Source organism: Chryseobacterium angstadtii, assembly GCF_001045465.1.
Taxonomy (GTDB): domain Bacteria; phylum Bacteroidota; class Bacteroidia; order Flavobacteriales; family Weeksellaceae; genus Chryseobacterium; species Chryseobacterium angstadtii.
Genome location: NZ_LFND01000004.1, coordinates 1 through 115,343 on the forward strand (window position 1 = coordinate 1; position 115,343 = coordinate 115,343).

Here is a 115,343-nt window from a genome sequence, read left to right on the forward strand (position 1 = left end):
TCTTCACCAGGCTCATCACGGGGAGGCCTTTGGTGCTTCTGCCGTCTGAAGAGGGAGTTTCGGTAAGGACAGGCTCTCCCTGAATAGTGGTTGGAAACGGGGGATTGAAATCATACCCTTGAGGATAGGAGTCGTAGTAGTTAACAGACAAAAGGGTATCAACATTTAAATATACACTGGTATAATAAACGGTGATTCCATTCCTAAAGAAACCGCTGGAATGACGGGCATCATAAATAACCAAATCTGCAATCTGATTCTGTAAAACACTTCTGCTGCTGTTATTGTTGGCGATTCCGGTGTAGGCAATTCTGCCGAGCATATCGTATTTAGTCATCAGCCATTTGTTTTGGGAGGCCATCACAGCGTCCTGAGTAAGAAGCAGCCTGTCAGCTTTATCATACACCATGAATTCCCAGCCTTTACCGGGAAGTTTCTTTTCTACCAACCGGCCTTTTCCGTCATAGCGGTACTGGTAGCAGAGTTCGTCATGTTTGGTGGTGTTGGCGGCAATATCTCCGCGGATGCTGGCTAAAGGGGGAATGACAAAGGCAAGCTGGTTGTATTCGTTGTAGACATAGTTGGTATCTGCATATTCATCGACATTGATGACTTTTCTTACCAATACGATCTGCCCCTGCCCGTTTTTGAATTCGATGGTTTCATTGCCGTCTTCATCTTTAACGGAGTTTTTGTAGAGCTGCCCGTCGGTATAGAGCCATTCTTCTTTCAATTCAGATTTAGTGGCTCCGTTTTCCCAGGTGGTCACAGTGGTGAATTTTTTTACTCTGTCGGCTACGGTAACGGCATCATAGGCAAATTTTACGGGTTTGGTATTCCATGCGGTCCCGACGTTTTTCTGCTCAAGAATTCTGTCAAGGGGTGAGTTTTCCAACACTTTTTCTGCATAGATTTTTTCTGATCCGTAAATATCGGGCTGTGTGGCATTGGCGAGTGAAGAAGGGACGATAGCTCCATTCAAAGTTCCGGACTGGGGAACGGGAAGGAAGTCTAAAACCTGTCTTCCGAATGCATCGTATTCAATATGGGTTACAACATCTCTTCCCAATGGGGAGGATTTGACATTGATGATCTGCTTGGGCCTGCCCAATCCATCAAAATACTGAACGGTTTCCAATGTTTTTGAAGGCTGGGCACCGTTATAATCAAGATAGGTTTTGGTCTGGATATAGTTTTCTCCCTGGGTAAGCTGGGCCTGCACGGAATGGGCCGTGAGAAGCATCCCTACGGGAATGAGTATTTTTTTCATGTCTGTGTTTAGTTTTTGTAGTTGTATTTGTATTCTTTAATGATTTTACCGTTAACATCAACTACTTTTTCAAGTCTGTTGGCGGTATCATATATATAAACTTCTCTGATGCCTGAAGGTGGAGTGATGCTTTTTACACCAATTAACGGATCGTAAGTATACGTACTAATCTGATAGGAAGATAATGCTGTATTGTTTCTGAAGGTGTTTAAAGCGTCAATCAGACTTTGCTCTGAAGCATTAGTACCTTGCTGGGCATCATTAACAGACACGGTAACTATTGCGTCAATCAATGACTGCGAAATGTCTGACAGTTTGGCTCCTTCTATCTTGGCAATGGGCTGGGTTTGGTTATAGCCCCAGATAATGGTGGTGGAAACTCTGTTTTTTCCGGTGTACTGCTGGAGGTTTCCTTTACTGTCATAAACATCGTAAGTGACTTCGGTTGTAGCAACAGTCGGGTTTTGAAGATCATAGGAAAGGGCTGATTTTGGAAGAACCAAAGAAAAATTATTATTGGTTATTTCTGCAGCCGTTTTAGGATAAATCGTTTCGGTTTTTGACAACATTTTGGTAACACTTCCATTGGTTTGTGTTGTGGATGTTTCCAACGGAATACCTATCATATTCTTATCTATCATGAGCTGGTTACCTTTTTCGTGGGCATATTTATAGGTGCTTTCCTTAATAGATTGGTCAGGAAATGTCGCAATATTTGAAGTAAGGTTATTATGATTAGATGAGTTGTAATCCATTTCTTCCCGGGTTGAGATAGAAATGTTATTATAATATTTCGTAGATACTTTTGAAAGAAGCTTAAAAGGTGAGGCTTCCAAAGTATAAATCCCCCAATCAAAATTTGTATTTATGGTAGCACCTGTGTTGGTTATATTCACCACATCACTGTAGGATAAACCTTTTAATATTGTTTTACAATTAACAGGAGAATTATCTGCTATACATTTTTCTGGGTAAGTGTAGAAGTAATTATTTTCTTCAATTTTATTAAATATTCCATTTTTGAATTCAAAGAATTCTTCTTTATTAAGATGTCCATAAGTATGGCTTATATCATCAGGTGGAGGAAATGGTAATCTATTAAAGTTATTATTAGTAAAAGCTTTACTAAAATAATGAACTGTTTTCCCATTGGGAAAACCATTGACATCTTTCTGTGTCTTTTCAACCCTTCGATATACCAAATTTTGTCCTTTTAGTTTAAATAAAGGATTTGAGCCTTGCGAATAGATTGGCCCGTAAGTACCTACAGATCCTATATAAGGAAGAGTAAGTATACTTCCTGAAGTTATCCCATTTTCATAGGCATAAACAAATTCCTCAATGTATTTATTGCCTGCATCATTATGAATCACTTTCTTAACTCTCTGCCCACCCACTAATATAGGAGCAGGCATTCCTCCAATATCAGGCTTCTTTTCTTTCCATTGTATTCCTGCTGAAAAGAAATAAGGTACATCATAATTATCAGGGTCTTCAGTATGGTTATTGGCCTGAGCAGTAAGATTATGGCTACCTACAGTTAAAATATTACCAGTAGCTGTTCCTGTTCCAGGATTAATCCAGGAGCCATCAATCATAATTTTATAATCACAGGTTGTAGAGTATGCTGTACCAGGGCAATTGGAAATGTTTATTTGATAGTTGAATAAATTATTGAGTATAGGAGCATCTACTGTAAAGGGAATTTCATATTTTCCATTTCCTTTATAAAATATGGGTAATCTATTGAGGCGGATGGATTTACTAACTGCCTCCATAGCTTCAGGAATCATTAGATCATAGTTATCCGGTCTAGCAGATTCATTATTCTCATAAATATATTCTGTAAAACCACCTGTAGGATAAGTTATTTTATTTAATAATCCGTTACTACTATAACTTGGGGCTATACTGATATTTTTTACCTCTGTATTAGAAAACATATAATCACCATTATTCTCACCATTATAATACCCCCAAAGATCCTGTGATGCAGAAAAGCGGTTAGGCAAAGTGTCTGAATTATAACTAAAGGCATAATAATTTTCATAACTCCCATCTAAGATCTTAAGTCTTTTAACTTCCTTTAGTCGCAATCTTTTATTTTTATAGCCGTTATTAGCTACCGCTGATGCATAATTGGGTAATGCTTCTGTTTCGTTATAGTAATCATAATACAACTGAAACTGTTTAATGAGCTTTCCATAATTATCATAGATTTTTATAAACTTCAACAGATCAGCTTTTCCATTATTGCTTATCAAATCCTCTCTTTCGGGGCTATATTCAAAAACTACCTTTTCAAAAGGCGTAACAATTTCTTTTATTAACTTAAAGCTCTCTGTATTTCTTATAACGGATACAGCATCATAATTTTCAGTTCCTTTTGAAATATAGATATTAGAAGAATTGTCATAGGTAAAAGAACCTATCTGTCCCCTATTCGTTATTCCGGTAAGGTACCATGTATCATTTACATTGGGAGAACTTACTGCCTGATTTGTCTGCTGCGGAGACTTTTTAATTGTAGTTGCAGATACCGACTTTTGTGAAAACTGTTGGTTAAAATTAAATTCTGTTCCGTCATTTAAGGTAACAGTCCATTTATTAATCCCTCTGGTAATCTTTGTATCATCTTTCTGCTGAGAAATATAAGTATTATCAACATAATTGTAGAAAAAAGGAATGGTATTGCCAAAATAGTTAATATTATAGTTGTCTGTTTCTAAATCATCACCTGTGTAGGGTTGAGTAACATATTGGTGATTATATAAAATATCATTCCTACCGGCAACTGTATTTGTATTTATATATTGCTGAATAATATTATTAGACTGCCCATCAATTTTATCCCTAACTTCTTGGGTTAATACTCCCATATTATTGATACACCAACCTAAGCCTACAGAAGTAGCAATCTGTCCAACTTTTATTCCAGAAGCATCATATTTTAATTTAATAGGCAATTCTAAATCTCCTATACGAATTGTATGAAACAGAATTTCTATATTTGGAGTTCCGGTGGACAGATTCACAGCTTGTTTATCAAAAGTACCTAATGCCGATGCGTCAAGATTGGGCGCAATAACATTGGGAATAATTTTTAAACTTTGTTGTGCATTTAAAGTTTCTACCATCAACAATATTCCTACAGGAATAATTATTTTTTTCATTGTGTTTTATTTTTATTAGTTTAGCCTTAGTCATCTTGTTATCATTCATTTAATAATTACAGATGTTCTTCTTGGATTAATTTTTTGGTACCAATTCTGTTTTTTTGAAGTGCTTGCGAGTATCTGATCCCGATACTCCACAACCGTCTATTATATGTTCTAATTTCTTCTCTAACAAATTAAATATTGAAAGTAATCTATTTAGAAAGTTTTGGTTAAAAATTTAAATCTCTAACAAATAGCTCAGGAATAACGGAATGTGTATGTATTATAAAGTAGAATTTCTGCATCTTTTTGTGTTTTATTTTAATATTAGCTTTTTAATCTTGAGACAAATTTAACATTTTTTAACGGTTATTAAAGTCTCCTTAATGAGATTTAATGTGAATTTTATCACACCACTGTGGTACTATCATCACAGGACAAAGCTAATGCCCTATAACGACAAAACTTGACGTATATACCGGGAAAAATAATTAAGATGGAATTACTTCATAATTCCTCTTCAAACCAATAGAAAGAAAGAAATTATAAAAAGGACAGTTAATTTTATCCATGTTAAAAAGGATATTGAGCAGCAAAATCATTTAATTTTCTATGGTCTGTACGTTCCAAACAATCTATCCCAGATAGACGTATAAAAGCCAAAATTCCTGTTTTCATCCAAATGGTGCTGGTTATGAAACTTGGTGGTTCCTACCAAAAAATGGTCAAATGATGCAGGAAAAAATTCTCTGTTCAGATGCCCTATGGTTCCCCAGATAAGATTGATTAACAAATAAAAGCTTATAGAAAGTATAGAAAAATCATAGCTCATCAATAAAGCTAAAATCATCAATCCAAATCCGATAGTTTCGAAAGGATGCAATACAAAAAGGCTTAGAAAATTGGTACTTACATGCTCATGATGCTTACCGTGAAGTATTTTATAAACCAACGGCAGATGCGCAGCGTAATGGAAAAAGTACATTAAAAAATCCATGAGAAGAATTAAAGCAATGGTTTCCAGAAAAACGGAAACAGCAGATGGTTCGGCATCGAGAATAATCAGATGATTTTTCCACAGAAATGCTCCCAACAGCATTACTAAGCTGTTACAGAAAACAGTAAGAAGACAGAGGTAAAAATCAGATCGGGTAACAGGATGATTGTGTTCCTGCAACTGTTCTTTACGGCATGTTTTTTCAATAAACTGATATAAGCCTATTGAAAACAAACACAAAAAAATATTCGATAAAAAGCTGAATATGATCCACTGCGGCCAGGAGAACTGCCAGAATATCTTTACATCATCAGAAAAATTAAACCATTCAGGATCCATACACTCGTTATCTGTCAACTGCATAAATGTATGAATTTCATAGTAAAGAATCTAACAAAGTCTGACTATGTCCGTTGTAAAGTCTTTTAAACCATTCATACTCTGTTTGAAAAGTTAAAAATAACCTTTTGTAACTGAGCAACAAATCATTTATTGACCACAGATTTCACGGATTCAGCAGATTTTAGCATTGTAATAAAAAATATTAGATTTTTTAAAGCCTTATGTGAACTTTCTATTCTCAAATCATTCAACTTAAAATAACTAAAATGTTAAAAAACTTTTGTCACTTTTGTGGTAAAATAAACCATTAAGATTTTTAAGTTTTGAAGAATCATTAAGGTAAGCTTCGCTTTAAGTAGTACGGCATAACTTAAAAAATCCATCGGATTTTCTCTTAACTTTCCTTATCTTCTTCATTGATCTTAATGGTTAAAAAAAGCCTCACGCAGATTTCCCAGATCGAACAGATTGAACAGATTTCTAATATTGTGAATATAAAAATCTTAGATTTTTAAATACTTATGTGAACTTCCTATACATCAAGCATTCAATTTAAAATAACTAAAATGTTAAAAACTTTTGTCACTTTTGTGGTTAAATAATAAACCATTAAGATTTTTTAAGTTTTGAAGGATAATTAAGGTAAGCTTCGCTTTAAGTAGTACGGCATAACTTAAAAAATCCATCGGATTTTCTCTTAACTTTCCTTATCTTCTTCATTGATCTTCATGGTTTAAAAAAGCCTCACGCAGATTGAACAGATTGAACAGATTTCTAATATTGTGAATATAAAAATCTTAGATTTTTAAAATACTTTTGTGAACTTTCTATACATCAAACATTCAATTCAAAAATAACTAAAATGTTAAAAACTTTTGTCCCTTTTGTGGTAAAATAAAAATCACTTCTGTCTGGTTTTTCGCCTTAGCTCCCGGACGTGTAAAGTAAGCTGTTTACGTAAATCATTATGATACTGTCTGTAATTTTTGATACTCCTTTCCAGTTGCTTTTTATGGGTCAGATAATCTTCATACAGTTCTCTTAATTCTGAAATTTTTGAAATCATCTCGGAAGGCTGAGCCTCAGGATCAGATGCTGTTTTTTTCAGCAGAGTACGGTAATATTCCATACGGTCTGTGAGGCTGCTGTGAAATTTTGGTTCTATTCCCTGCATGGTATTGGTTTATGTATTAAAAGTTAAAAAATGTTCACTTTCCAATGGCTGCAGAAGGGGTATCGCTTTGAAATAAAACTTTAACACTTCTTTCCGAAGCATTCTTTTCTGCTGATTTTGAATAAATATTGTTCAGGGCTGAAGAAATTAAAGTCTCTTCCTGATCTCCCAACGGTAAAAGAGGTAAAGTGGTATATTCACCTGCTGTAATTTGTGGAGGGATTCCGTTGCTGTAAGATCCCTGACCATTGGCATTAAAAACTTTATAGATCACCGGATGAAGCTGCCAGGAAATTTTCTTCGGCTTTCTTTTATCTTCCACAACAAATCCGGCCATATCTTTCCCCAGCGTTAAGTCACCTACCTGAACCACCTGTATATAAGGTTTAAGATTGTTAATTACAATTTCCGAAGCGGATGCCGTACTTTGTGACGTGAGAACATATACTTTACTCAATCCCAAAGCATTGGCACGAAGCGTATTAAAATCAACAGCATTCGGATCATAAGCGATCTGCTGAGAAAATGTCCGTTTCACTTCTCCTCCGTTTTTATTTCCTTTATAAATGATGAATGGTGAAGATGATGTAATCCCCGAAGGAATCATGGAACAGAGAGCTGCCGCAGAAGAAACCGAGCCTCCGTAATTGTACCGGAGATCTATGATGAGCTCCTGCACTCCTGCTGCTTTAAAAGCTGCAAATTTCTGGCTCAGGCTTGGAGTCATCCCATCAGGAAAATCATAAATGTAAAGATAGCCTGTTTTTTTGCCATTCTTTTCAAATATCCTGGATTCTACGGGCTGTTCGGAAGAATATCCGTAATAGATGGTGAGATTTTTTTCATCGGCAACGGCTCCGTTTTTCCAGTTTCCAACCGTAAGTTCTATGACTGTCTGATCTTTGATCGCGGAGGTTAATTCTTCCGCATTCGCAGCGGTAATCACCTTCCCGTTAATCTTTGTGATCATCATCCCTCTTTGCAGCCCAGAGTTGAATGCCGGAGAGTTTTTCATCACCAGTTTCACTGTGGTTACTACATTTCCACCCGCAAGCTGTATCACGGCATAATCAAAGCCATACATATTCCTGACAGAACGCGGATAAGATGACGGATCCTGGGTATTGACCGCAAATGAAAAACGGTCCAGAGAATAAAGAAGACTTTTAAAAAAATCCTTTACAGGCAAATGATAATCCGGCTTGGCAGGCATCTGATCTGCCCAGTAATAATACCGTTTCATACTGTCCTGTACCCATAAATTCACAGATTCCGTGCTTCCTTCCGGAAAACTGGGAACGCCATCATCGTCATTCCGGTTGCAGGATATCAAGAAGATAGATACCAACAGGAGCAACGTAAACTTAAAATAGTTCTTCATAAAAAGAATTTATAGATAATCTGCAACATCAATATCTCCTTTGACTGTAAAAACTCCGTTTTCCATCTTTTCCTGGAGAACAATCAGATTAGCACCCATGTCCTGTTTTATTTTGACTTTAATGATTTCAGATCCGGAATAAGGAGTGGAAGTTCCGGGTTTATACAGTTCAAGATAAACGGGAGCTGTATTGCTGAAATAGTTATATATTTTTACCTCCGTAAAGCTTTTCTTTCCGATATTGTCGAATTCTGCCAGAACCACTCCGTTTTCTCTTTTCAGAATTCCTTTCACATGAGTAAATGTGCTCCCGGAGTATTCACCAAGATTGGGAAAAATGAATTCAAATCCTACTTTTCCGAGATTCACCTGTGGTTTTACCGCGGAAGCCTGGAGAAAAATGCCGGGAAGATTGAAGAAATTCAGGGTTTTGTAGTCCCCAATATTATCATAGGTAATATTGTAATGGGCGACCTCAGCGCCTGTTTCATTATTATACACTCCCAGTCTGTCTGTTTCGCCTTCATCCAGCACGAATTCCAGTTTAGTTTCTATTTTATTGGTGTAAGAAGTGCTTCCGTTAATAGATACCGGCACTCCGTTCAGTCTCAGCTGAAGAATGTCCGGTTTTGAGTATCCTTTAATATTAACTTCGGCAGGTTTCTGCGATTGATCAAACGGCTGCATTACGCTGCTGTCTGTACAGGAAACCAGTAGAATGAAAAATAAAAATGCAATGAACTTATTCATTTATAGTATTTTAAATTTAAAAAATCAAACTTAGAAATATTGCCCCGCCCGTTGTAAGCGGGACAATAGGATAATTATAAAAAAACTAAGTTGGATATGTTGATGATCAAAGGTTTTTGCGGAGAAGCATCAGCCTTATGTCCTATTCAATTGTTCATATTTATTTGCCCCGGACTCTTCCGAAGGCTGTTGGATCAACTTTCAGATTATTTTTTGATAAACTTCAGTTTCTCCGTTAAATTTCCGTCAGAAACTTCTGCTATATACATTCCTGCCTGTAATGATGCTACATTCAAAGATTTGTTATATGAATCTGAGAGAATTTTCTGCCCGGCTGCATTATACACGGTAATAACAGTCTTGTTTTCTTTAAAAACCGGATTCAGTTTAAGCTGAAGGAATTCCTTTACCGGATTTTCCATTATTTTCGTTAAAATTTCTGTCTTTTTTATGTCCTTTGTTCTTAAAAATGTGGTCGCATAAATAGCCATTTCATCAATATTGATATTCTGAAGATTGTTTCCGTTCGTTTTTCTGTTAGACCACAGAGCGATGTAGATCTTTTTACCCGCAAAAGCAGAAATATCGATCACGTTTTCTTTAAATTGAGTAAGATCAGCCGGAAAAGGGTTACTAAGTGTTCCTGCTATAATTCTGTATGGACTTGGAATATCATTTCCACTTCCATCTACAGTCATTGCCTGAAAATCTGCCAATGTAGGAACGGGTTTCTGAGGAGTGCTTACATAAATATACAGATCACGTCCGAAATTAAGGTGTGTTGTTCTCTGTCTTCCGATATACGCTGCCAGATTGATGGTTCCGGATGCTCCTTCCAGATTGATCTGTGGAGAAATGATCCAATCGTTTTCAGTAGCAAGGCTTGGAACTGTACCTGAAGGAACCAAACTCGTCGAATAGCGAAGCGTTCCTGAAGTACCATATGTAAGAGCGGTACCGCTTAAATAAATATTCTGTCCCTGTACCCATCCGTTTCCGTTGTTGTTAAGATCATGAGTAGTCCATCCCTGAAGGTCTGCAGGGGTGTTAAAAGAATTGCTCCATACCTCAAACTGCGCTGCCACAGCCTGTGATACCAATACAATAGATAATAAAAATAGTTTTTTCATAATACAGATTATTAGAGGTTTAAAAAAAAAATAAAAGCAGGGAAAGACATGGGAAGCTTCCCCTGCATTTAATGTTTTATTCTACAATAGAGAAGTCATATTTCGTCCAAGCTCCCTGGAAGTTTCCGCTATTTCTAGGAGATACGTTCCATGGTCCTTCGTTGAAGAACGGCTGGCTCATCCCCCAAGATGAAGCGGTAGTTCCTGTCAATAGGTTAGCAGCAGGAATTCCTGATGTACCTGCACCTGTAACAGAAGTAGTAAATCCGTGTACCTGGATGGAGCTTAGGTTAGAAGCTGAAGTCAATTCAGAACCTGTCCCTTCTACTTTGATTCCAACAGGATATCCTGTCACAACAGCGTTATTCAATGTTAATTTTCCGTTTCTTCTGATGTGGATACCATTTTCATAGTATGGTCCTGAAGGTGATGTTGAAGAAAACAATACATTCGTACGTGATCCTACGATCGTAAGGTTGTTGATCACAGGGTTTGTGATAAGCGGTGTAGCAGTACCTGTTGCGTTATTATCAAGCTCAATACCGTTAGTATCAGAAACACCACCACTTAAACTGTGTGTAGAGTTTGTATCTGCTAAAGCAAGTGCATTGGTGATAGTTCCTGTGTATCCGTTATCGAAGTCGAAGTTATCATCATCCGCAGCAAAAGAAACAAGGTTTGAAGCGTTTACTGTCCCTCCGAAGAATTCGAAAGAGTCATCTTTACCGTAAGAAACCTGGATATGATCTAAAGTAGTTCCGTTTCCAACTCCTCCTAAAGTAAGACCGTTGATCTCGTTTCCTGAGTTAGGAGCTAAAAGATCAAATCCTGCAAATTCAATACGAACATATTTCAGGATTCCTCCGTTGTGAGAAGCATTGGTACCACCGTAATAGAAATCAGAACCTGTTAATCCTTCAATTGTTTTAGTATCAGGAGTATTGGCAGGTGCATCCCCTAAAATAATCACTCCACCGAAGTCACCAGGAGCAGCCGTTGTATTTTCGTCTCCGTCTAACAGTTTATAACTTGTAAAAATAATCGGCTGAGATTCTGTACCTGTAGCATCGATAGTTCCTGTTTTAGAGATCACAAGAACTCCGGTAGCGGTATTTGATGAATTTGGTTTTGCTTTAATGAACGTTCCCGGCTGGATAGTTAATTTAGCCCCGTTCTTTACCGTTACAATACCGTCAAGTTCTACAACACCGCTCCATGTTGTGTTTGCAGTAATATCACCGCTTACCGTAGTTACCGGAAGAGAAGAAGCTGTAAGATATTCAGCAGAAGCAGGCTTCATTTCAAAAGGAGTAGAAGAATCTGCAAGGCTATCATTTTGACAAGCAGTAAGAGATAATGCTGCAAAAGCAATTAAAGTTAGTTTTTTCATTGTTATAATTTTTAATAGATCCGGTTATATTATTTTTTATGACCGAAGTTTTAATATTTAGGAATATCCGCCTCTATATTCCTGCGATTTGGTTTTATTCACCCTGCATTTCATGAGGAGCTGTCCTGCGGGGGTTCCCTGCTTATCCGCTGCTGCCCGGGAAAAGACAGTAGCGTCCGGTTTTTCTCTGATCCGGTACTGCTGTGCGCTTCATCAGTATCCATCCGGCGTCGTACTCAGGTTCCCGAAACCTGTCTATTGCATCACTGAGCTCTTTTATTCTGTTTTTATAATTCTTTAAAATGTATAGTTCACACTTAAACCGAATATCCTTCCGCTGTAAGCACGAAATGTGATCTTATCGATATCTTTGTCATACTTGTCTGTTGCTCCGGGCAAAAGCTGCCAAGCTTCACGGTCTGTAGATATGGTGCTTCCTCCGGATCCGTTCGGCACAGAATAGGAGTTGAAATTGTTGTAAAACTCTTTCACCCTGTTGAAAAGGTTTCTTACATTCAGTTTCAGTTCCAGATTTCTGTTTCTTAAAAATTTATAGGAAAGCTGGGCATCGGCAACGGCATAAGGACGCTGTATTTCTTCTCCGTTGTAATCATACCCAACTGTGATATACTGATCACCTTTCGCATTGTATAAAAAGCTGGCTCCGAAACGGTTTCCATCAAAGGTTAATCCTAAATTATACGCATAAGGAGTCTGTCCGTAGAGCGGTCTTTCCACTTCATAGGTTTCGGCATTTTCTCCTGTTTTATACTGATCTTTGAAAGCGATTACTTTTGTGGTGTTATAGGTAAAATTTCCGCTTACAAAAAGCTTTTCCAGCAGGGATCCATCGGCAATAAACCCGAGATTTTTCCGTACTTCCACTTCTAAGCCTTTCAGCTTTGCATTTTTAGAATTTCCGTTGTATAAAAAGAGGTTTCCTTCGTTGGAAAGACGGCCTTCACGCTCAATAGGCCTGTCTATATCCTTGTAATACAGTCCGGCGGAGAATATTTCGCCCAGTCCGGGAAACCATTCAAATTTAAAATCGTAGTTATTCACGACCGATGATGTCATTTCCGTATTATAAATCAAGCCGTTCGCAACCGGATCAAAATAAGGCAATCCTGTTCTCTCATTGAATTGAGGACGAATAACCGTTTTATTGTAGGCTAATCTTACATTGATTTTATTGGTCGGACTGTACGTAAAATTGACAGATGGCATCCACTGCCACGGTTGATCATCTATAGGAGCTTTGTTTACATTCTGGCTATCCGTAAGATCTATCTGCTGAGAGATCAGATCGTATTTAAAATATTCTGCACGTACTCCCCAAACCAATCTGAATTTATTTCTCCATCTGTTGTCAAACATCACATAAAATGCATTCTGGGTAACTTTCCCTTCATACTTATCATTTTTGTATAAAGGTCTCGTCTGCCAGCCTATTCCTCCGGGAACGTATTTAGAACCATCAAACCACTGAGCCAGCGAACCGTACATGGTGATAAAGTTTTTTTCATTATTCGGGACATCTCTGTTTTCATCCACCCTTAGAAAAAACTTCTCCTGCTGATTGGTATTGTTTTTTATAACACCTGCGTATCCTGCTTTAATATCGTTTTTAAAATCTCCGGCATCCATGTTCCATTTAAGGGAAGCACCGTAATTGTAATCCGTTTCCTTGTTGGCAATATATCCTCTATAGAAATTCGCTCCGGAATTATAAATCCTGTGATAAGTAAGAATCTCACTGCCTATAAAATCGTACAGGCTCAGGTATTGCGTGTAATCTTTTGTATCCGATTTCACTCCGGTTCTTGCGGCAAACCAGTTGATTTCTGCATTTCCTATTTTATGATTTCCTTCCAGTTTATTCTGCAAAAGCGTCTGGTAAATAGGATAATTGGTATTATCCGTATAGGGTTTATCCAGATCCTTAATCTGTGCAGGATTATTATTAGGAATAATTCCGTAATAGAAATAATTGTAAGATGCTTCTGCATTGGCTGCCATTCCGCTTCCTCCTGTATATTCGTTCCAGCCCGTTACCCGCGTCAGGGTATTATCATAAATATGGGTGTATGAATTACGGAAAGAAATCCTGTTTTTCCCCAGCTGTAATCCGAAGTTCAACATTCCCGCTACCGTGGAATTGTAATTATAGGAAGCTCCTTTATTTTTGAAATTATAAAATACGATAGGAGGCGTTCCGTTGGCCTGCCAGTTGGGATCATAAGGTGCAGTGGTATCCAGCCAGTTTCCTCTTCCCGTGTGGTCTATATCCAGTTTATTCTGCTCATTTCTTACGGTAAATGCTCCTGCAAATCCCCACTTGTTATTATTTTTAAAAGCGAATGTTCTTCCCAATGCGAGCTGCAGGTTGGAACCCATATCTGCTTTCGTTCTGAAAGTCGTGAAGTTGTCGTTGGTAAATCTTTTAGACTGTTCAAAAAACAGAGGATTGTTCCAGTCTGTTGCTTCCATACCTTTAGGGAAGTCTCTTGTTCCGTCATCATATCCGAAATAATCATACTTGCCCTGCTTGCGGGTCAGAAATTCTTTAAACGCCGACTGATCGTTGTAGGAAGTTCCTACGCTTACCGTAGTAAAATTTTCATTAGGAATATCTTTCGTTCTCACTTCTACATAGCCGCCGGCAAAACTGGCATTCATATCCGGTGTGGCGGTTTTACTCACGATGATGCTTTCTACCATGGCGGTAGGAATAATATCGAATGAAAAATTCTGATTATAAGCTTCTGTGCTCGGAAGGTTGATTCCGTCCATAGCTGCCGTATTCCAGCGTTCTCCCATAGAACGTACCACAACGTATTTATTGTCGATAGTCGTGATTCCCGTTACTCTTTTTAATGTTCCTCCTACATCATTATCGGGTGTTTTTGCAATCTGCTCGGCAGAGATTCCGTCACTCATCTGAGCTGCTTTTTTCTGCTGGGCCAAAAGTCCGGCCTGAGTATCTGCTTTCCGGGTTCCGGTAATGACAACTTCTCTGATATCCGTTATTTTATCAGAAGCTTCTTTCATCGCAAATGAAACGGTGTTGGTTTCATTGTTGCTTACGGCAAGCTTTTCTACCCTCAATGGGCTGTATTTTGGAGCTTTTACAGTCAGTGTATACATTCCCGAAGGAAGATCCACTACGAAATCTCCGTTATTATCTGTGATTACGGTTTTTCTGGCCACGGTTATCTCAGCTCCGGCAACAGGATTTCCTACTTCATCCACTATTTTACCGGAAATTCTTCCGTCTCCCGTTACAGAAAGTCCTGTTCCTTCATATTTTATTGAAATCAGGTCACCACGGAGGCGGAATGCCACGGGAAGACCGCTTGTAATATCTTTAAGACAATTATTGACAGATGTATTTTCACATTTTACTCCTTTTACCTTCAGCTCTCTGATATCCGTTTTTGAATAAGCCAAACGCATTCCCGTTTTTCCTGCAAAATCTTCCAGTACCTCAATGAGAGGTCTGCTTGCCGGGACGGAGAATGATACTTTCTGTACCAGTTCCTGTGCTTCGGCTGCTACTGTAAAAAATACTGCTGCAACGGTAAGACCGCATTTCAATCTTCTCATAGGTTCAAGTTCTCTTTTGATGATTAGTTTTATTTTTTTAATGTTAATTCTGTGGGATTGTTTTTATTTTTTCAAAGTGTAAATGTGATTTTCCTTATGTACTTCCAGCCCCAGGATAAAGGCCAGAGCTTCCATATTTTCATCGGCCGTACCTCCTGTAAAGTCTGCCGTGATTTTCTTTTCTGCAGTTTCTTTGGGGTAGAGGATCTTTATTTTATAGTTGGTCTGCATCACCTCCGCCACTTCTTTGAATGAAACATCATTAAAGCTTAGCGAAATGAGCTCTGTACTTTGTTTTCCTGCATTTTTTTCCGGATTTACCGATATCACGGCTGCGGTGTGGGCTATTCCGAAATTGGTCCATTTCTGATTGGGTTTCAAGTAGGAAACACCTGCTCCGGTGTAGGAAACAGCTACTTTTCCTTCGTAAAGGTGTACAGATTTATCTTTTCCGGACTGTGAAATTTTGAATATGGTTCCCAATACCCGGGTACTGAAACCATCGGCCCGGACGATGAACGGATGTATTTTGGATTTGGCAACTGAGAAAACGGCATCACCTTTCAGATCCACAACTCTTGTGGAAGCGGGAAATGATTTCTCAACGGTAAGCTCTGCGCCTTTCAACAGGGTTACCACGGAGCCGTCTGCCAGATTAATTTTCCTGTTTCCGGACACGGCGGTATAGATGTCCGGTTTAAAAAGGGCCTGATAGGTAAGAATTCCTCCTACTGAAAGGAGAAGTATTACTGCCGCCGCAGCTGTGTAGATGTATCTTTTAAATTGATTGATGGGAGTTATTTTTACAGGGCTGATAAAATAAAGTTCCAGGGCAGATAAAACCCTTTCTTTGGATTCCTGCATATGGACTTTATCGAGATCTTTTTCTGCCTGATTTTTCCACTGGTTTAAAACCCGGTTTTCTTTTTCTGAGATTTCTTCTTCGGAAACTTCCCTCTGCCAAAGCTTAAAAACAAAAGCCGCAGGATTCTTATATTTAGAATTTTTAATAAAATATTTCATGCTGTTCACAGATACTTCTATGTATAAGACTGTGAAATTGAAAAACTTCCCCAGGCGGTAATTAATATTGTATTCACATTAAAACCAGCTTGTTAATAATTTTAAGCTATTTTGATGTTTTATCAACATTTGATTCACATTACCGGGATGTTTTTCAGAAATAATTAATTTTAGAATCCCCAAAGTTCATAAAAAGTTAATTTTTCTTTAGGTAATTTTGTATCAACCTAATGAAACCAACAGATTATACCATATTAAAGAAGATAAAATCGGGAGACCGCCCTGCATTCATGCTGCTTTACGAGCGGTATTGGGACAGTCTTTACCGTTTTGTTTTCATGAGAACCCGGGACAAAGAAATGTCTGAAGAACTTCTGCAGAACCTTTGGATCAAAATACTTGAGGATACTTCCGCTATACAGACCGATGAATCTGAAAGTGCAAAGGGGTATCTGCTCCGTTATCTCCATTACAGAATTATTGATCATTATAACAGCTCTAAAAAGACGCCGCCTACCATTAGCATTGATGAATTTGATCCTGCCGGCGAAATAGAGATATCGGATACGGAATATTTTGAAATTCTTGAAGAAAATGAGATTTCCGCATTATTATCCATGATTGACGAGGTAGTTTCACAACTTCCCTCGACGGAACAAAGTGTATACGATATGCGGATCAGAAGAAATATGTCTGTGCATGAAACGGCAGAAGCTCTGGGAATAAGCCATAAAACGGTAAGTAATAAATTAAGCAAAGCTTTGGGAGAAATACGCGATCAGCTCAACCCGGAATACCAGTCTTCGAAAAAACTGGTATCTATTCTGGTGCTGATGGAAATCATGACGCAGTGCTAAGATCTGCTATTCGTACACAACATAATTGACCTTATCTACGCCTGTATTGCCTGTTTTTTCATCATAAGCGTACCAGATAAGTTCATAGTTTCCGGGAGAATTGATCCAGTCGCTTCCCTCAAAAAGGTTGGTGGAAACAAGTGACATCGTAATATCTTTACTATATTTCCCGTCTTTTTTAAGTATTCCTTTTACTTCAATCTCATCAGAATTCCAAACTCCTCCTTTGTCGATGACACACCCGCACATCATCACAATATTGGCCTGAAACAGGAATGGCTTTCCTTTAATGGTATTCAGGGGAATATATTGATGGGTTCTTGGTTTCAGTATATCAATGATGAATCCCGGGATTTCCAGAATAATTCCGTCTCCTAAAATATCCTTTCCAGGAATCAGCCATAATTCGGTACTTACGGTGGCCTGTGCCTGTCTGTTGTTAAATGGTGAAATCACTTCAATATTGATCAAGGTAGGTTCAGTGATATCTATTGTAGCCAGAAAACCAGCGGTCTGGGAATCGGTGATAGCCACTCCCCTTGTTTTGGCTGTTTTCATGATCAGGTCCGTATTACCTGTACTTCCCGTAGTATTACCTTCCGCCAGAATCTCTCTGTTGATCTTGTTTCTCACAATAATATGAGCCCCTCCCAGAGAACTTCCTATAAATTTGGCATCCTTTCCTTTCGCTCTGATCATGATTTTGGTCTCCGTCGCAGATACCGTTGTGGCGGAAAAAAGAAGGGCGATGATAAAAAAGAGCGTTTTCATGACTTGCCTTTTTTTAAATATTCACTTTTAAAACGGTTATGGAAAGATTCACTCTTCAATCTGGAATCTATCTCGTCCAAATAATCAAAAATTCCCAGATCATCTGAAAGTACCTGCAGAATAGCATTCTCACAACTGTCCCAGATCTGTTCCAGCTGCGGAAGCATTTTTACCGCTTTTTCTGTAAGGGAAATCATCTGCTTTCTTTTATCTGTACTGTCTTTTTTGATATTCAGATATCCTTTATCGGCCATCTTTTTAATAATGGCGACTACGGAAGGATGAGAATATCCCAAAGGTTCTGCAATATCTATAATGGCCATTTCTTTGTTCTTCTGAAGCAGCATAAAAACCAGATACCAGTTCGGTTCTACATCTATCTTCATTTCTTTATAAAATTTTCTGACATCATGAGACATACGGTCACTTATTCGTTTCAGTCTGCTATCCAGCGCCTTATATCCCAGTTCTTTAATAAAATCCTGATTCATTACTATTGATTTGAATACAAATATACAAATACAAAGTCAACTATATAGTCAACTAAGTATTTATTTTTGGAAAAATTCAAAATAAGTAGTTGCCTGAAGAATTAAGTATAATATTTAGTAGCCTTTTTTGTTGGTTAATCGCAAAGGCGCAATTTTTTAATAAAAAGAGGTTTTTAAGGCGCAAGGAATTTGACTTTGTCAAATTTTAAAGCTGTTTGTTATGGGAGAATATATAATATAAGTAATCTTAATAATTCAACTATCTACATGATCATTTTATCGAAGATAAAATCCTGGCGCCTTAAAACATAGCTCCAAGAAATACATTTCGCGCCCTTTGCGTTTTTCTAACGGTAAAGAATTTAATAAAGTTAATATCTGGCGCGATAGTTTCAACATTTTCTTCGGAAGGTTTAAAACATTGAATACCGATCGGATAAATTTACTTGATTCACATTTTGTATTGTTCAAAAATTTAAACGGTTTTATAATTAAAAACCCTGGTTTTATCATACTTTAAACAGAAAAACATTCTATATTTAAACTCATGAATCATACAGAAAAAATCATCAGAGAAATCAAAGAATTCCATACCGATATCGAAGCTTGGTTTCATGGAGAACAAGATCAGGAAAATCTTTACAAAAAACTCCTTTCCGGGTTTGACACAGACTTTAAAATGACATCCGGTGATGGCAATACCCTTAGTCTAGACGTATTGTCTGAATGGCTTACAGGAGTTTACGGCCAGTTTCCCGACCGAAGTATTATCATTGAAAATATAGCGGTTCAGACGACAGATGTTCATGGTCTGGCTTCTTATATTGAGATTCAGACTACGGGAAGTACAGTGACGCGACGAAAATCTTCTGCAGTATTTTTGTTGAATGATGAAAGGGCTTTATGGCTTCATCTTATTGAGAAGTGGATCTGAGAAATCTGAATTGAGCCCCTATTTTGAATACCTTGATTTAGGTTTTGGCTAAAGCCAGGAGAATTGTTTTATATTTTAGGCAAGCGGGCTAAAGCCCGCTCCTATTGAATTTTAATAAGGGCTTTCAATCTTTCAATCTTTTAATTTTTAAATCTTTTAATCAAATTCAAAAAATTCACCCACTAATCCTGTAGACACAACGCTGACCTCCTGACAGAATATGATTGACTCTTTCTACCTGATAATTCTTACCGATAAGATTTTGAAAATTAGAAAGTTCTGCACGGCAGAATCCCTGGCATTCGGTGGCGGCGGCACATATCGGGCAATGATTTTCTATGAGGAAATAGTCTGCGCCTTCTTTTGTCCATTCTGCCATATATCCTTCTTCGCTGCGGGCTTTTACCAGTACCTCCAAGCGCTCTTCCAATGATTCCGCATTTACTAAAGCTTTTTCATAGCGCTCATAGGTTTTCTTTTCTCTGTCGTTGATCAACAGATCTAATGCATTCTCACCCAGAAGATTTTTTACGGACTTTAGAATCTGAACTGTCACATCAGCATGCGAATCCGGAAACTGAGACAGTCCTTTTTCTGTAAGCGTATAGTAAGTAGACGGCCGGCCTACTCCTTCACTTTTTGCCAAAGACTTGATAAGCCCCTCATTGGCGAGATTCAGCAAATGCTTTCGGGCTCCCTCTTTAGTAATAGCGAGTTCTTTTGAAATTAAAAGTGATGTGGCCTCGCCTCTCATTTTTAAAAACATCAGGATGCGGTCCGCGGCAGGCTTCTTCATTTGACAATAATTAAGTTGTTTTATTTTCCTACAACAAATATAGTCATTTTCTATAATATACAATTTATAGCTACAAATCAATAATAATCAAATCATTACAGACCAATTCATTCAAATCAATAAAACAACAGAAAAGTTGTTTTATTTGAATTTATGTTTACCTTTGAAGAAATTAATTAAAAATAAAAGCAATGAAATCATTTACACTACCTCAGCTTCCTTATGCTTATGATGCACTGGAACCGTTTATAGATAAAGAAACCATGTCTATTCATCATCAACGCCATCATCAGGCTTATGTAGACAATCTGAATGCAGCTTTAGCACTGGCAGACGAAACCTCAACCGATCTGGAATCCATACTTCAAAGGATAAGTGAATACAGTCCTGCGGTAAGAAATAATGGCGGAGGACATTACAATCACTCTTTATTTTGGGAAATTCTTTCACCTCAACCTCAATTAAATCCTGAAGGGAAACTGGCAGAAGCCATCAACACGACTTTTGGAAGCCTCGAAGATGTCAAAGCGGAAATGAAAAAATCAGGGCTTGGGCAGTTCGGATCCGGGTGGGTATGGTTATTTGTAAAATTCAATGGCAGCCTGGCTATAGCTTCCACCCCTAATCAGGACAATCCAATGATGGATATTCAAACGGTCAACAGAGGGTTCCCGATTCTGGGGATAGATGTATGGGAACACGCCTATTATCTGGCTTATCAGAATAAAAGAGCAGATTATCTGGAGTCATTCTGGTCAGTTCTCGACTGGTCTGTAGTGGAAAGAAAATATGAAGAAGTTCTTTCAAAATTAAAATAATCATTCAAAATACTGATTAAAACAACTATGAATATGAATCAGAACGTTTTTATCAATAAAGCTCAAGCCTCCGGAATTATTGCTTTTGATCTTCTGGATTATAAGCCTACCATAGAGGTAATGGAACTGGATATTAAGGATCATCTTTTTATGGGAGAAATCGTAAAGGAAAAGGAATTTAAAGAATCCATTGCAGCAGTAGATTTTTCGGTGTATCATGAAAAAGCTGTGGCTGTTATCTGTTCTACGGACGCTATTATTCCACCCTGGGTTTTTATGATGCTGATGGAAAAACTGTCTCCTTACGCTGTTCATGCAGATCTGAACACTGCAGAAACCGTTCATCTGAATCTCTGGAAACGTCGCCTACAATATGCAGATCTGAAACATTATAAAAATCAAAAAGTGGTAGTGAGAGCAAGGGCAGATCATGATCCTTCTCTTTATTTACTGGCAGCCGGGCTTCTGCAGCCTGTTGTTAAAAGTCTGATGTATGGGGAAATAGGGATGCCAAAAGTAATTTTTAAAAGTTAGAATATCATGAAAGCAATTATATTGAACGGTTCTTTGGAAAGAAGAACAGAATCTACTTCGGGCCGGATTTCTCAATACTTTTCAGAAGGTCTTGAAAAATTGGGTTTTCAGGCAGAAATCTTCACCCTGGCAGATTCCGGAATTCCTCTTTTCGATCTAAGTCTTACGAAAACTCCGCTGGCCGTGGAACGCATGACTCAACTGTTTCTTGATGCTGATGTTCACTTCTGGCTGGCTCCGCTTTATCACGGAAGCATTCCCGGGGTGATGAAAAACTGCCTTGATTGGCTTGAAGTGACTGCCAGACATCATCCGCCTTATCTTACAGACAAAACTGTTGGGCTCATATGTTGGGCAGATGGTCTACAGGCCATACAGGGAATCAACACAATGGACATCATCGCTAAATCGCTCAGAGCGTGGCCGTTGCCATTCAGCGTTCCAGTCATCAGAACTGCATTGTTTGACCATGAAAATCCTACAAAAATATCTTCCCAATATGCTTATAAATTTGATCAATTGATCAATATTGCAGCAACAAAAAGAATAGAAAACAGCTTGTATCCAGTAAAACCCGGGTAGAATGAAAGATGAAATTTTGATTACCGTAAAAGATCAGAACGGAACTATTCACCATCTGGTCTGTCCTTTGGAAATGGGACTCAGCCTGAAAGATATCTGCAAAGCCTATGAACTGCCTATGGAAGCGATGTGCGGAGGAATGGCCATGTGTGCAACCTGCCACTGCTATATTCTCTCAGAAACACAGCTTTTGCCGGATAAAAGTGATATTGAAGAAGCTCTGCTTTCTGAAATTTTCACATCAGTCCCATCCAGCAGACTGGCTTGCCAAATTCAGCTGACATCAGCAATGGACGGGCTTTCAATAGAAATTGCCCCCTCATAAGCTGTAAAAATAAAAGACTACTAAAGCGTTACGTAATTTCACGCTAAAGCAGACTATTTTTTTTCATTAATTTATGTTTAGCAGGGATTTCTAAGACATATGATGTTGAAAGAAATCCCTTTTTTAAATCATGATGTACTATTAAAATATAAGATATGGCTATTAAAATAACCGATGACTGCATCAATTGCGGGGCCTGTGAGCCTGAATGTCCCAACGCTGCCATTTACGAAGGCGCTATCGACTGGCGATGGAAAGACAAAACAACCCTTTCCGGAAAAATAACTTTTCCGGACGGGACGGAAAATGATGCCGATGCTTATCAACAGGCTTATTCAGACGACGTCTATTATATTGTTCCCGGAAAGTGTACTGAATGTAAGGGATTTCACGAAGAGCCTCAATGTAAAACAGTATGCCCTGTAGATTGTTGTATAGATGACCCTGATCATCGGGAGGCAGATGAAACGTTATTTGACCGCCAAAAGTTCCTTCATCAATAAACATTTTGAAATTTTATTTAAAGAATTTTACCTGCAAAGTCACAAATTGAAGAGTTAATGAATTATTATCAATTATAAAATATATACTATTGTTTTTCAAAATATTATAAAAAAAATACTTAACAATTTTTAGTTTAAATTCTTATAGTGAGCTAACAAATAGTTAACAAACGTAAAAGCAACTTCTAAGATATACGAGATAATTTTATAAAAACAAAATCTTAGAAGAATGGAAAAAAATTTATTGTCTTTATCATTTTTATTTTTCCTACCCCTTTGCTCATTAACTTTAGCCCAATCTCCTAAGGTAGGTGTTAATACAGATACTCCACAAAAAACACTACACGTAGACGGCTCATTACAGATTACCAATGAACTCAATCTAGGAGGAACTAAAAATACGGCTGGATCTGCCGGAATATCAGGACAGGTGCTTATATCAAAAGGGAATAATACCTCACCTACATGGGAAACTCTCGATGAATTAAAAGGTGCTGTATCCGGTACCTTCTATGCTCAGGGAACTGTTTCTGTAACTGTAAATCCCGGCAGCACTGCCGATGTCCCCGGAATCACAGGAACATTTACTGTGCCTTCAGGAAAAACACAGACTTTTTTAATTATGATTTTAGGCTATGCAAGAGCATCAACCAATGCATATAATTTGGATACACAGGGAGTATTTTCTTTACTTCAGAATGGTATAAAAATCTCTTCAGCATTTACGTTTTCGACTTCAGCATCCCAGCCAGGAAGTCCTAACCCTAATACTTCATTGGTTAATCTGTCCGCTCCTGTCAACTTTTTTAAAGCCGTTACTCTTCCTGCAGGCACCTATACTTTCAAAGTACAGTACACCTCATGGTCGGGAACTCAGGTAATTAACCATATCCCTTCTGAATATGGCGGATATAATGGAGATAATGAAGCAATGCTAACCAAAATGCAGGTTTTTGTCTTTAGTAACTAAATAATTCAATATATATCTTATTTCAAAGACAGGAGGCGTAATTTTTCTCATACAACACTACAATTTTTTTAGAATATTCAACTTTGATCTCCCTCCTGTCTTCTTTATTTATTAAACTTGTTTAAACTTTTTAGCAGGACATTAAAAGTATAAAATAAGTCTGTTCAAGATATTTTGAGCTTAACCACAAAAGAAACAAAAGCTATTTGCACAGCTGTTAGATATGATAAAAGTTCTCAAAAGAATAAAAACCAAAAATTTTTAAAGGCTTATTTGAACTTCTATGCGCAAAGTATTTAAACTTAAAAATCAATAAAGTGTTTAAAATAAAACTTTTGTGACTCGTATGGTTAAATAATAAACCATTAAGATTTTTAAGCATTGAAGAATAATTAAGATAAGTTTCGCTTTAAGTATTTCCTTGTAGCTTAAAAAAATCCATTGGATTTTATCTTAACTTCATTGATCATCTTCAGTGATCTTAATGTTTAAAAATTATCTCGCAGATTTCACAGATTAAGCAGATTTGCGGTTTATAAACAGCTTTATTGTAAAAAATAAACTACTTCATTTTAAGCTCATCATAAATCTTTTGGGTAGCGGGTGTTTCAATACCTACTTCTTTTCCAAAACCTATTACAGCACCACCTAATAATTCCAATTCATTTTGTTTTTTTCCTGAATTGATATCCAGTTGTAAAGAGGTTGGGGTTTCAAATGGAAATGCAGAAGCTTTTTCGAATGTTTTCTGAATAATATCTTCTTCCAGCGAAATATCTTTTTTAGCAGCAATCTGCTGTATTTCCTTCATCATAGCCGTTGCTTCCTCTTTTTGCTGTTCATCCGTACAAACAGTTCCCATAGAAGAATTATGTTTAGCGGTTACCAATCCGAAACTGGAAATAAAAATAAATTTGGTCCAGATTGCTGATAATGAATTATCTTTAAAATCCAGATCAATTTTACTCTCTTTTATCATATCAATCACCCAGTCTATGTCTGCCTCAAAGTGCTGTGGATCCCTTCCTACAATCATTTTCCCTGATTTTCCTTTATGTTCTACGATCCCTTTTTCTTTGATATGAGAAGCTACATAGATGCACGTAGGCAGAATAAGATGATCCGGAATTACCTTTCTAATTCTTTCATAAATATCAGCGCCATTCATCATCGGAAGCAATATGGTGTCTTTTGTGATGACTTCTTTGAGCTGGCTGCAGACATTTTCAAGATCGTATTCTTTTACACCAATCAGAACCAGATCCGGATTTTCAAGATTACTGATCTGTTCTTCAACGGCATCCGGAAAAGTATGCCCCACCGGATGTTCCGGAGACAAAAGACTAAGGCCGTTTTCCTTTACTTTTTGGTATGTCTCTCTTCTTGCTACAAAAGTGATTTTATATTTTCCTGAAGTTTCGTTTTCCTGATTAATTTTAAATCCAAAATATCCGCCTACTCCACCCAATCCAAGCACTACAATGTGTTTCTTATTCATAAACTTATTTTTAACAAAGATGGTTTACAAATCCTGAACGATCACTTGACAAATGCAAAGAAATTATATTTTATGAATGTCTCTCCTGATTCTGCTGAGTGAGCTGTCTTTAATTCCCAGATAAGATGCAATGACCTTTAGCGGAACATGCTGAAAAATATCCGGATGCTTTTTCATCAGGTTGAAATATCTTGTAGATGCTTTCTGGCTGGCCATTTCAATCAGCCGGTCATGAATGCTGTAATAATTAAGAACAAAAAGAAGCCTGCTAAATTCTCTGAATTCAGGAATATTATGAAAATTGTACTGTACATTCTCCAGACCGGTTTCCCAAAAAGAACAGTCTGTAATGGTCTGATATATTTCTTTCACGGGTTCCTGTCTGAAAAATGATACAAAATCGTTCACAAAACACGGAGCCACATAAATATGGGTTGTAATTTCTTCGTTATCTTCATTCAGAATGTAAGAACGGACATAGCCTTTTTCCAGGAAAAATGTTTTGGTACTCACCTCATCTTTGTTCAACAGAATTCCATTGGCTTTCAATTCAAAATGAACAAATGTGTCCGTAATTTTCTCCACAGTCTCTTCCTGAATTTCGAACAGAGAATGGAAATAGGCATTAATTGAGGATTTATCCATGATATGTTAATGAGTTTTCAGCAACCTTCAAAAATAAAAAAAATCTCTGACACCTCCTTTGAATAAAGCGCTTTCTGCATTTCTTCGTATCCAGATCAGAACTCTTCCCAGCCTTCCTGCTGAGGGTCATATTTTGCAAATTCTCCGGTGTCTGTAAATTCAGAAGCAGTCATTCCTACTTCAAAAATAGAGTTTTCACTCAGGTTAGCGTTGAAATACAGCCCTTTTTCTGTTAATAAAACGGTTCCAAAATCTTCATCCGGATGATTGAAATGAGACCCGGAATCGTCTTCTCTTACCAGTTCATATTGATATTTTAAAAGACGTTCCTTTAATTCTGCGGTCTGCTTTGCTGTAAAAGAAGCCAGATTATCTTCCCGGTCAAAGAAGCTGTCATTGTCGGCAGCCTGCTCTCTTTCTTTGGTTTCAATGCTGAATAACTGAATATGATAGCTCATGAGGAGTATATTGATTATTAATGCGTCAATATAAGACTTTTATAGGTATCCATGCGGTCTTTTTCTCTAAACATATTACAGAGGACTATGATCTCATCGGTATTATATTCTTCCGCTTTTTCCTGTAAACGCTTTGAAATTTGGGTGGGAGTATCTGCAACAATATGATCCAGAATCTTAAAAAATTCTTCTTCATCTGCACTTCCCGATATTCTCTGCTCAATGATTTCGGAAGAAAGGAGCGGTTCAGGGGCCTGAACATGGCGGGCCTGCATAAACTGATAAGCCATTCCGTAAGCATTTCTTTTAGCCTCATCTGCACTGGATGCTACTGATACGGCAACAGCTACCTGCAGTGAAGGAACCGGGCTGTATTGATTTCTGTCAAATTCATTCAGATAGGTTTCTGTACTTTCTATCCCAGCATCATTCTTCATAAAATCAGCATATGAATACCCTACTCCATGTTTTGCGGCTTCTGTCGCGGACTGAATACCGGAACCCAACCAAAGAATTTCCGGAAACTGTTGAAGATCTGTAGGCTGCGCAATAAGATCATGGTAAACGCCTTTTTCCTCTTTAATATACCGGATGATTTCTTCCAGTTTAGCTTCCTGACTTGATAAAATAACGGGTCTGTGATTGTTCAATGCAGACACCGCATCTTTTAAACCTCCCGGTGCTTTGCCCAATCCTAAGACAAAACGTCCCGGATAGAAACTGCCCAGCATTTTTGCCCATTCCGCAATTTTGTAAGCAGAATAATTTTTCATCATGATTCCACCCGTTCCAACTTTAATGCGTCTGGTCTTTTCCAGTACCACAGCAGAAAGAATTTCAGGACTTGAGCTTCCATATGCGCTTACCCCATGGTGTTCAGAATAAACCACCTGATGAAATCCTGCTTTATCAGCAAACAGGGCAAGATCAATACTGTTTTTCAATGCCTGCAATGCACTTCCTCCTTCAATCGTAGGAGACTGATCCAGAATGCCTAATTTCAATTTCATATAAACCGTTTGCTTTTAAAGTAAAACTAACATAAATTATTGATTAACCTGAATTCGGATTAATTCTGTAATCCTTGATTTTGCATAAGAGATCTGCTCTTTTTCAGTGACAGGATCCGGCTTATTTTTCAGGTAAAGATTATAATAAGTGACTGCAATTTTCTTCTGTTTCAGGTTAAAATCATAAAGAAGGCCCAACCGGTAATAAATAGGCTTGCTATTATTAAACGTAAGACCTCTTTTATACGCTTCAAGGGCATCAGGAAATCTATTTTTATTTTCATAAATTCCTCCCAAAGCCAGATAATAGAGCGCGGTATGGGCTGATATTCCTTCATTAATTGTCTTTTTTGCGTATTCTTCAGCTTTATCAAATTCTTTAAGTTCACGATAGCTCAGAGCCATGTAGTATAAAGTACCTTCGTTCTGAACACCCAAATCTTCCAATGTTTTAAAAAGAGCTATACATCTCCTATAATCTTTTAAATAAAAATAAGCTTGCCCCATATCATTAGCTACATTAGCATCTGTATCTTCCTTCATCAACTTTTCACCAGTTTCGATGACTTCCTGGTATTTTCCCAGCTGATTTGCCAGTGGAAGTTGTGCCTTTTGAAGGATAAAGTTTTCAGGGTCTGCATCAATGGCAACCTTGAGGATTTCATAAGCTTTCCGATATTCTTTAATTTCCCGATAAGACATAGAAAGATCGTAAGCTACATCCGGATCTGTGTTATTTAACGTATTGGCTTTTTTGAGGTATTGAAGTCTTGATTCAGGAGTATCTCCAAAAACAGCAAGTTGTTTATAAGCACCAAAATTAAGGCTGTCCAGCTGAATAATCTCCATAAGATAAGCCTTTGCTTTCACTTTACTCCCTCTTCTGGAGCTGATATTAGCCAAACTGAATAGAACAGGAAGGTTTCCAGGTATAATATCATTGACCTTCAAATAATTTTTCTCAGCTTCAGGGAGTCTTCCCGACATCATATTACAGTATGCCATCTGACTTAACGCTTTTATATCTTTTGTATCTTCCGGATAGATGCTTTGCAGGTATTTTGCCGCTTCAGCATAACGCTGAGATTCGTAATATTCAAGAAGTTTTTCTTTATCAATAGTCTGAGCGGTGTAGGTGGAAATACTGAAAGTAAGAAGACATAAGAAAAACCATAACTTCATAATTGGGATTTGTTACTAAATTATCAGTTATTTGAATATTTTCCAAATTCCAAGCTTAAAAATTCAAAATATAAAGACTTCTGAGAATTTTTGATTAAAATAAATCTCTTTACTCCATTGCTGATTCCGGGTTCTAATTTTTTTGTAATTTAATTTTTTGAAAAAAGGATATTTTCAATGAACAGCGAATTCTACTGTAAGTTTATCAAGCCGGATTCTTCACTGGACAGTTTTGTAGAAAACATCGGTATGTTTCACAACCCGTCAGATGAAGACAAAGAAGTGGTTGTGATGCCCGATGGCCGGGTAGATCTTTTTTTTATCAGAAATGGTGAGGAGCCTTTCAGTGTTTTCCTCATCGGTTTAGAGACGGCACCGGAGCAGAGGACCATTCCACCGGGTACCCTTGCCTTTGTAGTCAGCTTCAGACCTATTGCTGTCGAGTATATTCTGCAGACTTCCATTGCTGATCTTTTAAATACAGGTCAAAATCTGGATCCGCATTTTTGGAATATGCATCCGGATGATTTTCAGAATCTTGAGCAGTTCAGTAGGAAAATATCTCAAAAAATAACAGACCGGATTCCCGAAAAAACAGATGAAAGAAAACGAAAACTTCTTGAACTTATCTATTCCTCAAACGGCGAAATGCCCGTGAAGGAACTTTCTGAAAAAACGGGCTGGAGCAGCAGACAGATCAACCGGTATTTCAGCCAGCAGTTTGGAATTTCTTTAAAGGCTTACTGTACAATTCTCCGCTTCAGGGCTTCTCTGGAACATATTGCGGAAGGCAAGCTTTTTCCTGAACTCAATTTTACAGACCAGAATCATTTCATTAAAGAAATTAAGAAATTTTCAGGTGTTATTCCTAAAGAATTATCAAAAAATAAAAATGACCGATTTATACTATTATCCGTGATGAAACAAAAATAATTTTGTATCCGTAAAATTAATTAAAATGCTGATACAGAATAAATCAATAGCCATCATTGGCGGCGGTCCCGCAGGACTGACACTGGCAAGACTGTTACAACTTCAGAATGCAGACGTGAAGGTATACGAAAGGGATCTTAATAAAAACGCCCGCGTTCAAGGCTCTCCTCTTGATATGCACGACGAATCGGGAATGGCAGCTCTTACTGCTGCCCATTTACTGGAAGAATTTAAAAAGAATTTCCGCCCCGGTGCAGACCGTACGGTCATCCTGGACAGTCAGATGGATGTCTTTTACAATGAACATACCGCCGAAACTTCTGAAAAAGATTTTGGACATGAGCATTTTCGTCCGGAAATAGACCGTGGACCTCTTCGAAACATGCTTTTGGAATCGTTGAAACCTGAAACCGTAGTCTGGGACAGCCATTTCATTTCCATGAAACCTCAGGATAACGGGTGGCTGCTTCACTTTAAAAACGGTTCATCGGCTTATACAGATCTGGTGATTGCGGCAGACGGTGCCAATTCTAAAATTCGCCCTTACCTTACGGATATCAAGCCTGTTTATACGGGTATTCTGATGCTTGAAGGGCATGTGTATGAAGCAGAAAAGAATGCTCCTCATATTAAAGCACTGATCAGAGACGGTAAAATAATGGCTTTCGGAAACGATAAGAATATTCTTCTCGGCCAGAAGGAACAAGGCGAACTGGGATTTTATGCCAGCTTCAGGGCGGCTGAAAACTGGGCGTCCGAAAGTGGTCTGGATATGTCTGACCGAAACCAGATGCTGGAATGGTTCAAAAAAGAATACTCCGAATGGTCCGTTCTCTGGCACGAACTCTTTGAGAATGCGGCAGTTCCTTTTATTCCTCGTCCCATCTATTATATGCCTCAGGACAAAGGATGGGAAACCCAATCCAATCTTACGCTTCTTGGGGATGCTGCGCACGTAATGCCGCCTTTTGCAGGAGAAGGAGCCAATATGGCTATGCTGGATGCCCTGGAACTCAGCAAATGTCTTACTTCAGATCAGTTTTTAACCCTTCAGGAGGCTATTGGTTATTATGAAACCCAGATGCGGAGACGGGCTGGAGAAGCCATCCGGGAATCGATTGAAAACGGTGAAAAGATGCACTCGGAAACTGCTCTGGAAGATATGCTGAAATTTTTCACGGAACATTAACCATTCTGAAAAACGGTACAAAAAGTTTTTGTCCATAAGTATATTTTCAATAATTTCAACTTAAAATAGCCTTCATGGAAATTACCTCTGTAGATTCATTCATTGATTATTATGAAAAAGTACGTGCACGAACCCTCCGACTTATTGAAGTAGTTCCGCCCGAACATATTGATTTCTCGTACAAACCCGGTAAATTCAGCATCGGTGATCAGATCAGGCATATTGCTGCCATTGAACGGTTTATGTACGGTGAAACGATTTCAGGAAGGAAAAGTGCGTACGCAGGATGCGGAAAAGAACTGGCCGACGGCTATGATGAAACCGTAAAGTTTTTCAATGAGATGCATCAAGAAACGATTGAAATAATTAAAAAGCTTTCAGATGATGACCTGAACCGGAAATGCCTCACACCTCCGGGTAATGAAATCACAATCTGGAAATGGCTCCGGGCTATGATAGAACACGAAATTCACCACAGAGGCGAGCTTTATATTTATCTCAATCTTCTGGATGTGAAAACGCCTCAGATCTATGGCTTTTCAGCGGAAGAAGTGGAAAGCATGAGTGTGAAAATATAATTTAATTCATTCATTTACAATAAAATACAACCCTCAATCAAAAAGAAGCGAATTGTATATTCATAAAGGCTGCTGTTTCAGGCAGTCTTTCTTATTATATTAATTGGGTGATGTAAAATCCAGTTCATCAAAGTCTTTGACACCGGAAAGGGTAATTGGTTTCATAGGTTTTATTTTTGTCCACTGATCTTCAAAAACCTCATCATCATCACCTTCTGCCACATTGGTTTTATCCAGTCTTTTTCCTGTTAAAAAATTAATACTGGTCATACTGTTCACTCTGGGCCCGGTATTGGAACTCATATCATAACCAATCAGTTCAAAATCTGAATGGGTAGATCTGAAAGTATAATTCCAGTATCCGTATCTGCCATGAGCGTAATGAACTTTTAAATTTCCTTTTTCAGCGGAAACAAGAAGTTCGGGAGCATAATATACTCCTCCATCTTCATTCTCAGAAGAGAAACAATTTCTATTTTCTGAGGCCAGTTCATAACCGCCTTCTTTTTTAAAAAGCACTATAATTCCCCGTCGGTTTCTGTCCAGTTTACCACGGTATTTATCATTAACAATGTTGGCAGGATCTATTTTCTTGATGATCATGATACAGTCTTCTGTACCGTCTTTATTTAAGTCTCCGAATGATTTTTCCGTCATGTTATAGCCATCCGGAACAAAATCAGTGATGTCTTTTTTCAGCTCTGTGGAAGTTTCCATCTTGTCCGGGGAGTCAGAAACAGTAATTTTTGATGATTCTAAAGGCTTCTTATGGCCCGAATAATTCAGTTTTTTTTCTTCTTTTGAACATCCGTTTGCTAACAAAAGGAATAGCGGGAAAGAGCTCAACAGACAATATCCAAGTATCTTTTTTTTCATAAGTGATAAGGTTAACAGCCGTGTGGGCATTCGTCAAAAGTAAGCATTTCAGAAAACTTTCTGTTTATTATTGGCTTATAGATTATCGTTAAATCTAGTATCAACTGGAAAGTAATCATGTATAACTACTTTATCAGATCAAGAGTAATTCAGTATTTACATTAACAATTTAAAAACAAAAGATGATTTCTATGAAAAGTTTTTGTCTATATTTGGCATAATCCGGAAAGCACAGATTGTTTTCTGGTTGAAACATTTCATCTAAGACTTAAAAAAAATAATACATGAAAAAAGTAACCGGAATTGGAGGTATCCTTTTCAAATCAAAAGATCCCAACGCTATGAATGAGTGGTATAAAACCCACCTGGGCCTTGAAACAACACCTTACGGGACCAGTTTTGAATGGCGTGAAAGCGAAGATCCCAATAAGAAAGGGCTTACCCAATGGGCTCCTTTTTCTGAAACGACAAAATATTTTGAACCTTCCGAAAAAGATTTTATGATCAATTACAGAGTGGATAATCTGGAAGCCTTGGTGGAAGAATTAAAAAAGGAAAATGTTACCATCCTGGACGCAATTGAAACGTATGACTATGGAAAATTCATCCATATTCTGGATCTTGAAGGCAATAAAATCCAGCTATGGGAACCTATTGATTAACAAAGTATTAAAAAAAATTGAAAGAGCCCGGTTTCCCGAGCTCTTTCTTCACAAAAGGTACCATGAAATTTTGCTTTTATTTCCGGGCAGATAAATCAGCTGCCTTTCCTTAATAAGCATCTCACTTTTTATTTTTTGATCAGCTTGATGCTGAAAGTATCGATCTCATTTGTAATTGAGATAACGTATCCCCCTTTCACCAATGTTGCATACAATTTGCCGTTTAATAATCTTATATAGAGTATCTGATTTGTTTGTGAGGATAAAACTATTATTATTGAATTACAAAGGCTATAAAACCAGATACTACTTAGATACTTCTTTATTTCAAAAATTTGATTATCAAATATTTAAAAACCCGCTTTTTCATCATCTATTTAACATAATTATACAATTCAGAGAATTTTTTTCATTCCATTCCAAGAAAGAAAAGTGAGTATCCACTCAATAAAGTTTTGAGTGGAATTGAATTTTTTTAAACGATAGAAATTAAATATATCTTATTGAATATTCAAAAAAGACGACTCGATTGATCAGGCAGCCAATCTTATCTTTTTGAATGAAAAGAAATTAAATTTATTCTTCCTCAGGTTTTGAAAGGCAAAATTGAAAGTAAAAATAAGTCCATTACTTATATCCTACTCATGAAATAAAAGCCAAAATTTGAAAGAATGAAAAAAAATATTCCCTTAATAAGTTAAAACTGTTGAATTTAATAGGTAATTATTATAAATGTATTCATAAAATAATACTATTTACCTATAAACCAATTAGATAAGAAGCCATTCATCCTATAAACTGTATATTAAAAATTAACCAGATATTAATTATTAATGAAAAAAAATCACAATGTAGTACCCATGTAGTATAATATTTTTTCATATTTTCTAATAAAAAGCGCAAATTTGAAACCATAACAACAAGTGATGAAATTGGTTTTCAGTTATGATGGAAAAAAAAATTTCGAGAGCTGTCTGAGATATCAGGCAGTTTTTTTTGCCCAAAACCGGAAATATTTCTGAAATGTGAATTCCAAAAAATTACGAAATAAAATACTCCGGCTGGTTACATTAAATTGTCGAAGAATTGATAGATGTCTATCTCTGTAGGAATATTCAGCTTTTTTCTCAACCTGTATTTTTTCTGCTGAATGGATCTGGGCTGAACAAAAGTATAGCTGGCTATCTCTTTAGAAGTGAGATGAAGCTTCAGCATAGCACAAAAAACAAGATCAGAATTTTCGATGTCCGGATTCACAGCAAGCACTTTTTCAATAAAACCGGGATACACTTCTTTGAAAACGTCTAAAAATGATGGATCGTTTTTTCTAGCCAGTTCTATCACTTCTTCCAGATTTGTATCCTGCATCTGAATTTCCAGCTCCTCTGCTTCATACCTGAGTTCTTTTTTCCCGGATCTCAGCTGCCCTATTATTTTCCAGGCATAAATCCCAAGTACTGAAAAAACAAATATAGAAATGATGATGATGACCAGTACATTATTTTTATGACGCTGTGCATCTATCTCTGTTTCAGAAATAAACCCTTCCATATCATCATTGATAGCCGCCAGTAATGCCTCATTGGATTTGCTTGTTTCATTGGTGTACGCCTGCAGATAGACAAGAGCTTTTTCTTTATCACCCATTCTTTCATACAATGATTTAAAATCGGTATAAATATACTTGGTATACTGTGCAAAGATATATTTTGTCTTCTGATTGATTTCCAATGCCTTTTGGAGTGATTTCTCTGCTTTGTCGTACTGTTTTGTCATGATGTAATACTCTCCCAGAACGGTATTGGCATTGAGTGCTACCCCATCTGTTCTGTTTTGCCGATTACATTCATCGGCTATTTTAAACAGGTATGCGTGAGCGGAATCCAGGTTTTTAAATCCATAAAGATAAAGATCACCAATAGAGCATTCTGCACGCCCGGTATGATCCAGCTTTCCTGCCTTATGGAAATAGTTTAATGCGTCAGTATATTTTTTTTTCTGTGAAAGATAATCGCCCCGTTTGTAATAAATTTTAAAGAGAACATCATCACGAAAAGGTGATTCAGGAACGTCTTTTATATAATTTATCGCCATCGAATTGTATTCAAATGACTTGTCTAATCGTTTAAGCTCCAATTGAAGATTGCTGTAATCATTCCAATATTTGGCTTTATGGACATTACTGCTTGAATGCTGAAGGATTTGGTATGCTTTACTAAAGAAGAATTCGGCTCTCTTGTAGTTTTCCAATGTCCGGTTTACGTTGGCCAGGTTTAGAAAACACAATGCTTTTCCTTCCTCATAGCTCATTTTCTCAGCTTTTGCATAATATTCTTTATTCAATTCCACAAGAGAATTGTAATCCCCGGAAAGCCGTAATTGTTCGTTCTGTCTCAACAAAGGGGTATCGAACTCTTTTTCATAACGGCTGTAAGAATCCTTACTGCACGAAAGCAATGTAAAAAGTAATACAAAAGTAAAAAAGCGTATCATCATCCCTTTTTTATATAAAACGAATTCCGGTAATAAAATTAAGTTCCTACTCAAAAAACAGCAAAAAGTTTTAAACACGATCTAAAAATTCATAAATGTCCATATCTCCTTCAATATTGAGCTTCTTTCTCAGTCTGTATTTTTTCTGCTGGATAGATTTATGCTGAACAAATGTATAATCTGCAATTTCTTTAGAAGTAAAACGCAGCTTCAGCAGTGCACAGAAAGCGAGCTCAGAATTCTCAAGATCAGGATTAAGGATAAAAAGGCGGCTGATGAATTCAGGATCCATTTCTTTAAATTTCATCAGGAATGAAGAGTCATTTTTTTTAGCAAGCTCTATGACTTCTTCCCGCTTCTTTTTATATACTTTATCCTTTAGCGTATCGGTTTCTCTTTTCAACGTTCGTTTCTTCCGTTTCAAATACTGGATATTTTTCCAAATGGACGCTCCGGATACGGAAAAAACAATAAAAGACAGAATCCCGATCATCCATAAATCATTTTTACGTTTGTCCGAATCCTTTTTAGCTTCCGAGATAAAACCGTCCGTGGTTTTATTAATAGCTTCAACCCTTGCCTGTGAAAGTCTGTTGTCTTCCTGCTGATAAAGCGTTAAATAAAAATAGGCCCTTTCTTTATCTTTTTTCTCTTCATAAAGTTCTGCCAGTGCCTTATAAATTTCTTTGATATGAAAAGAATAGGTAAGCCGTGTTTTTATGCTCAATTCCAGTGCGCTTTTCAGCATTTTTTCGGCTTCGCTTACATGATCTATCTTACTGTAATAATAGCCTGCCGTATAATAAATCCAAAGCCTTTCAATATCTGTCGTTTTCTGTCTGCCCATCATTTCCACTGCCCGCAAAGCGTATATTCTTGCAGAATCAAGTTTCCCGGTATACAGATAGTATTGGGCAAGCATACAGTTGGAATACGCCGAATTTTCCAGAGCCTGTCCTTTACGAAAGCTCTTCAGTGCAGTTCCCATTTGCCCTTTCCATGCATAGTAGGTTCCTCTGTTAATGTAAATCCGGGGAAGCAGCCTCTTTTTAAGCTCAGAATCCGGTGCTTTTATCAAAAAAAACAGCGCCGAATCACTGTAAAAGATGGCCTTATCGTATTGTTTGAGATGGGAATAATAATGGGAATAGCTGTCGTAAAATTTTGCCCTGTGGAAATTATTCTGAGAATTCCGGAGACTTTCTCCGGCTTTTTCTAAAAGAATATGTGCCTTTTTATAATCTCCTTCTGTAGAGTTCACATTGGCAATATTGAGAAAGCAAAGTCCTTTGCCTTCCTCATAATCAAGGTTTTCTGCTTTTTTAAAATAATCTGCGTTCAACTTAACAAGCGACTCAAAATCACCTGAAGAATTCATTTCACTATTTTGTTTTATCAAAGGGAAATCAAAATCTTCCGTATGATGATAGGGAGAATTTCTGCTGCATGAAATAACAATACATAATATAATCATCCGTAAAATACGGATTATCAACTTTTTCATAGTACGATGTTATTCATATATAATTTATCAGTTATTTTTGTGGTATCTGCTTCCCGCGCTGCCTCTGTTTTTTCCAACATAGTGAATATATCAACGAATTACTCGTTTTTTTATTATAAATATACATAAATTCCTGCATTAAATTGAATAAAAAACATAAAAGCAATCTATTAATTAGAAATATTCTTACTAAATATATTAAGTAAAAGAGGTTATAAAGCACTTTTTCGTTAAAAAAAATAAACCTATATGTATAAATATTTTCGCAAATTTGTTAAATAAAACGAAAAATAATAACCTTCATTTTACATCCGATGACCATCAGCTATCGTACCCTATTACCTCATGAGGCTAAAAATTACAGAAACATCCGTCTGGAAAGTCTGGAACAATTTCCTGAATCATTCGGAGCTGTTTTTCAGGAAGCTTTGACAATTGAAAAATTCCGGATGGAAAGTGATATCGAGAATCAAACCCGGGAACGTTTTGTTGTGGGTGCATTGGCAGACGGCCACCTTATCGGAATCTGTGCTTTTGTGAAAGAAGAACATGCCGGCCATATTTATCAAATGTATGTGAAGGAGAGTTTTCAGGGTAAAAATATAGGTTTGGGGCTTATCCAAGCTGTTATAGAAGAGGCTCGAAAAAGATTTGGTGCCATCACTATTTTTCTGGAAGTCACCCATAAAAATGAAAAGGCGTATCATCTGTACAAAAAAATTGGATTTATGGAAGTGGTTACGACCCCAGATAAAAAGGACAATATTATAGAACTTTATCTGGATCTTAACACACTTTCCTGAAGATCAATCTAAAAATACAAGACCTCCGGATTACAGAATCCGGAGGTCTTTTCATATCTATTTTACTATTTTACAAAACGGGAATTTCCCTGGCCGCAGCTTTTTTATTTAACTGTGTTTTGTAGAACTTCAGCATGAAATTATAAATGACAAGTTCCTGCTTTCTGTGTTGGGAAACAAGCAGTCTGTTAAAGAACATATGCACTAAGCTTCCCACATAATTATCCCGGTCTTCCCTACCCTTTTCACTCAGAAGATCATCAAGAGAAAAAGAATTCAGAAAGGAATCAAACAGTCTGTAAATATTGGCTAAATCATTATTTTTCAAACCTATAGAAGAGTGAATTAGCTGTTCGTTGGTTTTGTATTTAGCGGTTATGACTTTCGTCAATCCGCTGTTTGAATTAAACTCCCGGTTGAACTGGCCGCTAAACTGGGCAAAAAACTCTATTTTATCTTCCAGTGTATACGCAAACTTATCGAGCAGCTGATCAATAAAAACTGTTCCAGCCAGCCACCGGTCTTCAAACCCGATCTCATCCAATTCTCTCAGCAGAAGCATGACCATTGTACTTTCTTTTCCGAAATAGGTTTCCGAGAATTCAATCCCAGCGTAATCGTACCTTTCGAGTTCTCTTTTATAGGTGGTGATTTCAAATTCTTTGATAATATCCTGCTCGATATATTTCGCCATTGCCTCTCTGATCAGGGCAAAAAGATCGTTGTATACCTCATAGTTTTTGAGGAAATACCTCAGCCTGATATGATTTCCGTTCTCGTTGTATCTGATAAAGAAGAAATTGGTGATGAGATCTTTTTCAAACAGCTTCCCATTCAGTTCAAATAGCTCGTTTCTGATCAAAGAATCCATCTGCTGCTCTCCTGTGTAAATATTCATGTACAGACATTCTGATAAAGGAGACAGCTTGGAACGGCTTTGGGAAAAATCTTTAAACCTGAAATCCTGTTTCTCATCCTGTATAACCACGGGAAGCAAAAGTTCGGCATAAAAAGGTCTTTTTTCCGAATCCAGAACATTGGAACTTCCTTTTACCACGTCTTCCACCAGAGTAATTTTTCGTCTTTTGGAAATCATGGAAACGAGAAGACGGATATACACCTCGGAAGAAAGGTCAAACAACAGCTTATTGTCTCCCTCTACAAGATAAACCCGGTCCGGAATCTTCCATTCTTCTTTAAATTTTCTGAATTCAGAGAACAGATTTTCGTCTTTTGCTTTCAAGAAAGTAAGATCAGTCTGGTTCAGGTTCCAGGCAGCTTCTTTAACGATTACTTTTTCAATTTTTACGCGCGGGGTAAATTTGGCGAAAGATTCTATAAAACCCCATGAAAAACTGATTGAACAGTCCCATTGCACCTGAATCAACGATAGAAACCTGTAAATATGAGACAGGTTTTGCAGCTGAAAGTTGTGAGAATTACTCAACCGCGGAACAATGATTTTCCCGGTATTTTTATTTCTGAGAATCACCTCATCACTTCTTACGGAAATGGTAATATCGGTGAGCTTTATCGTCTTTTTGCCTTCGTTTGAAGGAGCCGGAATATTAATCAGAATTTCGTCTTTAAGGTAGTTTTCCCTTACGACAAGATTTCCGTGTCTTAAGCTCGGCAAGTCTACAATTTCTGCATATTCTACGGATTCATGCAGGTTTGAGTATTCAATTTCTACAATTTTTTCGGCTAGCTTCTGCAGCTTTTCGGAACCATGAGTGAATCTTCCCATATTGTTCAGTGCACTGGAACCAAATGCTCCATGAAGTGCTGTTACTATCTGATCCTGATCATCTTTAAAAAGAGTCATATTGCAGTTCAAAGTCTGGCTGAACACTCTTGAATAGGAAGGTTTAAATTTTGAACACTCTTCTTTTGTAAGGGTCACTTCATGCTTCCCAAATTGCAGGGCATGCTGGTATTTACTGAAAAGGTATTCGTCTACTTCGGTGAATTTATAATCTTTTCCGCCTCCGGTCTGAAAAAGGATTCCATCCAGAAATGGTGTGGAAATACTACTCACTCTATCGGTAAAAATTCCCAGCTCTGGATCTATAACGTGTAGAAGCGGCAGCTCTGATTCTCCGTATTTATTTTTAAACTCATCAATAAAACTGGTTAATGATGCGTCTTTTTCTTTACGTCTAGAGTTCAGATAAGAAAGAGAATGCAGGGTATTTCTTACATTATGAAAGACTTTGCTTCCAATCTCTGCTTCACCGTCTCTGAAACTGGTGATATCTATATTCTGCATCTCATTCACCAGCAGGTTTTCAAGGTTTTCCGAGGTTCCTGCTTCTGATGCTTTAATATTGATTTTCAGATCATTCTGAAGCCGGATGATGTCTTCAATAATCTGATCAACGTTTGTTTCTTTTTCTTTAACCGAAATAATTTCTCCGCTATGTCTGATCTTTTTTAGTTTTTCTATAAAAGCTTCCACATAATTATGGGTTGCCGGAGAAGGAAAAATATCCATCATCAGGACGTTATTTTCAATCAGCTCATAAAGGTATTCCTCTACCTCTTCGCTTTCATAGCCTTCTTCCTGAAGTTTTCCGGAAAGATCTTCAAAATAAATTCCCTGTCCGCTTTCGGAAAAAATATATTCCAGAACGTCGTTTGTGGAGACTGACGCCAATCTGTAATTCATAGAATATGGCTTGATATACAGTTCATTATACCGTATATCTTCGGCAATTCCGTAGGCAGTCTGATTGGGATACAGGAAACTGTGCTTCCACAGATTTTTGCTGCCGTTGATTTCTCTGCTGAGCTCATAAATGTAGCTCAGGCTTATTCTCATATGAATCTCACTTTCCCCGATTCCCACCGAAAACTGGTCATTTCCTTCTTTTAGATCACAGATTCCATAAGTTGAAAATAGCCCGAATGGTGTAGATCTGGAGCAATATCTTACATAATATTTGATGTAGCTGAAGAATATTTTTTCGGAGAGTTTTTGGGTTTCTACAACACTTTTAATTTCTTCAAATAAATTTTTTGTCGCATATAAAAGAGCCAGTCTGAAATGTCCTGTAAAAGTCTTTTCAATAAATTTCAGTCCGTCTGTAGAAATATCTTTGATTTCACGGATAGACTGAAGATCCTCAATGGAACCCACAGGAGTCCTGAGAATCATTTTATCTATAAATTCAATGTTCATGGTCGAGTAAAAATAGTTTTTCTAAGGGATTTTTATAGTTTTTATGGGTTACCGCATACAGCTGAAGCAGAAGTCCTGTACGCCCTTCCAGAATGGTATCCTGCTCTATCCAGCCTTCACTTCCCAGCCAGGTTCTCATTCCTGTTTCCGGATGGCTGCCCATCGTAAGGGTGTCGTGCGTCCAGAAATCTGCTGCTTTTTTATAGGCTTCGTGCCCTGTAACCCTGTGCAGATAATTGTACATCATAATCAGCCCTGAGCTGCCATGACATAAAAATACATCTACGACCCCTGTTTTTCCGTGTTCTCTTTCTGTGGTTTTCAGTAATATTTTTTCCGCTTCGGAAATACTTTCTTCATTTCCTAAAGCTTTACCGTAATGCAGCATGGCAATTCCCACACTGAGATCTCCATAACACCACGCCAAACGGCTGCTGTCTGTAGCAATGCGCTCTCCTTCTCTTACCGTAATAAAATTGGGAAAGCTTGAGCCGTCATAATCGCCTTGTACAGATCTCAGGAAGTTGTAGGATCTGTCCAGCATATCTTTAATGGTTTTTCTTTCTATCCCGGCTGTGTAAACATGGCTGAGCAGACTTATAATGCTTGGGATTCCATGGGCAAAACCAAATGAAAAGCCTTCCACTTTACTGTAAAGACCTTTTGAGATCCAGGCTATTTTATCTTCCTCTACAGGTACGGATAAGGATTTCAGCAGATGGACCACCGTAATGATCCTGTCTTTGATTTTTTCTTTAAAAGCATCATCACTACTGAACGAATACAACTCGAGGCATAGGAAAAGTACTCCCATAAACCCATGCAGGTAATCGAAGTTTCTCTTCCCCGCATAATATTCCAGAAGATCATCGGCATATTCGGGAAATTCTTCAAAGGATTCCTCAACAGGTTCTTCAAAGTATTTATTTTTAGTCAGATAAAAGATCAGATAATAGATTCCTACAGAACCGGAACACAAAGAAAAAACTTTATCTTCCTGAAGCCCATTGAGCGATTTATCGAGATAATATTCAAATTTTTCAAAGGCTTCCTCATCATTAAAAAGATTGTATTTTTCAAAATAATACAGGGCCAGCCCTGGATATCCTGTGAAAATACCGAGATCTACAATATCTTCCTTGATTTCTTTTTCGCAGACCTCAATCAGTTTTTTGAGTTCATCTTGTTTTTCCATGCAGCATTTTTTTTCTGATCAGATACACAATATAATAGATCACCAATAGAACAATAAACAGGATGGATGTTCCGAAAGCCACTTCTATTGCAGATTCCGAGTTCCTGTATATTTCTAAAAATGAAACAGTTTCATAGTCTAAAAACATTAATATGTTTACCGTAATTAAACTGATTAAAAAGAGTAAAATAATACGTTTGGTTTTCATAGTTTTTGGTTGATGTAGTTAATGGCTTCCTTCAACTGAATATCTTCTCCCCTAGATAAAGAAGCCGAATTTTCCCGTACAATCACATCAGGGCGGATTCCCGTTCTCTGAACTGCAGTAAAATCAGGCAGTAAAACCCCTATTCCGCTCATCCTTATTTTTATTTTTCCGGGTAAAGTGATGATCATGACATTTCCATTGGTTCCCGCGGTATAATCACCTAAAGTAATTGAGTTTTTAATGGATTTCATAGCCAGAAGCATGCTTTCACCCTGGCTTTGGGTGTATTCGTTGGTTAAAATAACAACAGGTCCTTTATAAGCATCTTTCCGGGGATCGGGAATATTTATTTCGTTCTGTATGGTCCTCATCATTCCCGGATAGGTAACATCCGCTCTGTATAAATTCATGATCTGAAAAGGTCGGGTATCAAAATATTTAAGAAAATCCACTGCAATTTCGTTAGGATATGCCCGCAGATCGAATATAATGGCCTTAGATTGTTTAATTTTTTCAAAAGAAATCCTGAAATTTCCGGAAAAAATATCGTTAATTCTGATGTATCCGATGTTTTTATCCAGCATTTTTGAAACCGCTTTGCCTGCCTTGTTCTTATATTCTTTTTCTTCGGCTTTTCTTGCGTTAAGGACATCGGTTAAATGTTCCTGAACTGTAATCATCTTTCCATTCCGGACGATTTCCAGCTGTAAAGTCTTCTTTTTAGAGAGGAACAACAACCGGTTCACATCTCTGCTTAAAACCGTTTCATTAGACCCTGAATTTTTTTCTTTCAAACTGTCCTGAAGACTGAAAATATTTTTTCCGTCTATGCGCACTATTTCATCACCTTTCTGCAGACTGCTGCGGATTGAACCCACGATAGTCTCTTTTACGAAAGTGCGTCCTTCCACCGTTTTTAAAACAACATTGCCCACGTTTTTCCCGTCGTACTCATCAGAATCTCCCATTTTAACGGCAACATGGCTGTCTTTTAATCTGGAACCGAAAATCTGCACAGCCGCGTAGTATTTTTGCGGCGTCTCTGCATTGATAAACAGAGGGAGCATTTCAAAAAAAACGTCATTCCAGGTATCGGAAAGAGCCTGAAAGTAAGGATAATAATAGCGGACCGTATTCCAGAGTTTGCATAGAGACAGGAAACGTTTTGCAGGGGTTGTTTCAGATTCTCCGTAAAACAGAGCATCATCTTCAAAACTCAGCTCTCCGTTATTTTCCGTGGTGACAAGTCTTTCGCCTGAAGTCCGGTAAGATGCTGTAATAAAATTAATTAGTTTCTTTTTATTTTCCCGGCTAAGAGTCCCGGAAGATTCAATCCATTCTTTATCCGGAAAAAAGCCTGCATATGGAGAATGATCGGAATTTGGATGATCATCATGCAGTTGAAGTCTTTGAGAAATCAGGGCATTAAGATCTGCTTTGCCTGTCACAAGCCTGTCGAAATCTTTTAAAAGCGAAGCATCAGATGACCGGATAAAATCGGAATCTGCCGAATGGTATTTGAGAACGCCCCAAACCTTGCATAATTCCAGCAATTCTTTCTGCTTTCCTGTAACTGAAGAATCTCTTTCCACCGCACGGATAGTATTGAAAAAAAGGACAGTGCCTTCTTTCTGTGCATCCTTTTGGGTATAAAAAAAGATCCCTACTAAAACCGCAGCAAGAATTCCGAAAAAAAATTTGATTTTCATACAATGAGCAGCTAAAAAGTTCCCGGCAGTACCTCCATATAAAAACACAGATGATCTGTTAATTAAAACAAATCATCTGCAGCCGATAATCAGCTATTTTTTACCACTTAGTACTGTGGAAGAATCCACACCAAGTACAAGCTTTTCTGAAAGTTGTAGAACCTCCGTCGAAACATTTGTCGTTAAACGTTGGAGTATCAAAATCTTTTGAAACACCAATTTCCTGCTCCATTTCTAATGCACCTCCTTTTACAGTGCTCTGCTCTGCTTTTGTTAACTCATTGATAACTTTCTTATCAAATTTAAGTTTTGTTAATTTTTTCATGGTTGTTAATTATTTTAATTGCAAAGCAAAAATAAAAAAATATTTTACATACAAAAATAAAATATCACTAAAATGGGAAGAATAGAAATCACATTCTATCTCCGCAAGCTACCGCCAACAGGCACTTTCATCATCAATTCAGCATTGCCATTCATCTGTATTAAGCTACAGCAAAGAGAAAAGCAGCAATTAACAAGCCTGCAAAACACATGAAAAAAAGTAGAATTATTCACCAATTAAAAATGGAAAAAAATTTCAAAATTCGCCTGAATTAAGCCAATAACCAGGGATTTCACCGGTTTTTACTCCCTGAATATCCTCTGTAACTTGCCCGAAACCGGGTGCCGGTATTCAAAATCCCTGTTATTTTATCTACAGCTTCCTGTCCATAAGGCTTTCCAATGTATATTTCATTATTGGGTTACTTTAATGATCGCTGAAGTGATCTGATCTTCTTTTTTCTTTGAATAAGTGGAATCAAAAGGCTCCATCACATCAAATAAATACTGGTAAAACGGCGTAATGGTCTGTACGTTTTCAGATTCTTCTCTGGCTTTTTCTTTATTCATCCGTTGAAGCGCTCTAATAAATGCATTGAACTTTTTATCAATCGGTTCTATGGATTTTACAAGGTAAGCATAGGCTTTATCATGCTGCCCTAGCTTTTTGTAAGCATCGGTAACGGCAGAAACCACAAGAGAATATTCCATAGGTTTTACCCTCATCTGTCTAACTGACTGTTTCTGAAACGCCGGGGAAAGACTGAGATAATAATCATATTCTTCAAAAATTCCTTTCTTAAGAATTTCTGCCAGCTGAAGTCCTTTCTGCTCCTGCCCTGCTATGATATATCCCGTAACCAGAGAGCTCAGCGAGCGTGGATCATTGTATTTTTCAACCGGAATTTCTTTTGAAACCAGATCCAGTATTTCCAAAGCCTTTCCTTTCTGCCCGCTTAACCCTAATGCTGAAGCAGCTCTGCCTGCCGCCATTCTGTAAACCATAATATTGGAAGTAGCCGCTTCATCGTAATGAATACTGAGGTCTTTAAAATTCCCCCATCTGAAGTTTTTCACTACGTTGTATAAAGAATTAGGATCTGTTCTTCCCATATCACCATCTGCATTCGGAACGGTGTGAATAGGCACCAACTTGTAGCTGAATCCTTCAAACTGCAGGTATTCATCAAGATAGAAAATATTTTCACTGTCGTAGACGCCTCCTGATGAGAAGTTGATTGGACGCTTCCAATCGAAATTCGCCAGCATATCCAGCATCATGAGGTTGTTTTTATAAAGGGTATTCGCTTTGTAAGTGATCATAATCTGATTCACTACGTTCGGAAGATCTGCCTGGGTAATAATTCCCGCTCTTAATGCATTTTCTTTGTTTACGGGAAGGATGAATTTGTTCACCGGAAGAATGTTGTATTGTTCATACTTTTCTTCCCCGAAATACATTTTTAAAATCTCATCTTTATCTGCTGACTTTAATTTCAGAAAGCTGAGCGCTTCTTTTAACGTCAATGCATCCTGAGTAAGGTATTTTTTGAAAGTTCCGAATTGGGTATCCGGAACACCTTGCTCTTTCAGCATGGAGAAAATGCCTTCCCAGTCTTCTTTTTTCATCATATAAATCTGGTCGTTTACTCCGTCTCTGTAATCATCATGGGTCAGCTGAGTCGGGATTCCTGCTGCATTATATGTTTTTCTTTTCGCCTGATCAATGTACCAGGGAGTTCCTAAAAGGGTAAAGTTCACCGTTTTTACATCATCTCTGAATCTTTCCGTTTCCTGGATAGCCCACACAGGAAAGGTATCATTATCACCATAAATAAAGATAATATCATCTTTAGAAAGTGATTTGAGGAATGAGTAAGCATAATCACGGGCCGCTGATTTTTTGCTTCTGTCGTGTGGCTTATAATTCTGGAAGCCCATCATAAACGGTACACCCAATAAAACCACTCCCAAAGCAATATTCGCTCCATTAGATTTTACTTTAGATTGAATAAACCATAAAATAGCTCCGGCTCCAAGACCAATCCAGATCGCAAATGCGTAGAAGGAACCTACCATCGCATAATCTCTTTCTCTCACTTCAAAAGGCTTTACTCCCGTATAAAAAACAATTCCTATGCTGGTTAAAACAAATAATGAAAGAAGTGCATAGAATCTTCCAAAGTCTCTGTTTAACTGAAAAAAGAAGCCAATCAATCCTAAAATTAAAGGTAAAAAGAAGAATTTCACCGTACTTTCATTCTGGAATTTAGCAGGCATTTTATCCTGATTTCCCAGCAAAGCATTATCAATAAAAGAAATTCCTGAGATCCAGTTTCCTCTGGTGTTTTCCATTTTTCCTTCAAGATCGTTCTGCCTTCCTACGAAGTTCCACATCAGGTATCGTACGAAATAATATCCGTTCTGGAAGGTGATAAAATAATCCATATTCTGAGCCAGTGAAGGCTTTTGAACATTAATCAAATTATAAGGTTTCACCTTTAAATAATCTGCTGCGGTAATGGATTTATCTTCATATTTTGTTCGAAGTTCATCAAAGATCTGTTTCGCCTGAGGATTGTCCGCCACATCTTCATTGCCATAATTGAAGGTAAAATCAGGAGCTCCGTACATGGAAATGTAGTTCGCCATTACATCTTTATCCTGATTAAACATTCTTGGCATTAAACTGATGTGTGATTTACTGAACACATAATTGAAACGGTCTCCGGTTTTTCTGTATGTTCCCGTTTTCTCATCTTTTTCGTAGATTTCTCCGGTGTTCTGAGTCTTAAAGCTTCCGTCTTCATTTTTTTCAATTCCGTTGGCATCAAGGAAAGCGGTGTAGTTTTGTCCGTAGATGGTCGGCCAGTCACCGTACTGTTCTCTGTTGTAATAATCCAGCATCCCGATTGCGGTATCCGGATCATTAAGGTTCATCGGTGGATTAGCATTCGCTCTGATTGGAATAACCATCCAGCATGAAAAACCGATGATCATATAAACGACAGATAATGCAACCGTCTGAAAAATATTTTTCTTTGCTTTTCCGGCATATTTTATCATGAAATAAGATAGGCTGATCATCAAAATAAATGCAGCTATCGTTCCTGAATGGAAAGGAAGTCCAAGTCCGTTCACGAAGAATATTTCCAGTCTTCCGAACATGGTCATAATCAACGGGAAAATAATTTTGAAAACAATAATCAAAATTCCTAAAGTAATGGCATTCGCCCAGATAAAGTTTTTCCAGGTAAATTTGTATTTTCTTACATAATACACCAGACATACAGCCGGCACTGCAAGCATACACATCATGTGAACCCCTACGGAAAGACCTAATACAAAGAAAATAAGGATGATCCATCTTTCGCTGTCTTTCGCCAGATATTCGTTTTCCCATTTGGTAATTAACCACACCAAAAGAGCAATAAACATAGAAGCCATGGAATATACTTCTCCTTCTACTGCAGAAAACCAAAAAGTATCGGAAAAAGTAAAGCACAATGCCCCTACTGCTCCTGCAAAAAGAATTGAAATTTCCTGGTGCTTGGTAATTTCATCAAACTCTTTGTTTAAAAGTCTTCTCACAAAATGGGTAATCGTCCAGAACAGGAATAAAATGGTCAATGCACTGAATAGTGAGGACATCGTATTGATTACAATAGCATAATTCTCTTCATTTCCAAACGCAAAGATGCTTGCCGCTGCCCCTACAATCTGGAATAAAGCCGCTCCGGGAGCATGCGTTACTTCAAGTTTTACTGCCGAGGAAATGTACTCGCCGCAATCCCAGAAACTCAGATAATGCTCCATTGTGGAAGTGTAGGTAATTAATGCGATAATGAAAATCACCCATCCTAAAACGGTGTTCCATTTTTTAAAAGACCAATTTCTCATATACTATGTAATTTCAATACATAGTAAGACAACCCACAAGCGGGACTTATTACATTAAAATTAAAAAATTACCCCATTTCATCCGTATTTGTAATATAAAATACTATTCTACTTTGAATCTTTTGTTTTTACAGTCCAAAATTAATGTATGATTCAGGAAGAGTTTATTTCCGATCATTCCCTGCATTCCGGAAGTTTTCATCAGGAGATTCTGCATTTTCGAGGTCCCTTCCACATACGTGACTTCCGAAAGCGGGAGGCTTCTGTTTCCGATTTTGACAGTATCATCAGCAGGTGCGGATATAACAGTCAATACATTTCCCCAGGAGTTTCCTTTTTCCTTTTTAATGCTTCCACCCGGTATTCTGTATCTTTCCCACTCTTCTTTATTGGTAAGGAGCTCGTAGCCGCTGGTTCCGGAATCGTAAAGGAGTTTTAGTTTTTGGGATCCGATACTTCCGGGGAATATGATTTTCCGTTTTTTAAATTCCAGTGGTTCCAATCCATTTCCGGGAAGATTCTCAATCCATGAGCATACCGTATTCTTAAAATCCAGAATAAGGACTCTTTTTTCAAAAAGATCGGTTCCAATGGTTCCGATAACAGGATGGGCAACATCCAGAGTATCTCCGTAATTCAATAATTCAAAATCTGAAGCAACACTCATATTTCCCATACTGAACTGCATGGAGACTTTATTTTGATCATAATTAAAAGGGAGTTTATACTGAAATTTCTTACTGATAGATTCCAGTGATTTTCTGTACAATAAAGTGGTAGGTGAACCTGAATCAAGTTGCATAAAAAAAGTCTTCTCGATTCCTTTGATTCTGACAGGCAACAAAACGGCTGCATGAGGATTCCCGTCGGCAACATCCCAGGTAAAAACAATATGCTCTGCTGTTCCGGAAACGTTCAGATTATTTTCCGGCGGGGTAAATTTTCTGTCAAAATAAAAATAACCGCCTAATAATGAAAGTGCAATGACTGCAATAAAGGATAATACAATTTTCTTTAAGGTTTTCATGTTGAAATTTTCTGCAAGATTCAACATTAGAATCTGATTTCCGGCAAAAACCATATGACATCTTTACGTCATTTTTATGACAACCGCTATAAGAAGCTGTTTTTCAGCCTGATACACAATTCGCCTTTTTTATTCAAACCTATGCCGTTTTTGATAATCACAGCCAGTTTAACGCAGAGAAAAGCAATTAAGAAAATAAGAAAAAGAGGAAGTTTCAGGGATAAAGCATTTTGAATAAACGGACTTATAATCATTAAAACCGATACTATAGCCGCCAGAATAATCTGAATACATACTATATTTTTTCCGAGTTCTTTATTCTCCGGATCTTTGGTTTTATAGGTCAGAATCAAAGGAAATATAACCCCTCCGAATGGGATAACAAGCCCCGACAATGCGGAAAGATTGATCAGTTTGGCGCGCTCTGTATTCACTTCTTCTTCAACAACAATCAGGTCTTCAGGAGCTGTTTCCAAAACCCGGGCAATAGCTTTCAGTGTAAAGCCTTTAGGAATACTTCCAGCCTCAATCCTCTGAATCGTACGTAAAGAAAGGCCTGACTGCCCGGCTAGCTCGGCCTGAGTCATATTTTTACTTTCCCTTAAAGTTTTAACTGTATTTTTCATTTAAAAAATAGATCATCTAATATTTTTTCACACAAAGTTTAAAGATACTATGTTTTAGTTTTAAGTGGGCGAAAAAGTGTGGCTTTGCCACTGACTAAGCCAACGAACCATGTATATACTTAGAAAGATCTATTCTTATTGATTCTCTCCTTTTTTCAAAAATACCATACAATAATATTCAATTTTACAAACCCTTTATCAATATGTATTATTCAATCCTCCATCCAGCGGTATACTGGTTCCAGTAAGGTAAGATGAATATTCTGAGGCCAGGAAAGCAACCAGATGACCATATTCTTCAGTTTTTCCGAGCCTTTTCATAGGGATTTTATTTTCCCTCGCTTTTTTTATTTCTTCCTGAGGTTTTCCTGTATGCTGTGATTCATGACTGATCAGATTCTGAATACGTTCGGTATCGAAATAGCCCGTTAAAATATTATTAACCGTTATCTGATGCTGAGCCACTTCGTTGGATAATGTTTTAGCCCAGGCAATCACCGCAGAACGGATGGAATTTGAAAGTGATAAATTGTGAATCGGTTCTTTTACAGACAATGAGGATACATTAATGATCCGTCCGTTTTTCTGTTTTATCATATTGGGTAAGGCAAGCAGGGTTGTTTCGCAGACCGTTTTGAAAAGGAGATCAAATGCTTTTTGATAATCGTCTACATTTTTGTCCAGTGCCAAACCCGGCTCCGGACCGTTGGTATTGTTCACCAGAATATCTACAGAATGCTGACTGAAATATTGGGTTATGATTTTCCTGTATTCTTCAAAATGGGAAAAATCTGCCACCAGATACTGATGTTTCTGATCCGGATTGATGACCGGCAGCAAAGACACGACCTTTTTAAGTTTTGCTTCATTGCGTGCCATTACGGTAACATTTGCTCCGCATTTCGCCAGCTCCAGCGCTATGCCTAATCCTATTCCCTGAGTAGCTGCTCCTACCAAAGCATTTCTTGAAAAAAGTTGAATATTCATGAAGTGATGATAATTAGTGTTTGATTACAGATAAATGTAGCAAAAAAGCATTATATACAGGTTAAGAAGATGCTTAAACTTTTATTTTACTTAAAAATGAAACATAGGAGTAGATTGTGTAGATTTATTTAATGTTTAAAATCTTCCTGATCAAGTTTTGAATCTATTTCATCAAAGACCTGTTATTTTTATTGTTGGATTGGCTCAAGGGCTCAAATAATATAAAAAAATACGTTTTTAAGGCGCAAAGATTTTATCTCCGATAAAATTAAATGCAAGCTGTTTTGCGATGAATACTTAGCTGAAAGTCTTTGATAATTATCTTATTTTATTGGGGTAGTACAGGAAGAGATACTTTCTCCGGTTGGGTCGATAATGTTCTTAGGAATGCTTCCAGCTGGCTAATTTCTTCATCCGAAAGATCCAGAAGCCTTACAAATCCTGATTTTTCTGAGGAAAGTGTAATTCCCTGATGAACGGTTGAACGCTGTTGGGAATGCTCTGGATTTCCACGGCTGTAAAACCGGATGACTTCTGTGAGGGTTGTCATGGAGCCATTATGCATCCACGGCCCGGTTCTGGTTGTTTCACGCAAACCCGGCACACGGAATTTCCCTGCATCTTCTATTCTTTTGGTCACCAGATATCTTCCAAGATCCTCTTGTTTTGAACCTAATAAAGACGTTCCTATATTTTCAAACTGATTATTAGAAAAATATCCGGAGCTGTGGCAGTTCATACATTGTGCTTTTGTACGGAAAAGATGCAATCCCATGAGCTCATCATCGGAATAAATTTCTGCTTTTCCATCGATAAACTGATCAAATCTGGAAGTTCCGCTTTTAACGGTTCTTTCAAAAGCAGCTATGGCTTTGGAAATCCTGTCTTTTGACACCGTTTTATTCCCAAAAGCTTTTTCAAATAATGTTTCATAGCCTTTGATTTTAGCAATTTTTCCGGCTGCAAGATCAATATGCCCGTTCATTTCCCTTACATCCTGAATGGGCATTTCCGACTGATGCTCCAGAGAGGTTGCACGCCCGTCCCAGAATAAGGATTTTGCATACCCGGCATTCAGAATACTCATGGCATTCCGGATACCGATTTGCCTGTTGTGCCCGAAAGAAAAGGTTCTGCTGTCACACCATCCCAGTTCGGGATCATGGCAGGAAGCACATGCAATCTGATTGGATTGTGAAAGTCTCGGATCGAAGAACAGGGTTTTTCCCAACAATGCTTTATCCTCAGAATAAGGATTATCTGTAGGAAACTGCATTTCAGGAAGGTGCCCGATTTCAGCAAAATAAGGAATGGCTTCAGGATCTAAAATTGGTTTCGGCCATTTTGAAGAATCTCCGGAAGAATATAATCTCCTCAATTCAGCAAGGAATGAGGTTTTCTGCTTGATTTCTTTTTGAACACTGCTGCTGAGACAGTTATTCAAAAGAGAAACCGTAAGAAATGCAATTAATATCCAGCTCAGGACATTCTTCATGAATCGTATGATTTTGGCAAAAATAGGGAATCTGGATGAGATGGTGGGTATGAGTTGGAGGGTTGGAGAGTTTGAGAGTAGATGAGTTGTTAGTTGTCAGTTTCTAGTTATTGGTTGGTAGTAAATAAGTTTATGTGACCATTGTCTTGTCTGATATCTTAATTCTTGGCTCTTGGCTCTTGATTCTTGGCTCTAAAACCCTCAAACTCTAAGACTCTCCAACCCCCAAACTCTAAGACTTTCAAACATTCAGATTATTTAACAACCGTTGCTTCCAGTTCTACCTTCAAAGTTTCGAATAATCCCGTTACTTCCAGCATGGTAACGGCCTGTTCGATCTGATGTTTCGCAATCCATTCCTGAAGGACAGGGAAATGGGGCCAAAGCTCTTTGGTGGAAGTGGTGTACAGGTTTAATCTGACTATTCCATTGCATTCATAACCTGCAGCGGTAATCACTTCTTCAAGGTTTGCAATGGCCTGTTCCAGCTGGGACTTCATGTCTTTATCGCTGGATGTTCCATCAGGATCAATGGCTGCCTGACCGGAGCAGTATAAAGTTCCGGTTACATTTTTTACTTCTACTGCTTGGGAGTAGCTTCTTTCGTTCTGCCATTTCCATGGGTTTACTGTTCTTTTTTCCATAATACACATCAATTTTACTGTACATTGATGATGCAAAACTGCAGAATATATTCATGGTAAGTATGTGACCGGAATCACGATTATGATGTGAAGAATATCACAGGTTTACACGGAAAGGCGGCTTAATGTTTCTCTGGAAACTCCCAGATAAGCGGCAAGAAGTGATTTCGGAACCCGCTGAATCAGGGAAGGATATTTTTCTATAAGCTGCTTATACCGTTCTTTTATTCCATCCGTCATAGAAGAAATAATACGCTGCTGAGCAGAAATAAATCCCATATAAGCCTTTTCCAAAAAGAAATGTTCCAGTTTCGGGAACTCACGACACAGCTTTCTGTAGTCATCGAGGTTCAGACAAAGTACTTCCGTATCTTCCACACATTCCAGAGACAGAGAGGCTTTAGTCTCCTTGTAATACGCTTGAAAATCGGTTTCCCACCAGTCTTCCATAGCAAATCCTACGATATGTTCTTTTCCTGCATCATTGGTATAAACCAGTTTCAAAAGGCCTTTCAGAACAAAATAATTATAAGGTACGGCATCACCTTCCTGTATCAGAAACTGATGCTTTTTATATTTTTTATAGATGAAAAAGGAGGAAATATGTTCAAACTCCTCATCGCTCAGAGGAACAATTTTCTCAATATGGGTTCTTAGCTGATCCTTCATTTTCTATTTCTTAAAGAGATAAAAGTAGTGTTTTTATCTAAGCAGTTCAAGCCATTCAACAGATACAGAACATAATAATTGTTTACCTTTGCTGCCTGCTTTTTACTATGGATACAGACACCGCAATTTCCCGATTGATAGAACATTTCAGAGAAATCATTACTTTGAAAGAATCAGATGTAGAACTTATTATTTCCCGACTGGATATTATAAAGCTCGAAAAAAAGGAATATCTCCTGAAGGAAGGGCAGATTTCCAAACACATGCGCTTTATTGCAGCCGGAAGTCTTTATGCCTATTACACTGATGAAAAAGGCAGAGAAAACACGACTCAGCTGGGTATTGAAAACTGGTGGGTGAATGACCTGTACAGCTATCTGAGCGAGCAGCCTTCAAGAATGTTTATCCAGGCGAATGAAGAAACGACTGTGATACAGATCAGTAAAGAAAGTCTGGAACTTTTGTTTAAGGAAATTCCAGCTGTTTCTGACTTCTGGCGTCTGAAAATGCAAAGTGCGTATGTAACCCTTCAGGAAAGGACTTTTGAGCATTCCCGTGTGGATGCCTATACCCGATACCGTACATTTATTTCTGCGTACCGTAATATTGAGCAACGTTTTCCCCAGTTTATGATCGCTTCTTATCTAGGTATTACGGTAGAATATCTGAGTTATTTAAGAAAAAAACACATGACTGACGTTTATTAAGATTTCTTAATTTGATTCCGTTCTGCCCTGAATAATTTTGCTCACAGAATTGTAAATGAGTAAACATTATGAAGGCAAAATATGCAGCGGTACTGATATTTTCATCGGCATTATCCGGGCTCGATGCCCAGCAACTTTCCTATACCCCTGATATCGTTCTTGGGCACCGTTCCTACACCTATATGCACAATATCAATTATCAGCTGAATGATCAACTGAAAATCAACAATCTTACTTTATTTGATACCGGATACACCAAAGACCAGGACCGTATATTTTTTATAAGAAATACATTATCCTACAGCCTTCGAAAAAGATGGACTATCAATGCGGCTTTCGGAATGAAAAACCCGGGTGCTTTTTTCAGTTTGTATGTGCAGTACCGTATATCAGCTCCTGACTACTCGCTTTCCTATTCTGCGGGGACTACTTATCAGAAAGGATTCTCTCTTGAACAGTCTGTTTCATTTGAATATACACCCGGCCTGACGGAAAATACAAAGGGCTATGTAAGTGTAATGGCCATTGGAAATATAGATAACAGTGGCTATCCGAGGGGACTTCAGTTTGTAAGGGTCGGTGTAAAACAGGACAAAATGGTGTATGGAATTGCTTCTAATTTCGATCAGTTTAATAATGCTAAAAAGACGCTGGAAAACATCGGGGCATTTGTGAAGTATAATTTTTAAGCAGTAGATAAGGCAGAAGCCGGAAGATGGAGGTTCTTGAAGCCAAAAACAGAGCTATTGCAATTTCTTTTGTGTTCTGATCAGCTGCTCCGGAAGTATTTGTCTTTTTTTCCTTGCTATCCTTGTCAAGGTTCGAAACCTTGACAAGGATATTCTACTACCTCTAATATAATAATAGTAATAACAAACAACAACATGAACAGAAACATTGATTTAGGAATTCTTATCACCAGAATAGCTATCGGATTTCCGATGCTGGTTTATGGTATCAGCAAACTCATCCACGGAGTTGGGTTTATAGAAAATATGATGGTAGAGAAAAATCTCCCTTCATTCCTCGCATATGGAGTATTTATGGGAGAAATTATTGCTCCGGTAATGATTATTGCAGGGCTCCGGATAAGGCTGGCGGGATTGGTTTTTGCCGCCAACTGTTTTACAGCCATTGTCCTTGCACAAACCGGCAGCCTATTCAAACTTAATGAATTTGGCGGCTGGGCACTGGAACTGCTTGCGATTTATCTTTTGGTTGGACTCAGTTTCTTTTTTACAGGAGCCGGAAAGTATGCTATTTCTAAGGGACACCAATGGGATTAAACCTATTGCAGAACAAAGAAATTTAATAAAAAGACTGTCTTTAAAGGCGGTCTTTTTTATGATGATTCACCAATATACTGACGGTTATTTTTGAATTTCGGCAGACAATCTGCTGTAAAATTCAACCAGATCATCAAGGGAAAATCCACGGTTCAAACCGCTGGTATTGGGCAGAACCCAAACTTTGGAACCACAAAAATCTTCGGATTGCGGGCCCCATGAAATCTGTTTCTTTTTAGAGAAAGCCTGGTAAGCGGCCTTACCGAGAAATACAAGATATCTGGGACGAAACTCTGTTACTTTTGTTTTAAAAAGCTCTAAGGAACTGTCAAATTCATCTTTTGAAAGTTCATCAGCACGAGAAGTTGCCCTTGCTACCGCTGTTGTGAGCCCCAATCCGAAATCTAAGATACTTCTATCGTTCTCCGCTTCAATCTGGTAAGGTGTAAATCCTGCCTGATGGAGAACTTTCCAGAAACGGTTGCTCCTTCCGGAAAAGTGATATCCGTCCTGAGCAGATTTCAGCCCCGGATTGATTCCACAAAATATAACGGTAAGATCTTTGGCAATAATATCTTTTAACATGGTAAGCGATGATGTGATTTAACAGTCAGAATTTTTGTAACAAATTCTATGGAAGCAAGATAGTATTAATTTTAAAATATTCAATGTTCATCATTCTTTTCATTTATTACGCATAAAAAAATCATTTAACAAAATAATTATGGCATGAATATTATTGTATACAGTACAAATACACCAAGATGGAGAATATGCTAGACCATATAGATCTGATACACCGGTATCTATCTGCTTATATAGCTGATCAGTTCCGGGTGAATATAGATCTGGAAGGTGAATATACTTTTACCCAGAATATCGTATCTAAAAAGGCAATCATTGCCACTACATTTACGAAGAAAATATTTTCGGACCCTCAGTTGAAATTATTTTTAGCCGCAATAATTGCTGAAATTAACAGCGGTAAATGTACAATTGAACTCATCCGGGAAAGAATAAGACATTTTGAAGCAGCCAAAGGGCAGCCGGCCAGAAGAATTATTTAACCTGTGTTCAGGTTAAGAAAATAAATAGAATGCAGATAGAAGCCAGAGGTTAGTAGCTCTTGTTTTCCTGAGTATCCTTGTCAAGATCCAGAATCTTGACAAGGATATTTTTTTAGCAGATAAAATGCTATTTCAGATATTTAGCCACCTTGTCTTCCAGATCATCCAGATTAAACGGTTTTGCCACGTAATCATCCGCCTGAGCTTCTTCTGCCAGCCTTACGATATCGTTATTGGCGGTAACATAAATCACAGGAATGGATTTGAATTCGTCATGACTTTTTAAAAGCTGAGTGGCCTCTACTCCACCAATCTTGGGTATCCAGTTATCCATAAGAATAACGTCCGGCTGAAACCTGGATACTTTTTCCAATATATCATGAGATGTTTCTGAAATTTCGACCTGATAACCATTCTCTTCGAAAATGATGGTAATTACCTCTAAAATAGTTGTATCATCATCAAAAATCAAAATTTTCTTTGTACTCATAGTTGTTTCTATTTAAATCTTAAAGTTTTTTAATTCTTATTTACAGCTGATTGATATAATCGGCCAAATTATCGGGCTTGATAATGAGATCATAGTCTACTTCCTGTACGGCATGTCTGGGCATATAATCTACCTCTGCCGTTTCAGGTTCCTGGATCCATACCTGCCCATTGTTGTTTTTAATACAGCCCAAACCTTCCACTCCGTCGGCATTCGCCCCTGATAACAAAATGCCTACAAGATTTTCTCCGTAGATTTCTGCCGCAGATTTGAACGTCACATCAATTGAAGGCCGCGAATAATTCATTTTTTCCGAAAAATCCAGAGACATCATCTTTTTATCTTCGAATAATAAATGATAATCCGCAGGAACTATATATATTTTATTAACCTGAATCTCTGTTTTATCGTCCACTTCAATCACTTCCATCGGTACAAACTGCTGCAATAAAGTCTGAAGAACGTTTGTTGAGGATGCTTTACGGTGTAAAACAAATACCATGGTGAAACTCAGTTCGGTTTTTAAATTTTTAAGCATTTCCAGAATGACCTGCAGACTTCCTGCGGACCCTCCTATCACTACCAATTCGGTTTTTGTGTTTTTTGTTTCCATATCCAGTTACATATGTTCTGTTTTCTTCCAGATCCTCTGATCATCTACCTGATGATAGGTTTTTCCCAGTTTCGAAAATCTTAAAGTCTCTTTTGAGCCCAAAGCCAGATAGCCCAGATTTTCAAGGCTGTTATCAAAAAGCTGGAATACACGCTCCTGCAGTTCCCTGTCGAAATAAATCAGAACATTTCTGCAGATAATCAGCTGAAAACTGTTGAAAGAACTGTCTGAAACCAGATTATGAGTTGAAAGAATCAGCTTTTCCTGTAAACTTTTATCAAATTTTACACTGTCGTAATTCGCGGTATAATAGTCTGAGAAGTCTTTTTTGCCCCCGGACAAAATGTAGTTTTCAGAATAAAGTTTCATCTGCTGTAGCGGAAAAACGCCTGCCCGCGCAGTTTCCAGAACAGAAGGATTCAGATCTGTACCGTAAATGAGGGATTTGTGATACAGATTGGCTTCTTTAAGCAATATGGCCATGGAATAAGCTTCTTCCCCGGTAGAGCAGCCCGCCACCCATATTCTTATCAGCGGATAAGTTCCCAGCTGCGGTAAAATCTTTTCTCTCAGCTTTTTGAAGAAAAGCGGATCCCTGAACATTTCTGTAACATTCACGGTAATTTCTTCTACAAAACGTTTCAGGTATTCAGGATCATTCATGACCGTATATCTCAGTTCTGCAAAACTGGTGAATCTGTCTATCAGACATATCCTGTTGACCCTGCGTTTAAATGAAGCTCTGCTATACTCTGAAAAATCATATCCATACATTTCATAGACATCTTTAATCAAGTATTCTACTTCTTCATCTTTTACGATACTTGGTTCCAGCATTTATGAAATTTTTTCGATAGCGGCTATTAACTGGTCTACGTCAATGGGTTTAGAGACATAGTCCTGAGCTCCCACATCCAGGCATTTCTGGCGGTCTTCCGGCATGGCCTGAGCGGTAACGGCAATGACCGGGACCTGGCTTATTGACGGCGTATTTCTAATCATCCTGATGGCTTCATACCCATCCATCTCAGGCATCATCATATCCATAAGGACGATGTCTATCGTATTTTCCTGCAATATCTCAATTGCTACTTGGGCCATTGTGCAGCTTTGAATCTGATAGCCTCTCGATTTCAGCGTCAGTTTCAGAGCAAATATATTTCGCGGATCATCGTCCACGATTAAAATTTTCTTATTCATCATTTAACTTTCATATAACCAGACACGCAGTAAAGACAATAGCTGATCTATATCCACAGGTTTTGAGATATAGTCTGAAGCTCCTGCTACAATACATTTTTCGCGGTCTCCAATCATGGATTTTGCGGTAACGGCAATAATAGGAAGCTTGGCAAATACCGGCATTTTTCTGATCTCTTTTATGGTTTCATAGCCATCCATCTCCGGCATCATCATATCCATTAAAATAACATCTATATCCTTGTGCTCCTTCATCTGCTGAAGAGCATGTTTTCCATCCATAGCCACCACAACCTCTACTTTATATTTTTCCAGCGCTTTCGTCAGGGAGAAAATATTCCTTACATCATCATCGGTAATCAGGATTTTTTTCCCGCTCAGTACTTCCGTCAGCGAACCCAGAGCTTTGTTTCTTGCGGTTTCCACAGAATTGTTTTTTTCTTCCACCAAATGTAAGAATAAACCTACTTCGTCTAAAATTCTTTCGTAAGAATGAGCCGTTTTTACGACAATGGAATCTGCATATTGTTTGATTTTAAGCTCTTCGGATTTAGATAAACCGTGTTCTGTAAAAATAATGATCGGCAGGTTTTCCAGTCCTTCATAACTTTTAATGGATTCAATGACTTTGTATTCGTTGCTTTTTGAATCTCCGATATCCAGAATCACACAGTCGATATCGTCTGAAGTTAATGCTTTCACACTGTCTTCCACATTATTTTCTACCGATAATGAAATATTGAAATTACTCAGATAGTATGAAAGGGCTTTAGCATGTTTCGCATTATGCTCTACAATCAAAACCTTTTGGGGAGACATCTGAAGGGCATTTTCAATTTTTTTGAAAACATCCGTCATTTTATCAAGGGCCAGCGGTTTATTAATGAAATCAATAGCTCCTTTCATCAAACTTTCCTTTTCAAGCTGCAAAACAGACATCATGTGTACCGGAATATGCTTGGTGGCCGAATTGGCTTTAAGCTCATCCATCACCTTCCAGCCATCTTTTACAGGCAGCTGTACATCGAGCAGAATAGCCTGCGGATGATACTGAACAGCCGCTGATAGAGCATAATCTCCTCTTACCACTACTACTCCTTTATAATGATTCATACGGGTGTATTTGAGGAGGGCTTTGGCAAAATTGATATCATCTTCTACAATTAATATCACTTTATCTTCTGCTGTAATCCCTTCTCTGTCATCATCCACATCTTCAGGAATCTTCAGGGTCTCAGGATATAAGACCGTTTCTACCTCTGTGTCTTCTAGGATATTCTGAATTTCTTCAACATCTTCACGGATAATATCCACCAGATTCTGATCTGTTTCAGGCTGAACGGGCTCTGCTCCTGCTTTTACAGGAATAACCAGACTGAACTCACTGCCTTCATTCACTTTACTTTTCAGCGTTAATTCTCCTCCGAGTAATCTGGCAATTTCACGGCTTATGGACAGTCCTAATCCGGTACCGCCAAATCTGCGGCGGGTAGAACCGTCTGCCTGCTGGAACGCTTCAAAAATAATAGCCTGCTTTTCTTCCGGAATGCCTATTCCCGTATCTTTTACACTGAAAACAATACAGTCTTTGTTTTGCGTGTGCTTTGCAATATGTAATGTAATGCTTCCCTGTGAAGTAAATTTTATAGCATTGGATAGCAAGTTACGCAATACCTGATCTACACGGAGCCTGTCCGTTTCAATAACTTTTTCTGCGTCTTCCTGAATATGAATATCGAATTTAACCTGTTTTTCCTGAATAATGGGATTGAAAAGACTTTTCAGGTCTCTTACCACATCATTCACGGCTACATTATGATATTCCAGAGTCATTTTACCAGATTCTATCTTGGCGAGATCTAAAATTTCATCGATAAGGGTGAGCAGACTGCTTCCTGAACTCTGAATCACTTTTGCAGATTCTACCTGATCTTCATTCAGGTTTTCGTCCGGATTCTCGGCCATTAATCTGGAAAGAAGAAGGATTGAATTTAATGGAGTTCTCAGCTCATGAGACATATTGGCCAAAAACTCAGATTTGTATTTGGTACTTAAGGCCAGTTCTTCCACTTTTTTCTGGATCTCACTGTTTCTCTGGGCAATCATATGATTTTTTTCCTCGAGAAGCCTTGAGCGTTCTTCCAGTTCTGCATTAGCCTGCATCAGCTCTTCCTGCTGTACTTTCAGTTCCTCTTCGGAGGCCTGAAGTTTTTGGGTCTGGGCTTCCAGCTCCGTATTCAGGTTTTCCAGCTCGGAATGCTGTACCTGTAGTTCTTCCGACTGGGCCTGGGTTTCTTCAAGCAGCTGCTGTTCTTTTTCGCGGCCTTTTGCTGCATTCAAAGCAATTCCGATATTGCGGCTGCATTCCTCGAAATAATCGAGTCTGTCCTGATCAAAATCAGAAGCGGATCCTAATTCCAGTATTCCGATGCAATGACCGTCTGCATGAATCGGGATCAGGAGTATTCCGTTTATTTTTATTCTGCTGCTGGCAAAGCTTACGGCAAAATCGTCTTCATGAAGATTGTTGTAAACCTGCATTTTTTCATTGGTAAAAGCCTGACCTACCATTCCTTCTCCTGGTTCAAAGGTCTTTTTCATGGTATTTTCCAAGCCAAAAGCCGTACTCAACCTAAGTGTTCCTTCATCAAAGAGATATAAAGCTCCATTGATGCATTTCCCATACTCAACAAGCTGGTTTAAAGAAACATCCGAAACTTCTTTCACTGATTTATTACCTACCAGAGATTCATTCAGTAAGGCAAGACCTTTCTGTCTCCAGTCACTTTTATTAATTTTATCAAAAGATTTCTTCAGTGAGTCGGTCATATGATTCAGTGAGTCTACCAGATCTCCAAGATCATCCTCGGAATTGTCTACCACTCTCTGACTGTAATCTCCGTTGGCAACACGGTTGGCAATCTGCTGAATGGCACTTACACGCTTGCTGATCTCAAGATCTTTTGCCCGCAATTCGTTTTCCAGTTTATCTCTGCGAATTAAATCTGCTCTCAGTTTAATATAGAAGAAAACAGTGACTACCACCGCTGCTAATGCCGAAACAATGATGAACATTACGGTTGTACCTGACGAACGGTTCAGATCTTTATTTTTAATTTCAAGCTGGGTTTCTTCGTACTGCACAAAATCGCGGACCGTCTGGCGGCATTTGTCCATATAGCCTTTGCTTGTCAGGATCTGGTCCTGAGTCATTACAATCCCCTTTCGCCTGTTCTGCACAAACTGCTTTAGATTATTGATATTGCTGTTAACGTTTTTCTCTAAAATATTCAAACGCTCCAGCTGAGCTTTATCTGAAATATCCAGAGCTCTTGCGCGTTCTATGGCTTTTGGAAATTCACTTAAACTGCGGTTGTAAGGCTCTAAAAAATTCTCTTTTCCTGTAAGCTGGTAGCCTCTGTTTCCTGTTTCGGCATCCAGTAAAGCAATAAGAACATCTTTGACCGCTGTTACTGAACGCCTGCTTTTGGAAAGACTTTCCCTGTGCTCCATCTGGTTCTGAATACTCAGATAGGAAGCCACTGAACTTGCAATTAAGATGAGTAAAGACAACCCAACTCCGAACTGAAGATTTCTGATTATTTTTTTCGGCATGCGATTAATTTAATGGTAAGGTGAAGTAAAAAGTGGACCCTTCTTCTAATTTACTGGATACTCCGATGGTTCCGTGGTGCTGTTTAATGATCTCGGAACAGATAAACAACCCGATTCCCATTCCCTGAAATTGCAGTGAAGACTCTTCTACACGATAGAATTTACGGAACACGGCATCCTGTTTGAAATCCGGAATTCCTATTCCGAAATCGGTAACACTCACTTTTACTTCCTGTTTTTCTTCGTCTACAAAAGTGGTGACAATAACCTGGTTATTTTGAGGGGAATATTTTATAGCATTGGTCAGAAAGTTGATCAGAACCTGCTCTATGCGTATTTCATCCAGAGGGATCAGGATTTCCGGCTTTATGCCATGTCTTTTTATTCTGACTTTATTTTCGTCGTGGGTCTGTATGATGGTTTCAACGGCATTGCTGATGACGTTCTCCAGACTGGTTGGTTTTCTGTTGATTTTAAGTTTTCCGTTTTCTATTTTGGAAACATCCAGCAGATCTGTAATTAAGGTATTCAGCTTTTCAATCTGGTCCTGTACTTTAACCATAAAACCGGCTTCTGCACTTTGCTTATCCAGTTTTAATTTCCGGTCCAGCAGCTGAACATAGGCTTTGATACTGGTCAATGGTGTTTTCAGTTCGTGGCTGGCAATACTCAGGAATTCGTCCTTTTCTTTTTCCACTTTCTTCTGATCATCAATATCCGTAAAAGTTCCCACCCAGTTTTTAACTCCGTTTTCATCATTTATGGGGGTTATCCGTAAAAGGTGATATCGGTAATCTCCTGAATTTATATTTTTTATTCTGACTTCGAGCTCTAGAGCTTTATTTCTTTTTCTGCAGCGCTCAAACTCATCTCTGATGTTCATGTCATCGGGGTGAACCTCTGGAAAATCTACCGCTGTATCTGAATACTGGTACCATTTAAGATTAACGAACTCAATATTTCCTTCTTCATTCAGGGTAAAGGCGATCTGTGGCAGAGATTCCAGCATAAGCTGAAAATGATCGATCTGCGACTTCATGGTCACCTGTGATTCTCTTCTTCCTTTTACTTCTAGTTCAAGGCTTTCCTGGGTCTTTTTCATGGCAAGATTATGCTCCTGAAAATTGTAGAACGTTTTTACTTTGAGCAGTAAAATTTCCGGATCTACAGGTTTTGTAACATAATCTTTTCCTCCCGAGGCATAGCCTTTGGTGATAAATCTTTTCTCGGTGCTTACAGCCGATAGAAATATAATAGGAACTTCTTTTGTTTTGCTGTAATCGGCTAATGTTTCAGCGACTTCGAATCCATCCATTCCGGGCATCTGCACATCCAGAATAATCAGGGCATAATTATTTTTTATGGCTTTTCCTAATGCCTCTTCTCCGGAATTGGCCGTATCTACCTGAAAATCTTTAGATTCCAGCAGTTTTTTCAGTGAGTAGAGATTGCTTTGGTTATCATCAACAATTAAGATCATAGGATGAATCAGTACTTGGTTGTTGTTTAAGTTTGGTTACGTCAAAAATACTCACAAAATTCCGAAAAACGTTTATTTTTTAATCATTTTACACCCACATACCACACATATATACTTATTAATCAATTTTTAAAAGAAATATTTACAATATTTTTCTAATTATCAAAAAAAATAGAAATTAACAAGATAATCAACATCAATTTTGAGATTTAATTATTCAAAACAATCTAAGACTGTAAGAATCCCAGCCATTCCTGCAATAAGTCTCTGATATCTGCCACAGGAAAAGTTGCTGGCTGCCCATCAATTATAAATTCCGGATAATTGATCTGTAAATCTATATGTTCCAACACTAATGAATCATAGGGCTCCCAATCCGGATCCGGTACTGTATTCAAATAGTAGTTGACTTCCTGCAAAAGAAATTCCGTGCGGGAGATATTTAAATAGTTTAAAAATAAAAGTAGGTTGTTTTCATCAACAATCCCGTTTTTCCAGATACACTGGAAGCCTATTTCTCCATTGGTAGTTACCTTCAGAAATTCCAGCCCGTATTGATCTTTTTTACTCATGATTTCTTTATTTATACCCAATCCTGTTTATTTCCTGATAAAAATAAAAACTGCCTTCGAAATAGGAAAGCAGTTTGTTTTTTATAATGATTTCAGAACCTTTGCCGCGTTTTCATTTTTAGGATTGAGTTCCAAAACTTTCTGATAATTGAGTTTTGCTTTATCCTTTTGTCCGGCTTTCAGATAAGCTTCTCCTAAACTGTCGTAAACATTTTCACTCTTAGGATACAATGCCACATTCACGCGGAAAACGTCAATAGCTTTTGTAAAATCTTTATTCCGCAGCATGGTGTACCCCACTCCGTTCAGATAGCCTTCTGAGAGAAGCTCGTCACCTGCATCTTTAGTTTTTGCATTCTGATAAGCTTCCAGACCTTTTTCAAATTTTCCGTCAAGTACCAGTTCCAAAGGTGTCTTTTCATCTGCTTTCATCTGCGGATCAGTAGATTTGGTTTTTCCATCAGAATAAACCTGTACTATATCTGTTGTACCCGTTTTCGCATTTTTTACAAACCTTACCGTAATGTTCCAGTCACGGAATGCATATTTATTTGTCCCGACTTTAATCATTTCGGCGGGAGCATCTGCGTTACTGTAGGTCATTAATTTTCCGTTTTCAAGATACACCTTATAAAATCCATATTTCCCGTTTCTGTAACGTCCTACCTTGCTGAAATCATCCTGATTTAAAGGTAGCACCTCATAAACCGGCCCATTAAAAGAAGGCCAGTGGTACACTTCTGCCACTGAACGCACCAGTTCTTCTACAAATTCCGGCTTATTGGTATTGGTTAAAACAACAATCCCGTCTCCACTTGTTTTACTGGCAATAAATCTGCTGGAGAAACCTTCGTTCCAGCCTCCGTGAGTAAAATAGGTGTGTGCGCCTCTGTTTTCCAGAAAAATACCCAAGCCCATAAATGGATCAATAAAAGGCGTTGTGAATTGTTCGGCTGTCTTTTTGGAAATAATTTTATGGCTCTTTCCGCTCAATGTATTTTGGACATCAATAACGTATTTGGAGAGGTCTTCAGCGGTAGTCCAAAGACCTGCAGCTGCCTGCTCAGGATAGATATGGTATTTCCCGGGAACCTTTACCCCCTCCTGATTATAAGCAGTCGCGGCATATGGGGACATTGTCTCAGAGATGGGCTGGGAAAAGGTACTGTTTTTCATGTCCAGAGGCGTAAGTACTTTCTCATTCATAATCGTTGCAAAATCTTTTCCTTCCAGATCTATAAGCACCTGCTGTATTACGCAGTATCCTCCACCCGCATAGCGAAAGGGAGTTCCGGGAGCTTTATCTACTAAAACTGCGGGAGAATTGGCAGGCCCTTGACCGTTCAGGACCTGAACCAGTGTAGGAATTGGTTTTCCCGGTTCATAGCCCGCAAATCCACTTACTGTAAGGCCTGCGGTGTGACTGGCTATATTTTTAAAGCTTACTTTTTTCTGTTTTGTAAATTCATTTTCAGGAATTTTCCAGGATTTCAAATAGGAATTGATATCAGCATCTGGATTTATTTTTCCTGCTTCCACTTCTGTTAATGCAGCATATATACTTACGGGTTTACTCATGGATGCGGCCTGAAACAGGGTTTTGGAATTCACCGGAGTTTTGGATTCTACATCGGAAAAACCATAAGTTTTACTCCAGATCACTTTGGAATTTCTGATCACGGCAACACTGACTCCCGGAACATTATAATGTTTCATTCTGGATTCTAAAGTCCATAGATTTCCTCCTTTGAAACGGACTGGAGGCATTAGCCCGGCTTCTACTTTCGAAATTTCGGTATTTAGTTGGGATTGGCTCTGTGCGGATACCGGAACATACATCATTCCAATGATAAGTGCTGTATAGAAGGGAGTTGGGGTTCTCATTTATTTTTAGAAAATTAGTTGGTCAAAAATAGTTAAGTTTTAATTTGTATCGATTAAGTTTATAAGACAAAGTTGTTTAAATTTTCATTTCCATCAAGAATAACACTGAAAGAGCAGATCACATACATTTATCCGATTGATATTCAAATCTTTATAACAAAGTTTTGAAACTATCCCGCGAGACATTTATTATATCCTTTATCATTGCAAAAGCGCAAAGGCGCCAATTATATAAAAAAATACGTTTTTAAGGCGCAAAGATTTTATCTCCGATAAAATTCAATACAGCTGAAAATCTTTGGTTTTCTTGCATCTTAAATATCCATATAACTTAAATCTTGTGTTTTTGAGCTTTTCCAACTATAAAAAATTTAAATGCCTTCGATTTTTTTTAAAATCAACGGAATAGTATTTATAAGACAATATTTACCTTTTATTCATTACATCATGGCATATTGTTTCGGATTCATTCCGGTATGTTCTCTGAATATTTTTGAAAAATGGCTCAGGTTAGTAAAACCAAGTTGATAGCCTACTTCTGAAACGGAATATTTTTTCTCTTGCAGCAAAAGAGCGGCTTCTTTCATCCTGAATTTCTGGTAATAGCTGAATATACTGTCACCAAAAATTTGCTTAAACAGTCGTTTCAGCTTTGTGGAACTCATTCCGGTATCGGTTGCCAGTTCTCCGATGACAGGAGGAATTCCGGGGTGTTCAAGAATCTGATCTCTCACTTTGTAAAGTTTGTCTATATCGTGGCTGTTCAAAGCGTATATGCGTTTTTCATCCCGCTTTTCCAGTTCCATGAGTAATCTGCAGATCATTTCTTCTGCCTTGATTCTCATAAAAAAAAGTTCAAAAGTTTCACCCACTGATTCTGATACCATCTCGTCCACCACTTTCTGCAAAGAAGGATAAATGATCTGCTCAAAAAGGTAAGGTTGGGTATTTTTCAGAAGGCTTTGTAAAATCGGTGACTGATCTGATGCGTTAAATAACTGACTCAGATAATCTGCCTCAACTTCAATATTAATGGTAGAGGTATTGGAGTGAATGGAAATAATTTCATCGGTATGGATGCGGCTGGTTGCAATTAAAACAGAAGGTATTTCCCTGGGACCTTTTCCTGAAGGTAATGAACCTGTCTTAGGAAAAATGTTCTGAAACTTAAAAAATATCATCCTTTTTGAGGTATTCAGGCCAGGATTTTCAATCATTATATTCTCATTCAATTCATAATTACTGATCAGCATGCGAAGATGTTCATTAAAAATAAATCCGGTACAGTATCCGCTGCCGAATTGGGCAGGAATTTCTAATCTTCTGTCCCTGATCTCAGTCCCTAATAATTGAGCCAGTTTTTTAAGAATCTCCGGAATGGTAGCATCATCTTTTTCCATAAAAGTCTTTTACAGCTGTTTTTATGTCTAAAGTAATTATTTTATTTCTAAAATGACCCTCAATTTTGTATCAGAAATAAACAATACAAAATTATGCTCATTAAAAATATCAAAACAGCTATTATTGGTGGAGGTCCGGCTGGTCTTACGCTTGCCAGATTACTCCAGCAAAAAGGTGCAGATGTCACCGTTTACGAAAGAGATCAGAATCCACAAGCCAGAATCTGGGGTGGTACTCTTGATTTACATAAAGGTTCAGGACAAGAAGCCATGAAAAAGGCGGGACTTCTGGATCATTATTATGCCCTTGCTTTACCTATGGGCATCATTATGACCGATCAAAAGGGAGAAGCCTTGTTCACTAAGCATCCCACAGCAGAAAATCGGTATGACAATCCCGAGATCAATAGAAATGCTTTGAGAAAAATGCTCCTCAACAGCCTGACAAGTGATACGGTTATCTGGAATAGAAAATGTACAGGACTTGAACCCGTGGATGGAAAGTGGGTTCTGCATTTTGAAAACGGAACTACGGCGAGTGCAGATCTCGTGATCGGAGCAAACGGCGGAATGTCCGGAATAAGGTCTTATGTTACAGACCATGAAGTACAAGAAACCGGAACAGTGATTATTCAGGGAGATATTCCGTCACCAGAAACAGAGTGTCCGTATTTTTACCGCTTATGTAATGGGAAAAGACTGATGACTGCACATGATGGTAACCTTTTAGTTGCCAATCCCAATAACAATGGGCTGCTGACGTACGGTGTCATTTTTAAAAAGCCTGAAGAATGGACTGATGATGAAACGGAGCTGCACAACTCTGACCGCATGCGTACATTGCTTCTGGAAAGGTTTCAAGACTGGGATGATCGCTATAAAGAACTACTCCTCTCTACCTCATCTTTCTGGTATCTTCCAATCAGAAAATTTCCACTGGACAAACCCTAGAAAAATGACCGTCTGCTCCCCATAACCCTGATAGGAGACGCAGCTCATCTTATGCCTCCTTTTGCCGGTCAGGGCGTAAATACCGGTCTTCTGGATGCATTGATATTATCCGAAAAGCTTACCCATGAAACGTATGAATCGCTGGAGGCTGCCATCAAAAGCTATGAAACAGAAATGTTTATGTATGCCCGGGAAGCGCAATTGGCATCAGCTAAGAACGAAATTGACATGATGCAGCCTGATTTTTCTTTTAAACAACTGATTCAATAGAGAAGTAAATTAAGATACTGAAAGTTATGAGATGCGGGATACGGGTTTGAGAGTCGGAGGGTTTTAGGGTTTGAGAGTTTCGGGAAGTGATGATGAGTGATAAATGATGAGTGATGAGTTATTTGAGGCGTATCTTGGAGTTGGAGGACTTTCACATTTTACTTGCGTAGCAAAATTGACCTTTGACCTTTCTCAATCTCAGCCTTTGCCTCAACCTGGAAATCTTAAACCTTTCTATCCCTAACTTATACAAGCAAGCATTCCAAACGCGTAAATCCGTTTTCCAGATGGCTGAAAAATAACAGACAGGCCCGGAAATACGGATCAGGATTAAAAACAAAAAAACACCCATAGCGGGTGTCTCTTGGCAGATCACTAAAAATTACAGGATTTTAGTTTTCTTTAAGTTTGGATCTCAACTTGGCATTTTCAGTTTTCAACTGATCGTTGATCCTTTTCTGTATATTGATTTCTTCTTCGAGAAGCTTGATTTTTCTTTCTGCCAGATTGGCAAATTCTTTAAATTTCACTTCATAGCGTCCCGCAAGATCATCCAGTGCGTCTTTGTAGAGCTTCACCAGTTTATCTGCATTTTCTATTTCTTTTCCTTCATTATCAGCATCCATTCCTGCGACCTCTGCCTGGATCTTTTTTCTTCCGAAAATAAATCCTGCGATCCCTGTAACAATCAGGCCCAGAAAAGTGCTTATATGTTCTGTTAAAATTTCCTTCATATAATTTTTTATCATTTAGTTTAGTTATTTTTCCGTGACCGGATAGATCCGGATTTCTATAATCCCGACTTCTCCGGCCAGATCTGCCGGTCTGAATTCATACATTCTGTAGATATTAAGAGTCACTGTATCTCCGTCGGTACGTGATGCACGACAGTCTATCGGTTCTTTCCCGTCGAAATAATTGATCTTACTGTTGATCCATACATTTTCATTAAATGCTTCTTTCAGATAGCCTGTGTATTCTCCGGTAGATTTACGTGCCCACTCGATATCACCAATCGTATTTTCAAGTACGATAAATCTCGGCATAAAGTCTTTATCTGTAAATCTTAAAATAGCTCTGTACAGCTTGTAAGGCCTTACTTGTTCCTTTATTTTTTCTTCCACCCATCTTTTCTGAACAAAGGATCTGTCTATGTAGTTTTCCCCATAATAGTCTGTCCCTACAAGCCCGGGACCGTCGTGATTGGACTTAATAGCAATAAAATTAAGTTCAGTACTCATGTTGATATACTTTAGACTATTCCATCCACCGCTCGTAATTGCAACCTGCATAGGATTTATTAAAACATTTGATGCTTCGGAGCTCATGTCAATATATCCATCAACAATTCTTACGTTTGCTGAACCACTATACAATTTACACCCTTCCTCTGTGGACATTTCAATGTTTCCTGTCAGAGGACTTCCCGGTTTGGTTCCGGATAAAGGAATAGAGTCTACCCTGTCTATCCATCCGAACTGCCCGTTTGCATTTCCTACAAATGTTTTATTGAAAGAGCTGTCTCCTACGGGAATTCGTGCAGGATTGATGGAGAAAGTCCCGTTGAATTTCACCCATCTTTCCACAAAGTCTCCGGTAATCAAAGCCAGAGATAATGCTCCTTGCTGAAAACTTCCGAATGTACCTTCATCCGTATTCGTATACTTCACTAAGGTGTTATTGGAATGAATGATCAGTTTATTGGAAATCGCACCATCATTCGTTCCTGCTCCTACCCCTACAAGGATGTTGTTGTTTCCCGTAACCCCTTGTCCTGAATGGGCTCCCAGAATCGTATTCCGGTCTCCCAGGCCTGTTGTATTCCCTGCTTTATGCCCTATTAAGGTGTTGAGCGCTCCGGTAGTTGAATTATATCCGGCTGCAGTTCCTACCATTGTATTTTTAAAACCTGTAGTAGTCTCATGTCCTGTTTCCTCACCCACCATTACATTGTAATTTCCTGAAACGGCCTTTCTTCCGGCATATGCGCCTAAAAATGTATTACACTCTCCTACGGTAAGTTCGCTTCCTGCAAAACTTCCAAAGGCGGCATTACACTCCCCTGTTGTCACTTTTGATAATGAATTATATCCAAAAGAATGGTTGTAGGTTCCTGTATGAGCAGGATTCATATTTCCAAAAAAGTAAGAATAGCTCGTGGGATTCATTCCAAGCATGGCATTCGGTCTTTCTTCACCATCCAAGAATGTAATGGGTTTAGGGCTGTAAAAATCACGGTTTACCACATCCGCTAGGTTAGGTTCCGGAAGTGGCGACCAGAGCGTGAGTCCTCTGTCTTGTCTCAGGTAGTATTTTCCGTCTCTTGAAGGCCTGTCGAGTTTATTTCTTAAAGCTTCTTCAAGACCTTCCACCATTGACATAGACACATTGGAAACTCCTGTATTCAGATAATTGTCTGCGCTGTTTTTCTCATTACCCAGATAGAAATACAGGCTGTATTTCGGTTCTGCATCGGATGAGGGAATAGCAATAATGTCACTTTCTTCATACTCGTATGCTCCTGCATTATTCATGAAGTCCTGCAGCGTGTGTTCTTTTACTTTAAAAATTCTGGTAAGGGCAAGCGCTTCAAGTTTATCGGCCGTAATTTTTCCTTCTGCATTTAAAAACTCATCATTCATCATAAACAAATTGACTGCCTGACTTTTAGAGTGTACATTTCCAACATTTACTCCATCATCTACAGTGGCTATATTGGCCGGAATTCCTTCGATTTCCAACGCACTTTTCCATGCGCCTTTGTCCGTTGCAGACAGGTTGGAAGCATCTCTTTTTGCCAGGAAAGCAGTGTGGGCCTGTGGGTCTGACAGATGAAGCTCGTAAACGGATTTATCTACTTTATTCTGCAACGTGTAGTTCAGATTGGTAATTTTTTCCGCCGGAATGGAATCATCTTTGTGCCAGAATGATGACCATGAAGCCTGGAATTGCTCCTGAGTCGGGAAATCTCCGGTTTCAAAGTAACTGTATATAATATTTAAAGGTATTGACATGTTTTTTTAATTGAATGATGAATGTTTTTTAAAACACATAACAGGATTGTATATTAAAACCGGCATCTGCCCCAATCCCGTCATTATTTAGGGTATTATTGATATAGGAAACCAGAGATAATGCGTCCTCGATTCCTACTTTGGTTCCCACGGCAACTCTTCCGCCATGTTCGACAATCACAGTAAATAAATTTCCGTTTCTGGCCATATTGAAACCGGCAATTACTTCAGTTTCATTTCCGGTAACGAGTGCGGTTACACTATCACCACGTATGGTTTTTGAGTAATTGGCTATGTTGTTGTTATTGATACTTGTCTGAAAGTTGGCATTGTTATTTAAGCTCAGTTCATTGTCTTTATTAATCAAGCCCACGACAATATTCATGGCAGAATTGGCAGCATCTCTTAATCTGAATGTCCCTGAAATACTGAAATTCTGCCCGGCAGGAACCAATTCACTGCTTTTCATTGCTGCTACAACCACCGCTTCCCTGGCAAATGGTTTATTGTAAGGCGAAGCCGTGTAGCTCATAGCACCTCCGGCAACATTGACTACATTCGGGGTATTGGGTGTGAATAATTTTGTTTCCCAGGTAAGGCTGTTCAGATTAATCAGTCTGAGAGTCGCTACCACATTCACGGTCATGGATGTTACATAATATGCCACACCATTCCATAGCCTTAATTTGTAATTTCCTGTAGGGATATTCTTGAAATTAAAGTAGAAGGAGAGATCCAGTCCATTGGTATACAGCTGAATCTGGGAGTTGGGTACCACAGCTACAACAGTAGTTCCGTCATTAGCCATAATCTCCAGGCTGTAGCTGGTTGGATTCAGATTCAGATTGGCGCCTTTTAAGCTGATCCAGTAGTTTTTATCCGAGACATCCACTACAGGAGGTGTGATAAGTGCTACACTCATGGTTCCTGTGCTCCATCCACCATTCATAATGGTTTTTAAATCTGTTTTCTGTGCATCTGTCAGACTGCTCCACAATTCAACTTCTGCATTATAATCCGCAAACATGAAAGGACGTCTTACCGTAGAACTGTTTGTTCCCCAGAATTTTGTACCGTCATAGGTGATCTGATCTTTTCTCGCTTCATAATTGATGTCAAAAGCTGCGGCTGCGGCTCTTACATTTCCCATCAGATGAAGCGAAGCCTGAGGAGATTTCGTTCCGATGCCTAATCCTCCTCCATTGTAGTAGACAGGGCTTGGCATGAAATTGTTTCCATCCCAGTACAGCAGATAGTTTGGATCAGGGTTTATTGCTTTCCAGTCGATGCCTTCACTATGAGTAAAAGCCATATAATTTCCTTCTGTGTAAGGCTTATCCATTTTTCCGGCCAAACTATTCTCAAGTCCTTCCACCATACCGATGGTTATATTGGAAAGACCTGTCGGTAAATAGCTCTTAACTTCTTTTTTATTGCCTCCTTTAAACATATAGAGTGAAAAATTTCCTCTATTGTCCGGAATAGCAATAAAATCATGATCCTCAAACTGATAAGAACCTGAATTAGCGGCAAACGTAGCAATGCTGATTTCTGTAGCTTCAATCAGGGTTGTTATTCCCAGAGCTTCAATCTTTTCAGCCAGGATTTTTTCATCCTCATTCACAAAATCGTCCCAGATCATGTATCGGGTATCGCTCTGCCTTTTGGTGTACACATTTCCCGTTTGATCTCCATTATCTACTGTAGCTATATTATCTGGCAGCTCTCCTACACCCAGAGCAGTTTTCCAGCTTTGGACATTTCCTGCCGTAAGGTTTGAAGCATCTTTTTTTGCCAGATGATCTGCATGAGCATCAGGATTGGAGACATGTAATTCAAAAATATTTTTGTCGGCCTTATTCTGAAGCAGGTTTTCCAGCCCCGCAATTTTTGTGGTAGGAATTACCTCATCTTTGTGCCAGAATGATGACCATGAAGCCTGGAACTGATCCTGGGTAGGAAAATCTCCGGTTTCAAAGTAACTGTATATGGTATTTAATGGTATCGACATTGATTTATATTTTTTGTTTAATAAGGGATCCCCGGTTTCAAAATGCATCGAAGCTAACCGATGTAAAAAGCCATGAATCGACCTGTTCAATTTTAGAAATGTTTAAGAAAATATTCGGCGGGCATCTTTTCAGGATGTGTTTTATCCTTTATGATTTTGTACGGACTTTTCCTGCATCATTATATTTTTTTAATGCTTGTAACTTTCACTCCAAATGTTGCCAGCTCCGTATACTGGAATGCGGTGGCAAAAACTTTAAATCTTATGGGAGTAGGCTGGCTGTTATCAATAATATTGGCTGAGATTCCTACGGTTCCGTCATCTTTAAAAATGGAAGTGGTCACGTAGTTTGCTCTTTTTGCAATGATAAACCGCATGCTGTCTCCATCTCCAAGATTCACAGCGCCTGAACCTCCGGTTACAAAAAGGGCATACAAAGGTCCGTTATTGGCTACAGCCATAGCCCCTGATATCTTTTCGGCAGAGAGGGAGTTGGACTGCGAAGTAGTGATTCCAAATCCTGTGGAACCTCCGAAAGGGTTGAAGTTTCTTCCGACTTTACTTACCGCACCTTCAATCACAAAATCGTCTGTTGCTTTCAGGTAAGATTTCATATAATAAGCTACCAGAACAGCATTGTAGTTTTGTCCGGCATAATTATACAGGTCTTTATCATGCCCTATGTTTAGTTCTCCAAAAGTATTCACCAGTTCTTTATTAAAAGGCTGATCTCCTATTGTCACCCTGCTCCAGCGGTTGTCGCTGATATCAATTTCTGATGCAGAACCGGTGGCAATCACTGTAAAATTCATCGGAGTGGTATATTCTGCGGCTCCGTTCCAGATTCTTACCCTGTAATATCCCAGCGCATAATTCTGAGAATTAAAGGAGAAGTTCAGCATATTGGCATTGAGAAGTGTCACTTTTGAATTATCAATGATTTCAACTGCATCACCATCTGCATTAACAATAGCCACGGTAAAACTGGCCGGATTCACATTAAGATTGGATCCTATCAGGGTGATGAAGGTAATATTGCCGGGATTTGTCGCTTTTGGAATCACAGGCGGATACACCAGCCCGACACTCATGGCATTGGTAGTCCAGCCACCGTTCATAACGGTTTTTATCCTTGTTCTCTGCTGTTCTGTCATGCTGCTCCACAGTTCCAGTTCACCATCGTAATCGGCATACATAAAAGGGCGTTTTGCACTTTCGAGGCTGGTTCCCCAAAACTTCGAACCATCATAAGTCATCTGATTACGGCGGGTTTCTGAGTTGACATCAAAAACAAGAGCTTCCGTTTTCACTCTTCCGGCGATTTGTAAAAGCTCGGATGGTGATTTGGTTGCAATACCGATATTTCCTCCGGGACTGTTGTACATATTGGCCGCCGAAAAATTGGTTCCGTTCCACTGAACTAAACTGTTTGCGGAGATATTAATCGCTTTCCAGTTCACCATCCCGTCCAGTACGGAAGCTATATAGTTCCCTGAAACAGACGGTTTATCCATTTTTCCGTTCAAAGCAGCCTGAAGTCCTTCCACCATTCCGATGGTGACGTTGGAAATACCGGTTGGCAGGTAGTTCTGAACGTTTTTCTTTTCGCCGCCTTTGAACATGTACAGGGAAAAATTCCCGTTGTTATCCGGCACTGCAATGAAGTCGTTATCTTCAAACTGATAGCCCCCGGAATTTCCTGCAAATCCGGCGATTGTGGTTTCTTTCGATTCAATCAGGGTTGTTAATCCCAGGGCTTCTATTTTTTCGGCCAGGATCTTTTCATCCTCATTCACAAAATCGTCCCAGATCATGTATCTGGTATCGCTTTGCTTTTTGGTGTACACATTTCCTGTCTGATCCCCATTATCTACTGTAGCTATATTGCCGGGCAATTCTCCTACGCCCAGAGCTTCTTTCCAGCTTTGTACATTTCCGGCCGTAAGATTTGAAGCATCTTTTTTCGCCAGATGATCTGCATGAGCATCCGGGTTGGAAACATGCAGTTCAAAAATATTTTTGTCGGCCTTATTCTGAAGCAGGTTTTCCAGCCCCGCAATTTTTGTGGTGGGAATTACCTCATCTTTGTGCCAGAATGATGACCATGAAGCCTGGAACTGATCCTGGGTAGGAAAGTCTCCGGTTTCAAAGTAACTGTATATGGTATTTAATGGGATTGACATAATCTTTTACTGAAAATTGGGTTCAATGTACAATGCGATTCTCGACGGCTGGATGTTGTTGTGAGGCTGGTTGCCTCCTGTTTCGGTAGTATTTCTATATCCGTCTACCAATGTTCCGCCTCTTCCGCTGGCTCCTCCGCTTCCGATGGTCCAATAGTGTTGGTGGGAGTGTCTCGGCATCTGATCGATAGTAAGGGTATGGGTTTTTGTTCCAAATTCACCTCCGAGAGTATTGAATTCTGATTCATTAGGGCTCCATCCTACAATGGTTTTCCCTCTGAAGTCTAAACATTCTTTCCATCCTGCAGGGATTTGGGCAGCCGGCTTTCTCCATGCCACCACAATTCCTCCGTTAATAATAGGCGCCGTCTTCAGTTCCAGTTTTTCAATTCTGGCTGTAAGTGCCGACACATCTACCTGGGTAGCTGTATTATTAACTTTCACCTGGATGCTTCTCAGCGTTTCCAGTTTCAGGAACTCGGACCAGTTGTAACTTGTTGCTCCGGTCCCGAATTTTACGGTTCTTTTTTCAATCAGTGTTTTTGAAAGCTGATCTTCAAATGTTTTCGGAATTTCTTCGGTGTGAATGTATACGGTAGCTGTTGGCGAGTAGACCCCTCCTTCAAAATAGTACAGTTTTCCTTCAATCGCTACCACTCCCGGGTTTACACTGGAGCCTACGGTTTCACAACCTGACAGAATGGTTTTGTTTCCTGCCAGATCTCCGAGTACTTCAAAGATTTCGTACGCCTCTTCAATAGTGTTCATTAGGTCATTGGTAAGAGGCATACCGCCTGTCTGTAAAAATTTGAAATTGTATTTCATTTTTAAGTGATTGTTATTATATATCTTTTGGATGGTAGTTTGTAAAAATCAATCTCCGCCCTGAGTTGGTCTTCATTGATAGCTGTATCCGGTATTTCCACTTTGAAATCATATTCGCTGTAGAGCTCTGATTCTGTTCTCAGATAAAGTGGTTTTTCGTCACCGTTTACCCATTGGGTTTTTGAATAGTACTGATCGTCTTCTGCTTCGGTGTAGAGAAAAGTTCCTTCGTAGAGAACTGCTTTTACTATTCTTATTCTTCTCTCCAGCGGATCGAAAGAGTTGTTCAGGTGTTTCTGAAGTGAAAATTTCTGATAATTGAAATTCATCTTAATCAGATTCTGTTTTCTGGCTTTCAAAAACTCGATGTATAGAGTTTCGATTTCAAAAATCAATACCCAGATCAGATTCAGAACGGACTGTGTGCGCCAGAAAGTGAATAGCCACCACTGCGCCAGCCTTTTAAAATTAATATTGAAAAGCTTGTCATCCATTGTTATTCTGCTTGGTAATTAAGGTATTGTATCCCGGTCCAGTCTTCAATTTTGAAGTATCCGGATTTTGGAATCACGGAGATTCCTATAGGCTGGAATACGATTGGATAATTGGAACCCGGCTCTACCCATCCGCTTTCTACGATAAGATTCTGAAGATCCGTTACTCCATCCACAGCCAAAATGGCCGCTTCCAGTTTCTGAACGCTCAGCTCACCGTTGAAGGGAAGATTTTTCAGGAATCTTTTAATGGCATCTTCTACAGGATAGGTTCCGATGGCCAGAATGCTTCTTCCGTCTGCAAGCAGTACTCCGGGATTGTAGCACACCACAAATTTGATTCTCAGAATATCCGGTTTGTAGTTCACAATAACGATATTGTCTCCTGCCGCCTGGATTTCTTCGATATAGGACCTGAAGGCCATACCTACATTATCTGCCAGCGGTACAATTTCCCCGTTGCTTTCCGTAGCAATTTTCATGGATATTTTAGAGGAATTGGGGGCTTTGGTTACGGCTACGTATTTGATGACTTTTGATGTTTCCACCTGCTCATCCGTAGCGGGTACTTCCACTCCGTTCTGTTCGTATAAGGTTGAAAAATCTCCACTTTCCGGAAGCAGTTTAAAACCGTACTGATATCTCAGGGCTTCGTTTCTGTACCATTTTAAGGTAGGTACTTTCTGCTCCTTAATTTTGGTTTCAATTTCTTTCAAGTGAAGCTTACAGGCTTCCTGAAAATTCCATATGGTAAATCCTACCACCTCGAAAATCTTTCTCCAGAAGGGGTTTTTAGAAACATCTGAGGTGAGTTTCTGAAGGTAGGGGTTTGCATCTTTAAGTGCTATGATGCTGTTGATTATATCTTGAAGCGTTTTATTCATTTTTAACTTACTTTAAAACTATTTTCCAGTTGCATATATCCGATACCTTTCAGCGAAGGAACCTGTCTTTCCTCGCTCAGCGTGGTTCCTGTAGCCGGTTTGATGTTTTTTGACTGATAGTACTGCAGAACATCTGCTTTTGCGTTGGTGATGTCTGAAACACTGAGGGCTTTTCCTGTCGTCAGCAGGTCAGACACCGCCATTCCGTTCGCTATGGCAATGTCGAAACAGTTTTGTACATCTCCGGTATGCTGTATGGCAATATCCAGGATGGATTGTTTATTTAATACTTTAATCTCCATAATCTGCGTCTATATCTATCTCGAGGTTTTCATCTATTTTCACATGATTCACCGTCATTCCGTCTGCAAAAAACTCCTGTCTTATTTCTCTTGCCAGTTCTTCCGGCGCAGCATGTTCAAGGTATCTTCTTGCTCCCACTCCGTTTTTCGGGAAGAGTTTCATTTCGCCTTTGTCTGCGAAGAGCAGTGTTTTCTGATGTTCGTATGTACTTTCCCCCACGGTGAAGTCGCCGTCGCTGAACTGGAGTTCAAAATTTTCGTCTAAAAGAATATCTGTCGGCATGTTATATTATATTTCCTGTTCCTGTACCAGTCTGGGCAGCTGCCGTTCCTGTTGTACTTACTATTACTTTTACCTGTCCGGCTTCTACAAATTTTTTTATTGCTTTGGCCATTTCCCGGGCAATTCTGTTTCTGGATGCCCCTGCATCTTTTTCATCGATCTCGCTCTCCATCATTTTGATGAGATCGTCGATCAGTATTGGTTCTGCTGCGCTTAAACTCATTTTAAAAGGGATTTAAATTCATTTCTAAGTGTTTCAAAGTCTGCCAGGTTGATCAGGTTGATTGTGGGGCCGTAATTGGTGGTAAATTTCATAGCCTTAATGGCATCAAAAAGTTCATCTACAAGCTTGGCAAAATTCTTCCCGTTGGCTTCCATGTGGATTTTATCACTCAGTTCCAGATTGGCGGTTGCCGTTTTCCAGTAAAATTTTTCTACCACATCGCAGGCCATCACCATCCAGTCATCATCATCTTCTACTCTTACAGCCAATACATAGCTTCCCACTTTAGGAATCTGAATAAAGCTCTTGTTTCCTGTAAGCACCGGCCGGAGCCTTACATCCAGATATTCCTGGCCGTCTTCATCCGTCAGAACACAGATGGCTTTTTCCTCATCTACGGATTTTACCTGCGCGATATTGCTTACTGCGGGTGCATGTGAGCTGGCTATCTGCTTTAATCCTTCTCTTATATATTCCGGTGTTGCCATTATTTCTGTGTTAAAAATCCTAATGTTACGGTCTGTCTTCCTCCTGATGCTCCAAACTCACCGCTTACACTTTCTATGAAGTATTCTCCGGTTTTATCCGGATACATTCCGCCTTCCAGTTCCAGGACCATCCCTTTTACGGCATAAGGTTCCAGAAAAAGGGTGATATTGCCTTCGTATCCTTTGTAGTTTTCTTTGGTTTGCAGCCTGTTGGCTATTTCTTTTAAAAAATTGCCCGGAATTCCTGCCTTTACTTTTAAACTTTTCTCGCCTGAGGATTTCTGCTGATCAGACTTGGTTTTATTGACCTCGCCTTTATCGTTTTTTTCCTTGATGACGATCTTGGTGCTTTTATCTACTGCTTTTTGTTGAAATTCATCGTCTTTCACTGTATTCCAGCCTATTCTCGCTTTGATCCTCTTCTGAACTTTTCCAAACTGGGTTCCTACATAAATTACGTTCATGTTGAAATAAACGGCCAGCTTGCATTCGTCTTTCAGCCATTCCAGGACTTTGATTCCGCTTACATTTTTGAACCTTACGTTCTTCAATGGGATATCCGGAATTTCTCCGGAAAGGGTGATACCTGTTCCTACGGTAAGCTCTTCTAAAAGTTTCCTAACGGTTACAGTGGGATAAGTTTTGTTGAAAATGATGTCATACAGCTTATACCCATATCCTTCACACTCTATCTTCACGGGAATTCCCATGTTGACTCTTTTGATAAAACCTTCAAAGCGTTTTTTGTTGACATTGTTGTAGCCTAAAGAAACACTTACGAAATCACCTTCTTTAAAAGCATACCCCATTCTCTCGCTGCTTTCCCGGTCTTTGTTCAGATCCTGGGTCTGCACTCTGGTATTTTTCAGGTAGCTTATTCTGGGAAGTTCAATGGTACATGAATCTATAAAAGATCCTACCTCGCTTTTCCATGTTACTTTACTGGCTTTAATGTCTTTTACATCTTTTATTGAGATATTACTGGTTAGTGTTAGCATTTCTTTGTGGTACTTCTAAATCTTTTACATCGGCAATAAAATCACTTTCACAGGTCAGACTGAATGGTCTGATCCAGTGTGTTTTCCCCTGTGTTTCCGGAAACTCCAATGAGGTAACGGCTACTCTGCAGCTTTCAACCAAAAACATTTCGGGATATCCTCCGTGCAGGGTGACCTTCTGATCGGTCTCAAAAATCGTTTTCAGACTTTTGATATCATCTTCCGGAACTCTTCTGTTTTTTCCTATCAGAAAGCCTCTTATGGTAAACTTGTAATCATCAATATTGAACAGTTCCTTTACAGTTCCCTTTCTTTCGCTGACGGCAGTTCTTACGACCGTTTTGCTCAGGTTTACGGCAATGGTGCAGGTATCAATTTCAATGGCATCTACTTCATTGATTTTGAAGAGTGCAGGAAACCAGATATCCTGGCCATAATCTCCAATTTTATTGAAGGGAATGGTATTTTTACTATAATGAATGGTTCCTCTCGGTGATGGATTTTTGAAATCCCAGCCCGGAATTCCCAACATGGAAAGATCCGGTCCGGAAATCCGGTAAGGGGTTGTTGAAAAATAACTTTTATATAAATCTTCTAAATCAAAAACTGTCTGCATATTATATTACTTTTGCTCCGTTATAAAGTACACGGCCTAAACATTCCATCACTACGCTTTCCAGCTGTTCTGAAGTTTCTCCTGAATTCATGGTATTAAACTGAATGGTTTCGAAGAATTTCCCCAGCGTGATGTTGATGGTCTTCTGTCCTCCTCCTGAAACGGTATCTCCGGTTTCCTGGGATTTCGTAGCGTTGCTTCTTCTGGTGTCTTCGGCTCTGTTAATGGTTGGTCTTCCTCCTGATGTAAGATCGGCTTTAGCGGGTCCTTTTGAGGCTTTGAATCCTTTTACAGCTTCATCCTGGTCTTTCATTCCTTTTAAAAGGTCCGCATTCGCTTTGATTTCAGTTGTTTTGGTGACTTTCACCTCTTCTCCTGTAATGAGTTCTTTTGCCCATCTGTAGGCGCTTTCTATCCCATTTAAGATGGGACCGAGGATGTTGTTCCATACCCATTTGAGGCCTTCTGCCACCCATCCGATCACTTTCAGAACAATTCCTATAATTCCGTAGATTCCGGCAAAAACATCTTTGATGAGTTCACTGTTGGCAATCCAGGTGACAAGCCCTGAGACAATGCTCCAGACCGCGTCGAAAACACTTCCCAAAGTGTCCCAGACTCCTGAGAGGAATCCCTGAAGAATGTCTACATAAGCAGACCAGTTATTGGTTCCTTCTCCCAATCCTGTTATGAAATCAACTGCCTGTCCCAGACCATTGGCCATGATGTCTATATAAGGCTGTATCAATGCCAGTGCTGGGGCAAAACCTTCCGAAAATTTAAGACCGATATCCAATACCTTAGAGATAATAGGAGTAAAGGCATACCCAATTTCCGTAAGCGTTCCGCTGAACCTATCTTTGATATTCTCCCATTTTCCGGTGACTGTATTATTCTGCTTGTCTAAAGCGCCCTCATACATTCCTCCCTGCCCTTTCGCAGCTTCAAATGATTTGGACAGGGTGGCATAATCCACACCTCCTTTAAACTGTTCCGCACTTTTTCCGGTGGAAGCAGCCAGCATTCCGTAGACATCAACTCCTGAAGCTTTTAATTCTTTCAGCTGATCACCCGAGGCTTTTCCACTGCTTTTGATTTCTTTCATCTGTTTGGAAAGTTCTAAAAGCTTATCTTTTCCGCCTCCGGTCGCCGTAACGGCATTGGCCAGATTCATGACTTCTTCTCTCGCTTTCTGAGCGTCTCCGCCCACAGATAGCAGAGCTTTGTTGGCATCCAGCAATTCCTGAAGCTGAAAAGGTGAGTTACCGGCATCGGCCTGGATATTTTTGTAAGCCGCATTGGCATCCTGTCCTTTACCCATTACTTTGGAAAGACTGAGTACATCCTGTTCTTTTTGGATTCCTCCGGAAATGGCAGCAATTGCTCCATCTTTAAGAGCTCCTCCAATCATGGCTCCCACTCCTGCCAGTCCAAATGCTCCCAGCATTCCGTTTATTGAAAAACCGCCTTTCCCGCCGCCGGATCCGCTGTCTCCGGACCCTGCCTGAGACGGATGTCTTCCTGCCTCACCCTGAAGGTCGCTCAACTGCTGTCTGTACGACTGGATGCTGTTGTTACCATTAAGGGTTCTGGAACTGTTCAAATTTCTGCGTACGTTACGGATATCATTTTCGATGTCCGCGTAGCTTCTCACACTTACAGGCAGGTTTAAACTTTCTCTGATCTTGTTTTTTAATTTATCGTAACTCTGCGTGACTGAGGTTTTGAAGTTCTGATAAATATTTCCGGGAATATTCGAGAGGTTGGTAAAAGCGGATGCTATATTGGCTCTGATTGTTCTGTTGGCTGTAGCTATATCCTGGCTTATGGTTCTAAACGCAGATACCAAATCCTGAATTGCTGTAAGATTATTGATCTGGTTTATTAAATTGGCCAGCTGTGTGGTGTTATTTTGACTCATATTTTAAAATTTTCTTTCGCCTTGTTTTTTCCAGATTTCTAAGGCTATTCCGGTGCGATAGAAAAACTTTTCATCACCCCAATTCTTTAAAGCATCGGCTCCAAACTGCATACTTCCAAAAACAATCAGAAACTCTATTCCTTCGGTCTTCTTGTCGGAGAATGAACTCCGGCCGATTTCACTAAGCGCGAAAAAAGTCGGCTTTCTTGCTTTCCAAGATGTTGTTCATCTGTAAGAACACTGCAATGAAGCAGTCTTCATCTTCAATCAGCTGGTAATCTCCTTCTATCCAAAGCTGTTCTACGATCATCGCTACGGCTTTACTCATTCCGTTGGAACCGATAGCGGTAAGATAATCGCCCAGGTCATCTGCTTTAGGCGGTCTAAGGACAGCAAGGAAGTCATCCACCTTTAAATAAATAAGGTCTCTGTTGCCGTACTCTTTTTTCCACTCATCAAGCTTTTTTGCGGTATATCTTGCCTCAAAAGGGCTAAGATCTTTTACTGCATCTTTCTTGGTTTCCTGTGTCTTTTTTTCTTCTTTAGATTTTCTGTTGTTGAAAATTTCCTGTAATTTTTCGTTTGCCATTTTATTTTTGTTTTTGTGATTAGATCATTCTTCTGCTCATTGCGATGTACGGAAGGGTAACTTCTCTGTTTTTAGCCCCCTGCTCCATTTCGAAGCCGTCTTCTGTAAACTGAACTCCTGAAGTAACAATTGTATTGATTTTCTCACCTGCTTTTTTCTTGTAAGAAATGGTGATTACAATCAGTTCATGCGGAACTTCTGTGATGTCATCATACCCTGCAATCTGTGCTGCTCTGTTCAATGCATCTGCTTCAAAGCCCAGAAGTTTGATGTTTCCTTCATACTTCGTATTACCTTTCATGATATCAATAGGCTCGTTTCCTGCACCATAGATATGCTCAGATTCTACTGTCTTTTTGGTGCTGAAACCTTTAAGTCCCTTGATTACTTTCGATAATAATTTCACTTCAAAATGAGCCCATGCACATTCTGATGATGTAATATTAATATTAGCCATGTTTTAAATTAAATTGTTTTTGTTAATCCCATGTTCAGTACAATCCAGGTCATATAGCCGAGTGGCTGGATCTGAATTTGTTTTTGAAGGGTGTTTGTGTTGATTAAGTCCTGATCCAGAGAAACCAATACCTGTGCTCCACTGATCTGGCCTGCCATACCGTTTAAAAGCTGAGCTCTTGTTACTTCTTCCAGATATACGGCATCTGCTTCGTTCAGTTTTCCGTCCGGAGTCAGTCTTACTGATGATTCCAGGAACGGCGTATCGGTAGCTGTAGATATTCTCTGAGCTTTGTCGATCAGTCTTCCGTGAACCAAAGTTCTGAAGTCATCCATTCCTGCCATTTTATCAACGCTGAAATAGTATCCTGCTGATCCTTCTCTTGTATGGAAGGTGATGAAACCTGCATCTGTAAAGTTGTCCAGCTGTTCCGGTAAATACTCGTCTACTTTTTTGTCTCCGATGAAAGCTTCCGTGATGCTTAACGATCCGTTTTGTCCGTCGCCGATTTTCACGTGTGCCGGATATTTACAGGCTCTTGCTAAAACCAGTGCTACTGATGCGGAACCGTCATTTTTTGAACCTCCAAGAACTACTCCTGCAAAGGTATTTTCGGCAGATTTCGGTTCAAAAGTAGAGATAGCAGAAGCATCTTTTACTCTTCCTTCGATAAAGATTCTTACCGGTTTGTTAATAGACTGCTGATACGCTCCCAATGTTGCTGAAGCAATTAACGCATCTTCTACGTCTTTATCCAAAAATCCTGCAGGTGCTACATAAGCAGCATCGGGTTTTCTGCATACTGCTACCAGATTGACCCTTCCATTGGAATAATTAAGAAGCCCTTTCACGCCTTCTTCGTTGGTACTTGCAACTGCAGCTTTCATTGTTGTGGTATCTTTTGTTCCTAAGATCCACAGCTCCTGGCTGCCGCCAAGCTCCTGATAAAATTCATTGATTACCTGAAACAAAAACGGTTCGTCCTGTTCTGTGTAACCTTTAGATTTTGCGTCTGCCGGTGAGTAAACTCTCTCTACTCTACCAATGTTCCCTGGTTTGTAAGCAGTTCCCACGATTCCTGCAACGCCGTCGATTACCTGAATCTGACGAAGTAAGTTGCCTGAAGCCACATTCGCTTTTACTTTCGGTGTTCCATTTCCTTGTGACATTTTTTAATTATTTTTTAAAAAGTTGTTGTACATATTTTTTTGAATCAGAAATCCTTTTTCTGTTCATTTTTTATTTTTCTGAATGGTATTTAAATGATCTTTTTCCAGCGTACAATGAGGACAAGAGTGAACAGGGCGAGTACCCCAAGAAAGATTCTTCCGAGCCATAGCTGTGTTTGTTGAAACCATGACAAAGCTTTCTCTCTGTATATAGGTTTTTCGATGTAAATAGGTGTTTGCTCGTGCTCTTTGATATAGGTTTCCCGCCATGTTTTAAATGACTCCTGTGCCTGTTTGTAACATTCTACCGACAGCTTTCCGTCTGTCAGTAAGACTTTCGGTGCCAGCAGGCCGCTTTCTGATGTATCAGCTGTGTGGCTGAAATTTTTATAAGCTCCGGATTCTTTCAGAACAGGTTTACCGTTTACACATTCTATCCAGGCATGGTAATAGGTGCTGTCTGCTTCGGATCTGAAGACTGTATCTTTAACAACTGTACGGACTTCTCTCGTTTTTTCTATGATCACCGGTTCCTGAGGCTTCCTGTTCGCACAGGAAACCAGAACCAGCGAAACAAAAAATAGCGTTATGAAGAAAACAAATTGTTTCATGTTAATATTTTATATACCCTTTAATGGTGTTTAAAGCTCTTTTTCTGCGGCATACCTTGATGCCTTCACGGCTTCCGTTGTCGTTGGTATTGCCTTCTATGGTGTAGATGTACTGAGTATCGAATTTTTCTACGAAACCGGTATGTCCCAGCCCCTTTCCAAAATCCATGATGAAAATGGCGCCTTCGGAAGGTTTTGATGATTTCTTTTCCTTCGGAGCATTGTTCCAGGCATAAAGCACTCCTCCTGTTTTTACAGCAGTATTTGGGGCTTTTTTCTGTCTGGATGCCTCTCCGAAACACCAATACACAAAAGCCATACACCAGCTCGCCGGAAAGTTGATTCCCACTGAAGCCAGGTAGGTTTTAACAGGAATTCCCCAGTTTGAGCCATGTGGCTTTTCTTCCTGTCCTATTTGGGTAATGGCAACCTGTAATGCTGCTGCAGATAGTGAATCCATATTAATAATTAAGTGTTGTGTTTGTTTTGTGAGTACAAATTTCCAATATCCCGTACCGTTTTGAAAATAAGAGCGCAAGGATTGCACAGCTTTTTTAAAATGCCCTGTTTTAAGTTCAATTTTGTACCGTGAAATAGTGTCAACGGGAAGTAAAGAACAGATCCGTTGATCCATCTATTCTAAAACAGAAAGTAATTTGAGAAACTATATTTAATACTTATGGAAGAATATTTTTATGTACAGTTATTATTAGATCTTCAGGAAAAAATTGCACAGGAAGTTCCTGAAATACAATACATCGATCTGCAGCTGGGCCAGCTTGAGAATGTTTCGGCAATGCAGACTCCGGTGATCTACCCTGCCTTGTTTATCGATTTTCCGGAAGCAGTTTATGATGTTGATTTTCCGGAGGCCTCCTATGCCGATCTGGCAGCGAACGCACAATCGGGAAGTATTCCGGTATCTTTTCAGCTGGTGGCCAATGATGATCACCTGACATGGCATCAGGCACCTATTGAAGAACGAAAAAAGGGTTTGGATTTTTTAAGAATCGAGCAGAAATTATATAAAGCCCTTCAGGGATGGGAAAAGGAGTATTTTTCACCGTTTTCAAGAACGCTGGCTAAAAGTACCAGCAAGAGATATGCGGGATTTAAGGTAAGAGAGATGATGTTTACAACGCAGTATGAGGATTTCTCTGCAAGTCCAGAAGAAACCAAAGGCTATATTTACCGTTACGGCTTCAGTCCTATAAGCGCAAGCTAGAATAAGGTAAGCTGGGTTTCCTCTTTGGGAATCACCATTCCTTTGATGTTCATCCACTGTCTGTAGGAAAGATGAATATTGTATTTCGGAAAGGTATGCCTTACAATTTTGGTATCCGGTACATCCGCATGCTTGTGTGCATTATAAACATTTATAATGTACCGGGCACGTTTGATGTAATTTTTATTATTGTAAGACATTTCTACAAAATTACTGGGTCTTTTTGTACAAGTCAAGGCGATTTTCGGTCACCAAAAAAGCCATGGATTTTCCATGGCTTTTGGCGGTTAAATAAGTTTTGGCTTCTTTTGAAATTCATGCAGCGCTCTACTTTTCAGCGTATTGAGAACTGTGGGTTCTTCTTTATTCCGGAGCGCGTAGGTTTCATACTGAGGATAGTCTCTGGGTTCTGTACTGATCTCCAGGGTAACTACCGTATATCCTTTCTTTTCGAGGGCTTGTTTTATTTCGGTACCGCTGTACCAGTAGCCGTTTATTTTAATCATGTTTAAATTCGGTTTAAAGGTTATTTAAAGCAGCTGTCTGTGCAGCTCGTTTTTCATCATGAGAATGGCATTGGTCTCGTAGCTTCCGAAATCGTCGGGAAAATAGATCTCGAATTCTTTCAGGAAATGCCAGAGGGCATCGGCTTTATAATAAGGAAGCCTGATGATAAAAGAGTGGTTCCGATGTCTGGTTTTTATTGCTTTCTGCAAAAGTTCGGTTCTCAGCTCCATACAGATCGAAATGCTGCTTTTAAGGGTTCTGGGCTGGGTGTGAATATTCAGCATATCCAGAATCTGCATTCCCGTGTTCAGAACGTTCAGTTTATGATTGTCTAAGGAAAGGAGAATCTTGTCGGGATATTTTGTGGACTTCGGCATCTTTTAATATGAAAAATTCAGATTGATTCCTTCCCATTCATTGGTCTCATTCTTTTTAAAAAAGGAAATGTAGTCTTTGCTCAGGGAAAAACTGTAGCTTTCTTTTAACAGCCTGATGCCTTCCCTCCAGTTTTTGTCATCAAAACGGTTTTCCATGCTGTAGAGTTTTTGTACCAGAAGAATATCAAGCGCTCCGTTTTTACGTTCCAGGAGAGACATGATAAGGTCTTTGGTATCAGGTTCTCCTTCATATTTTGATGTTAAAAAATCCACAATGTGCTTTTCTGCCTGGTGAGAACGTTCGTCAAAGGTTCCTTTTCCCTGTCTTTTATATTGAATTTTAAAGTGTTCATCTTCAATTTTGAAGTTGCCTTTCCCGTCCTGATGCCTTTTGCTGTAATCCTTTAAGAGATCAAAGAGAGATCCCAATTCTGAAAAGGCTTTTGTTTTAAACCCATGAATCTGTTGCGAAAGCTGGTCTGCGGCAGGCGCAAGATCGCTGATGACGGATTTTTTCAGACTTTCATACTGGGTTCTTTTTTCTTCCCGTTTTCGGGCTTCTTTCTGTTTTCTGGCCTCGAGTTCTGCTTCAAGGTCTTCTATAGATATTATTTTTAATGTTTCGGTGATCATACTATTTTGTTTTGGGTGTTTTTTTATTATCTGTTCATTTAGTAAGGAGATTCCCACTGAAGCTGGTTAATAATTCTGAGCTTCACCTGGATTTTGCCTTCCACATCTTCGGGAACTACATAGCCTGATTCGTTCCATATAGAGCTGATTTCTCTGTGAATAAGCATCCGGTCAAAATCCGTAAGGTATTTTTCTCCATAACTGTCATACTGCAATGCTACTGTTAATATATTTTCTCTTGTATTCATTTTAATTTTGGTTTTAAGGTGTTGTTCCCCAATAGAGGTTTGCTTTTTCTTCGTTGATATTTAAAGTTCCGCCGGGACATCTTCCGGAAATAATGGCTTTAAGCCCTTCTGCCTGAACGATGATTTTGGATAATTTTCTCCAGACCGTTCCCAGCGCACTGTCCGGGAGCCCTTTTTCTTCATGGCTCACAAAAATGATCAGCTTGTTTTTATGTTTTTCTTTAAGCTCAAGAACCATTTTCCGGGTGATTTCATCCCGGTATACTGTGGTATTGTCTATGAATATGATCTTAGGACATTTCCTGGATTCGAATTTCTGCGTTAGTTCATCCCAGGGCATATAATCCAGCAGCTTAAAATTCCGGTCCGTATCCGAAAGTCCCGCAGAAACCATAGCCGAGATAATGTCCTTTGAGAAACCCTCCTCCGCGGAAACGTACAGCACTTTCCCGAAACCGGAGAGGTATTTGGCCAGCATCATGGCAAAAGTGGTTTTTCCGTTTTTTTCTGCCCCGCCCAGATACCAGAATCCGGCTGTTTCCGGCTGCCCGAAGGACTCTTTCCATAATCCTTCGAATTCAAATTGTTTAAAGACGATGGATAAGGCCTGTTTTACTGATATTGATTTCATGATCTGCTGATATTAACCAGGGTTTTAAGGTATCTCAAAGATCTCATTTTGCCGTCTTCCTGTCCTTTTCTGATCTTGTACGGTGCATCTACTTTTACCATACAGCTTCGGATGACTTCATTCACTGCGGTTTTATCTTCAAGGTTCACATAGGCTACATCTCCGATGAGTTTCGTGTAAAACTTTTTCCGGTCTTCCGGGCCTCTCGGAACCAGAGTTACAAAATCGTCCGAAAAGCGGCTGAAGATTTCTGCAAAACCTACTTTGTGATTATTGATTCCTTTGGTGATTTTTGCTCTGAGGCCATCTGCCCCGATCATAAACCAGGCGCAGCGGTCTACCGTGTCGTTCATGATGCCTTTCAGTTCCAGGTAAGCGCTGTATTCCAAATCTCCTGCTTCGTCTATACATACAAAAGGGTTTTCAAGCATATTCAGAGCATATTTTACATTTTCAAGCACTTCATGGTATTTTCCTTTCGTTCCACAACCTAAAACCAGAGCCAGCTGACGGATAAATCTTACTTTGGTATGGGTTTGTGAAGCGTCTACATAGAATGCATTTTTCATCTGCGAAATAATAGCTTTGGCGCATTCTGTTTTCCCGATCCCGCAGTCGTCTACCAGGATCATGGAGCTTTTGGATTTCTGGCAGAACATGAAGCTTTCGTGCATTTGTTCGTAGACTTCGGTTCTGGCAAATTTCCAGCTGCTTTTGCTGATGTCTACCTGAAATTTTCTTCCGATGTTCAACCATTCTCCGGATGAAAGCACTTTTTCCGTTTCGCCTTTCTTTATTCTGCTGTAGATGGAACTGCTTATATTCAGTGACTTTGCAAAAGCGGCATCGGTTCCTCCGAAATTGTTCCGGTGCTTCATCATAGCTTCCCGGATCTGATATTTTAATTCTGTATTAATTTCCATTGGTTCTGTGGTGTTATCTGAAGTTCGATTTCCAGCTTCTTGCAGTGCTTTCTGTTTCGTCATAATGGTATTCCGGAGTTTCTTTAAAAGCAACTTCCTCAGGAATAGATTCTGTCTGCGTATATTTTTTCCGGCCGGGAATCTGAAACTTGGTATTCAGTATTTTTTTACGGTGGTCTATAATGGTGACCTGTTCTATTTCTCTTTTCTGCTGTGCCATAAAGGCGTTGACAGTGTTTTCGTAGGCAGACATCAGCTTTCTGCTGAGTTCTCCCTGTTCGTTTCTTTCATGCTTCGATTTGGAATATTCCGGGTGTGGAACGATATCGCAAAGCATCATGTCTTCATAATAAATCATTGCTTTCAGGGTGCTGCCATCATTCCCGTCCAGCCAGAAGATTTTAAATTCTTTTCCTTCTACATATTTCATCAGCCTGATTAAATCCTCTCCTAAAGCAACCTGAGCGTTCATCCCCAAAACATAGGTGGTATTTCTGAAGTTGATGATACCCGCATTGCAGCTTGAGAGGGTTTCTTTTCCCAGATAAGGCAAAAATGCCTGCCAGTTCGTGGGCTGTGTATTTTTATTCTGCATTTCGCAGAACACTTCCCACCTGGTTTTGTCTTTGTACCGGGAATGAGGAGAATTGTTCCAGATTTCAATATCATGTAAAGAATGATCTACAATATCCTCATAAGGAACAAAAACATCCTGATCTGCGCTCTTCTGATTTTCTTCTTTCCTTGCATGCGGCCTCGCCATCCAACCCAGTCTGCTTTTTTCATGTCTGTATCTTAGTTCTTCAAATTTTCTTTCAATGGCTTTTGATCTGGCGCGGTTCGCATAGATATTCACACTGTCGAACATCGCTCCGTTTCTCAGAAATGTATCTTTAAAGCTGCTGTTCAGTGAACTCTCACATTCCAGTCCCAAAGGGAGATTAAAGCCCCATTCTGTATAATTCCGGATCATCTGGCGATAGAATTCGGTGATGATTCCTTCTTTTGTCTTTCCGTGCACCCAGCAGGTCCAGGCTTCGGATCCCAGGTCTATTCCCATATAAAACCACACCCGGTTTCTTTTTTTGTCGTACATAAAAGGCGGTTGCCTGTCGTCTATCGAAATAAGTGTTCCCGCTTCTTTGATTTTGGCTAATTTGTGCCACGGAATAAACTCCTGCATTAACTTCTGCCTGTCTCCTGAGCGTTTGGCATAGGTTCCTATTCTGTTTTCCCATTTTCCCAGCCATGCTACAATGGAACTATCCGATATCTCTTTAAACTTCCGGCTGTCTCCGCAGTCATAGATTTCTCCAGTCTCATTGGAAATAATTTCCAGATCTCCTTTCAAAAATGCGCGATACTGAGCGGCTACTTCTGTCCTCGAAGGTTTGTAATCCTGTCCTGCGAAAATATCGTTCAGCAATGAAATCATTTCATCGGTCATCAGCTTCCTGTTCTGATTTTTCAATTTTCCGGAGATCAGACTTCCGAAATGATATCCTCCATCTTCAAACGAATGGAAAAACGGTTTCCAGATTCTGTCAAATGCTCTGTAGGACGATGGTATGGTGTGTTCCGTATTAAAAAGTCTGGGCAGATATTCATTAAAGGTGACTAGGTCTGTACATAATGAAGGAAGCAGTCCCCGGCCTGAGCTTTTTTTAAGTTTTTTCCATTCTTCCAGGCGGGCTATTCTCAATCTTTCGGCGGCTATCAGTACACTTGCGTTGGTAATGTATTCCTGTTTAAAGCTTTCCTTCAAGGGAGTTCCGTCTTCAAATCTGAAATCTGTAAAATAACGTACGGCGGCCGGATCAAACTGAAAAAACGGGATCAGCGGATGGTGCATTTTGCGTGGATCTCCGATGCTGTCCTGCATTTCTTTGGGGAGTGAATCAAAATCAATGAGCATCTGTCTTCCGTTTCCTCCTTTTCTTACCTGTTTGATTCCAAAGGGAAGGTCCCGGTATCTTTGAATTTTTTTCTGAAGCGCATCCAGTGTGGTAAAATAAGCCGGAACAAGTTCGTCCTTCGTTACTGTCAGTATATTTCCCCAGTGAGTCGGCATGTTTCGCTATTTTTTGTTGATCTTACTGGGGTTTGTACCTGATGATAAAGAAAATCCCGAGTATGATTCTATAGCTGGCGGTTTCTTTGTTTCCGGTTTTGGCATCCACCACATCTATTTTTCTGTGGCAGAATAAGTTCTGAAGTATTTTTTTCATGGTATTTTGCTGTTAAGTGATTGGACTTCGCTGTGAATGGCTTCTTCGGTTCTCCTTAAAAAAGTATGGTATTCTTTCTTTAAAACATCTGATTTTTCACCTACTCTGTCACCACGTAAAGACTTACGAATGAAGTCGATTGAGCACTCATGTCGGTCCTTCAGAATATTTAATATTTCTGTATTGTAATACGTTCTTTTTTTAGTAGTTTTGTTCATTGCCATGTTTGTCTTTTGGATGGGACAAATGTCGCAAAATTTCACGAATAACCAAATGAAAATTCGAAAAATTTCACGAATCAAAGTTTAATTAACTGATTATGAATGGAATAAATTTTCGCATAAAACAACTCGTTGACCACTTCGCCAATGGCAATAATTCTGTTTTTGCCCATATGATTGGAGTAAACGAATCCAATATCAGAAGCTATATCAACGGGACAGAGCCTAAATTCAACATTATCGAAAAAATTTGCACAGCACTCGCAATAAATCCCGAATGGTTGATCATGGATCGCGGAGAAATGCTGAAAGAAGATAAAAAAGAACAGGCTTTGCTGCATACGGATTTTTACCATCGGGTTCCTCAGGTAGTCACTGTTGATTCACACAATAAAGACAATATTGCGCTGGTGCCAAATAAGCTTAAAGCCGGGTATCTGCAGGGATATAATGACCCCAATTTCATTAAACTTCTCCCAACATTCCGACTGCCGAATCTTAATAACGGGGTATTCAGGATGTTTGAAATTGAAGGAAATTCAATGTTCCCGACGCTGCCCGACAGAACTTATGTGGTTGCGCAGTTTGTGGAAGACTGGGTACACGGGATCAGTGATAACAGGCTTTATGCTATTATCTCGAATGAAATTGAAGACGGACTGATCAAAAGATGCCTGAACCGGATCAAAAAGTATGATAACTTAATCTGCAAATCGGACAACAGACGCAGCTACCCTACTCAAAATATCCACCCCAATACCATCAAAGAAGTATGGGAAGTAAAACTGCATCTGAACTTTAATCTGCCGGATCCTGCTGATTTTTACGACCGATTGAATGATCTGGAAGCAGAAATACAGTTTTTAAAGCTCAATAGAAACATAAACGATTGAAAAACAACAAACTAACATAAAAATCTAAGTCCCCTATATACCCCCGAATCTTTATTTTTGTACTTTTAGGACTGTTTTTAAGGCTTTATTGTTCCTTTAAAAACATCGGAAGAATAAGCAGTCTGTCCATGCAGATGTCCATCCAAGTGTCCATGCAAAGGTTTCTACAAAGATTCTAATCCTTATTTTCTAAATACTGCATATCACGCTGAGGCCTGTGTTTAAGCCTATTTATACAAAAAGCGCCTGATAGGGCGCTGTGTTACTTTTATGTCTGTTCTGTACAAAATGTGGCGTTTGGAAAAATAAAGCAGATCTCCACAATGCATCAATAATTAACTGTAAATCAATTATTAAAATAAATATTGAGTCAATTCAGAATTGGACATTTTAATTAATGGGGAGTAGATTGCCTCATTAACTGTGCTTCTTTTTTGATCAACTGTTCAGCCAGCTTAGAAATTCAGTAATCTGCATCTTGCTGATGAAAACATCTGCATTTACTTCAGGAGCCGGGGAAAGTTTCAGTTCGATTTTTTGACTTGAATGTTTAATAATTTCTACGATTGCATTTTTATGAATGATAAACTTACGGTTGATTCTGAAGAAAAGCTCCGGATTTAATTTATGTATAATATCTTTAATGGTATCGTCATAAATATAGGTCTGGTTATCGTTTGTTGTCAGAAAAAGATATTTTCCTGAGGCGAAAAAATAAGCGGCTTCATTTTCATCTACAGACTTGAGCTTATTCCCTTCTCTCACCATAAAACGCTTCATCTTTTCAGCATCGTCTGCCTGTCGCAAAGTAGACATTGTTTTGAGTACCGGTTCAGGATCGAAATTGGATCTGATGGAAATGAATTTCTGTAAGGCCTGATGAAGCTCTTCTTCTTCAAAAGGCTTCAGAAGATAATCTATAGTAAAATGCCGGAATACCCTTAAAGCATATTCATCAAAAGCAGTTATGAAAATAACGGGAGTGAAAAGTTCCACCTGTTCAAAAATTTCCAGACTCATGCCGTCTCCCAGATGAATATCCATAAAAATAAGATCTGCAGACTGACTGAGAAAGAAATCTATAGCCTGGGTTTTTGAACGGAGAATCACGGTCTCTGTAACAGGGACTATGCTTTGCTTATCCAATAAATCCTTGAGATAATTAACGGCCAGCAATTCATCTTCTATAATGGCGATTCTCATAACCCTGCAAAAATACAAAAAAACCGCTAGAACTATTACATTCAAGCGGTTTCAGGGTTGTTAATATGAAATGTTATAAATTAGGATTATTCTTCTTAGCACTCATAGGAAATTCAATGGTGTATCTCACATCATTCTGCTGAAGAATATACTCTGTACCGTTCACGTTATGGATAATTTTTTTCTGATTAGCTCTCCTTAAATCAAACCAACGTTGTCCTTCCAATGCAAATTCTCTGAATCTTTCGTCCAGGATAAAATTCATGAATTCTGTAGTATTCATCGGAGTCATCTGGTTTTGAACTGCGGTGTAGCCATCCGGAGTGTACCTGTTCTTTAACACTTTAAGCAATGTATCTTTCGCTTCACTCAGTCTGTTCAGTTTCAACAAGGCTTCAGATTTTATAAAGTACATCTCTGCACTTCTGAAAGATACTCTGAAATCAATAGCTCCTCCTTTGATCACTTTGTATTTGCTGCCGTTCTTTTCAAAATAAAGTCCGAATCTTTTGTCTGTAGCCGTATTGTATTGCGAGATCAGTTCCGGAGAGGCAAAGGAAACATTCTGCACTGCGATATTGAATGCATTATCCAAAGCAAGAATAGATTCTACTGAAGCAAAATGGTTAGGAGCTGTAGCAGTCGTATTTAGATTACTTACATCTCCTTTAACCGCTAGGGTCTGTTCTGAAAAACTTAAAGCCTTATTCCAGTCACTCTGGTAAAGAGCAATTCTCGCCTGAAAAGCTTTCAAAGCTACCTTTGAGAATCTGTAATTGATACCGGACGGTTGCTTCTCCTCCATCATCAGTCCTTCTGCTTTTGCAATATCTGCATGCACCTGATCATAAACTTCCTGTACAGAAGAAGGTTTCAGCACCTGTTCAAGATCAATTTCAAGACTGATAGGTACTCCTCTGTCTGTTGCTGCAGTAGCACTGTTGTATGGTTTTCCATAAAGATTCACCATATCAAAATATAAATAGGCACGAAGCGCATAGGCTTCTGCAAGAATCTGCTGTTTTTCAGGAGAATCTGCCATGGTTTTGCTTCCTTCGATGATGATCTGATTCAGATAAAAGTTCACTGAATAAAAAGCCACCCACGGAAATTCTGCCGTTGCCTGATCTGTATTTGAATCTTTCCACATCGCAATTTCACGATATATATTGAATTCATTTACACTCTCATCTATATTCATCTCATCGGTACGCAAAGCGGTTAAAGATTTATGAATAGGATATTTTGAATATGCTGATGTAAGTACTTTACGGTAATCTTCCACACTGACAGGAATAATTTTTCCTTCAGGCTGTATATCTAAAAAACGGTCACATCCGATAGTGGAAAGGCTTAATGCTGCGATCGCAATGATTGTTGTAATTTTTCTCATTTTTCTCAAGTTTTAAAAAGAAACATTAAATCCTACTGTCACTGACTTTGCAATAGGCTGTGCATAGATATTTCCATAGGTTTCCGGATCAAAGTAGCCTTTATATCCGTTACTGAACACAAACAGGTTACGTCCTTCAATACTCAGTCTCAGGCTGCTGATTCCCATAGGGTTTGTAAACTCTTTAGGAAGTGTATAGCCCAAACGGATGCTGCTGATTCTTACATAGCTGATCTCTTTTGCCCATACATCAAGCAGGCTGTAGGCGCTGGAACGGTTACCGGTGAACCATTTATTGCCCATCCATCCCGGATTGCTTCCCATATCAGGACTGGTGATTCCCGGAAGCGAATTTCCGGCTTCGTAGATATCTCTTGTATAATTTCTTCCTCTGTCCAGGTCCATTCCACGGTAAGATGGTGAACTCATTACGGTCTGCTTAAAGTTGAACGCAGCAGAAATAGTCATATCAAAGTTGCGTACTTTAAATGTGTTGATAATTCCTCCCGTAAACTTTGGATCCCTGTCTCCTACATACGTGAAAAGACTTCTCAGCTCTGCATTGGACAATTTTGAATCTACCAACTCGCCCGGAAGAAAATCTGCATACACATCATACAGTTTAAAGAAGTCTTCAGCAGAGATCTTTTCATTTCCTTTCCAGAACATCGGGTTTCCGTTGGCATCTATTCCGGCCGTTTTCAAAGCAAAAACAGCGTTTACCGGCAGACCTTCCCTAGAAGGCAGAAATGCGTTCTCACGAGGCTGCTCACTAAGAACCCGGCTCTTATTGTGTGCAAAATTGATGGTGGTAGACCATTTGAAATTTTCATTATCAATATTTCTGGTAGACAAGGCCAGTTCGAAACCTTTGTTGGTAAGACTTCCCCAATTCATCATCGTATATTCAAATCCGGTTTCAAGCGGCGTTTCTTTCATACTGATCATGTCTGTTCCTTTCCTGCTGTAGACATCTGCCGTAAAGCTGATGCGGTTTTTCAACAAACCAAGATCAAGACCTAAATTGACGTTGGTTGTTTTTTCCCAGCGAAGCTTATCGTTCGGAGGACTAAGCACATTGATGATTTTCTCTTTAGTTCCCGGAAGAATTGTATAGTCATAGTATTCACCGATAAAGAACGGCGAAGTATTACGGTCAATATTTCCCTGAAGACCATAAGAAGCTCTTAATCGAAGGTTAGAAACAGCCGTAAGATTCTTCATGAAGTCTTCTTTCGTTACCAGCCACGAACCTGAAACGGCCCAGATTGGCAGGTATTTATATTTTTTATTAACCCCGAATAAATTGGTTCCGTCATATCGTACACTTCCGAAAAAAGTATATTTCTGATCAAAAGTATAAGAAGCCGTTGCAAACATGGAAGCATAAGCATTTTCTACAGGAGCCATTTCACGGTAAGTCTCATATCTTTTATCCGAAGCATCGTTTAAATTGGGGAAAACGATAGCTGTAGCTCTTCTTGTCATGCTGTCATAACCGAAAGCTCTGGTTAACGTTGTATTATCTTCCGTTTTACGGATTTCTGTTCCGGCCATCAAATCAATTTCATGTTTTGAATTGATTTTTGTACTGTAGGCAGCCTGCAGCTTCCAGTTGTACTGAAAGAAACTGTTGTCCCAATTCTGCTTCACCCCACCGTCCGGAAGAAAATAGCGGTATGCTCCCTCTTTATAATACCGTGTTCCTTCTTTCATCTTTCTGGTAAAATAGGTATTCTGGGCAGCAAATTTCTCCGTATCATTAGCATCATACTGAAGCCCCAACTGTGAGGTAATTCTCAAATCCTTTGTTACCTTATATTCCAAATCCAGAATGGCTTTCAAAGATTTGTTTTTCAGGGTATAGCTTGTATTTTCCCTTTCTTCCAGGAAGTTAAAAGGAACATATCGGTCGGAGAAACCATCAATATCCTGATCATATCTGTAGCTTCCGTCTGCATTGTAAGGACTCAGATAAGGGTTGGCATTTCTTGAGTAATTGATAGGGTTTATGGACGCATCAGCATCAGTTACAAAAGACTCTCTTTCGCTATGGGTTCCGAAAATAGAGATTCCTGCATTTAATTTATCGCTGATTTTATAATTGTTCTTTAAAGTCAGGTTATATCTTTTAAAACCTGTCCCGATAGTAGTTCCCTCTTCATCATAATACCCCAGTGAAAAATAGTAATCTGAACGGTCACTTCCTCCGGAAAGGCTTAATCCGTACTGCTTATTGATGGCATTTCTGTACAGAAGTTTACCCCAGTCTGTATTGCTGTTTCTCAATCCGTCGATCTGCTGGCGCGTCAATGAATTCACAGCATCAAGACCTCCGCTTCTGTAGGCATCAAGCTGTCCGTTTTTGGTTAAAATTCTCATGACTTCCCCTTTATCAGCACGGTATGTAAGATCAGCACGCTGAGCAAGTGATAATTCAAGGTCTACTTTTTCCGAAGCATTAAGCAAGTTCAGTCTGCTGAAATCAGGGCGTGCGGTTACAAAGGTATCGGCGGAGAAATTCACTCTCATGGTTCCTCTCTTTCCTTTTTTGGTGGTAATGGAAATTACTCCATTTGCGGCTCTCGCACCATAAATAGCCGTTGCTGCAGCATCTTTAAGAATGGTTATGTCTTCAATATCATTAGGATTCAGTCCTGCAATAGAGAAATTCTGAAGTTGGTCAATATTATCTTTATCACTGAAATTCGGAACATCATTTCCTTCTAACGGAAGACCATCTATTACCCATAGCGGATCCTGCGGGCCTGAAAGCGAAGCAGTACCCCTGATTCTGATTTTAGCAGGGCCTCCCGGTGATCCTGTTTGCGGTGTTACCGCTACTCCGGCAATCTGTCCTGCCAGCATCTGATCAATACTGGCAACACCCGCCTGGTTGATGTTATCCATCTTCACAGTAGAAACGGCAGAAGTCTGTTTACGTTTTTCAATCTTCTGGTACCCGGTAATAATAACTTCCTGGATTTTATTTTTATCTGAAACCTCAGTATTTACCGGAGTTAATTTCACATTGTAACCTGTCTGGTCTTCATTGATCTGGATAATTCTGGACTCATAGCCGAAAAAACTGACCAATACAGACTTGGCATCTGCAGGAATTTCAAGAGTAAATCTTCCGTTCTTATCGGTTACAGTACCAATGGATACGCTTTCGATAATTCCTTCCTGATTGGTTTTAGCCGAAACAGACTGGGTTTCAACCTGTACAGACGCTCCGGCAATAGCGGCGGAAGTTGTTCCGTCCTCAATTTTTCCTGTGATGGTTTTCTTTTCCTGGGCAAACGCAATCTGAGCGGCCAAAAGAGGTAAAAGGATTAGAGTTTTTTTCATAGCGGATTATTTATTTAAAGCCTCTTTAATTCTGATGATCAAGTCTGCATAATGAGCCCTGGAAGCTTCATCACCTTTATTTTTAGTTTTGTTCAGTAGGTTCAGTATTTTCTGAAGTTCCGCTCTTTTGTAAGTGGTGACTTCAGAAACTCTTTTCATGGATGAATAGTTGATATTTCTAAGACTGTGATCATCTTCATGAAAATTACATATCGTAGGGATGTTCAGTGTATTTTCAACCTTCAACGCTTTCACAGCCGTTTTTTCGAATAATTTATTCACAGAAACAATCAGAGCGTCTACATAGTTTTTCTGAGTCATCTTTTCAAGGATGGTCAGGCTTCCTTTTTTATTGAAAATAGCTCCTCTCACCTGATCAAATAAATTCTCTACGGTGTAGACTTCTTCTTTTGAACCTGACACTTCATGCTTCAGCTCGTTTTCAAGGATTCTGAGCAATCGGTCATCCATAAACAGGGAATACAGGTTGGCATACTGCATTCCTCTTGCCAGTGTATAGGGTGTCTGTTCAAACGGCCCCATCGGTGAGTTTTTAACCGGATAGGTTTTCTCTGTAATCGGGTTAAAGAACAGCCATTCGGGAAGATTAACCGCATTTTTAATCAGGTAATCCACTGCTCTTTTCTGTGTTTCGGCAGGTACGGCTTCATACGCTTTTGCTTTCCCTCCAAAAACGGTATTGTTCAGATAAATACCTCCAACATTGGCCATCACATGTCCCGTATACAGATCCCACTGCCCTATTGCTCCCAGATACAGCTTACCTGCATCGGTATAACTCTTTCCGTCTTCATAGGTCCATGACAGTAGATTTTTAACAACCACTTTCAGGTTTTTCATTCCATACTCGCTGGCTTTCATCGCATCGTCTCCTAAATCTTCGGACTGCGAGCGCGGATCTATGGTTTCCAGGAAGTTTTGCTGCTCACCATAGAAATACATCGGATCATCCTGATGCTTTTCTATTAAGTTTCTCAACGATTTTTTCTCGGTCATCTCATCCGGATACCAACGGTAACCCCATTCAATTGCATATTTATCATACGCTCCGATTTTGGGACTGATCGCGGTAACCCCATCTTCAGGCTGAGCCACGTAGTTGTAACGTGCATAATCCATAATTGAAGGTGCGGTTCCGCCCATTTTGTCGGTAAACTCTTTGGAACGAAGCGATTCTACAGGAAAGGCAAATGATGCTCCCATATTGTGCTTCAGTCCGAAAGTATGTCCTACCTCATGGGAGGATACAAAGCGAATGGCTTCTCCCATATGTTCATCACTGAATTTATTTCCTCTTGCTTTCGGATCTATCGGTCCGGTCTGAATTCTCATCCATTCCTGAAGAGAGGTCATCACGTTATGCCACCATATGATATCCGATTCAATGATTTCACCACTTCTCGGATCCACTACCGACGGCCCCATCGCATTGGCCTTTGGTGAGGCAGCATACGTGATCACAGAATATCTTACATCATCAATATCAAAATCTTCATCTTTTTCATCCGGCATTTTGGCGATCACGGCATTTTTAAATCCTGCCTGCTCAAAAGCCGCCTGCCAGTCGTATACTCCTGCGATGATCTTTTCGCGCCATTGTTTCGGTGTAGAAGGATCTATATAATATACAATCTGTTTTTTCGGTTCTACCAGTTCCCCTCTCAGGTACTTTTCTTTATCTTCATCTTTGGGTTCCAAACGCCATCTGGTAATGAACTGTTTTTCATCCATCTTCTGCTGGCTATCACTGAATGTCCAGTGCTTTTCACTGAAGAATCCCACTCTTGTATCTCCTGTTCTCGGCTGCATAGGCACTTTGGCAAGAAGTACAATATTGCTGGTTACTCCCAATGTTACCGGCAGATCTACTCCACCTTCGTTAACACTTGTGGTCAGCTGAGACTTTACCACCAGATTCTGAGGAAAGGTTTTCACACCCTCAATGTAGGAAAGGTTCGATTTTACGGATCCTCCAAGCCCTACATTCGCCAGAACATCATTAAAACTCTTCTGGTTCCCATCAAAAACCTTATTCACTTTAATGGCCACCGAAGTGGAATCATTATTTTGAGCTTCAATATCAAAAACTTCAATGACAGACTCTGAAAAATTATCTTTCACAGATTTTGTAATGGCATCGTTTTTAGGCGAGGACACCTGAGGAATCACAGTTTTTACCCATACCTTTTTCGCCACTCTGTCACGATGAAAGGAAATGACTTTATTTTCGTAGTTCATTCCTTTATTCAAACCTGCTTCATTCACCTGCATTGGTACCTGAGACAGTTTATTGACTACCAGAAATTTACGCCCCATAAGGCTGTCTGGAATTTCAAAATAAACATCGGTTTTCACCTGGATTGTATTGAAGATTCCTTTTTTGTAGGTTCCTTTTTTTATAAGGTCTTCAATTTTCTTTGTTTTTTTTGATGAGTCTTCTGTTTTTGCAGATTTTTCTTTATCCGTTTTTACAGAATCTTTCTTTTGTGCAAATACCGCCGGGGAGGATAAAGCAAGTCCCAGGTAAAGGGCCAGTCTGTAATTCTTCATTAAAATAGTCCTATTCATTCCAAATTATTAGATATACTAGTTTCAGCAAGCAAAACTAGAAGTAAAGAAATAATTTCAACAGTAATAAGGAGTGAAAGGTGTATTTTTGGGAGTGAATGGATTTTGTTTTTTACTCTAATAACGGCAAAAAACATATGAAATATTCACCGTCTACAGAAATATTAACAGAATTCTTTTTAAAATAATCATAAACCTGATTCAAATAGTCAATTCCGAATTTAGCGCTCTCCACGGCTTCTCCGGTCTTGGGCTGCCATGTATTTTTCACCGTGATTCCTTCTTCTTCAACAGTTATAATAATCGCCAAAGGGTGATCTATAGTGGCTATATTATGCTTTATTGCATTCTCCACAACTGTCTGGAGTGACAGATAAGGAATTTTCCGGTCTAAAATTTCAGGATGATTGATCTGAAGATCAAAGGTAAGCTCTTCATCAAACCTGCTTTTCAACAGTTCCATATACTGCCGGATGAAGCTGATCTCCTGTGATACGGGAACAATATTCTCTTTCGGAGGAACAATCAGGTAGCGGTAAATTTTGGAGAGATTCATAGTGAACTTCTGTGCATTGTCTTTATTGATTCCAATCAACATATACAGGGAATTGAGTGAATTGAAGAGGAAATGCGGATTGATATTGTTTTTAAGCTGTTGAAGCTGATGCAGAACTTCTTCTTTATGCATTTTCTCGTTTTCTACCAAGAGCAGGTTTTTCTCGGACTGTATCTTTTGCTGCTCTTCGTAAGCGATTGCTGCGGATCTGTAAAACAAAATAAAAACAGCAAGAATAAGGAATAAAGCCGCCACAAAGATGTAAACGGTATAGGTTTTCGTTTTGTTCACACTTTCATCAATCAGGAAATTAACATGATTCACCACGACATATCCTTCAAAATTGTCTGTTTTTAACGGCTTAATGAATCGGGTTACATCCAACTCCAGGTATTCGGAAATGGTACTTCCTTCGGTATATCCCAGTTTTGTAGTGCTGGAAAGGGTATCTTTTGGGGTAATATTGGTGAAATCAAAAATATTTTTTCCTAAATATTTCTGGTCAGGATGGGTAATGCAAATACCTTCTTTAGTAAAGACATAGGCATAATTATTCGGGGTTTTATCGATGTTAATAAAGTACTGATGGAGGTCGTCCAAGCTCACTGCCGAACCATAATAAAGGATGTCCTTTCGTGGCAGCACAAGAGAATCATAGCTTATCCAATACATACTGTCTTTACGGCTCATCAGGAAATCGCTGAAATGCCCCGGGCCGTTATTTTTTATTCTGGTATAGTTTCTTTCTTTTATCTTATCGGTAAAAACCCCGGACAGAGAATTGCTGCTCTCAGATTTCCCGGATTTAGCATTATAGTAGGAATACCAGCTGTATGGGAGCAGATTCCTTTTGCGGTTCAAATCATTTAAAACAGAAGAGTAGTCTTTATAATTTTTGAAACCGTCTTTCTGGATGAGTGCACGAAGCAGATATTGATAGTCTTCGATGTTCCTGAATTCTTTTTCTATGGTTTCATATTTTCGCACAAAGGTTTTCCTTGCGAATTCTTCATTATTTTTCCGGCTGTCGCGGGTAATGAGGAAACTCAGAACCGCAAAGGCAACCACTGCAATGAAGCAGGCCGACAAAACCGCTATATAAATAGATTTCTGGGATAATATGTTTTTAAAATTAGTTTTCATTCTTTTTCTCCATACTGTTCTTCCGTACCATTCAATCCAATGATCAATCGTTAAAAATCTTATGATAAGATTCTTTCTTATACACCCAATGGATGTATTTTCTGTGTCGTGTGATTTTCTAAGGTATATTTGTTAAGCAGAATATTTTTTCAACGCTAAGTTTGATACTGATCCTGCGTATTGTAAGGGGTGCAAAGAGGAAATCAATTGTATTGATTCGATTAAATAGGTGTTTCACCAATAGCTTTGCAGCCTTCTTTATTTTTTAACGCAAAGTTTGATTCTCATACCGCATTTCATGGAGGATGCAAAGAGGGAATCAATTCCATTGATTCGATTAAGCGGATGCTTTATTGGTGAGCTGGCGGCTTTACAGCATCCTCTACTGCTTTCAAGATACCGCAAGTTATCTCCTATCTTATTTCTAAAAAGTTACATCCTGCATCCGTGACTTTTATGCATAAAAAAGTTCCATTAGAATTCTAATGGAACTATTAGTTTTTCTGCGGAGAGTGAGGGATTCGAACCCCCGGACCTGTTACAGTCAACAGTTTTCAAGACTGCCGCAATCGACCACTCTGCCAACTCTCCTGAATAACGGGTATACCGTTGTTTTCAGTGGTGCAAATATAGGACGATTTTATATTTCTGCAAAACTTTTCTCTGATAAATTTTAACAAAACTTAATAATAGGCTTAAAATCAGGAGAATTATTTTTTCTAAAGCAGCTTATCCTCTTCCCTGTCTACTATCGCAATAAAGCTGTTTTTCAGAAGATCCGCCGGATATACAAACTGCTCCCCATTTTCGCCTTTCATAACAATAGCGCCCTGCTCATCATTCAGGCATTTATCCAGCTGGCTTTGCATCTCATTCAGTCTTCCATCGGGAATATCAATGGTGTAGGTTCCTGTGACGTGGGTGATTTTTATGATTTTTGTTTTCATATTTTTTTGATTGGGGGATAAATTTAGGGATTTTGAAATGAATGAGAAACACGACTTCAAGTTATTACTTCATTAAGTTATGATTTATAGCGGAAGTTTTTAAGAAGCACTTTACTAATAATTACATGCTTTATTTTTCATAAGGCTTTTTCTATATTTGTCATAAACTAATTAAATGGCAAAAATGGAAATCTCGGACCTACAGTATGAATATCAACAACATAGCGTCAATTTTGAAAAACTAAGGCTTCTAGTTATAAATGAATTTAACGAATTACTACTTAACAACAAAGTTAAATTAGGGTTTCCAATACAATCAAGAATAAAAAGTATAGAATCAATAATTGAAAAACAAGAATCCAAAAGGTTTACAATAAAAAAAAGCTTACTAGAACTACAAGACATCATAGGAATTCGCATTGTTTTACTTTTTAAACGAGATATTGAAGTTGTTTCAAAGTTAATAAACAAGCACTTTGATTATATAAATAGCTATGACCCTGTTGACAAATTAAATCACAATCAATTCGGATATTCTTCGAAACATTATATAGTAAAAATACCTAATAATTGGACAAATGTTCCAACTAACAAAAATTTAGGCGAATACACATTAGAAATTCAAATTAGAACATTATCACAACACAATTGGGCAGAAACATCCAATGCATTACAATACAAAGATGAAAAGAATGTACCTCGACAAATAGCAAGATCAATTGGGAGAGTATCAGCATTGTTAGAAATAATAGATTTAGAATTAGAAAGAACACTTCATGATCGAGATTTATATATAGAACAGATTAATAAAAATATAGATCAGGGTCAAGAACTAAATATTGAAATAATAAAGAAAGTTTTCAATGAAAGATTTACTTTTTTAAGTAATAATTCTATTGAACGATATTCTGATATTATGAGTGATCTGCAATATTTTAATATTTACACCATACGTGATTTGAATGATATTTTAGATCAAATTGTTAAAATAGAGGGTGAGACAATTTTTTTCTACGCCTCTTCAATTCAACAGTGGTTAGATTATCCTATCACTGAGTATCAAAATATGTCTTCCATTGTAAGTACCCTTCTCTTCAGTAAAGACAATACTAAGTATATTAATATGTTGAATTTTTTAGAAGATAAGATGTGACATCTATAAACACCTTATCATTCGGTTTTTATCTAAAAAAGCTGAAATTGAGGACCTTTTGACTTCCTTTAATATATTATTTTACAACGTCCACTCCCTACACACCAAACATTTTTTTTCTATATTTGTAAAAACACAGCCCCACCCTATGAAAAGCTAAGAACTCTAAGAAAACAGAAAGGCATTACTCAGCAATATCTTGCTGATATCATTGCAACCGATGTATCCAACTATAGCTGTAAAGAAAGCGGTGATGTCAGAATATTTGATGACGAGTGGGAAAAGCTGGCGAAAGCTTTGGACGTAAAAGTAGAAGACATTAAGGAAGAAAAATCGGGTAATACAGTCAATTTTACTGATTCATCTACCAATTCCGGAACTGCAATTCTTAATAATCATTACAACATCCCGGATTATATCTTAGAAAACCAGCAGGAATATATTACCCTCCTGAAACAACAGATAGAAGAACTGAAAAAGGAAAACAAGAAGTTGAAATCCGGAAAATAAAACTCTAAAACAGATCATTATAACAAAACTGCTCTATACCAGAAGCAGTTTTTTTCGTTTATGCCCTTCTATAACCGTCGACACGCCCTTGCATAAGTCCATCTACCCCCTTACCCAAGGGGTGCCTCCCCTTCCATAAATGGATAGAGACTGTTTACAAAGTAGCTGAAGGCCGTTATAAAGAACCTCTGAATGCTTATAAAAGAGGCTGAAGCAGTTTAAGGAAGGGGCGAGAGATGGCAGTTCAACTGTATAGAGGGAGTTCTAGACTTTATAAGCTTGAAAGCTTGAAAGTTTCTATTAAAGATCTGTGAGATCTGAGCAATCTGCGGGAAATAAAACTGGTAACATTAAGTTTTGGCTAAAGCCAAATGACATTTTGTTTCTATTTAAGCTGGCTAAAGCCCGCTCCTATTGAATATAATGAGTTATTGTTCAATAGAAAACCTGAGATTTCATTTTCACCAAGACCGTCATTGCGAACCGCAGGTGAAGCAATCTCATTTGGTGCATTACAAAAAATTGAATTGAAGAGATTGCTTCGTCGCTTTGCTCCTCGCAATGACAAAAAGGGTGACTTTTGCGGTAAAAAGATCAATCAATTAAAGTAAAATAAAAAAGCGCACCCATCGGGTACGCTCTGTATTGTAAAAAGCTGAATATTAATGTAATTCAGCAAGGTATTTCTCTGCATCCATTGCAGCCATACAACCGCTTCCTGCTGCTGTAATTGCCTGTCTGTAGATGTGATCCTGAACATCTCCTGCTGCAAATACACCCGGAAGATTGGTTCTTGTAGATCCTTTTTCAGTCACGATATAACCGTTTTCATCAAGATCAATCTGTCCAACGAAGATGTCTGTATTTGGCTTGTGTCCAATGGCGATGAAGATTCCTTCTACATCAACAGTAGACGTTTCCTGTGTCTGGTTATTGATAATCACCGCTCTTTCTACCAAGCTGTTTTCACCTTCGATACCTGTTAATTCATGGTTGAATTTCACTTCGATATTCGGAGTATTTTCCACTCTGTGAACCATTGCTTTAGAGGCTCTGAATACGTCTTTTCTCACCAGCATCGTTACCTTTTTTGTCAGTTTTGCAAGGTAAGTCGCTTCTTCTGCTGCCGTATCTCCTGCTCCTACTACCACGACATCTTTTCCTCTGTAGAAAAATCCATCACATGTAGCACATGCGGAAACACCCCCTCCTGCATATTTTTTCTCATCCTCAAGACCTAAATATTTAGCAGTAGCTCCTGTGGAGATAATAACTGTTTTGGCCAGGATTTCTTTATTTCCTGCATATAATTTGTGAACACCGCCTTCTTCTTTGGAGAACTCAGCTTTGGTGATCATTTCGTAATGAACTTTGGTTTCGAATCTTTCCGCCTGCTTTTGCAGATCCATCATCATTTCAGGCCCTGTAATCCCTGCCGGATATCCTGGAAAGTTATCAACCTCCGTAGTTGTGGTTAATTGTCCGCCCGGCTCCAAACCTGTGTATAATTCAGGTTTCAAGTCTGCTCTTGCTGCATAAATAGCCGCTGTAAAGCCAGAAGGCCCAGATCCAACGATCACACAATCTAAAATGTTTTGTTCCATAATTTATTTTGTTCAAAAATATTTTAATTCAGACTGCTAATTTCGGAATTTTTAATGTTTTTTTAAAGTATTTTTAATGATACTTGTCAATATGAGATATGTTGAATTTCGATGGTGCTGTTGCGGGCATCGGGTTTCGGGGTTCAGAGGTTCGAGGTATTGAGATTCGGGGTTGATTGTCTGCAAAAATTTAATACTTTTGTTTTCATCACCTTTACCCATCATATCTCGCAAATCGTACCTCATAATCTTATAAATGCATCACGCAACCCATCACCTCCTATCTCGCCTCACACCTTCATCTTAATCTTATCAACATTAATAATTTTATACACCAATTCTTTGATAAGTTCAGCTTCGCCCATATTCACTGCACCAAGCCCCTTCCCTTTCATATCAAACTCCCTTAAAATAGAAATGACTCTGGTGGCATGTTTTAAAGGATAAAGCCTTGCACTTTCTGCATAATCTTTAATAAAATAGGGGTTCACACCCATCTGTGAAGCAATCACCTGCTGGGGCTGCCCGGCCATAGTCTGATAGATAATCACATTGGAAAAATAGCTGTAAAGATTGGCAAGCATCATTACGAAGGGATTATTCTTAGGATTCTTACCCATAAAATGAGCAATTCTGAATGCTGCATCCGCATTTTTAGTCCCCAAAGCTTTCTGAAGCTCAAAAACATTATACTCCTTACTGATCCCGATATGGTTTTCTACAATAGTCCCGTCCAGCACTTCACCTTCTTTAAGTATAATTTTCAGTTTATTAAGCTCATTGGCAATTCTTGAAAGATCATTACCCAGATATTCTGCAAGCAGATGGGAAATATTGGGAGCTGTTTTAATTTTCAGCTGTGCACATTCGTCTGCAATCCATTTTGGAAGATTGGTATCCCGCACCGATTCACTTAAAAAAAGAGCTTTGGCTTTATCTAAAGCTTTTGTAGCTTTTTTACGGCTGTCCAGCTTTTTATGTTTATGGGCAAAAACCAAAACTGTTGATGGAACCGGATTTTCTACATAGGTTTCCAGAACACGGTTTTCTTCCTCATTCAACTTCAGATCCTGAGCTTCTTTTACAATGATAAGCTGCTTGTCTCCCATCATAGGAAACTGTCTGGCCAGAGAAAGGATTTCCTGATAAGAAGTATCTTTTCCATACACTACCGTCTGGTTAAAAGCTTTTTCATCTTCCTCCAGATAGTCGTGTTCAAGCACTTTTACAGCGGCATCAATAAAGTAAGCTTCTTCTCCGTGAAAAAAATAAATAGGTAAAACTTCTTTATTTTTAATATTTTTGAGGATTAAATCTAATTCTTTCATCTTATTAATGGAACTTCCAAAACTGAATTTTCAGGAAACTTTTGATTTTAAATTCAAGAAAGACAAAGATAAGTTTTTTATTTATGACTTGGTCCGCAAAACTTACCTTCTGCTCACTCCTGAAGAATGGGTACGCCAACACTGGATCCACTATTATCTTACGGTAAAAGCCTATTCTCCATCAGCATTGATCACAGAAAAAAAAATCCTTCTGAACGGTCTCACTAAAAGAATTGATCTCCTGGTTACCGAAAAAACAGAACCTGTAATTCTTATTGAATGCAAAGCTCCACAGATCAAACTTACAGAGAAAACATTTGAACAGACCGCCAGATATAACTCCATTATCGGAGCGAAAGAAATTATCCTGACGAATGGACTGCATCATATCAATGCTTATTATGAAGATGGACAGTATCTGTTTTATAAACCGGACTAAATTTTCAATTATACCAATCTTGTCATTGCGAGGAGCGAAGCGACGAAACAATCTCTTCAACTAAATTCTTTGTAATGAACCGAATGAGATTGCTTCACCTGCGGTTCGCAATGACAGGATTGGTGAAAATAAAATCTGGAGTTCTCTGCTGAGCAACAAATCATTGTATTCAATAGGAACGGGCTTTAGCCCGTTAAAAAATAAACCAAAATTTCATTTGGCTTCAGCCAAAACCTAAAACTGGAATTTTCCCATCATACTATTCATTTCCGAGAGCTGAAAAATAAAACCACAAAAGCCACAAAAGTTTTGGAACACGTCAGTTATTTTTAAAGTAAAATACATTGCATCTAGAAAGTTCACTAAAGTTTAACGAAAATCTTTGATTTTCCACTTTTGTACTCTTATTATTTTCAGACTCATAAAACATTTAATATTAAAGTAAGCTAAAGTATTTAAAAGAATAAAAAACTTTTGTGACTTTTGTGGTTAAATAAATACATTTGAATAAGTTTAAAAACAATATGGAAATTAAAAATATCATCTTCGATTTTGGCGGCGTTTTAATGGATTGGGATCCGAGGTATTTTTTCAAAGATTATTTCAAGGATGACGAAAAAATGGAATACTTTCTGGAACACATCGCCCAGTCTGAATGGAATGAGGAACAGGACCGCGGAAGAAGTCTTGCAGAAGGAACCGAAATCCAGGTGAAAAAGTTTCCGGAATGGGAAAAAGAACTAAAAGCTTACTATGATAACTGGACTATAATGCTGAAAAGCGACATACCCAAAAACGTAGATATATTAAGACGTCTGGAAAAAACTGACTATCAATTGTTCGGGTTGACGAACTGGTCTGAAGAAACTTTTCCTTATGCCGTGGAAAATTATGATTTCTTCCAGATCTTTGATGGAAAAATTGTGGTTTCAGGAACTGAAAAACTGATTAAACCGGATCCGAAAATATGGCATGTGCTTTTAGAAAGATATCATCTTCAAATCAGTGAATCCGTGTTTATTGATGATAATCCTAAAAATATTGAAATGGCTCATTCACTGGGATTTAAAACCATCAAAATCAATCCTGATACAGATCTGGAACTGGAATTAAAAGAATTGGGAGTTAAGTTTTAATCAACCTCAACTTTATAACTGATCAAACATCCTCATAATAAGTTATTTTTATTAATTTAGATGAGGATTTTTTATGATCTTGAAATAAAAAGCCGATCATTTTCACCTTTCAATTACAATAGCTTATCTAAAATTACCGATATGATACGTACCATTTTATTAGCAGCTTGTATAATGAGCACAGGAACTTTTTTCAGCCAGAAACTTAAAACAGTTTCTTATCAGGACGGCTCACAGAAACTGAATGGCCTGGTAACCTCCAATGCCGGAAAAAAACTTCCGGGCGTTTTGATCCTTCCTGCCTGGAAAGGTATTGATGATGAAGCCAAAACAGCCGCAGCCGAACTCGAGAAACAGGGATACATAGCCTTCATTGCAGATATTTACGGTGAAGGAAACATTCCAAAAGACAATGCTTCTGCAGGGAAATCCGCCGGCTATTATAAACAGAATTATGAGGCTTACCAGAAACGTATTTCATTGGCTTTGGAAGAATTGAAAAAAAACGGAGCGGTTGCCGATAAAATTGCTGTGATTGGCTATTGCTTCGGTGGAACAGGAGCTTTAGAATCCGCAAGAGGAAGCCTTCCGGTAGTGGGAGTTGTTTCTATTCACGGAAGTATCGGAAAAGATCAAACCAGAAAAAACGGGCCTATTTCTACGAAAATTTTAGTGGAAAATCCTGCCGATGATCAGGGAGTAACTCCTGAAGACTATAATAATCTGATCAAGGAGATGAATGAAGGAAATGCTGACTGGCAAATCATTACCTATGCTCATTCGAAGCACACTTTCACAGATCCGAAATCGCCGGACTATAATGAAGTAATGGCGAAAAGAGCATGGAACCATACGTTGATGTTTTTGAAGGAAATTCTGAAATAATCTGCCGACATCCGACATCAATACCTGTAAAAATTTTGGGAAATTCAGCTATAGGTCAATAAAAAATAAGATGAATACGGATTATTTGAAAGTTAAACTCCTACATAAAAACCAGACATGAAAAAATTAGCTTGTTTTATTTTTATTTACTTCGCATGTTCCAGCTCTATTTTGGCGCAAACATCCGGATACAGCCCAAGCCCAGAAAATATTCAAACCCGGGAATGGTTTACGAATGCCAAGTTTGGGATGTTTATTCATTGGGGAATATTCAGTATTCCAGGGAGCGGTGAATGGGTGATGAATAACAGAAATATTACCGTAAATAATTATTCGAGATTAGAAAAATTCTTTAACCCAGTTAATTTTAATGCACATGACTGGGTAAGTCTCGCCAAAGCTTCCGGGATGAAATATATTACTCTGATCACGCGCCATCATGATGGTTTTAGTTTATGGGATACCCAATATTCTGATTTCAATATCATGAATACCCCGTACAAAAAAGACATCGTTAAAATGATTGCTGATGAATGCCATAAACAGGGAATAAAACTATTTCTTTACTATTCATTACTCGACTGGCGCAGAAACGACTATTCTTATTGGACAGGCAGAACAGGGCAAGGCACAGGCCGTACCGAACGGGGCAATTGGAATGACTACATTCAATTTATGAAAAATCAGCTTACCGAGCTTCTTACTCATTATGGAAAGATTGACGGAATATGGTTTGACGGGTACTGGGATCAGATGGATGAAGAAACCAAAGACAGAAAGGACAATGATGTGCGTATAGACTGGCATACTCGTGAACTCTATGACCTCATCCATACAATACAGCCACAGTGTATGGTGGGAAACAATCATCATATGACTCCCCTGCCAGGCGAAGATTTCCAGATGTTTGAACAGGATGTTCCCGGGGAAAACACTTCAGGTTTAAGTTTTCAGAAAATATCTGATCTTCCTCTTGAAACCTGTGCTACCCTAAACAACAGCTGGGGCTTTAATTTAACGGATTCTGCTTATAAAACTCCTGCCCAGATTGTAAAACTTCTTGTAGCTTCTGCAGGTAACGGCGGGAACCTATTGCTGAATATAGGCCCGATGCCCAACGGAGAAATACAACCGGAATTTGTTAGTCAGCTCAACTGGATCGGAAAATGGTTAAAAACCTACAGGGAAAGTGTTTACGGAACAAAAGGGGGCTACATAAAACCTCAAAAATGGGGTTGTATTACCCAATCCGGTAAAAAGATATATGTTCATATTTTGCAAAAAGACGCCGGAAGTATAAAACTTGAAAAATTCCCTTACCGGAAAGTAACTAAAGCATATCTTTTAAAAGACAACGCCTCAGTAAAAACAGTCCTGAAAAACAACATACTGGAAATTCCGGAGCAAACTGTCACCCCTGAGGACCCTGACCAGGTCGTTGTATTGGAAGTGGCTTAGACAGAACAAAAAATAAAAGACAAATTGAGAAATTTGTCTTTTTATTTTAATTAGGTAGGTTTAATCTACTCATTATCCTTCTCTATTCACCAGATCCATAGAAAATGCAGGAAGACAGATCGCGATATACTCACAGGATTCCGAAAAAGGATTGCTGTAACGTACTCTTGCTCCTTTTTCAATAAGGATGCTCTGTCCTTTTTCAAGAATCACGACCTCGCCATCTATTTCGAATTGTTTTTTACCCGAAATAATAAGGGTAAATTCATCAAATTCAGGGGTCTGATGTGGCTCACTCCAATCCGGAGGTGCTACCATGTGGGCAATAGATACATTTGAATTTCCTGTAGAATTTCCCCAATGTTCTTCTATTAATTTTCCGTCTGTGGTAGGCACTACAAACGGAGATTTCTGGATTTTATATTTTTTCACGATTGGCTTTCTTTTTTTATTTCATACACAAAATTGGTTCTCGTAGGCTCTCCAAAATACGCTACTTCCTCTTCTGCGACCTTCACTCCGCCTATTCTTTCCAATGCAGTCTGGGAACGGAAATTTTCCTTTCCGATATGGAAATACACCGTATCTACAAACTGGAAGATATAGTCCAGCATTATTTTCTTGATCTGTGGATTAATGCCTTTTCCCCAGGATTTGGTTCCGTAGAAAGTATATCCTATAAAAATGCTGTTTCTGTCTTCATCAAAACTATAAAAACGGGTACTGCCTAAAACATCTCCGGAAGATTTTTCAATGATTTTAAAAGCTCCTTCGCTTTCCATAGCTCCTTTAAAAAAGTTTTCAAAAACTTCTCTTTGGTAACGGTCTTTATTGGGATGCTGTTCCCAGACTCTGGGATCGGAAGCTACTTCATACAGGGACTCAAAATCCCCTTGCTGTAAGGGGATTAATTGGTATTCCTGATTTTCTAAAACAGGTTGTATAGAAAATTTCATTGCTTAACTTTTTGCTTTAGCTGCGTCAGCTTCTATTTTCTTGATTTCTTTCAGTTTATCCGAAATTTTGATTACGGCATCCGGTTTAGCAGGTTTCAAAGCAACTTCTGCCTGAGCCATATCCCACTTAATCACTAAATTTCCTGAGTTTTCATCAGTTGGATTAAGCGTAATTTCAAACCATTCCTGCTTGTCTGCCAATTTGTTTACCGGAACTGTAACATCTACCACATCCTGTTTCGGATCGTAGGTATAAGCACCCCACTGCTGGAAGTCTTTGTTCAATATTACTTTCCATTCTTTTTCTGTAGGAATGATAAACAGTCCGTATGTACCTGCCGGAACCATTTTTCCACCAAAATTCACAGACTGTCCGAATGTAATTTTTGTAGATGAGTTGGCTCCCGCTCTCCAAACCTGTCCGTAAGGAACCAGTTCTCCGAAGATCTTACGTCCTTTCACTCCCGGTCTTCCGTAATCAATGGTAATTTTTGACATTGAAAACTGCTGTTCTACTTTCTGACGCGGGCTGGCTGCCGGTACTGAGTAATCCTGAGCAAAGGTTAAGGCCGAAGCCGATATGCAAAGTGCAAATAGTAACTTTT

108 protein-coding genes, 1 tRNA gene and 2 pseudogenes (1 of these 111 running past the window's edge) are annotated in these 115,343 nt (G+C 38.8%); 27 read left to right on the forward strand and 84 right to left on the reverse strand.

All coding sequences use genetic code 11. The features are described from left to right. The 10 genes from ACM46_RS13360 to ACM46_RS13405 form a co-directional block, all read right to left on the reverse strand. Window positions 1-1,270 (reverse strand): DUF6443 domain-containing protein (locus tag ACM46_RS13360; protein ID WP_048507187.1); only part of this gene is annotated, 1,270 nt, incomplete at its 3' end. Between the two features lie 8 nt (window positions 1,271-1,278). Then, a complete protein-coding gene (locus ACM46_RS13365) occupies window positions 1,279-4,443 on the reverse strand; it encodes a hypothetical protein (RefSeq protein ID WP_131707590.1) in 3,165 nt (1,054 codons plus the stop codon). A gap of 595 nt (window positions 4,444-5,038) precedes the next feature. Beyond that, window positions 5,039-5,788, reverse strand: coding sequence for a sterol desaturase family protein (locus ACM46_RS13370; protein WP_241486014.1), 750 nt, complete (start codon window positions 5,786-5,788; stop codon window positions 5,039-5,041). Window positions 5,789-6,668: 880 nt separating this feature from the next. Next, entirely contained in the window at window positions 6,669-6,941 is a 273-nt protein-coding gene (locus ACM46_RS13375) for a hypothetical protein (protein WP_048507189.1), read from the reverse strand. Between the two features lie 34 nt (window positions 6,942-6,975). Next, the gene (locus tag ACM46_RS13380; RefSeq protein ID WP_048507190.1) at window positions 6,976-8,322 is read right to left on the reverse strand and encodes a S41 family peptidase; all 1,347 of its coding nucleotides are present in this window, start codon (window positions 8,320-8,322) and stop codon (window positions 6,976-6,978) included. Between the two features lie 9 nt (window positions 8,323-8,331). Then, entirely contained in the window at window positions 8,332-9,072 is a 741-nt protein-coding gene (locus ACM46_RS13385) for a hypothetical protein (RefSeq protein WP_241486015.1), read from the reverse strand. 206 nt (window positions 9,073-9,278) lie between these two features. Next, complete coding sequence (locus ACM46_RS13390) at window positions 9,279-10,202, reverse strand: T9SS-dependent choice-of-anchor J family protein (protein ID WP_048507191.1); 924 nt, start codon at window positions 10,200-10,202, stop codon at window positions 9,279-9,281. 76 nt (window positions 10,203-10,278) lie between these two features. Further along, window positions 10,279-11,592, reverse strand: coding sequence for a hypothetical protein (locus tag ACM46_RS13395; RefSeq protein WP_048507192.1), 1,314 nt, complete (start codon window positions 11,590-11,592; stop codon window positions 10,279-10,281). Window positions 11,593-11,889: 297 nt separating this feature from the next. Next, window positions 11,890-15,198, reverse strand: a complete 3,309-nt coding sequence (locus ACM46_RS13400; RefSeq protein WP_048507193.1) for a TonB-dependent receptor — start codon at window positions 15,196-15,198, stop codon at window positions 11,890-11,892. A gap of 63 nt (window positions 15,199-15,261) precedes the next feature. Further along, window positions 15,262-16,221 carry a FecR family protein gene (locus tag ACM46_RS13405; protein ID WP_048507194.1) on the reverse strand — a complete coding sequence of 320 codons (960 nt, stop codon included), beginning with the start codon at window positions 16,219-16,221 and terminating at the stop codon, window positions 15,262-15,264. 230 nt (window positions 16,222-16,451) lie between these two features. On the opposite strand from ACM46_RS13405, the gene ACM46_RS13410 reads away from it, so the two are divergent. Next, window positions 16,452-17,078 (forward strand): RNA polymerase sigma factor, encoded by a 627-nt coding sequence (locus ACM46_RS13410; RefSeq protein ID WP_048507195.1) that lies wholly within the window; start codon window positions 16,452-16,454, stop codon window positions 17,076-17,078. A gap of 6 nt (window positions 17,079-17,084) precedes the next feature. On the opposite strand, the gene ACM46_RS13415 is transcribed toward ACM46_RS13410, so the two are convergent. Further along, window positions 17,085-17,849, reverse strand: a complete 765-nt coding sequence (locus tag ACM46_RS13415) for a hypothetical protein (RefSeq protein ID WP_048507196.1) — start codon at window positions 17,847-17,849, stop codon at window positions 17,085-17,087. Beyond that, window positions 17,846-18,340, reverse strand: coding sequence for a MarR family winged helix-turn-helix transcriptional regulator (locus ACM46_RS13420; protein WP_048507197.1), 495 nt, complete (start codon window positions 18,338-18,340; stop codon window positions 17,846-17,848). Before ACM46_RS13420 ends, ACM46_RS13415 begins: the two co-directional genes overlap by 4 nt. A 547-nt stretch (window positions 18,341-18,887) precedes the next feature. Between ACM46_RS13420 and ACM46_RS13425 the strand changes: the two genes are divergently transcribed. After that, on the forward strand, window positions 18,888-19,274 hold the full coding sequence (locus ACM46_RS13425; RefSeq protein WP_048507198.1) for a hypothetical protein: 387 nt from the start codon (window positions 18,888-18,890) through the stop codon (window positions 19,272-19,274). A gap of 175 nt (window positions 19,275-19,449) precedes the next feature. Here the strand turns inward: ACM46_RS13425 and ACM46_RS13430 are convergent, their stop codons facing one another. Next, on the reverse strand, window positions 19,450-20,070 hold the full coding sequence (locus ACM46_RS13430) for a helix-turn-helix transcriptional regulator (protein ID WP_048507199.1): 621 nt from the start codon (window positions 20,068-20,070) through the stop codon (window positions 19,450-19,452). 191 nt (window positions 20,071-20,261) lie between these two features. Here ACM46_RS13430 and ACM46_RS13435 point away from each other — a divergent pair, with 191 nt between their 5' ends. The 6 genes from ACM46_RS13435 to ACM46_RS13460 all read left to right on the forward strand — a co-directional run bounded on the left by ACM46_RS13435 (window position 20,262) and on the right by ACM46_RS13460 (window position 23,802). Then, window positions 20,262-20,888, forward strand: coding sequence for a superoxide dismutase (locus ACM46_RS13435; RefSeq protein ID WP_048507200.1), 627 nt, complete (start codon window positions 20,262-20,264; stop codon window positions 20,886-20,888). Between the two features lie 33 nt (window positions 20,889-20,921). Next, window positions 20,922-21,422, forward strand: a complete 501-nt coding sequence (locus tag ACM46_RS13440; protein WP_048507467.1) for a DUF2480 family protein — start codon at window positions 20,922-20,924, stop codon at window positions 21,420-21,422. Window positions 21,423-21,428: 6 nt separating this feature from the next. Continuing rightward, window positions 21,429-22,004, forward strand: coding sequence for an NADPH-dependent FMN reductase (locus ACM46_RS13445; protein ID WP_048507201.1), 576 nt, complete (start codon window positions 21,429-21,431; stop codon window positions 22,002-22,004). Window position 22,005: 1 nt separating this feature from the next. Then, window positions 22,006-22,329, forward strand: coding sequence for a 2Fe-2S iron-sulfur cluster-binding protein (locus tag ACM46_RS13450; protein WP_048507202.1), 324 nt, complete (start codon window positions 22,006-22,008; stop codon window positions 22,327-22,329). Between the two features lie 155 nt (window positions 22,330-22,484). Continuing rightward, window positions 22,485-22,832: a 4Fe-4S dicluster domain-containing protein gene (locus ACM46_RS13455; RefSeq protein WP_048507203.1), complete on the forward strand. Its 348-nt coding sequence runs from the start codon at window positions 22,485-22,487 to the stop codon at window positions 22,830-22,832. Window positions 22,833-23,061: 229 nt separating this feature from the next. After that, the gene (locus ACM46_RS13460; protein WP_048507204.1) at window positions 23,062-23,802 is read left to right on the forward strand and encodes a hypothetical protein; all 741 of its coding nucleotides are present in this window, start codon (window positions 23,062-23,064) and stop codon (window positions 23,800-23,802) included. Window positions 23,803-24,364: 562 nt separating this feature from the next. On the opposite strand, the gene ACM46_RS13465 is transcribed toward ACM46_RS13460, so the two are convergent. The 5 genes from ACM46_RS13465 to ACM46_RS13485 all read right to left on the reverse strand — a co-directional run bounded on the left by ACM46_RS13465 (window position 24,365) and on the right by ACM46_RS13485 (window position 28,595). Further along, a complete protein-coding gene (locus ACM46_RS13465; RefSeq protein ID WP_048507205.1) occupies window positions 24,365-25,300 on the reverse strand; it encodes a ketopantoate reductase family protein in 936 nt (311 codons plus the stop codon). 63 nt (window positions 25,301-25,363) lie between these two features. Then, on the reverse strand, window positions 25,364-25,945 hold the full coding sequence (locus ACM46_RS13470) for a Crp/Fnr family transcriptional regulator (protein ID WP_048507206.1): 582 nt from the start codon (window positions 25,943-25,945) through the stop codon (window positions 25,364-25,366). Between the two features lie 95 nt (window positions 25,946-26,040). Further along, the gene (locus ACM46_RS13475; protein ID WP_048507207.1) at window positions 26,041-26,403 is read right to left on the reverse strand and encodes a hypothetical protein; all 363 of its coding nucleotides are present in this window, start codon (window positions 26,401-26,403) and stop codon (window positions 26,041-26,043) included. A gap of 17 nt (window positions 26,404-26,420) precedes the next feature. Continuing rightward, the gene (locus ACM46_RS13480; protein ID WP_048507208.1) at window positions 26,421-27,413 is read right to left on the reverse strand and encodes an MsnO8 family LLM class oxidoreductase; all 993 of its coding nucleotides are present in this window, start codon (window positions 27,411-27,413) and stop codon (window positions 26,421-26,423) included. Between the two features lie 36 nt (window positions 27,414-27,449). Continuing rightward, window positions 27,450-28,595, reverse strand: a complete 1,146-nt coding sequence (locus tag ACM46_RS13485; RefSeq protein ID WP_048507209.1) for a tetratricopeptide repeat protein — start codon at window positions 28,593-28,595, stop codon at window positions 27,450-27,452. 177 nt (window positions 28,596-28,772) lie between these two features. Between ACM46_RS13485 and ACM46_RS13490 the strand changes: the two genes are divergently transcribed. The 3 genes from ACM46_RS13490 to ACM46_RS13500 all read left to right on the forward strand — a co-directional run bounded on the left by ACM46_RS13490 (window position 28,773) and on the right by ACM46_RS13500 (window position 31,295). Beyond that, window positions 28,773-29,528, forward strand: coding sequence for a helix-turn-helix domain-containing protein (locus tag ACM46_RS13490; protein WP_048507210.1), 756 nt, complete (start codon window positions 28,773-28,775; stop codon window positions 29,526-29,528). Window positions 29,529-29,553: 25 nt separating this feature from the next. After that, window positions 29,554-30,717: an FAD-dependent oxidoreductase gene (locus ACM46_RS13495; protein ID WP_048507211.1), complete on the forward strand. Its 1,164-nt coding sequence runs from the start codon at window positions 29,554-29,556 to the stop codon at window positions 30,715-30,717. A gap of 74 nt (window positions 30,718-30,791) precedes the next feature. Further along, window positions 30,792-31,295, forward strand: coding sequence for a DinB family protein (locus ACM46_RS13500; protein ID WP_048507212.1), 504 nt, complete (start codon window positions 30,792-30,794; stop codon window positions 31,293-31,295). A gap of 99 nt (window positions 31,296-31,394) precedes the next feature. Here the strand turns inward: ACM46_RS13500 and ACM46_RS13505 are convergent, their stop codons facing one another. Beyond that, the gene (locus tag ACM46_RS13505; RefSeq protein WP_117614440.1) at window positions 31,395-32,171 is read right to left on the reverse strand and encodes a hypothetical protein; all 777 of its coding nucleotides are present in this window, start codon (window positions 32,169-32,171) and stop codon (window positions 31,395-31,397) included. A 284-nt stretch (window positions 32,172-32,455) separates the two neighbouring features. Here ACM46_RS13505 and ACM46_RS13510 point away from each other — a divergent pair, with 284 nt between their 5' ends. Continuing rightward, window positions 32,456-32,833: a VOC family protein gene (locus tag ACM46_RS13510; RefSeq protein WP_048507213.1), complete on the forward strand. Its 378-nt coding sequence runs from the start codon at window positions 32,456-32,458 to the stop codon at window positions 32,831-32,833. 1,065 nt (window positions 32,834-33,898) lie between these two features. On the opposite strand, the gene ACM46_RS13515 is transcribed toward ACM46_RS13510, so the two are convergent. Together ACM46_RS13515 and ACM46_RS13520 are read right to left on the reverse strand one after the other, a co-directional pair. Further along, the gene (locus tag ACM46_RS13515) at window positions 33,899-35,329 is read right to left on the reverse strand and encodes a tetratricopeptide repeat protein (RefSeq protein WP_048507214.1); all 1,431 of its coding nucleotides are present in this window, start codon (window positions 35,327-35,329) and stop codon (window positions 33,899-33,901) included. Between the two features lie 67 nt (window positions 35,330-35,396). Continuing rightward, window positions 35,397-36,830 carry a tetratricopeptide repeat protein gene (locus ACM46_RS13520; protein ID WP_131707591.1) on the reverse strand — a complete coding sequence of 478 codons (1,434 nt, stop codon included), beginning with the start codon at window positions 36,828-36,830 and terminating at the stop codon, window positions 35,397-35,399. 314 nt (window positions 36,831-37,144) lie between these two features. Here ACM46_RS13520 and ACM46_RS13525 point away from each other — a divergent pair, with 314 nt between their 5' ends. Beyond that, complete coding sequence (locus tag ACM46_RS13525) at window positions 37,145-37,633, forward strand: GNAT family N-acetyltransferase (protein WP_083997413.1); 489 nt, start codon at window positions 37,145-37,147, stop codon at window positions 37,631-37,633. 70 nt (window positions 37,634-37,703) lie between these two features. Here ACM46_RS13525 and ACM46_RS13530 read toward each other — a convergent pair whose 3' ends face one another. From ACM46_RS13530 to ACM46_RS13585, 12 genes are all read right to left on the reverse strand, one after another. After that, window positions 37,704-40,814, reverse strand: coding sequence for a lantibiotic dehydratase (locus tag ACM46_RS13530; RefSeq protein ID WP_048507216.1), 3,111 nt, complete (start codon window positions 40,812-40,814; stop codon window positions 37,704-37,706). Continuing rightward, the gene (locus ACM46_RS13535; RefSeq protein ID WP_048507217.1) at window positions 40,804-42,009 is read right to left on the reverse strand and encodes a lanthionine synthetase C family protein; all 1,206 of its coding nucleotides are present in this window, start codon (window positions 42,007-42,009) and stop codon (window positions 40,804-40,806) included. Before ACM46_RS13535 ends, ACM46_RS13530 begins: the two co-directional genes overlap by 11 nt. Next, window positions 41,993-42,217 (reverse strand): hypothetical protein, encoded by a 225-nt coding sequence (locus ACM46_RS13540; RefSeq protein WP_048507218.1) that lies wholly within the window; start codon window positions 42,215-42,217, stop codon window positions 41,993-41,995. Before ACM46_RS13540 ends, ACM46_RS13535 begins: the two co-directional genes overlap by 17 nt. Then, a complete protein-coding gene (locus ACM46_RS13545; protein ID WP_048507219.1) occupies window positions 42,214-43,926 on the reverse strand; it encodes a S41 family peptidase in 1,713 nt (570 codons plus the stop codon). Before ACM46_RS13545 ends, ACM46_RS13540 begins: the two co-directional genes overlap by 4 nt. 100 nt (window positions 43,927-44,026) lie before the next feature. Then, entirely contained in the window at window positions 44,027-44,251 is a 225-nt protein-coding gene (locus ACM46_RS13550; RefSeq protein WP_048507220.1) for a hypothetical protein, read from the reverse strand. A gap of 413 nt (window positions 44,252-44,664) precedes the next feature. Next, entirely contained in the window at window positions 44,665-48,150 is a 3,486-nt protein-coding gene (locus tag ACM46_RS13555; protein ID WP_048507221.1) for a glycosyltransferase family 117 protein, read from the reverse strand. Window positions 48,151-48,253: 103 nt separating this feature from the next. Then, window positions 48,254-49,177 (reverse strand): hypothetical protein, encoded by a 924-nt coding sequence (locus ACM46_RS13560; protein ID WP_048507470.1) that lies wholly within the window; start codon window positions 49,175-49,177, stop codon window positions 48,254-48,256. An 86-nt stretch (window positions 49,178-49,263) separates the two neighbouring features. Next, window positions 49,264-49,803: a helix-turn-helix domain-containing protein gene (locus tag ACM46_RS13565; protein ID WP_048507222.1), complete on the reverse strand. Its 540-nt coding sequence runs from the start codon at window positions 49,801-49,803 to the stop codon at window positions 49,264-49,266. A gap of 198 nt (window positions 49,804-50,001) precedes the next feature. Then, the gene (locus ACM46_RS13570) at window positions 50,002-50,790 is read right to left on the reverse strand and encodes an SDR family oxidoreductase (protein ID WP_048507223.1); all 789 of its coding nucleotides are present in this window, start codon (window positions 50,788-50,790) and stop codon (window positions 50,002-50,004) included. Window positions 50,791-51,118: 328 nt separating this feature from the next. Further along, window positions 51,119-52,285 carry a cytochrome-c peroxidase gene (locus ACM46_RS13575; RefSeq protein WP_053082706.1) on the reverse strand — a complete coding sequence of 389 codons (1,167 nt, stop codon included), beginning with the start codon at window positions 52,283-52,285 and terminating at the stop codon, window positions 51,119-51,121. 254 nt (window positions 52,286-52,539) lie between these two features. Then, the gene (locus ACM46_RS13580; RefSeq protein ID WP_048507224.1) at window positions 52,540-52,929 is read right to left on the reverse strand and encodes a RidA family protein; all 390 of its coding nucleotides are present in this window, start codon (window positions 52,927-52,929) and stop codon (window positions 52,540-52,542) included. A 105-nt stretch (window positions 52,930-53,034) separates the two neighbouring features. Beyond that, window positions 53,035-53,598, reverse strand: a complete 564-nt coding sequence (locus tag ACM46_RS13585) for a Crp/Fnr family transcriptional regulator (protein WP_048507225.1) — start codon at window positions 53,596-53,598, stop codon at window positions 53,035-53,037. A 107-nt stretch (window positions 53,599-53,705) separates the two neighbouring features. Here ACM46_RS13585 and ACM46_RS13590 point away from each other — a divergent pair, with 107 nt between their 5' ends. From ACM46_RS13590 to ACM46_RS13600, 3 genes are all read left to right on the forward strand, one after another. Further along, the gene (locus ACM46_RS13590) at window positions 53,706-54,305 is read left to right on the forward strand and encodes a Crp/Fnr family transcriptional regulator (RefSeq protein WP_048507226.1); all 600 of its coding nucleotides are present in this window, start codon (window positions 53,706-53,708) and stop codon (window positions 54,303-54,305) included. Between the two features lie 68 nt (window positions 54,306-54,373). Continuing rightward, a complete protein-coding gene (locus tag ACM46_RS13595) occupies window positions 54,374-54,994 on the forward strand; it encodes a hypothetical protein (protein ID WP_048507227.1) in 621 nt (206 codons plus the stop codon). A gap of 195 nt (window positions 54,995-55,189) precedes the next feature. Beyond that, a complete protein-coding gene (locus tag ACM46_RS13600) occupies window positions 55,190-55,591 on the forward strand; it encodes a DoxX family protein (RefSeq protein WP_048507228.1) in 402 nt (133 codons plus the stop codon). A gap of 84 nt (window positions 55,592-55,675) precedes the next feature. Here ACM46_RS13600 and mug read toward each other — a convergent pair whose 3' ends face one another. Further along, complete coding sequence (mug, locus tag ACM46_RS13605; protein WP_048507229.1) at window positions 55,676-56,176, reverse strand: G/U mismatch-specific DNA glycosylase; 501 nt, start codon at window positions 56,174-56,176, stop codon at window positions 55,676-55,678. A gap of 179 nt (window positions 56,177-56,355) precedes the next feature. On the opposite strand from mug, the gene ACM46_RS13610 reads away from it, so the two are divergent. Next, the gene (locus tag ACM46_RS13610; protein WP_048507230.1) at window positions 56,356-56,658 is read left to right on the forward strand and encodes a hypothetical protein; all 303 of its coding nucleotides are present in this window, start codon (window positions 56,356-56,358) and stop codon (window positions 56,656-56,658) included. Between the two features lie 127 nt (window positions 56,659-56,785). Here ACM46_RS13610 and ACM46_RS13615 read toward each other — a convergent pair whose 3' ends face one another. From ACM46_RS13615 to ACM46_RS13655, 9 genes are all read right to left on the reverse strand, one after another. Next, window positions 56,786-57,148, reverse strand: coding sequence for a response regulator (locus tag ACM46_RS13615; RefSeq protein ID WP_048507231.1), 363 nt, complete (start codon window positions 57,146-57,148; stop codon window positions 56,786-56,788). Between the two features lie 40 nt (window positions 57,149-57,188). Next, complete coding sequence (locus ACM46_RS13620) at window positions 57,189-57,761, reverse strand: chemotaxis protein CheB (RefSeq protein WP_048507232.1); 573 nt, start codon at window positions 57,759-57,761, stop codon at window positions 57,189-57,191. Window positions 57,762-57,767: 6 nt separating this feature from the next. Beyond that, a complete protein-coding gene (locus ACM46_RS13625; RefSeq protein ID WP_048507233.1) occupies window positions 57,768-58,598 on the reverse strand; it encodes a CheR family methyltransferase in 831 nt (276 codons plus the stop codon). Next, window positions 58,599-58,964, reverse strand: a complete 366-nt coding sequence (locus ACM46_RS13630) for a response regulator (protein WP_048507234.1) — start codon at window positions 58,962-58,964, stop codon at window positions 58,599-58,601. After that, window positions 58,965-62,576 (reverse strand): response regulator, encoded by a 3,612-nt coding sequence (locus ACM46_RS13635; RefSeq protein WP_048507235.1) that lies wholly within the window; start codon window positions 62,574-62,576, stop codon window positions 58,965-58,967. It abuts the gene before it with no gap. A 4-nt stretch (window positions 62,577-62,580) separates the two neighbouring features. Further along, the gene (locus ACM46_RS13640; protein ID WP_048507236.1) at window positions 62,581-64,056 is read right to left on the reverse strand and encodes a hybrid sensor histidine kinase/response regulator; all 1,476 of its coding nucleotides are present in this window, start codon (window positions 64,054-64,056) and stop codon (window positions 62,581-62,583) included. Window positions 64,057-64,283: 227 nt separating this feature from the next. Continuing rightward, window positions 64,284-64,628 (reverse strand): hypothetical protein, encoded by a 345-nt coding sequence (locus tag ACM46_RS13645; RefSeq protein WP_131707592.1) that lies wholly within the window; start codon window positions 64,626-64,628, stop codon window positions 64,284-64,286. 81 nt (window positions 64,629-64,709) lie between these two features. Continuing rightward, entirely contained in the window at window positions 64,710-66,512 is a 1,803-nt protein-coding gene (locus ACM46_RS13650) for a serine hydrolase domain-containing protein (RefSeq protein ID WP_048507238.1), read from the reverse strand. Window positions 66,513-66,952: 440 nt separating this feature from the next. After that, window positions 66,953-67,912 (reverse strand): helix-turn-helix domain-containing protein, encoded by a 960-nt coding sequence (locus ACM46_RS13655; protein WP_048507239.1) that lies wholly within the window; start codon window positions 67,910-67,912, stop codon window positions 66,953-66,955. Between the two features lie 93 nt (window positions 67,913-68,005). Here ACM46_RS13655 and ACM46_RS13660 point away from each other — a divergent pair. Next, a pseudogene (locus tag ACM46_RS13660) lies at window positions 68,006-69,133 on the forward strand (FAD-dependent oxidoreductase). Between the two features lie 392 nt (window positions 69,134-69,525). Here the strand turns inward: ACM46_RS13660 and ACM46_RS13665 are convergent. From ACM46_RS13665 to ACM46_RS13755, 19 genes are all read right to left on the reverse strand, one after another. Further along, window positions 69,526-69,867 carry a hypothetical protein gene (locus tag ACM46_RS13665; protein ID WP_131707593.1) on the reverse strand — a complete coding sequence of 114 codons (342 nt, stop codon included), beginning with the start codon at window positions 69,865-69,867 and terminating at the stop codon, window positions 69,526-69,528. 24 nt (window positions 69,868-69,891) lie between these two features. Continuing rightward, complete coding sequence (locus ACM46_RS13670) at window positions 69,892-72,147, reverse strand: hypothetical protein (protein ID WP_048507241.1); 2,256 nt, start codon at window positions 72,145-72,147, stop codon at window positions 69,892-69,894. 28 nt (window positions 72,148-72,175) lie between these two features. Then, entirely contained in the window at window positions 72,176-74,158 is a 1,983-nt protein-coding gene (locus ACM46_RS13675; RefSeq protein ID WP_131707594.1) for a hypothetical protein, read from the reverse strand. Window positions 74,159-74,337: 179 nt separating this feature from the next. Beyond that, window positions 74,338-76,341: a hypothetical protein gene (locus ACM46_RS13680; protein ID WP_048507243.1), complete on the reverse strand. Its 2,004-nt coding sequence runs from the start codon at window positions 76,339-76,341 to the stop codon at window positions 74,338-74,340. Window positions 76,342-76,347: 6 nt separating this feature from the next. Further along, window positions 76,348-77,166, reverse strand: a complete 819-nt coding sequence (locus ACM46_RS13685) for a phage baseplate protein (RefSeq protein ID WP_048507244.1) — start codon at window positions 77,164-77,166, stop codon at window positions 76,348-76,350. Between the two features lie 2 nt (window positions 77,167-77,168). After that, the gene (locus ACM46_RS13690; protein ID WP_048507245.1) at window positions 77,169-77,660 is read right to left on the reverse strand and encodes a hypothetical protein; all 492 of its coding nucleotides are present in this window, start codon (window positions 77,658-77,660) and stop codon (window positions 77,169-77,171) included. Between the two features lie 2 nt (window positions 77,661-77,662). Further along, window positions 77,663-78,544, reverse strand: a complete 882-nt coding sequence (locus tag ACM46_RS13695) for a hypothetical protein (RefSeq protein WP_048507246.1) — start codon at window positions 78,542-78,544, stop codon at window positions 77,663-77,665. Window positions 78,545-78,546: 2 nt separating this feature from the next. Continuing rightward, the gene (locus ACM46_RS13700; RefSeq protein ID WP_048507247.1) at window positions 78,547-78,846 is read right to left on the reverse strand and encodes a hypothetical protein; all 300 of its coding nucleotides are present in this window, start codon (window positions 78,844-78,846) and stop codon (window positions 78,547-78,549) included. Continuing rightward, window positions 78,836-79,129: a hypothetical protein gene (locus ACM46_RS13705; protein WP_048507248.1), complete on the reverse strand. Its 294-nt coding sequence runs from the start codon at window positions 79,127-79,129 to the stop codon at window positions 78,836-78,838. The genes ACM46_RS13700 and ACM46_RS13705 overlap by 11 nt, the downstream gene beginning before the upstream one ends. 1 nt (window position 79,130) lies before the next feature. Continuing rightward, a complete protein-coding gene (locus tag ACM46_RS13710) occupies window positions 79,131-79,352 on the reverse strand; it encodes a hypothetical protein (protein ID WP_048507249.1) in 222 nt (73 codons plus the stop codon). Beyond that, window positions 79,349-79,840 carry a hypothetical protein gene (locus ACM46_RS13715; protein ID WP_048507250.1) on the reverse strand — a complete coding sequence of 164 codons (492 nt, stop codon included), beginning with the start codon at window positions 79,838-79,840 and terminating at the stop codon, window positions 79,349-79,351. Before ACM46_RS13715 ends, ACM46_RS13710 begins: the two co-directional genes overlap by 4 nt. Further along, window positions 79,840-80,838 (reverse strand): hypothetical protein, encoded by a 999-nt coding sequence (locus ACM46_RS13720; protein ID WP_048507251.1) that lies wholly within the window; start codon window positions 80,836-80,838, stop codon window positions 79,840-79,842. Before ACM46_RS13720 ends, ACM46_RS13715 begins: the two co-directional genes overlap by 1 nt. After that, entirely contained in the window at window positions 80,819-81,454 is a 636-nt protein-coding gene (locus ACM46_RS13725) for a DUF6046 domain-containing protein (RefSeq protein WP_048507252.1), read from the reverse strand. The genes ACM46_RS13720 and ACM46_RS13725 overlap by 20 nt, the downstream gene beginning before the upstream one ends. A 1-nt stretch (window position 81,455) precedes the next feature. Beyond that, window positions 81,456-83,375: a tape measure protein gene (locus ACM46_RS13730; protein ID WP_048507253.1), complete on the reverse strand. Its 1,920-nt coding sequence runs from the start codon at window positions 83,373-83,375 to the stop codon at window positions 81,456-81,458. 181 nt (window positions 83,376-83,556) lie between these two features. Continuing rightward, window positions 83,557-83,964: a hypothetical protein gene (locus ACM46_RS13735; RefSeq protein WP_048507254.1), complete on the reverse strand. Its 408-nt coding sequence runs from the start codon at window positions 83,962-83,964 to the stop codon at window positions 83,557-83,559. 19 nt (window positions 83,965-83,983) lie between these two features. Next, a complete protein-coding gene (locus ACM46_RS13740; RefSeq protein ID WP_048507255.1) occupies window positions 83,984-84,421 on the reverse strand; it encodes a hypothetical protein in 438 nt (145 codons plus the stop codon). Between the two features lie 8 nt (window positions 84,422-84,429). Next, a complete protein-coding gene (locus ACM46_RS13745; RefSeq protein WP_048507256.1) occupies window positions 84,430-85,590 on the reverse strand; it encodes a DUF2586 family protein in 1,161 nt (386 codons plus the stop codon). A gap of 89 nt (window positions 85,591-85,679) precedes the next feature. Then, window positions 85,680-86,201, reverse strand: a complete 522-nt coding sequence (locus ACM46_RS13750) for a hypothetical protein (RefSeq protein ID WP_048507257.1) — start codon at window positions 86,199-86,201, stop codon at window positions 85,680-85,682. Window position 86,202: 1 nt separating this feature from the next. Further along, the gene (locus ACM46_RS13755) at window positions 86,203-86,661 is read right to left on the reverse strand and encodes a CHAP domain-containing protein (protein ID WP_048507258.1); all 459 of its coding nucleotides are present in this window, start codon (window positions 86,659-86,661) and stop codon (window positions 86,203-86,205) included. A gap of 219 nt (window positions 86,662-86,880) precedes the next feature. On the opposite strand from ACM46_RS13755, the gene ACM46_RS13760 reads away from it, so the two are divergent. Then, window positions 86,881-87,426, forward strand: coding sequence for a hypothetical protein (locus ACM46_RS13760; RefSeq protein WP_048507259.1), 546 nt, complete (start codon window positions 86,881-86,883; stop codon window positions 87,424-87,426). On the opposite strand, the gene ACM46_RS13765 is transcribed toward ACM46_RS13760, so the two are convergent. From ACM46_RS13765 to ACM46_RS13805, 10 genes are all read right to left on the reverse strand, one after another. Beyond that, the gene (locus ACM46_RS13765; protein WP_048507260.1) at window positions 87,423-87,626 is read right to left on the reverse strand and encodes a hypothetical protein; all 204 of its coding nucleotides are present in this window, start codon (window positions 87,624-87,626) and stop codon (window positions 87,423-87,425) included. The genes ACM46_RS13760 and ACM46_RS13765 overlap by 4 nt on opposite strands. 87 nt (window positions 87,627-87,713) lie before the next feature. Then, window positions 87,714-87,932, reverse strand: a complete 219-nt coding sequence (locus tag ACM46_RS13770) for a hypothetical protein (RefSeq protein ID WP_048507261.1) — start codon at window positions 87,930-87,932, stop codon at window positions 87,714-87,716. Window positions 87,933-87,956: 24 nt separating this feature from the next. After that, complete coding sequence (locus tag ACM46_RS13775; RefSeq protein WP_048507262.1) at window positions 87,957-88,310, reverse strand: hypothetical protein; 354 nt, start codon at window positions 88,308-88,310, stop codon at window positions 87,957-87,959. A gap of 3 nt (window positions 88,311-88,313) precedes the next feature. Further along, window positions 88,314-88,943, reverse strand: a complete 630-nt coding sequence (locus ACM46_RS13780) for a DUF3164 family protein (RefSeq protein WP_048507263.1) — start codon at window positions 88,941-88,943, stop codon at window positions 88,314-88,316. Between the two features lie 38 nt (window positions 88,944-88,981). Next, complete coding sequence (locus ACM46_RS13785) at window positions 88,982-89,191, reverse strand: hypothetical protein (protein ID WP_048507264.1); 210 nt, start codon at window positions 89,189-89,191, stop codon at window positions 88,982-88,984. 13 nt (window positions 89,192-89,204) lie between these two features. Then, window positions 89,205-89,822: an ATP-binding protein gene (locus ACM46_RS13790; RefSeq protein WP_048507265.1), complete on the reverse strand. Its 618-nt coding sequence runs from the start codon at window positions 89,820-89,822 to the stop codon at window positions 89,205-89,207. Then, the gene (locus ACM46_RS13795; protein WP_241486016.1) at window positions 89,819-90,808 is read right to left on the reverse strand and encodes an AAA family ATPase; all 990 of its coding nucleotides are present in this window, start codon (window positions 90,806-90,808) and stop codon (window positions 89,819-89,821) included. Before ACM46_RS13795 ends, ACM46_RS13790 begins: the two co-directional genes overlap by 4 nt. Beyond that, window positions 90,759-92,816: a hypothetical protein gene (locus ACM46_RS13800; RefSeq protein WP_053082707.1), complete on the reverse strand. Its 2,058-nt coding sequence runs from the start codon at window positions 92,814-92,816 to the stop codon at window positions 90,759-90,761. The genes ACM46_RS13795 and ACM46_RS13800 overlap by 50 nt, the downstream gene beginning before the upstream one ends. A gap of 22 nt (window positions 92,817-92,838) precedes the next feature. Beyond that, a complete protein-coding gene (locus ACM46_RS23800; RefSeq protein ID WP_277619856.1) occupies window positions 92,839-92,973 on the reverse strand; it encodes a hypothetical protein in 135 nt (44 codons plus the stop codon). Next, window positions 92,970-93,191: a hypothetical protein gene (locus tag ACM46_RS13805; RefSeq protein ID WP_131707595.1), complete on the reverse strand. Its 222-nt coding sequence runs from the start codon at window positions 93,189-93,191 to the stop codon at window positions 92,970-92,972. The genes ACM46_RS23800 and ACM46_RS13805 overlap by 4 nt, the downstream gene beginning before the upstream one ends. Before the next feature lie 101 nt (window positions 93,192-93,292). On the opposite strand from ACM46_RS13805, the gene ACM46_RS13810 reads away from it, so the two are divergent. Continuing rightward, window positions 93,293-94,087 carry a LexA family transcriptional regulator gene (locus ACM46_RS13810; RefSeq protein ID WP_048507267.1) on the forward strand — a complete coding sequence of 265 codons (795 nt, stop codon included), beginning with the start codon at window positions 93,293-93,295 and terminating at the stop codon, window positions 94,085-94,087. A gap of 438 nt (window positions 94,088-94,525) precedes the next feature. Here ACM46_RS13810 and ACM46_RS13815 read toward each other — a convergent pair whose 3' ends face one another. The 7 genes from ACM46_RS13815 to ACM46_RS13845 form a co-directional block, all read right to left on the reverse strand. Then, window positions 94,526-95,290: a LytR/AlgR family response regulator transcription factor gene (locus ACM46_RS13815; protein WP_048507268.1), complete on the reverse strand. Its 765-nt coding sequence runs from the start codon at window positions 95,288-95,290 to the stop codon at window positions 94,526-94,528. A gap of 73 nt (window positions 95,291-95,363) precedes the next feature. Beyond that, the gene (locus ACM46_RS13820) at window positions 95,364-96,683 is read right to left on the reverse strand and encodes a RagB/SusD family nutrient uptake outer membrane protein (RefSeq protein WP_048507269.1); all 1,320 of its coding nucleotides are present in this window, start codon (window positions 96,681-96,683) and stop codon (window positions 95,364-95,366) included. A 12-nt stretch (window positions 96,684-96,695) separates the two neighbouring features. Continuing rightward, window positions 96,696-100,034, reverse strand: coding sequence for a SusC/RagA family TonB-linked outer membrane protein (locus ACM46_RS13825; RefSeq protein ID WP_048507270.1), 3,339 nt, complete (start codon window positions 100,032-100,034; stop codon window positions 96,696-96,698). A gap of 6 nt (window positions 100,035-100,040) precedes the next feature. Beyond that, window positions 100,041-102,623, reverse strand: a complete 2,583-nt coding sequence (locus ACM46_RS13830) for a zinc-dependent metalloprotease (RefSeq protein WP_048507271.1) — start codon at window positions 102,621-102,623, stop codon at window positions 100,041-100,043. A gap of 112 nt (window positions 102,624-102,735) precedes the next feature. After that, window positions 102,736-104,322, reverse strand: a complete 1,587-nt coding sequence (locus tag ACM46_RS13835) for a histidine kinase (protein WP_048507272.1) — start codon at window positions 104,320-104,322, stop codon at window positions 102,736-102,738. A gap of 506 nt (window positions 104,323-104,828) precedes the next feature. Further along, window positions 104,829-104,913: transfer RNA gene (locus ACM46_RS13840), tRNA-Ser, on the reverse strand. Between the two features lie 128 nt (window positions 104,914-105,041). Then, window positions 105,042-105,269: a hypothetical protein gene (locus tag ACM46_RS13845; RefSeq protein WP_048507273.1), complete on the reverse strand. Its 228-nt coding sequence runs from the start codon at window positions 105,267-105,269 to the stop codon at window positions 105,042-105,044. 175 nt (window positions 105,270-105,444) lie between these two features. Between ACM46_RS13845 and ACM46_RS13850 the strand changes: the two genes are divergently transcribed. From ACM46_RS13850 to ACM46_RS23885, 3 genes and pseudogenes are all read left to right on the forward strand, one after another. Next, window positions 105,445-106,422: a GTP pyrophosphokinase gene (locus tag ACM46_RS13850; RefSeq protein ID WP_048507274.1), complete on the forward strand. Its 978-nt coding sequence runs from the start codon at window positions 105,445-105,447 to the stop codon at window positions 106,420-106,422. 210 nt (window positions 106,423-106,632) lie between these two features. Further along, window positions 106,633-106,680 (forward strand): annotated as a pseudogene (locus tag ACM46_RS23880) (hypothetical protein); the annotation flags it as partial. A 39-nt stretch (window positions 106,681-106,719) separates the two neighbouring features. Beyond that, entirely contained in the window at window positions 106,720-106,932 is a 213-nt protein-coding gene (locus tag ACM46_RS23885) for a hypothetical protein (RefSeq protein WP_241486017.1), read from the forward strand. A 662-nt stretch (window positions 106,933-107,594) separates the two neighbouring features. Here ACM46_RS23885 and trxB read toward each other — a convergent pair. Both trxB and holA read right to left on the reverse strand, forming a co-directional pair. Next, on the reverse strand, window positions 107,595-108,536 hold the full coding sequence (gene trxB / locus ACM46_RS13865; RefSeq protein ID WP_048507277.1) for a thioredoxin-disulfide reductase: 942 nt from the start codon (window positions 108,534-108,536) through the stop codon (window positions 107,595-107,597). A gap of 290 nt (window positions 108,537-108,826) precedes the next feature. Continuing rightward, a complete protein-coding gene (holA, locus tag ACM46_RS13870) occupies window positions 108,827-109,864 on the reverse strand; it encodes a DNA polymerase III subunit delta (RefSeq protein WP_048507278.1) in 1,038 nt (345 codons plus the stop codon). 7 nt (window positions 109,865-109,871) lie between these two features. Between holA and ACM46_RS13875 the strand changes: the two genes are divergently transcribed. The 4 genes from ACM46_RS13875 (at window position 109,872) to ACM46_RS13890 (ending at window position 113,782) form a co-directional block, all read left to right on the forward strand. Next, complete coding sequence (locus ACM46_RS13875) at window positions 109,872-110,303, forward strand: type I restriction enzyme HsdR N-terminal domain-containing protein (RefSeq protein ID WP_048507279.1); 432 nt, start codon at window positions 109,872-109,874, stop codon at window positions 110,301-110,303. 524 nt (window positions 110,304-110,827) lie between these two features. Continuing rightward, window positions 110,828-111,439: an HAD family hydrolase gene (locus ACM46_RS13880; RefSeq protein WP_048507280.1), complete on the forward strand. Its 612-nt coding sequence runs from the start codon at window positions 110,828-110,830 to the stop codon at window positions 111,437-111,439. 141 nt (window positions 111,440-111,580) lie between these two features. Then, on the forward strand, window positions 111,581-112,324 hold the full coding sequence (locus tag ACM46_RS13885) for a dienelactone hydrolase family protein (RefSeq protein ID WP_083997421.1): 744 nt from the start codon (window positions 111,581-111,583) through the stop codon (window positions 112,322-112,324). Between the two features lie 117 nt (window positions 112,325-112,441). After that, window positions 112,442-113,782 carry an alpha-L-fucosidase gene (locus ACM46_RS13890; RefSeq protein ID WP_048507281.1) on the forward strand — a complete coding sequence of 447 codons (1,341 nt, stop codon included), beginning with the start codon at window positions 112,442-112,444 and terminating at the stop codon, window positions 113,780-113,782. A gap of 72 nt (window positions 113,783-113,854) precedes the next feature. On the opposite strand, the gene ACM46_RS13895 is transcribed toward ACM46_RS13890, so the two are convergent. The 3 genes in view from ACM46_RS13895 to ACM46_RS13905 are tightly spaced (at most 3 nt apart) and all read right to left on the reverse strand, a layout consistent with a single transcriptional unit that may run on beyond the window. Further along, the gene (locus tag ACM46_RS13895; protein WP_048507282.1) at window positions 113,855-114,214 is read right to left on the reverse strand and encodes a cupin domain-containing protein; all 360 of its coding nucleotides are present in this window, start codon (window positions 114,212-114,214) and stop codon (window positions 113,855-113,857) included. Further along, window positions 114,211-114,738 carry a GNAT family N-acetyltransferase gene (locus tag ACM46_RS13900; RefSeq protein WP_048507283.1) on the reverse strand — a complete coding sequence of 176 codons (528 nt, stop codon included), beginning with the start codon at window positions 114,736-114,738 and terminating at the stop codon, window positions 114,211-114,213. The genes ACM46_RS13895 and ACM46_RS13900 overlap by 4 nt, the downstream gene beginning before the upstream one ends. A gap of 3 nt (window positions 114,739-114,741) precedes the next feature. Next, window positions 114,742-115,343 carry the 3' portion of a DUF2911 domain-containing protein gene (locus ACM46_RS13905; protein ID WP_048507475.1) on the reverse strand. 4 nt of this gene lie beyond the right edge of the window, so the window shows 602 of its 606 coding nt (coding positions 5-606); its start codon lies beyond the right edge, outside the window; its stop codon occupies window positions 114,742-114,744.

Coding starts and splice junctions, on each gene's coding strand:
- ACM46_RS13365 (WP_131707590.1), bottom strand. CDS start 4,443: ATGAAAAAAATAATTATTCCTGTAGGAATATTGTTGATGGTAGAAACT.
- ACM46_RS13370 (WP_241486014.1), bottom strand. CDS start 5,788: ATGCAGTTGACAGATAACGAGTGTATGGATCCTGAATGGTTTAATTTT.
- ACM46_RS13375 (WP_048507189.1), bottom strand. CDS start 6,941: ATGCAGGGAATAGAACCAAAATTTCACAGCAGCCTCACAGACCGTATG.
- ACM46_RS13380 (WP_048507190.1), bottom strand. CDS start 8,322: ATGAAGAACTATTTTAAGTTTACGTTGCTCCTGTTGGTATCTATCTTC.
- ACM46_RS13385 (WP_241486015.1), bottom strand. CDS start 9,072: ATGAATAAGTTCATTGCATTTTTATTTTTCATTCTACTGGTTTCCTGT.
- ACM46_RS13390 (WP_048507191.1), bottom strand. CDS start 10,202: ATGAAAAAACTATTTTTATTATCTATTGTATTGGTATCACAGGCTGTG.
- ACM46_RS13395 (WP_048507192.1), bottom strand. CDS start 11,592: ATGAAAAAACTAACTTTAATTGCTTTTGCAGCATTATCTCTTACTGCT.
- ACM46_RS13400 (WP_048507193.1), bottom strand. CDS start 15,198: ATGAGAAGATTGAAATGCGGTCTTACCGTTGCAGCAGTATTTTTTACA.
- ACM46_RS13405 (WP_048507194.1), bottom strand. CDS start 16,221: ATGAAATATTTTATTAAAAATTCTAAATATAAGAATCCTGCGGCTTTT.
- ACM46_RS13410 (WP_048507195.1), top strand. CDS start 16,452: ATGAAACCAACAGATTATACCATATTAAAGAAGATAAAATCGGGAGAC.
- ACM46_RS13415 (WP_048507196.1), bottom strand. CDS start 17,849: ATGAAAACGCTCTTTTTTATCATCGCCCTTCTTTTTTCCGCCACAACG.
- ACM46_RS13420 (WP_048507197.1), bottom strand. CDS start 18,340: ATGAATCAGGATTTTATTAAAGAACTGGGATATAAGGCGCTGGATAGC.
- ACM46_RS13425 (WP_048507198.1), top strand. CDS start 18,888: ATGAATCATACAGAAAAAATCATCAGAGAAATCAAAGAATTCCATACC.
- ACM46_RS13430 (WP_048507199.1), bottom strand. CDS start 20,070: ATGAAGAAGCCTGCCGCGGACCGCATCCTGATGTTTTTAAAAATGAGA.
- ACM46_RS13435 (WP_048507200.1), top strand. CDS start 20,262: ATGAAATCATTTACACTACCTCAGCTTCCTTATGCTTATGATGCACTG.
- ACM46_RS13440 (WP_048507467.1), top strand. CDS start 20,922: ATGAATCAGAACGTTTTTATCAATAAAGCTCAAGCCTCCGGAATTATT.
- ACM46_RS13445 (WP_048507201.1), top strand. CDS start 21,429: ATGAAAGCAATTATATTGAACGGTTCTTTGGAAAGAAGAACAGAATCT.
- ACM46_RS13450 (WP_048507202.1), top strand. CDS start 22,006: ATGAAAGATGAAATTTTGATTACCGTAAAAGATCAGAACGGAACTATT.
- ACM46_RS13455 (WP_048507203.1), top strand. CDS start 22,485: ATGGCTATTAAAATAACCGATGACTGCATCAATTGCGGGGCCTGTGAG.
- ACM46_RS13460 (WP_048507204.1), top strand. CDS start 23,062: ATGGAAAAAAATTTATTGTCTTTATCATTTTTATTTTTCCTACCCCTT.
- ACM46_RS13465 (WP_048507205.1), bottom strand. CDS start 25,300: ATGAATAAGAAACACATTGTAGTGCTTGGATTGGGTGGAGTAGGCGGA.
- ACM46_RS13470 (WP_048507206.1), bottom strand. CDS start 25,945: ATGGATAAATCCTCAATTAATGCCTATTTCCATTCTCTGTTCGAAATT.
- ACM46_RS13475 (WP_048507207.1), bottom strand. CDS start 26,403: ATGAGCTATCATATTCAGTTATTCAGCATTGAAACCAAAGAAAGAGAG.
- ACM46_RS13480 (WP_048507208.1), bottom strand. CDS start 27,413: ATGAAATTGAAATTAGGCATTCTGGATCAGTCTCCTACGATTGAAGGA.
- ACM46_RS13485 (WP_048507209.1), bottom strand. CDS start 28,595: ATGAAGTTATGGTTTTTCTTATGTCTTCTTACTTTCAGTATTTCCACC.
- ACM46_RS13490 (WP_048507210.1), top strand. CDS start 28,773: ATGAACAGCGAATTCTACTGTAAGTTTATCAAGCCGGATTCTTCACTG.
- ACM46_RS13495 (WP_048507211.1), top strand. CDS start 29,554: ATGCTGATACAGAATAAATCAATAGCCATCATTGGCGGCGGTCCCGCA.
- ACM46_RS13500 (WP_048507212.1), top strand. CDS start 30,792: ATGGAAATTACCTCTGTAGATTCATTCATTGATTATTATGAAAAAGTA.
- ACM46_RS13505 (WP_117614440.1), bottom strand. CDS start 32,171: ATGAAAAAAAAGATACTTGGATATTGTCTGTTGAGCTCTTTCCCGCTA.
- ACM46_RS13510 (WP_048507213.1), top strand. CDS start 32,456: ATGAAAAAAGTAACCGGAATTGGAGGTATCCTTTTCAAATCAAAAGAT.
- ACM46_RS13515 (WP_048507214.1), bottom strand. CDS start 35,329: ATGATGATACGCTTTTTTACTTTTGTATTACTTTTTACATTGCTTTCG.
- ACM46_RS13520 (WP_131707591.1), bottom strand. CDS start 36,830: ATGAAAAAGTTGATAATCCGTATTTTACGGATGATTATATTATGTATT.
- ACM46_RS13525 (WP_083997413.1), top strand. CDS start 37,145: ATGACCATCAGCTATCGTACCCTATTACCTCATGAGGCTAAAAATTAC.
- ACM46_RS13530 (WP_048507216.1), bottom strand. CDS start 40,814: ATGAACATTGAATTTATAGATAAAATGATTCTCAGGACTCCTGTGGGT.
- ACM46_RS13535 (WP_048507217.1), bottom strand. CDS start 42,009: ATGGAAAAACAAGATGAACTCAAAAAACTGATTGAGGTCTGCGAAAAA.
- ACM46_RS13540 (WP_048507218.1), bottom strand. CDS start 42,217: ATGAAAACCAAACGTATTATTTTACTCTTTTTAATCAGTTTAATTACG.
- ACM46_RS13545 (WP_048507219.1), bottom strand. CDS start 43,926: ATGAAAATCAAATTTTTTTTCGGAATTCTTGCTGCGGTTTTAGTAGGG.
- ACM46_RS13550 (WP_048507220.1), bottom strand. CDS start 44,251: ATGAAAAAATTAACAAAACTTAAATTTGATAAGAAAGTTATCAATGAG.
- ACM46_RS13555 (WP_048507221.1), bottom strand. CDS start 48,150: ATGAGAAATTGGTCTTTTAAAAAATGGAACACCGTTTTAGGATGGGTG.
- ACM46_RS13560 (WP_048507470.1), bottom strand. CDS start 49,177: ATGAAAACCTTAAAGAAAATTGTATTATCCTTTATTGCAGTCATTGCA.
- ACM46_RS13565 (WP_048507222.1), bottom strand. CDS start 49,803: ATGAAAAATACAGTTAAAACTTTAAGGGAAAGTAAAAATATGACTCAG.
- ACM46_RS13570 (WP_048507223.1), bottom strand. CDS start 50,790: ATGAATATTCAACTTTTTTCAAGAAATGCTTTGGTAGGAGCAGCTACT.
- ACM46_RS13575 (WP_053082706.1), bottom strand. CDS start 52,285: ATGAAGAATGTCCTGAGCTGGATATTAATTGCATTTCTTACGGTTTCT.
- ACM46_RS13580 (WP_048507224.1), bottom strand. CDS start 52,929: ATGGAAAAAAGAACAGTAAACCCATGGAAATGGCAGAACGAAAGAAGC.
- ACM46_RS13585 (WP_048507225.1), bottom strand. CDS start 53,598: ATGAAGGATCAGCTAAGAACCCATATTGAGAAAATTGTTCCTCTGAGC.
- ACM46_RS13590 (WP_048507226.1), top strand. CDS start 53,706: ATGGATACAGACACCGCAATTTCCCGATTGATAGAACATTTCAGAGAA.
- ACM46_RS13595 (WP_048507227.1), top strand. CDS start 54,374: ATGAAGGCAAAATATGCAGCGGTACTGATATTTTCATCGGCATTATCC.
- ACM46_RS13600 (WP_048507228.1), top strand. CDS start 55,190: ATGAACAGAAACATTGATTTAGGAATTCTTATCACCAGAATAGCTATC.
- mug (WP_048507229.1), bottom strand. CDS start 56,176: ATGTTAAAAGATATTATTGCCAAAGATCTTACCGTTATATTTTGTGGA.
- ACM46_RS13610 (WP_048507230.1), top strand. CDS start 56,356: ATGGAGAATATGCTAGACCATATAGATCTGATACACCGGTATCTATCT.
- ACM46_RS13615 (WP_048507231.1), bottom strand. CDS start 57,148: ATGAGTACAAAGAAAATTTTGATTTTTGATGATGATACAACTATTTTA.
- ACM46_RS13620 (WP_048507232.1), bottom strand. CDS start 57,761: ATGGAAACAAAAAACACAAAAACCGAATTGGTAGTGATAGGAGGGTCC.
- ACM46_RS13625 (WP_048507233.1), bottom strand. CDS start 58,598: ATGCTGGAACCAAGTATCGTAAAAGATGAAGAAGTAGAATACTTGATT.
- ACM46_RS13630 (WP_048507234.1), bottom strand. CDS start 58,964: ATGATGAATAAGAAAATTTTAATCGTGGACGATGATCCGCGAAATATA.
- ACM46_RS13635 (WP_048507235.1), bottom strand. CDS start 62,576: ATGCCGAAAAAAATAATCAGAAATCTTCAGTTCGGAGTTGGGTTGTCT.
- ACM46_RS13640 (WP_048507236.1), bottom strand. CDS start 64,056: ATGATCTTAATTGTTGATGATAACCAAAGCAATCTCTACTCACTGAAA.
- ACM46_RS13645 (WP_131707592.1), bottom strand. CDS start 64,628: ATGAGTAAAAAAGATCAATACGGGCTGGAATTTCTGAAGGTAACTACC.
- ACM46_RS13650 (WP_048507238.1), bottom strand. CDS start 66,512: ATGAGAACCCCAACTCCCTTCTATACAGCACTTATCATTGGAATGATG.
- ACM46_RS13655 (WP_048507239.1), bottom strand. CDS start 67,912: ATGGAAAAAGATGATGCTACCATTCCGGAGATTCTTAAAAAACTGGCT.
- ACM46_RS13665 (WP_131707593.1), bottom strand. CDS start 69,867: ATGAAGGAAATTTTAACAGAACATATAAGCACTTTTCTGGGCCTGATT.
- ACM46_RS13670 (WP_048507241.1), bottom strand. CDS start 72,147: ATGTCAATACCTTTAAATATTATATACAGTTACTTTGAAACCGGAGAT.
- ACM46_RS13675 (WP_131707594.1), bottom strand. CDS start 74,158: ATGTCGATACCATTAAATACCATATACAGTTACTTTGAAACCGGAGAT.
- ACM46_RS13680 (WP_048507243.1), bottom strand. CDS start 76,341: ATGTCAATCCCATTAAATACCATATACAGTTACTTTGAAACCGGAGAC.
- ACM46_RS13685 (WP_048507244.1), bottom strand. CDS start 77,166: ATGAAATACAATTTCAAATTTTTACAGACAGGCGGTATGCCTCTTACC.
- ACM46_RS13690 (WP_048507245.1), bottom strand. CDS start 77,660: ATGGATGACAAGCTTTTCAATATTAATTTTAAAAGGCTGGCGCAGTGG.
- ACM46_RS13695 (WP_048507246.1), bottom strand. CDS start 78,544: ATGAATAAAACGCTTCAAGATATAATCAACAGCATCATAGCACTTAAA.
- ACM46_RS13700 (WP_048507247.1), bottom strand. CDS start 78,846: ATGGAGATTAAAGTATTAAATAAACAATCCATCCTGGATATTGCCATA.
- ACM46_RS13705 (WP_048507248.1), bottom strand. CDS start 79,129: ATGCCGACAGATATTCTTTTAGACGAAAATTTTGAACTCCAGTTCAGC.
- ACM46_RS13710 (WP_048507249.1), bottom strand. CDS start 79,352: ATGAGTTTAAGCGCAGCAGAACCAATACTGATCGACGATCTCATCAAA.
- ACM46_RS13715 (WP_048507250.1), bottom strand. CDS start 79,840: ATGGCAACACCGGAATATATAAGAGAAGGATTAAAGCAGATAGCCAGC.
- ACM46_RS13720 (WP_048507251.1), bottom strand. CDS start 80,838: ATGCTAACACTAACCAGTAATATCTCAATAAAAGATGTAAAAGACATT.
- ACM46_RS13725 (WP_048507252.1), bottom strand. CDS start 81,454: ATGCAGACAGTTTTTGATTTAGAAGATTTATATAAAAGTTATTTTTCA.
- ACM46_RS13730 (WP_048507253.1), bottom strand. CDS start 83,375: ATGAGTCAAAATAACACCACACAGCTGGCCAATTTAATAAACCAGATC.
- ACM46_RS13735 (WP_048507254.1), bottom strand. CDS start 83,964: ATGGCAAACGAAAAATTACAGGAAATTTTCAACAACAGAAAATCTAAA.
- ACM46_RS13740 (WP_048507255.1), bottom strand. CDS start 84,421: ATGGCTAATATTAATATTACATCATCAGAATGTGCATGGGCTCATTTT.
- ACM46_RS13745 (WP_048507256.1), bottom strand. CDS start 85,590: ATGTCACAAGGAAATGGAACACCGAAAGTAAAAGCGAATGTGGCTTCA.
- ACM46_RS13750 (WP_048507257.1), bottom strand. CDS start 86,201: ATGAAACAATTTGTTTTCTTCATAACGCTATTTTTTGTTTCGCTGGTT.
- ACM46_RS13755 (WP_048507258.1), bottom strand. CDS start 86,661: ATGGATTCACTATCTGCAGCAGCATTACAGGTTGCCATTACCCAAATA.
- ACM46_RS13760 (WP_048507259.1), top strand. CDS start 86,881: ATGGAAGAATATTTTTATGTACAGTTATTATTAGATCTTCAGGAAAAA.
- ACM46_RS13765 (WP_048507260.1), bottom strand. CDS start 87,626: ATGTCTTACAATAATAAAAATTACATCAAACGTGCCCGGTACATTATA.
- ACM46_RS13770 (WP_048507261.1), bottom strand. CDS start 87,932: ATGATTAAAATAAACGGCTACTGGTACAGCGGTACCGAAATAAAACAA.
- ACM46_RS13775 (WP_048507262.1), bottom strand. CDS start 88,310: ATGCCGAAGTCCACAAAATATCCCGACAAGATTCTCCTTTCCTTAGAC.
- ACM46_RS13780 (WP_048507263.1), bottom strand. CDS start 88,943: ATGATCACCGAAACATTAAAAATAATATCTATAGAAGACCTTGAAGCA.
- ACM46_RS13785 (WP_048507264.1), bottom strand. CDS start 89,191: ATGAATACAAGAGAAAATATATTAACAGTAGCATTGCAGTATGACAGT.
- ACM46_RS13790 (WP_048507265.1), bottom strand. CDS start 89,822: ATGAAATCAATATCAGTAAAACAGGCCTTATCCATCGTCTTTAAACAA.
- ACM46_RS13795 (WP_241486016.1), bottom strand. CDS start 90,808: ATGACGAAACAGAAAGCACTGCAAGAAGCTGGAAATCGAACTTCAGAT.
- ACM46_RS13800 (WP_053082707.1), bottom strand. CDS start 92,816: ATGCCGACTCACTGGGGAAATATACTGACAGTAACGAAGGACGAACTT.
- ACM46_RS23800 (WP_277619856.1), bottom strand. CDS start 92,973: ATGAAAAAAATACTTCAGAACTTATTCTGCCACAGAAAAATAGATGTG.
- ACM46_RS13805 (WP_131707595.1), bottom strand. CDS start 93,191: ATGAACAAAACTACTAAAAAAAGAACGTATTACAATACAGAAATATTA.
- ACM46_RS13810 (WP_048507267.1), top strand. CDS start 93,293: ATGAATGGAATAAATTTTCGCATAAAACAACTCGTTGACCACTTCGCC.
- ACM46_RS13815 (WP_048507268.1), bottom strand. CDS start 95,290: ATGAGAATCGCCATTATAGAAGATGAATTGCTGGCCGTTAATTATCTC.
- ACM46_RS13820 (WP_048507269.1), bottom strand. CDS start 96,683: ATGAGAAAAATTACAACAATCATTGCGATCGCAGCATTAAGCCTTTCC.
- ACM46_RS13825 (WP_048507270.1), bottom strand. CDS start 100,034: ATGAAAAAAACTCTAATCCTTTTACCTCTTTTGGCCGCTCAGATTGCG.
- ACM46_RS13830 (WP_048507271.1), bottom strand. CDS start 102,623: ATGAATAGGACTATTTTAATGAAGAATTACAGACTGGCCCTTTACCTG.
- ACM46_RS13835 (WP_048507272.1), bottom strand. CDS start 104,322: ATGAAAACTAATTTTAAAAACATATTATCCCAGAAATCTATTTATATA.
- ACM46_RS13845 (WP_048507273.1), bottom strand. CDS start 105,269: ATGAAAACAAAAATCATAAAAATCACCCACGTCACAGGAACCTACACC.
- ACM46_RS13850 (WP_048507274.1), top strand. CDS start 105,445: ATGGCAAAAATGGAAATCTCGGACCTACAGTATGAATATCAACAACAT.
- trxB (WP_048507277.1), bottom strand. CDS start 108,536: ATGGAACAAAACATTTTAGATTGTGTGATCGTTGGATCTGGGCCTTCT.
- holA (WP_048507278.1), bottom strand. CDS start 109,864: ATGAAAGAATTAGATTTAATCCTCAAAAATATTAAAAATAAAGAAGTT.
- ACM46_RS13875 (WP_048507279.1), top strand. CDS start 109,872: ATGGAACTTCCAAAACTGAATTTTCAGGAAACTTTTGATTTTAAATTC.
- ACM46_RS13880 (WP_048507280.1), top strand. CDS start 110,828: ATGGAAATTAAAAATATCATCTTCGATTTTGGCGGCGTTTTAATGGAT.
- ACM46_RS13885 (WP_083997421.1), top strand. CDS start 111,581: ATGATACGTACCATTTTATTAGCAGCTTGTATAATGAGCACAGGAACT.
- ACM46_RS13890 (WP_048507281.1), top strand. CDS start 112,442: ATGAAAAAATTAGCTTGTTTTATTTTTATTTACTTCGCATGTTCCAGC.
- ACM46_RS13900 (WP_048507283.1), bottom strand. CDS start 114,738: ATGAAATTTTCTATACAACCTGTTTTAGAAAATCAGGAATACCAATTA.